We start from the raw sequence: 110912 nt of genomic DNA on the forward strand, positions 1-110912 counted from the left end.
TTGCCCCAGGCGCCGACCCCGGCCGGTGAGGTGCTGGCCCAGCTCGACCGCGCCGCGGCGCCGGGCCTGATGGCCACCGCAGGGCCTCGGTTCTTCGGGTTCGTCACCGGCGGGGCGCTGCCCGCCGCGACCGCCGCCGACATGCTGGCCGTGGGCTGGGACCAGTGCGCCTTCAACCCGGTGCTCTCGCCCGCGGCGGCCGCCGCCGAGGAGAGCGCGGGCACCTGGCTGAAGCAGCTGCTCGGCCTTCCTGCCACCGCCTCCGCCGGGTTCGTCACCGGGGGCCAGGGCGCGAACACCGTCGGGCTCGCCGTGGCCCGGAACCAGGTGCTCGCCGATGCGGGCTGGGACGTGGAGCGGGACGGCCTCGCCGGTGCGCCGCGCGTGCGCGTCGTGGCGAGCGCCGAGCGGCACGCCACGATCGACCGCTCGCTGCGGCTGCTCGGCTTCGGCACCGCGGTGGTCGAACAGGTGCGCGCGGGTGCCAACGGTGCGATCGACGTCGAGGACCTGGCCAGGGTGCTGCGCGACGGCAGCGGCCCGCTGATCTGCTGCCTGCAGGCGGGCAACGTCAACACCGGCGCCTGCGACGACCTGCGGGCGGCGTGCGAGCTGGTGCACGCCCACGGGGGCTGGGCACACGTGGACGGCGCGTTCGGGCTGTGGGCCGCGGCGAACCCGGCCACCGCGGCGCTCGTCGACGGCGTGGAGCTGGCCGACTCGTGGGCCTGCGACGGGCACAAATGGCTCAACGTGCCCTACGACTCCGGCTTCGCGTTCTGCGCGCGGCCCGAGGCGCACGCGGCGGCCATGTCCTACAGCGCGGCCTATCTCGTCGGCTCCGGCGGCAGCGCCGCGCTGGCCGACTTCACGCCGGAGTCCTCGCGCCGCGCGCGGGGCTTCGCCGTCTGGGCCGCGCTGCGGGAGCTGGGCCGCGACGGCGTCGCCGAGCTGGTCGACCGGTGCTGCCGGCTCGCGCGCCGGTTCGCCGGCGCGCTGGCCGCCGGGGGCGCCGAGATCGGCAACGACGTGGTGCTCAACCAGGTGCTGGCGCGCTTCGGCGACGACGCGCGCACCGACCGGGTCGTGGAGGGCGTGCAGCGCGACGGCACGTGCTGGCTCGGCGGCACCACGTGGCGCGGCAGGCGCTACCTGCGCATCGCGGTGTCCAACCACTCGACCACCGAGGCCGACGTCGACCGCTGCGCCGAGGCCGTGCTCGATGTCGCGGCGCGGGTTCAGGACGGGTAGCGCTCGGCGTGGACGACGGCCTCCAGCGGCAGCCGTTCCCGCCAGCCGTGCCGCTCCAGGTCCGGGACCTGCTCCAGGTGCGTCACCGGCCCGACGCACAGCCACGCGACCGGCCGCACCGCGGCCGGGATGCCGAGCAGCTCGCGCAGGAAGTCCTCCCGGTAGAAGCTGACCCAGCCGACGCCGAGGTCCTCGGCGGTCGCGGCCAGCCAGAGGTTCTGGATCGCCAGGCACACCGAGTACAGGCCCGCGTCGGCGATCGCGTGCCTGCCGAGCACGGCGGGGGAGCCGCGCCGCGGGTCGTAGGTGACCACGATCGACAGGGTCGAGGAGAGGATGCCCTCGACCTTGATCCGCGAGAACGTCGTGGCGCGCTCACCGTCCAGCTGCGCGGCGAAGGTGTCGCGCTCGGCGAGCACGTGGTCGCGGAACCGGCGGCGCGTCGCCTCGTCGCGCACGAGGACGAAGTCCCACGGCTGGCTCAGCCCGACACTCGGCGCGGCATGGGCGGCGGACAGGACGCGATGCAGCACGTCGTCGCCGATCGGAGCCCCGGTGAACTCGGCGCGGACGTCCCGGCGACGGCGGCACAGATCGTAGAAGGATGCGGTGGACACACCCCGACCCTAGAGGCGGCTGGGCGGTCACCACTCCCGGCGTTTGAGGCCCACCAGCACGCGGTCGACCAGATCCGGGTCCGGACCGGCCTGATGCCGCCCGTGCTGCTGCGGCTGCGGAGGCCGGGCCTGCTCGGGCGCGGGCTCGGGCACCTGCCTGCGCCGCTCGCCCCGGTGCGGCAGCCGCACCGAGTCCGCGGTCACGCCCGTCGGCAGCGGCAGCTCGCACCACACCAGCTTGCCTCTGCCCTCCAGCGGGACGGCACCGGTGCGCCTGCCCTCCAGCCGTGGCGCGCCGGAGTGGGCACGGGCCACCTGGTCGTCCTCCACCTCCACCACCAGGCACTCGCCCGCGATGCGCAGCCGCACCGTGACGAAGCCGGGGGCACGGGAGTCGGTGCTGTCGACCACGGCCTCCACGAGCTGCCGCGCGGCGTCCACCGCGTCGTCCCGCATGTCCGCGAGCGACCACTCGATGAGCGAGAAGTGCACGAACATGTCGGTGCAGTTGACGGCGCTGGGCAGTGCGACGAGCCGAAGGTCGTCGACCTGCGCGGTCTGGGAATTCACTGAGGTTCCTTCCACGGTCGCGTCCCACGCGAGCTGCAAGCTCCGCCCGGAGGCCGTATCTTGCCAAGCGCGCCGACGGCGTGTCGATGCAGGGTGGGTGCGCGGCGCGTCACCGTCCGCGACCGCCGCGGTCCGCGGATAGGGTGGCCGTGCACCGAGTCTCCGCATCGGAAAGGCGCCCGTGAACAGCAGAATCCAGGTCCTGCTCGGATCATGGTCCTGGCCGGAGCGGCGGCGTCTCGCCGAGCTGCTCCGCAGGGAGACCGTCGGGGGAGCGTTGCTGCTCGCGGCGGCGGTCGCCGCGCTGATCTGGGCGAACTCTCCGTGGTCGGAGGCCTACGAGGCCCTGCACGAGGTGCGGATCGGGCCCGAGGCGCTGCACCTGAGCCTGACCCCGGCCGAGTGGGCGGCCGACGGGCTGCTGGCGATCTTCTTCTTCGTCGCGGGGCTGGAGCTCAAACGCGAGTTCGTCGCCGGTGACCTGCGCGATCCCCGGCGGGCGCTGGTGCCCGTGGTCGCCGCGTGCGCCGGGGTCGTCGCCCCGGCCGTGATTTTCGTCGCGTTCAACGCCGGCGCGGGTGGCGACGCGCTCGAGGGCTGGGCGGTGCCGACCGCCACCGACATCGCCTTCGCGCTCGCCGTGCTCGCGGTGATCGGCCGCAACCTGCCCTCGGCGCTGCGGACGTTCCTGCTCACGCTCGCGGTGGTGGACGACCTCATCGCGATCATGATCATCGCGGTCTACTACACCGACGAGCTCGTGTTCGTTCCGTTGCTGCTGGCGACGATTCCGCTGGCGCTGTTCACCTATCTGGTCCAGCGGCGCGTCCGTTCGTGGTTTCTGCTGCTGCCACTGGCGGTGACGGTGTGGGCGCTCGTGCACGCCTCGGGTGTGTACGCGACGGTCGCCGGCGTGCTGCTGGGATTCGCGGTTCCGGTGCTGCGCCGCCACGGGGAGGGGCCCGGCCTCGCCGAGCACTTCGAGCACCGGTTCCGGCCGCTGTCGGCCGGGTTCGCGGTGCCGGTGTTCGCGCTGCTGGCCGCCGGGGTGGGCCTCGGCGGGCTCAGCGGTGTCGCCGCCGCGCTGGGCGACAGCGTCGCACTCGGCATCATCGTGGGACTCGTGGCGGGCAAGACGATCGGCATCCTCGGCGCCACCTACCTGATGGCCAGGATCACGAAGCTGCGGCTGCCGCCGCCGCTGGCGTGGATCGACGTCGCCGGTGTGGCCGTGCTCGGCGGCATCGGCTTCACGGTGTCGTTGCTGGTGGGGGAGCTGGCCTTCGGGCAGGGCAGCGAACGCGACGAGCACGTCAAAGTCGGTGTCCTCGCGGGAAGTCTGGTCGCGATCGGCATCGCCGCGGTGATCCTGCGAGCCCGCGACCGCGTGCACCGCAAGGCGTGCGAGGCCGAGAACCTCGATGCCGACGGCGACGGCATTCCGGACGTTTCCGCAGGATCCGTTGACGGAGAAGAGAACCCGGGGTGACGCGCAGCGACGAAACGCGGACCGGTTGTGGACAAGCGAGGGCTTGTCTGCTTGCATAGCCTGCGTCGGTCAGGGGGTGACCGATCCACCAGGCCCGTACGCGACGAGAAAGTAGTGAACTGCATGGCGAGGCGGGCAAGAGCGCGCGAGCTGCTGGACCGCTCACGAGTGCTGCTCGACCGTTCCCGGGTCGCGGCCGCACAGTTCCTCGACCCACCGGGGCACGCGCCGCCGGTGCGCAGGGCCATCGAGGCGGCGCCTGCCGCACCCGCGGGGGCCGGGCAGGCCGACGCCGGACAGCCGGAGCGGGGCGCGCCCGAGGAGGCGCTGGTCGACATCTGCGCCAGCATCGCGCTGCGCGACCTGAACCTGGTCGACTCCCTGCTGTCGCAGCTGGAGGAGATGGAGAACAAGGAGGAGGACGAGCGGCGGCTCGGTCAGCTGTACCGCCTCGACCACCTCGCCACCCGGTTGCGCCGCAACGCGGAGAACCTGCGCGTGCTCGCGGGCCGTGACGCCAGCGACACCGCGGCGGGCACGTCCTCGCTGGTCGACACGGTGCGGGCCGCGATGTCGTCGATCGACCAGTACTCGCGGATCACCATCGGCCGCGTCGTGTCGCTCGGCGTGGTCGGCTTCGCCGCGGAGGACCTCAGCAGGCTGCTCGCCGAACTGCTCGACAACGCGGCCAACCAGTCGCCGCCGAACTCGCCGGTGCGCGTCAGCGCCCATCTGACCGAGCACGGCAGCGTGCTGGTCCGCATCGAGGACGAGGGCATCGGCCTTCCCCCGGAACGACTGCGGGAGCTCAACGACCGGCTCTCGCACGCGCCCGTGCTCGACGACGACGCCGTGCGGCACATGGGACTCGCCGTGGTGCGCAGGCTCGCCGGGCGGCACGACATGCGCGTCTCACTCGACCGCAGGGTGCCGCACGGCACCACCGCGACCGTGCTCGTGCCCTCGTCGCTGGTGGCGGAGCTGCCCGAGGCGAGCTGGTCCGGCACCCAGACCGTCGTCTTCGCCCAGGGCACCCGGCCGGTGGCCGGCGCGGTGCCGGAGCAGGCGGCGCCACCCGCCGACGACGGGCAGCAAGGGCTCTTCGACGACGCGCAGCCCGGCAGCGTGAGCGGGGAGCTGCCGCGCCGCAACCCCGGCAAGGCGGCCACCGCCACGGAGGCGATGCCCCGGCGCAGGCCCGCCCCGGCACCGCCCACGGTCGGCGGGACGACACCCAGCGGCCTGCCGCGCCGCGTCTCCCGTAGCCTCAAGAGCCCGTCCGGAGAGCAGGCGCGCGACGCCGCCTCCGCACCCACCGGGGAGCAGGACGAGCCCGACACGGCGGGCCACGACCAGCTTCTCGCCGACCTCGACGCCTTCAGCGACGGCGAGCAGGCGGCGAAGGACGGGCAGCAGCTCAGCAGTGGTGAAGCGGACCCCAGCTCTGAAGGAAAGCAGTGACACCCGACATCGACAACACCCAGACCCAGAACTTCTCCTGGCTGATCAACGATTTCGTCCGCAAGGTCCACGGTGTCACCCATGCGCTGATCATGTCGTCCGACGGGTTCCCGCTCACCGCGTCGGACGCGGTGAGCAACGAGGACGCCGAGCAGCTCGCCGCCATCGCCAGCGGGCTGCTCAGCCTCGCCCGCAACAGCGCGACGCTGTTCGACAAGGGCACGTGCGAGCAGATCATCATCCGGCTCACCCACGGGTACTTCCTGTTCATGGGCATCGGGGCCGGAGCGGGGCTCGCGGTGCTCACCGGCCCGGACTGCGACATGAAGGTCGTCGCCTACGAGATGACCCAGTTCGTCACCAACGCCGGCCATGCGCTGACTCCCGAGATCCGTGCCGACCTGCGACGCGTGCTGACGGCCCGGCGGGCGCAGGCCTGACGGGGCGAGGATGTGATCCCAGTGTCCAATGAGAACTCGTCGGCGTCACAGCCGAAGATGCGCAGCAAGCGCATCCGGCCGTACGCGCTGACCGGGGGCCGGACAAGGCCGCGGTACGACCTGCTGGTCGAGACGCTGATCTCCGTGCCGAACTATGATCCCAGCCTGAGTGACTCCCTGATGCCGGAGTCACGGATGCTGTACGAGCGGGCGCGCACGCGCGTGTCGATCGCCGAGCTGTCGGTGCTGCTGACCATCCCGCTCGGCGTGGTCCGCGTCCTGGTCAGCGACCTGGCGACGCAGGGGGCGATCTACATCCACCCCACCGCGCACGCGTACCAGCACGACGTGAACGTACTCGAGAGGATCCTCGATGGACTCAAGCGGCTACCGGTCTGAGCCAGCGGCCGTGCCCTCCGAAGGAGAGACCGACGCCGGCCTGCTCACGGTGTCCGCGAAGATCGTCATCGCGGGCGGGTTCGGGGTCGGCAAGACGACGTTCGTCGGCTCGGTCTCGGAGGTTCCGCCGCTCAACACCGAGGCCTGGATGACCGAGGCCGGTACCGGCGTCGACGACGTCCCGCCCGACGGCACCAAGTCGACCACCACCGTCGCGATGGACTTCGGCAGGATCACGCTGCACTCGGACTTGCTGCTGTACCTGTTCGGCACGCCCGGGCAGGCGCGGTTCTGGTTCCTGTGGGACGACCTCTCCCGCGGTGCGCTCGGCGCGATCGTGCTCGTCGACACCCGCAGGATCGACCAGTCGTTCGCGGCCATCAACTACTTCGAGAACGACTCGGACCTGCCGTTCATCGTCGCGGTCAACTGTTTCGACGGCGAGCTGGCGCACGATCTGGACGAGGTCCGCGACGCGCTGGCACTGAGCCCGGACGTTCCGCTGATCACCTGTGACGCCCGTGATCCGGCCTCCACCGCGCAGGCGTTACGTGAACTGGTCACGTATACGTTGTCGCTCGCGGAACTGTCGGAGCCGGGAAGGGTACGCGCACATGCCTAGGATCCTCATCGTCGGTGCGGGGCAGTCGGGTCTGCAGCTCGCATTGACGTTGCGGGAGCACGACTACGACGTCACGGTGATGTCGGCGCGCACGCCGGAGGAGATCCGCAAGGGCCGGGTCCTGTCCACGCAGTGCATGTTCCACGACGCGCTGCAGCACGAGCGCGATCACGGGCTGAACCTGTGGGAGGAGCAGACCGTGCGGGTGGAGGGGCTCGGCGTGTCGATCGCGGGCCCCGACGGCAGCAGGGCCATGGACTGGGTGAGCCGCCTGGAGAACTACGCGCAGTCGGTGGACCAGCGCGTGAAGATGGCGGGCTGGCTGGAACTGCTGGAACAGCGCGGAGGCCGGGTCATCATCCACGGCGTCACCACCGCGGACCTCGACGCACTGTCCACGATGTACGATCTGGTGATCGTCTCGGCGGGCAAGGGCGAGCTGGTGCAGCTGTTCGACCGCGACCCGCGGCGTTCGCCGTACACGAGCCCGCAGCGTGCGCTGTCGCTGGCCTACGTGCACGGCCTCGCACCACGCCCCGAACACCCGGACTTCGCCGCCGTGCGGTTCAACATCATCCCCGGCGTCGGCGAGCTGTTCATGATCCCGGCGTACACGCTCAGCGGCAACTGCGACATCCTGTTCTTCGAGGGCATCCCCGGCGGTCCGCTCGACTGCTGGGACGACCGGCCGGGGCCGCAGGAGCACCTGGACCGCCTGCTCGGCTTCATCCGCCAGTACCTGCCGTGGGAGTACGAGCGGTGCCACGGGGTGGAGCTCACCGACGACCGCGCCACGCTGGCGGGTGGCTACACGCCGGTGGTGCGGCATCCGGTGGGTGAGCTGCCCTCGGGTGGCACGGTGCTCGGCATGGCCGACGTGGTGGTGGCCAACGACCCGATCACCGGCCAGGGTTCCAACAACGCGGCCAAGTGCGCGGCCGTGTACCTGGATTCCATCCTGGAGCGCGGCGACAAGCCGTACGACCGGGAGTGGATGACCGACACGTTCGAACGGTACTGGGACTACGCCCAGCACGTGACACAGTGGACGAACGCGATGCTGCAGCCGCCACCGGAGCACGTGCTGCAGATCCTGGGGGCAGCACAGACCAACGAGGCGGTGGCCAGGCGGTTCGCCAACGGCTTCACCGATCCCTCGGACTTCCAGCACTGGTTCCTCGACCCGGAGAAGGCGGCCGCGTACCTGGCCAGTGTGTCGCGCTGACACAACTGAATCACTAAGGGGAAAGACGCTTCATGCGCAAGATCCTGATCGTGGGGTCGGGCCAGTCCGGCCTGCAGCTGGCCCTCACTCTGCAGGCCCACGGCTACGACGTCACGATGATGTCGGCCCGCACGCCCGACGAGATCCGGGCCGCGCGGGTGATGTCGACGCAGTGCATGTTCCACGACGCGCTGACGATCGAACGATCCCACGAGCTGAACCTGTGGGACGACGTGGCGCCGGCGATCACCCACCAGGGTCTGTCGTTGGCCGGGGAGAACGGCGAGCGCGCGCTCAACTGGGCGGGCGAGTGGCCCGGTCCCGCCCAGTCGGTGGACCAGCGCGTCAAGATGGCCGCGTGGCTGGAGCTGTTCGAGCAGCGCGGCGGCAGGGTCATCATCCACGGCGTCACCACGGCCGACCTCAACGGCCTCGCGCGCATGTACGAGCTGACGATCGTCGCCGCGGGCAAGGGCGAGCTGGTGCAGCTGTTCGACCGTGACGCGGAGCGTTCCACCTACACCAGGCCACAGCGCGCGCTCTCGGTGTCCTATGTGCACGGAGCCAGGCAGCGGCCGGAACGCCCGCCCGGCTCGGTCGACGTGTGGGTGAACATCATCCCGGGCATCGGCGAGAACATCAACATTCCCGGCTACACGCTGAGCGGGGCGTGCGACATCGTCTACCTGTCGGGCATCCCCGGCGGCCCTTTCGACGCGTTCGGCGACCGGCCCGGCCCGCAGCAGCAGTGGCAACGGCACCTGGAGCTGCTGCGCGAGCACGTGCCGTGGGAGTACGAGCGGTTCCGCGAAGCGGAGCTGACCGACGCGCGCGGCACGCTGGTCGGTGGCTACACGCCGGTGGTGCGGCACCCCGTCGGTGAGCTGCCGTCCGGATACCCGGTGCTGGGCATGGCCGACGTGGTCGTGGCCAACGACCCGGTGACCGGGCAGGGCTCCAACAACGCGGCCCGCTGCGCCCAGTACTACCTCGAGGGCATCCTGGCGCGGGGCGAGGCGCCGTTCGACCGGGACTGGATGCGTGCCACCTTCGAGGCGTACTGGGAGCACGCCCAGTGGGTCACGAAGTTCACCAACCGGATGCTGGAGCCACCGCTCGAGCACGTGCAGGCGATCCTGGGCACGGCGCAGACGAACCAGACGGTCGCCGACCGGTTCGCCAACGGGATGAACAACCCGGCGGATCTGGCCGACTGGTTCTTCGAGGCCGACAAGGCGCAGGCCTACCTGGAGAAAGTCGCAGGTTAGGGCTCGCGCCGTCACCGAGGGTGCCCGTCCGCTCTCCGGACTCAATGTTGACGGACGTCACAAATGTGCGTCACGATGACGGAGTCGCCTTTGCAGTGGAGCACGGGAGGACGCGGTGACGGCTGGACCGGTGTACGTACAGTCCGAGGCCCTTTCTCCGGTCGGGAAGGCCAAGGAGCAGAAGCAGACCGCCTGCGCCCGGGTGCTGGCCGTGCTGTCGGCGTTCTCCTCCTCCGGGGGCGCGCCGCTGTCGCTCACCGACATCAGCAGGCGCGCCGGTCTGTCGCTGACCACCACGCACCGGCTCGTCGGTGAGCTCACCGAGTGGGGCGCGCTCGAACGCGACGAGCGGCAGTACCGCATCGGCATCCGCGTGCTCGAGCTCGCGGCGTCGTCCACGCGGGGCCTGGAGCTGCGCGAGGTCGCGATGCCGTACCTCATGGACCTGCACGCCGCCACCAGGGAGAACGTGCACCTGGCCGTGCGCGCCGGTCTCGAGGTCGTCTACGTGGAGCGGCTGCACGCGCCGGGCGGTGTGGAGCTGCTGAGCAAGATCGGCGGGCGGTGGCCGCTGCACGCCACCGGCACCGGCCTGGTGCTGCTGGCCTTCGCGGGCTACGACGTGCAGGAGCAGGTGCTCAGCGGCCCGCTGCAGCGCTTCACCGGCAAGACGATCTGCGACTCGCGCACGCTGCGGCGCGTGCTCGCCGACGTCAAGCGCACCAAGGTCGCCATCACCGAAGGGCAGATCACGCCCGGCGCGGTGGCGATCGCCAGCCCGATCCACGGCCCGGACGGCGAGGTCGTGTCCGCGGTCGGCGTGGTGGTGCCCACCGAGGGGTTCGCCCCGCGCGGCAGCGAGAAACCGCCCGCGGGAGGCTGGAAACAGCACACCATCGTGCCCGCCGTCGTCACCACCGCCCGCCGCATCTCCCGCGCACTGGCATCCACAATGGACTGAGCAGGCCGCTTCCGTGGTGTGGAAGCGACCTTGTGGCCGTCGTGCGCTGCTCGGACGATGAGCAGGCCACGAGGCCGTCCACGGGGAGCCGACACATGAACATCGCGGAACTGCTGACCGACGACACCCAGCTGATCGGCGGCGAATGGGTCCCCGCGCGCAGCGGCGAGACGATCGACGTGCTCAACCCCGCCACCCAGGAACCGCTGCTGCGTGTGCCGCGCGGCGGGGCCGCCGACATCGCCGACGCGGTGCGCGCCGCGGCCGAGGCGTTCCCGCGCTGGCGCGACACCAGCCCCGCCGTGCGCGCCGATCTGCTGTACCGGTGGGCCGAGCTGGTCGGCAGGCACGAGCGGGACCTCGACACGCTGGAGTCGATGGAGGTCGGCAGGCCCCACTGGGGGCCCTCGCCCCTGCGTCGGATGCTGGTGTTCATCGCGGGCCAGACCGACAAGGTGTCCGGGTTGTCGCTGCCGACGCACAGCTCCGACGACCTGGCCCTGACGCTGCGCGAGCCGTACGGGGTGGTCGGCAGCATCATCCCGTGGAACGCGCCGGCGCCGATGTTCGTCAACGACGTGGCGCCCGCCATCGCGGCGGGCAACACGATCGTCGTCAAACCGGCCGAGGACGCGCCGCTGGCCGTGCTCGTGCTGGCGCGGCTGGCGCTGGAGGCCGGCATCCCGCCCGGTGTGGTCAACGTCGTCACCGGCTACGGCCAGGAGGCGGGCGCGGCGCTGCCCGCGCACCCGGACGTGCGGCGGATGAGCTTCACCGGCTCGCCGCGCACCGGCGCGTCGGTGATGGCGGCGTGCGCCGAGAACCTCACCCCGCTGCATCTGGAGCTCGGCGGCAAGTCGCCACAGCTGGTGCTGCACGACGCGGACCTGACGCGTGCGGTGCCGGCGATGGTCCGCAGCATCACGCTCAACACCGGGCAGGTGTGCGCGGCGGGCTCGCGGGTCGTGGTGGAGCGCAGCAGGCACGACGAGGTGGTGCGGGCGCTCGCCGAGGGCTTCGCGAAGGTACGGGTGGGCCGCTGGGACGAGAACGTGGACATGGGCCCGCTCATCAACGGCAAGCAGGAAGCCAGGGTGCTGGACTACCTGGAGATCGGGCAGAAGGAGGGCGCGCACCTGGTGCTGGGCGGGCGCAAGATCACCGGAGCCCCCTACGACCGTGGGCACTTCGTCGAGCCGACGATCTTCAGCGACGTGGAGCCCGGCATGCGGATCGCGCAGGAGGAGATCTTCGGCCCGGTGCTGGCGGTCATCGCGGTCGACGACGAGGCGCAGGCGCTGGAGGTGGCCAACGGCACGCCGTACGGGCTCGCGGCGTCGGTGTGGACCGCCGACGTGGGCCGGGCGGCCCGGCTGGCCCGGGGCATCGAGGCGGGGCAGGTGGCGGTGAACACCTCCGGCTCGTTCGGGGTCATCGGCGCGCCGTTCGGCGGCTACAAGAACAGCGGCTACGGGCGCACCATGGGCGCCGACGCCGTGCGCGACTACACCCAGGTGAAGACGGTGACGATCAGCGGGGCCGAGCGGCCCTGAGCGCAGGACTCGCGGGCCTGAGCGCAGGACTCGCGGGCCTGAGCGCAGAACTCGCGGCCCTGAGCGCAGGACTCGCGGGCCTGAGCGCAGGACTCGCGGTCAGGTGGCGGGGCGCAGCTCCTGCCTGCGCTTGATCGCCCGGAACACGTGGGCCCGCAGGTGGGCGAACTCCGGCAGCTCCTTGGTCTCCACCTGGTCCCGGGGCTCGGGCAGGTTCACCGCGAGCACCTCCTGCACCGTCGTCGGCGGCTGGGTCAGCACCACCACCCGGTCACCGAGATACACCGCCTCGTCGATGTCGTGGGTCACGAACACCACGGTCACGCCGTAGTCCTTGCGCACGCGCAGCACCAGGTCCTCCAGGTCGGCGCGGGTCTGGGCGTCCACGGAGGCGAACGGCTCGTCCATGAGCAGGATCTCCGGCTCGTAGGCCAGCGCCCGCGCGATCGCGACCCGCTGCTGCATGCCGCCGGAGAGCTCCCACGGGAAGTGGTCGATGAACCCGGTCAGCCCCACCGACTCCACGGCCTCCTCCACCAGCCGGGTGCGCTCGGCCTTGCCGAGGCGCTTGTGCCGCAGAGGCAGCGCGATGTTGTCGCGCACCGACAGCCACGGCATCAGGGAGCGGCTGTACTCCTGGAACACGAAGCCCACCTGCTCCGGCGGCCCGGCCACGACGTGCCCGCGCAGGCTGACACTGCCCGACGTCGGGGGCAGCAGGCCCGCCATGCACCGCAGCAGTGTCGTCTTGCCGCAGCCCGAGGGGCCGACCACGCAGACGAACTCGCCCTCGGCCACGGTGAAGCTCAGCTCCGCCAGCGCGCGGGTGGTGCGCTCACCCTCGCCGTAGGTCTTGGACAGGCCGTTCACCTCGAGCATGCGGAAGCCTCCTCGGCGGTCGTCATCGCAGCGCGCTCGCCAGCGCCGCCCGGTGCCACCTGAGCACGCGCCGCTCCAGAAGGGCAAGTGCCGCGTTGAGCAGGTAGCCGAGCACCCCGAGCAGGACGATGCCCGACCACATCTCCGCGATCGCGAACGAACGCTGCGACTCCAGGACGAAGTAGCCGATGCCCTCGGTGCTGGCGACCATCTCGCTGATGACCATCAGGATCAGCGCCAGCGACAGGCTCGTGCGCATGCCCGCGAACACCTGCGGCAGCGCGGAGGGCCAGACGATCCGGCGAAGCCGCTCCAGGCCGCCGATGCCGTACACCCTGGCGGTGTCGAGCATGGTCGGGTCCACGCCGCGCACCCCGTCGACGGTGTTGAGCAGCACCGGCCACAGGCACACCACGGCGATGACGAACACCTTCATGGCGTCGCCCACGCCGAGCACCAGCATCCCGAACGGCAGCAGCGCGGGCGGCGGCACCGCGCGGCCGAACTCGACGAGCGGACCCGCGACGCGGCGCGCCACAGGGGACAGTCCCAGCGCGGTGCCGATCGCCACGCCCGCGACCACGGCGATGCCGAACCCGGCCGCCAGCCGCGCGAGGCTGGGCACCACGTCGCTGCCGACCCGCTCGAACAGCCACGTGTCGGCGAACGTCGTCAGGATCGTCGGCAGCGCGGGGAAGTAGAAGCTGTCGGCGCCGACCGACCACACCCACCACCCGGCGAGCACGGCCAGCGGGACCCCGGCCTCCAGGGCGATCAGCAGAATCCTCCTGCGGCGCGCCGGGTTCATCGCGCACCTCGCTGCGACGGATGCCAGTGCAGCACCCGCCGCTCGGCGGCGGCGAACATGCTGTTGAGCCCCCAGCCGATCAGGCCGGTCACGATGATGAGCGCGTAGAGCAGATCGGCGGCGCCGCCCACCCGTGCGGCGTTGATCTCCCTGCCGAGCCCCGGCGAGCCGATCACGAGCTCGGCCGTGACCGCGAGGATCAGCGCCACCGACGAGGAGATGCGCAGCCCGGTCGCCACGTACGGCACGGCCCCGGGCAGCACCACCCGCGTGATCCGCTCCGCCCGCGTCAGCCGGAACGCGCGGGCGGTGTCCACCGCCACCGGGTCCACGTCCTGCATGCCGTACAGCGTCTGGATCAGCAGGGGCCAGAACGCGGCGAACACGGCCAGGAAGACCTTGCTCTCCAGCCCCGCCCCGTAGACGAGGATGGCCAGCGGCACCAGCGCCACCGACGGGATCGGGCGCAGGAACTCGATGACCGCCCGGAACGCGCGGTAGCGCACGACGCTCGTGCCCAGCAGCATGCCCGCGGGCACCGCCAGCAGCGCGGCGATGCCGAGCCCGAGCACCCAGCCCTGCAGGGTCTGCCCGGTGGCCAGCCAGAACCACGGCTCGCCGAGCGCGGCGAACAGCGCCGTGAACATCTCCGTCACCGGCGGGAAGTACCGCTGCGGCAGCAGTCCCGTGCGGGAGGCGAGCTCGGCCAGCACCAGCACGGTGGCCACGCCCGCCCACGTCTGTGCCCAGCGGCCGAGGCCGCGGCGGGTCCGCAGGGCGTGCGCCATCAGCTACCGCCGGGGGTCCAGATCAGCTCGTCGAGGTTGGGTTTCTCCTCCAGCAGCCCGTACTTCTGGCTCAGGTCGCTCATCAGCTCGATCGACGGCCGGTTCAGGTCGGTGCTCCACTGGCCGAGCCGCACCTCGCCGAGCAGCTCCTGCGGGATCTTGGTGTAGTTGCCGAGCGTCGTGCGGACCTCGTCGGGGTTGCTCGCGGCGTATTCCAGCGACTTGTTCATCGCGCGCGTGAACCGCTCGACGACATCGGTGTTGGCGTCGAGGTACTGCTGGGTCGTGAAGTAGGTCGCGACCGTGAGGCTGGCCTCCGTCTCGTACAGCGGCGCGACGATCGACCGGGCCCCGCTCTGCCGGGCCACGGTGTCGAACGGCTCCACCACGTAGATCGCGTCCACCTGGCCCTGTTCGAGCGCGGCGTTGGCGTCGGGGAAGGGCACCTCGACGAAGTCGAGCCTGGCGATGTCCACGCCGTGCTTCTCCAGCGAGGCCTTCGCGGTCACCTCGGTGATGTTGCGCAGGGTGTTGAGGCTGATCCGCTTGCCCTCGAGATCCTTGGGCTCGCGGATGTCGCTGTCGGCACGCACCCAGATGTGCGACCAGGAGTCGTCCTCGGTGGCGGCCTCCTGCACACCCTGGGCGATCATGCGCACCGGCAGCCCGCGGCTGCCCGCGATGAGCAGCGAGGTGGTGTTGGAGAACCCGAACTGCAGGTCGCCGCTCTGCACCGCGGGCAGGATCTCGGCGCCGCCCGCGAACTCCTGCGGCTCGACCCGCAGTCCTTCGTCGGCGAAGAAACCCTGCTCCCGTCCCAGGTAGAGCGGGGCCACGTCGGCGATCGGGATGACCCCGACGCGAACGGTGGTGGGGCCGGAGCCGCCGTCGTCACCGCCGTCTCCGCCACCACCGCCGCACGCGGCCGCGGCGGCGAGCAGGGTGGTCGCGGCGAGGGCGAGGAGCGTCCTGCCCCCGCGGCGGGCGTGTGCACGTGCCTGGATCATGGGGCACTCCCTTGTGCCGTGCGCTGGTGGCCAGGTCTGGCGAACGCAGACAGTCTGTCACTCACGTGGGCGAGCCGTATAGATCGCCTGCGTCGCGATTCGATCTCCGTCCCCCGCTCCGTATAACGACCTATACGGCGGGTCCTTGGTGCCGGGGGACCGGTGGCCCCGTGACGAGGGCAGTTCGTCCCTACCCGCGGCGAGACGCAGCCAGGAGCGTGGACGCAGAACGAACAGGAGGCGTGTGATGCACGTACTGGTGACCGAAGCGTACTTCGGCGACTCGGCGGGCACGGTGCGCCGGCTGCGAGAGGCCGGATGCCGGGTCAGCACCTGCCACACCGAAGCGGGGCTGTGCAAGGCACTCGCGCCCGGTTCCCGCTGCCCGCTCGACGTGCTCGACGGGGTGGACCTGCTGGTGGACGTGCGCTCGGTGGGCGACGAACTCACGGCGCGCGAGTTCGGCACGGTCTGCGCCGTGCGCGCCCGCGTGCCGGTGGTCGTGGTCGGCGCCGACCCGGACCGCAGGCCGACGCTGCCGATCGGGCTGGAGAGCAGGGTCCTGCCGGTCCGGGGCAGGCAGCTGGCCGCGACCTGCCGCAGCTGGCAGCGGGCCCACGAGGCGAGCGGAGGACACCGGTCATGAGCCAGGCGCCCGGCAACCGCCCCATCGTCGTGGGCGTGGACGACACCGACGACTACTGCCACGCACTGCACTGGGCCCTCGACGAGGCCCTGCTGCGCGGCTGCCCCCTGCGAGCCGTGACCGTCTGGTCCGTCGAGCCCGCCCACGACTTCGTCTGGACCGCCGCCGGCGCGCTGCGGGACAGGCACGAAGCCCGGCTCGCCGACATCGTCGCGCGGGCCACCAAGGACCGCGACGCCGTGCCCGACATCGAGACCACCGTGGTCGAGAGCGCGCCGGCCGATGCGCTCGTCGACCTCGCCCGCGGAGCCGCACTGCTCGTGGTCGGCAGGCACCGCGGCCAGTACCTCCGCAAGGCGCTGCTGGGTTCGGTCGGCGCCGCCTGCGCCAAACACGCCCCGGTTCCCGTCGTCGTCGTCCCGCCACCGCTCGCGCCAGGAGAGTCCCGATGAACGAGCACACCACCGAGCCCGCCGTGCGCACGGTGATGACCGCCGCGCCCCACACCGTCGGCCCCGACGCCGACTTCAAGACCATCGCCGGCCTGCTCGCCGGGAAACGGATCAGCGCCGTGCCCGTCGTCGACACCGAGGGTGGCGTGCTCGGCGTCGTCTCCGAGGCCGACCTGCTGCACCACGGCGACGGTGGGACCCGCCACCGGCTGCTCACCGGCCGCGGCCACCGCGACCGGCAGCGCAAGGCCACCGCCCTGCGTGCCCGCGAACTGATGACCACGCCCGCGATCACGATCGGCGCCGACGAGCCCGTCAGCGCCGCGAGCCAGGAGCTGCGCAGGCACAACCTGCGCAGGCTGCTCGTCGTCGACGACCGGAACCGGCTCGTCGGCGTGGTCGCCCGCCGCGACCTCATCGGCGCCTTCTCCCGCTCCGACGACGACATCCGGCGCGCGGTCGCGGTCGACGTGTTCGCGCGCGTCCTGCTCGTGGAGCCCGACGCGGTCGGCATCGCCGTCGAGCGCGGCGTCGTCACGCTGGTCGGGCAGCTGCCGCGCAAGAGTGACACCGAGCTCGCAGGCCGGATCACCCGGTCGCTGGCCGGGGTGATCGAGGTGCGCAACCGGCTCGGCTACGTGTGGAACGACCACCCGGACGGCCGGCGCGTGGGGTCCCGCTCATGACCGCGACCCTCGACGGGGCCGCCGCCCTCGCCCGGCGCTGCCTGCTGGCCGACGGCAAGGTGGTCCTCGTGCGCGAGCTGGCGCCCGCCGACGCGGCCGAGGTCGCCGCGCTGCACCGGCGGCTCGGCGAGCGGGACGCCCGGTTGCGCTTCCTGGGCCCTGTACCCTCCACTCTGGACACTCTGGCGGCCAGGATCTCCGGCGAGGCCGCGGGTTCCGGTCACGCCGCCGTCGGCGCCTATCTTGCCGGCGCGCTGATCGGCGTCGCGCACCACGAGGCGCTGGCCGACCCCGCCGTGGCCGAGATCGCGCTGGTCGTCGACGCCCGGGCCCAGGCCACCGGCGTGGGCACCCTGCTGCTGGAACACCTGGTCTCGCTCGCCCGCGGGCACGGCATCACCCGGCTGCTCGCCGTCGTGTCGGCCGAGAACACCCGGATGCTGCGCGTCCTGCGGGACTTCGGTCTGCCCATGACGGTCACCGGCCACGGGCCCGAGCGCGAGGTGACACTCACCCTCGACGGGGGTGAGGAGTACCTCGACAGCCTCACCGCCCGCGAGCGGGTGGCCGAGGTCGCCAGCCTCCGTCACGTTCTCGAACCCGCCTCCGTCGCGGTGATCGGCGCGAGCAGGCGGGCCGGCGCCGTGGGCAACGCGGTGCTGCGCAACCTGCTGGACGCGGGTTTCGCCGGGCCGCTGCGGGCCGTCAACCCGAAGGCGGACGAGGTCCTCGGTGTGCCGTGCGCGGCCACGGTCGCCGACCTGCCGGAGTGCCCCGAGCTGGCCGTGATCTGCGTCCCGGCCGCCGCGGTGCCCGCCGCGGTCGAGGACTGCGGGCGGCGCGGCGTGCGCGCGCTCGTCATCGTCACCGCCGGGCTGGGCGAGGACGGCGCGCGGGCCGTGCGCGCCTCGATCCGGCGCTACGGCATCCGCGTCGTCGGCCCCAACTGCATCGGCATCGCCAACACCGACCCGGCGGTGCGCCTGAACGCCACGTTCCTGCGCGCGCCCGTGCCCGAGGGCGACATCGGCCTGATGACCCAGTCCGGCGGCATCGCCATCGCGCTCTCCGAGCTGCTCGGATCCGTCGGTCTTGGACTGTCCACTGTGGTGTCCGCTGGCGACAAGTACGACATCAGCGGCAACGACCTGCTGCTGTGGTGGCAGGAGGACGAGCGGACCGCCGCCGCGGTGCTGTACCTGGAGTCCTTCGGCAACCCCCGCAAGTTCGGCCGGTTCGCCCGCGCACTGGCGCGGCACAAGCCGGTGCTCGCGGTGCGCGGGGCCAGCACGGCACTCGCCCAGCGAGCCGCCGCGTCCCACACCGCCGCGGGCGCCACCCCGGCCGTCAGCAGGGACGCGCTGTTCGAGCAGGCCGGGGTGATCGCGGTCGACACGCTCACCGAGACGCTGACCGTGCTGGCCGCACTGCGCTGGCAGACCCTGCCCCGGGGCAACCGGGTGGCGATCGTCAGCAACGCGGGCGGCGCCGGGGTGCTGGCCGTGGACGCCTGCGCACGCCACGGGCTGGTGCTGCCCGAACTCGGACCGGAGACCACGGTACGGCTGCGCGCGCTCCTGCCCGGGCAGGCCAGCATCGCCAACCCGGTGGACACCACCGCCGCGGTGCACCCGCTCGCGTTCGGCGCCTGCGTGGACGCCATCGCCGACGACCCCGGAATCGACGCGGTCGTCGTCGCGGTCACGCCCACGGCCGTGGGCGATCCCACCGAGTCGCTGCGGCAGCGGGTCGCCCTGCGTGGCAAGCCGGTCATCGTCGTGCGGCCCGGTCAGCTCGCACCGGTCGAGCCACTGGTGAGCGGGCCGGACGGGCCCGGGACCGCCAGCTACGCCGACCCGGAGACGGCCGCGCAGGTGCTCGGACACCTCGCCCGCTACGCCGCGTGGCTCGCCGAACCCGCCGGGTCGGTGCCCGGCCTGCCCGGCCTCGACACCGCGCGGGCCAGGGAGATCGTGGACGCCGCGCTCGCGGAGCCCGGCGGTGACGGCTGGCTGAGCCCGGCGGCGACCACGGAGCTGCTGCGCAGCTTCGGCCTGCCCATGGTGGAGGCCGGATTCGCCAGGGACGAATCCGAGGCCGAGGAGCTGTTCGCGCGCTGCGGGGGCCCGGTGGCGGTCAAGGCGAGCGCCGAGGGCCTGCTGCACAAGAGCGCGGGCGGGGGCGTCGAACTCGGCGTGGCCGACCCGGTCGCGCTGCGGGCGGTGTTCGGCCGCTTCCGGGAGCGCTTCGGCGCCGCGCTGCGCGGCGTGGTGGTGCAGCCGATGGTGCCGCGTGGCCGGGAACTGCTCGTGGGCATCAGCGCCGACGAGGTGTTCGGCCCGCTCGTCGTGTTCGGGCTCGGCGGCGTGGACACCGACCTGATCGCCGATCGCAGTGCCCGCCTCGCGCCGCTCACCGAGGCCGACGCGGGCCGGCTCCTGCACGGCCTGCGCTGCTCGCCGGAGCTCGTGCCGAGCCTGCCCGAGGGCGCGGTCCGCGACGTGCTGCTGCGCGTCGGGCAGCTGGCCGTCCGGGTGCCCGAGATCGCCGAGCTGGACCTCAACCCCGTCGTCGTGACCGGTGGCCGGTGCCTGATCCCCGACGCACGCGTGCGGGTGCGCAGGCAGGCAGGCGCCGACGCGCACCTGCGCAACCTCAAGCACTAAAGAGCCGACCGAACACAGAGAGGAACCGACATGGACCCGACGACAACGGCCACCCGCCGGCCCATCGTGGTGGGCGTCGACGGTTCACCCGCCTCGCTCGACGCCGTCCGCTGGGCCGCCCGCGAGGCCGTGCGCGGCGACCTGCCGCTGCGCCTGCTGCACGCGTGCGACCTGCCCCCGGTGAACCCGCACATCGCGGCCTCGCCGCCCTACGGAGTGGTGTGGGCCGAGTCGGGCCGCCGGTGGCTCAGCGACGCCGCGGAGCTGGCCGCCACGGAGGCGCCCGGCGTCGAGGTGGACTGGGACGTCCACTTCGGGCCCGCCGCCGACACGATCGTGGACGAGACGGCCGACGCGGCACTGGCCGTGGTGGGCTCGCGCGGCTTCGGCAGCGTGCGCAGGCTCTTCGCCGGGTCGGTGGCGGTGGCGGTCTCCACGCACGCGAGCTGCCCGGTCGTGGTGGTGCGCGAAGGCACGGCCGCGGCAGGCAACGGCCACGTGGTGGTCGGCGCCGACGGCTCCGCGCTCAGCGAGGCGGCGCTCGGCTATGCCTTCGAGACCGCGGCCGCCCACGGCGTGCGGCTGATCGCGGTGCGCGCGTGGCGGGACCCATGGTCGGACGCCCCGTGGGCCGGGCTTCCGTCCCAGGGCGAGCTCGACGAGCTCGAACGCAAGGAGACCCAGTCCCTGCACTCCGACCTGGCGGCGTGGCGGACCAAGTTCGGCGAGGTCGAGGTGAGCGAGCTCGTGGTCCGCGCGGGCCGGGCCGCGGAGGCGCTGCTGGAGGCCGCCGCGCACGCCCGGCTGCTCGTCGTGGGCAGCCACGGCCACGGCGTCGTCGCCGGGACCCTGCTCGGCTCGACGGGCCAGGCGTTGCTGCACGCCGCCACCTGCCCCGTGGCGATCGTGCGCCCGCGCGGCTGAGCGAGCACGGCGAACGGGCCCCCGACCGGGAATCCGGCCGGGGGCCCGTTCGCCGTGCCGGGTGCCGTCAGCGGGTGGCCTCCAGCAGCAGGCGCCGTTCGGCCGAGCCGATGGCGGCCCGTGCGGCCGCGACGCTGTCGGTGTTCACCGAGATCGACGTGATCCCGAGCCGGACGAGGTGCTCGGCGAACTCCGGGTGCGTCGACGGCGCCTGCCCGCACAACGACGACGTGATCCCGGCGTCCCTGCAGGCCCGCACGATCCTGCCGATGGCATCCAGCACCGCCGGATCGCTTTCGTCGAACAGTGGCGCGCACACCCGCGAGTCCCGGTCCACACCCAGCATCAGCTGCGTGAGGTCGTTGCTGCCGATTGACACCCCGTCGATGCCCATCCGCGCGTACTCGGCGATCCAGTACACGACCGAGGGCACCTCCGCCATCACCCACCGGTGCAGGCCGCGCTGGCGGCCCAGCGCGCTCGCGTCGATCAGCTCCAAACAGGCCTCCAGCTCCCAGCGGGTCCGCACGAACGGCAGCATCACGTGCAGGGTCGGCGTCTGCTCGCGCGCGCGGGCCAGCGCGCGCAGCTCCAGCCTGAACAGTCCCGGATCGTCGACGTAGCGGAAACAGCCCCGGTAGCCGATCATCGGGTTGTTCTCCACCGCCTCGAACCGCTCGCCGCCGGACAGGGCACGGAACTCGTTGGTGCGGAAGTCGATCGTGCGGTAGATCACCGGCCGGGGCGCGAACGCACGGCCGATCCGCAGCAGGCCCTCGGTCATGGCGGCCACGAACGGCTCGGCGCCGTCCTCGGCCAGCACCGCCCGTGGGTGCCTGCCGCCCAGCGCCTCGGTGAGCAGGAACTCCGCGCGCAGCAGCCCCACCCCGTCCACGGGAAGGGCGGCGGCCCGCTCGGCCTGGTCCGGGAGGGCGAGGTTGACGTAGAGCCGGGTGCCGAGTGACTCCACCGCCTGCCCGGCCGCGGGCTGAGCCCGCGGCCGGGCGGTTGCGGGCGGGCGGGTGCCCGCGCGCACGGTGCCCGCCGCGCCGTCGACGGTGACCTGCTGCCCTTCCTTCAGGTCCCTGGTCGCGGTGTGCGTGCCCACCACGCACGGCACACCGAGTTCGCGGGCGACGATGGCGGCGTGGCACGTCATGCCGCCCTGGTCGGTGACCAGCGCGGCGGCCCGCCGGATGGTGGGCACCCAGTCGGGGTTGGTCATCTCGGCGACGAGGATCTCGCCGGTGCGCAGCCGCTCGCCGTCGGCGGGGGAGCGCAGCACGCGCACGGGGCCGGATGCCACACCCGGTGAGGCCGACAGGCCCGTCAGCAGGACCCCGTCGGCGGGCTCCTGTGCGGGAAGGGTGGTGATGGGCCGTGTCTGCACGATCCACGTCTGCCCGTCGGAGGTGACCCATTCGATGTCCTGCGGGCACCCGTAGTGCTCCTCGATGCGCAGGCCGAGCCGGGCGAGCTCGACGGCCTCGGCGTCGGTGAGCACCGGTGGCTGCTCGCCGCCGTCCAGCTCGACCCGCCGCTCACCGCCGCCTTCGGCGCGCACCAGTTCGTAATTCTGGTGACCGAGCCGGGTGTGCAGCAGGGCGGCGTCGGGCTTGGCCAGCACGTAGGTGTCCGGCTCCACGGCGCCGCTGACCAGGACCTCGCCCTGGCCCAGCACGGCCTCGACGACGATCTTGCTCCGGTCGCCGGTGGAGGGGTCGGCGGTGAAGAGCACCCCGGACCGCTCGGCGGGCACCATGCGCTGCACGACGACCGCGATGGCGGGCTCGTCGCCGATGCCCTGCTCGCCGCGGTAGGCCAGCGACCGGGCGCCGAACAGCGACTCCCAGCACGACAGCACCGCGGCGACCAGGTCGTCCTCGCCGACGATGTTGGTGAGCGTCCGGTTCATCCCGGCGAACGACGCGTCGGGGGAGTCCTCGGAGGTCGCCGACGAACGGACGGCGACGGCGGCGCCGGCACCGAGCCGCCGGTAGGCTTCGCGGACGGCACCGGCGACGTCCCGGGCGACGCCCGCCTTGCGGACGAGCCCCTGGAGCCGCTCGGCGTCGGCGGCCACGTCGCGGCCGGTGGCGGCGACGGCCGCGCGCAGCTCGGCGCGGACGCCGCCCGCCTCCATCGAGGCGAGGTAGGCGGGCGCGGTGACGACGAAGCCGGGCGGGACCGGCAGGCCGGCGGCGGTGAGCTCGCCGAGGTTGGCGCCCTTCCCGCCCGCCACGGCCGTGTCGGTGACGCCGAGAGCGGACAGCCAGGCGACATGGTTGGGCATGGGACCTCCCGGGGTTCGGGAGCGGCGGGGACGGCCCGCGCACTGGCGCCCGGACCGTCCCGCCGCTCTCGTGGTCAGTCGTGGTTGACCTTGATGTGCTTCACCGGCTCCTCGGGCTCACCGAGGCCGACGGTGACGGTGAGGATGCCATCGGTGTAGGTGGCCTCGATGGAGTCCTCCTGCGCTCCGGCCGGCAACGTCACCGTGCGGCTGAACGAGCCGTAGCGGAACTCCGAGCGGCCCTTCTCGGCCTTCTCCTCGGAACGCTTCGCCTCGATCGTGAGCAGTCCGTTGTGGACGGTGATGTCCACGTCCTTGCTCGCGTCGACGCCGGGCAGCTCCGCGCGGAGCACGTAGCGGCCCTCCTCGACCTTGTCCTCCACGCGGATGGTGTGCAGGTCGAAGACCGGGCGCATGGCCGCCAGGGACGGGAACATCTCGAACAGGTCGGTGAAGTCGGGCAGCAGTGAACGCGGCTGCCTGCGTGCGGGCGCGGTCATCGCGGCTCCTTTCCTCGGTCGTGAATCGCTGACACCACCGATGACACTCCGCTGCGCCACGCGCGCGTAGGGACCTCGGGCCGAGCCGGGCAGGACCAAAGACCCTTCGCGGCGTGGCGCCGTGGGCGCAGGCTCGGTCGCAGAAACCGGAGGCGGGAAGGGAAGCGGGCCATGGAACGGACGGCACGGCGGGCGTTGGGTGCGTGGCGGCGGGTGTGGCCCGGCGCCGGGCCTTTCGTGCGCCGGGAGGACCGGATCGACGCCGCCGCGCGGCTGACCGCTCTGGTGTGCGCGCTGCTGGCCGTTCCGCTCGCCGCGCTGCTCGGCTCGTCGGCGCACGCACGCCAGCTGGAGCTCTCCGCGGGGCAGCTGGCCGCGAGCCGGCCCGCGACGGCCACCGTGCTCGCCGACGCGCCGCGGCGCAGGATCTCCCCGGTGGCCAGCGGATCGCAGTGGGTCGACGTGCCCGTGCGCTGGCAGGTGGCCGGCGCCGAGAAGCGGGGCGTGCTCCGCGTGCTGGAGGGCACCACCGCGGGGAGCAGGCGGCAGATATGGCTCGACCGGGACGGCAACCTCACGGCGGTGCCCGTCACCGCGTCCGACGCGGCCAGGGTCGGTGTGGGGGTCGGCCTGGCCGGCTGGCTGGCGGCGGTGCTGACGCTCGCGTGCGGGTACGGCCTCGTGCGTGCCGGCACCGACCGGCGCCGTCTCGCGGCCTGGGGCCGTGAGTGGGAGCGGGTCTCGGGGGAGTGGAGCACAGCATGACCGGCCACAGTGGATCGAAGTGCCGGCCGGACGAGGAGGACATCATGCACGCAGCGGACATCATGACGCGACCGGTGGTGACGACGTCACCGGATGCTCACGTCACCGACGCGGTCGTGTTGCTGACCGAGGGCGGATTCGCGGGGCTGCCGGTGGTGAACGAGGACGACCAGGTGGTCGGCATCTTCACCGAGGCCGACGCGCTGCGCAACGGCAACGGCTCCGGCCAGGGTGCCGCCGCCCGCGTCCGGGACGTGATGACCACGCCGGTGGAGGTGGTGCGACCGGTCACCGAGGTGGCCGACATCGCCCGGCTGATGCTGCGGGACGGCATGCGCTGCCTGCCCGTCGTCGACGAGGGCGTGCTCGTGGGCGTCGTCAGCAGGCGCGACGTGCTGCGGCCGTTCGTGCGCCCGGACGACGCACTGGCCACGCACGTGCGGAAGGTGCTCGACGACTACGACGGCCACCGGGACCGGTGGCGGGTCGACGTCACCGGCGGCATCGCCACGGTGAGCGGCGTCTTCGCCGACGAGGCCGAGCGTCGCATCGTCGGCGCGCTGGTGCGCACCGTGCCCGGCGTGCTGCGCGCCGACCTGCAGCCCCTGTAGCGGCGGCCGTTCCCTCGGCTCCCGGCGCGGTTGTCACAGCTGTTACCTGGCCGTGCTCGCTGTGAAACGTGCCACTGCTAGCCGCCGCGCCTGCGTCGCCTCCGGCCGTGTTCCCGCACGTCACGGCCGCTGACGCCGCGCCGCGCCCGGCCTCGTTCGGGTGGCGCGGCGTCGTCGCGTGTTGAAACACCGGGCCGCCATGGCCGGATAATCGGGTGTACGCGCAGGCTGAGTCGACGGCAGCTCCGGCGAGAGCGCCGCGCTGAAGGGGGTCGGTGACGCATGGGTCCGTCCGGAGGCAGAGCGGCGCGGTTCTGGCGGTGGCTGCATCCCGGCCGCAACCCGCTCTCCCGGCCGGGAGACCGCCTCCAGGCCCGCCTGTTCGTGGTCCTGCTGCTGCTGGTGTTGCTGGCCGTTCCCGTCGCCGCCTCCGTCGGCAGCGAGACCTACGCGGGCCGGATGGAGGTCGCCGAGCGCGACGCCGACGCCAAGCACAGGGCGACCGCCGTGCTCCTGGCCGACGCGCCGGTGAGCATGGGCGTCGGGGAGCTGGAGACCACCCCGGTGCGGGCCCGCTGGCAGACCCCGGACGGCACCACGCGCACCGGTGAGGTCGCCGCCTACCGCGGCAGCACCACCGGATCGAGGATCCCCGTGTGGCTCGACGACGAGGGCAACCTCACCACGCCGCCGGTGACCACCGCGGCCGCGGCCACCGACGGCGTGAGCGTCGGCATCTCCGTGTGGCTCGCGGTGGCCGGCGTGTGCGCGGCGGTCTTCGCGGCCGTGCACGGCGTGCTGCACCGCCTGCGCCTCGCCCAGTGGGCCCGCGACTGGGCGAGGGTCGAACGCGAATGGACCCGGCACTGAGCCGGGCCCATTCGGCCGCACCGTGGCTGCCGGTGCTGCCGGGGATTCAGAGCAGCCAGCGGTTCTGGTTGACCATCGGCAGGTGCGCCCACTGGCGGCCGAAGCCCCACGTGTTGCCGGCGTACACGGCGGCCAGCACGATCAGCACCAGCGCGTAGAGGATGTGGTAGTCGAGGATCGGGTTGGTCGACATCGACGGCTCGCCCGCCTCGGTGAACCGGTCGAGCGGCCACTCCGCGGCCCACATCAGCAGCATCATCGCGGTGCCCGCCACGGCCGACAGCCGCAGCCCGACACCCAGCGTGACGGCGATGCCGATACCGAGCAGGCCCAGCATGAACAGCCAGTCGGCCCAGCCCGCGCCCGCCCACGAGCGCAGCGTCTCCGCGAACGGCCCGACCTCGACCCGGCTCAGGAAGCCCTCCGTCGGCGAGCCGCCGTTGATCCAGGCGGCCTCCGAGGCGGTGGCGTAGCCCCAGCCGAAAGTCTTGTCGAGAAACGCCCACAGAAACACCAGGCCGGTGGCGATCCGCAGCACGGCGATCAGCTTGCCGGCCGTGGTCGTCATGACCGCGCCGTGCTGCGGCGCGGTGTCGGACGCGGTGCGCGCGCCCAGCTGTCCGGCGTCGCCGATCCGCGGTCCCTCTTTGATGGACATGGTGCACTCCTTCTCCTGTACTTCCGCCTGACGTTGACGTCGAGTCCGAGTCTGTTGCCGTGGCGGGCGCGACACTGGAGTCGAAGTGCTCACGATGGCGGGGCGATGGTCACCGGCACCGCCGTGGCGCGGCGGCGTAGAAGTCGCATGAGGACGAACGACACGAGGGGAGACACCCATGAGCGGGCCCGCAGCGCGCATGCACGCGTGGCACGTCACCACGCCGGGGCCCATCGCCACCGGGCCGCTGACCTACCGGGACGACCCGGTGCCCGTCCCCGCGCCGGACGAGCTGCTGCTGCGGGTGCTGGTGTGTGGCGTGTGCCGCACGGACCTGCACGTAGCCGAGGGTGACCTGCCCGTGCACCGCCCCGGCGTCACCCCGGGGCACGAGGTGGTCGGCGAGATCGTCGCCCTCGGCGCGGAGGTCACCGCGGGTTTCGCCGCCGGCGACCGGGTGGGCGTGGCCTGGCTGCGCGGCACGTGCCGGCGGTGCCGGTACTGCACGCGCGGGGCCGAGAACCTGTGCCCGCACTCGACCTACACGGGCTGGGACGCCGACGGCGGCTACGCCGAGTACACCACGGTGCCCGCCGCCTACGCCCACCCGCTGCCCTCCGGCTACGCCGACGCGGAGCTGGCGCCACTGCTGTGCGCGGGCATCATCGGCTACCGCGCGCTGCGCCGCGCCGCGCTGCCGGCCCGCGGCAGCCTCGGCATCTACGGCTTCGGCGCGAGCGCGCACCTCGCCGCGCAGGTCACGCTGGCCGAGGGCGCCCGGGTGCACGTCATGACCCGCAGCGCCCAGGCCCGGCAGCTGGCGCGCGACCTCGGCGCGGCGTCGGTGCAGGGTGCCGCCGACCCGCCACCCGAGCCGCTGGACTCGGCCATCCTGTTCGCGCCCGTCGGCGACCTCGTTCCCCCCGCGCTCGCCGCGCTCGACCGGGGCGGCACGCTGTCGGTGGCCGGCATTCACCTCAGCGACATCCCGCCGCTGAACTACCAGCGCCACCTGTTCCAGGAACGCCAGCTGCGCAGCGTCACCGCCAACACCAGGGCCGACGCCCGCGAGTTCCTCGCCTTCGCCGCGCGGCACCGGCTGCACGTCACCACCACGCGCTACCCGCTCGACGGCGCGAGCCGGGCGCTGGCCGACCTGGCGGCCGATCGGGTGAACGGGGCTGCCGTGCTCGGCTGAATGCGGCCGATTGGCCGTGCCCTGCTCCCGGGTAGCACTGTTGTAGTGGACAGAGCCCGTGAGGAGGTGGCGCGTGCCGAGCAAGCCGATCCGCCAGCTGCTGGCCGCCGTCGGCGTGTTCGCCGTGGTCGGCGCCGGGGTGGCCGCGCTGCTGGTGTTCGGCGGCGAGGACGAGGCAGCGCGGCCACCACCGTCGCCGACCCGCACACCCTCCTCGTCGCCGAACCCGCCGCCGCCCCGCGACCCCGTCCTCGTCGTCAAGATCGACAACGTGCAGGCGGCGCGGCCCCACACGGGGCTCGCCGCGGCCGACGTCGTCTACGTCGAGCCGGTGGAGGGCGGGCTGACCCGGTTCGCCGCGGTCTACTCGTCGCGGCTACCGGGCGTCGCCGGACCGGTGCGCAGTGCCCGTGAGACCGATGCCGAGCTGCTGGCCCAGTACGGCAGGCCGACGCTGGCGTTCTCCGGCGCGGCGCCCGAGATCATGCCGGTGCTGCGCAAGGCGCCGCTGAGGATCGTCACCGAGCGCGGCAGGCCGGGCGCCTACTTCCGGGACGGGGCGCGGCCCCGGCCGCACAACCTGTTCGTCCGTCCGGAGCGGCTGCCGATGGGCCACGGGCCGGGGCCGCAGCGGGTGCTCGACCGCGGTCCCGCGCCACCCGGTGGAGCTCCCGTCGGCGAGCGCACGGTGCGCTACCGGGGAGCGTCCTACGGGTTCCGGTGGTCCGGGGATCGCTGGCTGGTGTCGCTGAACGGCACACCGTTGCGGTCGGCGGGCGCCGGGCAGGTGGGGGCGGCCACGGTCGTGGTGCAGCGCGTCGCGATCCGCGAGGGCCGCAGGGTCGCGGACTCGGCGGGCTCGATGTCGCCGGTCGCGAAGACGGTCGGCACGGGGCAGGCGAGCGTCCTGCGGGACGGCAAGGTCTACCCGGTGACGTGGTCGCGGCCCACGGCCCGGCACGGTACGACGTTCACCAAGCCCTCGGGCCAGCAGGTGCCGCTCGCGCCGGGGCGGGTGTGGGTGCTGCTCGTGCCGCGGTAGCCGCGCTCACGCGCTGAGCACGCGCAGGGCCGCGGCCAGGGACTCCTCCGGCGAGGTCGTGGTGTCCACGGTCGTGGCCTCCGGCCACACGTCGGCGTCGGCCGACATCGCCGCGGCGATTCTCGGGTCGGCGTCGGAGATCCCGCCGTGGCGGGAGCGGATGCGCCCGGCGGCCACCTCGGCCGGTGCCGCGCAGCGCAGCGCGACGAGTTCGCTGTGGACGGCCCGCGCGGCCTCGGCCGCCCTGGCCCGGTCGCCCGCGCGCACCCACGACGCGTCCAGCACCACCGACTCGCCCTGCGCCAGCAGCTCCCGCGCCCGGTGCAGCAGCTCAGCGTAGGTGCGCTCGCTGTGCTCGGGGCGTAGATGCCGCCCTGGTAGCCGGCCGCGGCGTGCTCGTGCGGCGAGCGGCCCGCGAGTTCCTTGCGCAGGCGGTCGCTGGCCAGCAGCACCGCGCCGAGCCGGTCGGCCACCCCGCCCGCGAGGGTCGACTTGCCCGTTCCCGGAAGCCCGCCGACCAGGATCAGCCGGGGCCGGCCCGTACGCAGGTGCTCCAGAGCCAGCCGGGCGTAGTCCCTGGCCTCGGCGGCGGAGTCGGCGTCGCCCTGGGTGGCCCGCAGGCAGGCGACCTTCGCGCGGACGAACGCCCGGTAGGCGACGTAGTGGTGGCGCAGCGACGCGGGAGCCGGATCGCCCGCGAACTCGGCGTAGCGCTCGAGCAGCCGCTCGGCGAGCCACGGTGCGCCGAGTCGTTCCAGGTCCATCGCCAGAAACGCGATGTCGTCGAGCCCGTCGAGCCAGCGCAGCCGGTCGTCGAACTCCAGGCAGTCGAGGACCCTGGGGCCGTCGTCGAGGCAGAAGATGTCGGCGGTGAGCAGGTCGCCGTGCCCGTCGAGCACCCGGCCCTCGGTGATGCGCCGCTCGAACAACGGCTCCCGCCCGGCCAGGAAGTCCAGCGTCAGCCGTTCGATCTCGGCGGCCTCTCCCGCGTCGAGCACGTCCAGCGGACGGACCTGGTCGAAGCTGTCGCGCCAGCGACCGCGGATGGCGTCCCTGCTGCCCTGTGCCGAGATCTCCTCGCCACGCTCGGCGCCACCGTGGAAGACGGCGACCATCCTGGCGAGCCGGTCGACGACGTGCGTGACGTCCTCACCGGACTTCACCAGCGTGGCCAGGCGCCGTTCCTGCGGCATCCTCCGCATCACGACGAGGAAGTCGGCCGGCTCCCCACCGTCCACACCGGACACCTCGGACACCCCGAGGTACACGTCGGGGGACAGCCGCCGGTTCAGCTCCACCTCGCGGTGGCAGGCGACGCGCCGCTTCTCGGGCGTGCTGAAGTCGAGGAATCCGAGGTCCACCGGTTTCTTCAGCTTGTACGCGCGGTCGCCGAGCAGGAACACCACGCCGATATGCGTTTCGTGCACCGCGGCGTAGGGCGGCGGCTCCATCAGTCGTTCCCGGGCTCGGGGCGCGCGATCATCACGGGGCACTCGGCGTTGTGGATGAGCGCCTGGCTCGTGGAGCCGAGGAGCATGCCGCGGAAGCCGCCGCGGCCCCTGCTGCCGACGACCACCAGCTGGGCCTTCGCGCTCCATTCCAGCAGTTCGTGCCGGGGGCGGTCCTTGACGAGCACCCGCTGCACGGCGACGTCGGGGTACTTCTCCCGCCAGCCGGCGAGCCGCTCGGCGAGCCTGCGCTCCTCGACGTCGCGCATGGGCTCCCAGTCGAAGTACATGCGCGCCTCGCTGAACACGTCCGCGTCGGCGTCGCTGAAGGTGTGCACCGCCACCAGGTCGACGCCACGGAAGCACGCCTCGTCGAAGGCGTAGCCGATGGCGCGCTCGGACAGGGGGCTGCCGTCGATGCCGACCACCACGGGCCGCCGGTCGTCGGCGGGCACCTGCGGGTAGTCGCCGCGCACCGACACCACCGGGCAGTGCGCGTGTGTCACCAGCGCCAGCGTGGTGGAGCCGATCAGCAGGCCGGCCAGGCCGGTGTGGCCGGAGGAGCCGAGCACCATCATCCTGGCCGACCTCGACGCGTGGATCAGGGTCGGGATCGGCGGGTCGGACTCGAACCGGGTGTGGATGTCGATGTCGCCGGCCTCCTGCGCGACGCGGCGCGCGGTGTGCAGGAACTCCCAGCGCTGTTTGCGCTGCTCCTCGACGAACGACTCCGGCGGGGGAATGCTCTCGCCCACATAGAGGTCGGGGAAGCCGGCGGCATGCACGAGGTGCAGCGGCGCGTGGTGACGGGCCGCGGTGTCGGCGGCCCAGCGGACGGCGCGCAGCGACGCCTCCGTGCTGTCCACACCGACGACGATCGGTGCGTTGCCCTGGCTGGCGGTGGTCATGGCCTCTCCTGGGTCGTGGTGTTCCTTTCTTCCCACGGTAGGTCTGCGCGCACCGGTGCGCCGGGGTCGTTCGTCCCCTCGTCACGCGCCGGTGTGCCCTGGCGGGCGGGGCCGCTGGGATGTTGATGTCGTCGGTGTGACGATCGTGATCGCCGGGGGCGGGCTGAGCGGGCTGTCGCTGGCCGCCCACCTGACGCGCCAGCCGCCCGCGGAGCCGGTGCTGCTCGTCGACGACGGCAGTAGACCGGTCACCGGCGCGGGCTGGGCGTGGTGGTCCGAGCGCCCGGGGCTGCTCGACGGCGCGGCGTGCCGCAGCTTCGACCACGTGCGGGTGCATGCGGGCGGGCGGGAGCGCGTGCTCGGACTCGGCCGCTACCGCTACCGCTACGCACGCGGCGCCGACCTCGCCGCCGCCGTCGGCAGGCTGACGCGGGCCGTGCCGGATTTCGCCGCGCGCCGCGGTCACGTCGAGGCCATCACTTCCGACGCAGGCAGGGCCCGCGTCCTGGTCGACGGGACGCCCATCGCCGCCACCTGGGTGTTCGACAGCGTGCTCGGCCCCGGCGAGCGGCCCCGGGAGGACGCGCGGCTGGTGTTCCGCGGCTGGCATGTCCGCACCGAGCGGCCCGCCTTCGACCCGGAGGTGCCCACGTTGTTCGATTTCCGCACCGCCCAGGACGGCGCGGCGAGCTTCGTGTACGTGCTGCCTTTCGGCGAGCGGCACGCGCTCGTCGAGCACACCGCGTTCGCGCCGCCAGGCACCACCGCCGACGTCCCCGCGCAGCGGGCGGCGCTCGCCGAGTACCTCACCGGGGTGCTCCGGGCGGGCGCCTACCACGTCGTGGGCGAGGAGGGCGCCGCGTTGCCGTTGTCGGCCGCGCCCGTGCGCCGCAGGCACGGTGCCGTGCTCACGATCGGCACCGAGGCCGGCCTGGTCAAGGCCAGCACCGGCTACGCCTATGAGCGCATCCAGCAGGACAGTGCCGCGATCGCGCGGTCGCTGGCCGTCCACGGCCATCCGTTCGCCCTGCCGAGGCCCAGGCCCCGGCACCGGCTGTTCGACGGCGCGCTCCTCGACGTCGTCACCCGCCACGCGGGCCAGCTGGAGAAGGCGTTCGCCGCGTTGTTCGACCGCACCTCGGCCGAGCCGGTGCTGCGTTTCCTGGACGAGCGGACGTCGGTGGCGGAGGAGGCCGCGCTGTTCGCCTCGATGCCCGCGCCCGCCTACGTGGCGGCGGTCGCGAGGAGGATGCGTGCGTAGTCGCGATGTGACCCGATGGCTGCCCGGACTGGTGCAGTACCGCGGCTACCGGCGCGCGTGGCTGCGCGGCGACCTGCTCGCGGGGGTGACCGTGGCCGCGTATCTGGTGCCGCAGGTGATGGCCTATGCCGACGTGGCGGGGCTGCCGCCGGTGGCCGGGTTGTGGGCGGTGGTGGGACCGCTCGCCGTGTACGGGCTGATCGGCTCGTCGCGGCAGCTGTCGGTGGGCCCCGAGTCCACGACCGCGCTGATGACCGCCGTGGCCCTGGCACCACTGGCCGCGGGTGACCCGGCGCGGTACGGGGCCCTGGCCACGCTGCTGGCGCTGCTGGTGGGTGTCCTGTGCCTGCTCGGCGCTCTCGCGCGCCTCGGTTTCCTCGCCGATCTGCTGTCCCGGCCGGTGCTGGTCGGCTACCTGACCGGCATCGCCGGGATGATGATCGTCAGCCAGCTGGGCACGGTGACCGGGGTACCGGTCAGCGGCGACGGGTTCCTGCCCGAGCTGGGCTCGTTCCTGGCCGGCGTGCATCGGGTGCACTGGCAGACGCTCGCCCTCGCGGCCGGGGTGCTGGCGCTGCTGCTGGTCCTGGCCCGGCTCGTGCCACGGAGCCCGGGCCCCCTGGTGGGCATTCTGGCCGCCACCGTGGTCGTTGCCGCCTTCTCCTTGCGGCAGGCGGGTATCGCCGTCGTCGGGGAGGTCCCGCGCGGGCTGCCGGTGCCGGGCCTGCCGGAGCTCGCGCTCGGCGACCTGGCCGAGCTGTTGCTGCCCGCTGTCGGCATCGCCATCGTCGGATTCTCGGACAACGTGCTCACCGCCCGCGCGTTCGGCAGCCGCCGCGGCGAGACGGTCAACGCCAACCAGGAGTTCGCCGCCCTCGGCGTGGCCAACGTGACGTCCGCGCTGCTGCGCGGCTTCCCGGTGAGCAGCAGCGGCAGCCGCACCGTGCTCGGCGACGCCGTGGGCAGCCGCACCCAGTTGCACGCGCTCGCCGCGCTGGCGATGGTGCTGCTGACCCTGCTGGTGGCGGGCCCGGTGCTCGCCGCGTTCCCGACGGCCGCGCTCGGCGCCATCGTGGTGTACGCGGCACTGCGGCTCGTGGATGTCGGCGAGTTCACCCGGATCGCGCGGTTCCGCCGCAGCGAGCTGCTGCTGGCACTGGCGACCACCGCCGCCGTGCTCGGGCTCGGCGTGCTGTACGGCGTGCTCGCCGCCGTCGGTCTCTCCATTCTGGACCTGCTGCGCCGCGTGGCCCGGCCCCACGACGGGATTCTCGGCTACGTGCAGGGCGTGGCGGGCATGCACGACGTGGACGACTATCCGTCCGCCCGCTGGGTGCCCGGGCTGGTGATCTACCGCTACGACGCGCCATTGTGCTTCGTCAACGCCGAGGACTTCCGGCGCAGGGCGCTGCAGTCGTTGGAGGTGCCCGGCGGCGACGTGGAGTGGCTGCTGCTCAACGTCGAGGCCATGGTGGGCGTCGACAGCACCGGCATCGAGGCCCTGCGGGCCCTGCACGCCGAGCTGCGCGAGCGTGGTGTGACGCTCGCGCTGGCCCGGGTGAAGCAGGACTTGCGGGACGACCTCTCCCGTGCGGGTCTCGTCGCCGAGATCGGCCAGGACCGGCTGTTTCTGACGCTGCCGACCGCGGTCGTGACCTACCTGCGGGAGTACGCCGCGCGACACGGCCGCCTCCCCGACGGCGTGGTGCTGCCGGAGCCGTCGACGCAGGCCGTGCGGCCTCGCGACGTCAGCGGCTGACGAGTGCGGCGAGGTCGATCATCCGGTTGGCGTAGCCCCATTCGTTGTCGTACCAGCCGAACACCTTCACGACGTTCTCGGTGGCCTTGGTCAGCCCGGCGTCGAACACGCACGAGGCGGGGTCGCCGATGATGTCGCGGGACACGACCGGGGCGTCGGTGTAGCGCAGGACGTCCTTGAGGTATCCGGCGGCCGCGTCGGCGAACGCCCGGTTGACCTGCCCGACGGTCACCGGCGTGTCCAGCTCCACCGTCAGGTCGGTCAGGGACCCGTCCTCCACCGGCACCCGCACGGAGATCCCGTCCAGCTTGCCGGACAGCTCCGGCAGGACCAGCCCCACCGACCGCGCGGCACCCGTGGTGGTGGGTACCAGGTTCACCGCGGCGGAGCGTGCCCGGCGCAGGTCCTTGTGCGGCTGGTCGAGCAGGGACTGGTCGTTGGTGTAGCTGTGGATCGTGGTCATCAGGCCACGCCGCACGCCGAACGCCCGGTGCAGCACCTGCACCATCGGCGCCACGCAGTTCGTGGTGCACGAGGCACCGGAGATCACGTCGTGGCGGGCGGGGTCGTAGTCGTCGTCGTTGACGCCCATCACGATCGTGGCGTCGACACCCTTGCCGGGTGCGGAGATGATGACCTTGTCCGCGCCGGCGGCCAGGTGTGCCGAGGCCGCCTCGCGCGTCCGGAACCGGCCGGTGGCCTCGATGACGACGTCGACGTCCTGCTCCGCCCAGTTCAGCTGGGACGGGTCTGCCGCGTTGCTGACGTGAATGTGGTGGTTGCCGACGCTGATCACCTGGTCGTGCACGCTGACCGGGCCGGGCAGGGTGCCGTAGGTGGAGTCGTACTCCAGCAGGTACGCCAGCGTGCGTGGGTCCGCCACGTCGTTGACGGCCACCACCTCGATCGGGTTGTCGGCGCGCGCCAGGGCGCTGCGCACGATGTCGCGGCCGATCCGGCCGAATCCGTTGATGCCTACCAGTACAGTCATGCCGCGATGCTGCGCGTGTGCTCCCGCGCCGGGACAGGGCCGAAGTGCCCCAGGGGCGGTGACCAACGATCACTGGCCGCAGTGCGGGTTCCCGGGTGGACTGGAGAACGTGCCTACCACCGAGCGAACAGAGCAGGTCAGCTCGCACCACGACCTTCCGGTGCACGAGGTGGTGCTGCTGCTGGAAACCGATCCGGCAGCCGGGTTGAGCGAGCCGCAGGCGCGGGACCGCAGGAGCAGGTTCGGCCCCAACACCCTGCCGCAGACACGCAGCGCGGGCCCGCTGCTGCGCCTGCTCCGGCAGCTGCACCACCCGCTGATCTACGTCCTGCTGGTGTCCGGCGTAGTGACCCTCGTGCTCGGCGAGCGGGTCGACTCCACGGTGATCTTCGGGGTCGTGGTCGTCAACATGATCGTCGGGTTCGTGCAGGAGTCCCGTGCCGAGGCAGCGCTCGACGCGTTGCGCGCCATGGTGCGCACGGAGGCGAAGGTCATCCGCGACGGCACACAGCGCACCGTGCCTTCGGCGGATCTCGTGCCCGGCGACCTGGTGGTGGTCGAGGCGGGCGACCGGGTTCCCGCCGATCTGCGGCTGGTGCGGCCCGCCGAGCTCGCCGTCGACGAGTCCGCGCTCACCGGCGAGTCGCTGCCGGTGACCAAGGACGAGGCGGTCCTGCCCCCGGCCACCGCGGTGGCCGATCGGCACAACATGCTGCACTCGGGCACGCTCGTCACCAGCGGCACCGGGGTCGGCATCGCGGTGGCCACCGGTGCGGAGACCGAGCTGGGGGAGATCCACCGGCTCGTGGGCAGCGCCGACTCCCTCGAGACGCCGCTGACGCGCAAACTGGCCTGGTTCAGCAAGGTGCTCACGGTGGTGATCCTCGCGCTCGCGGCCGTCTCGTTCGGCGTCGGCGTGGCCAGGGGTGAGAGCCCCGTGGAGATGTTCACGGCGGCGGTGGCGCTCGCGGTGGGTGCCATCCCCGAGGGACTGCCCGCCGCCATCACGATCACGCTGGCCATCGGAGTCGCCAGGATGGCCCGCCGCCAGGCGGTGATCCGCAGGCTGCCCGCCGTGGAGACGCTCGGTGGCACCACGGTGATCTGCACCGACAAGACGGGCACGCTGACGGAGAACCAGATGACCGTGTGTGCCGTGTGGACTCCGGGTGGGTCGTACGAGGTGAGCGGCGCGGGCTACGCCGCGGACGGCGCCGTCCTGAGCGAGGAGGGGACGGTGATGACCGCGGAGGCGGCACCCGCTCCGCTGCGCTCCACGCTGCTCGCGGGCGCCGCCTGCAACGACGCCGCGCTGACCAGCCGGGACGGGCGCGTCGAGGTGGTCGGCGACCCGACCGAGGGAGCGATGCTGGTGCTGGCGCGCAAGGCCGCGCTGGCCGGTGTTCCGGCGCGGGTGGCGACCATCCCGTTCAGTTCCGAGCGCCAGTACATGGCGACGTTGCACGAGGACACCGGTAGCTACGTCGTGTTCGCCAAGGGCGCGGTGGAGCGGATTCTCGGGTTGTGCACGGCGCAGCTCGGGCCGGACGGCGTCACCCGGCCGCTGGATGCCGCCGCGGTGCAGCGGGAGGCCGAGACCCTGGCCGCGCAGGGCTTGCGCGTCCTCGCGACGGCCATGACCCGGGTCGGCGACTGCGGGGCCTTCACCGAGGACGCTCTGCGCGGGACTCTGGTGTTCACCGGCCTGCAGGCGATGCTGGACCCGCCGAGGCCGGCCGCGGCCGCGGCCGTCCGATCGTGCCGCGACGCGGGGATCGCCGTGAAGATGATCACCGGTGACCACGCCGCCACGGCCACGGCCATCGCCCGCAGGCTCGGCCTGCTCGACGTCGGCGGCGGGGTGTTGACCGGCGCCGAGCTCGCCGCACTCCGCGACGAGGAGTTCCCGGCGGCCATCGAGCGGACGGCGGTGTTCGCCCGCGTGTCGCCGGAACAGAAGCTGCGGCTCGTGGAGGCACTGCAGGCTCGCGGCGATGTGGTCGCGATGACTGGTGACGGCGTCAACGACGCACCCGCGCTGCGCCAGGCCGACATCGGTGTCGCCATGGGCAAGAGCGGCACCGAGGTCGCCAAGGAAGCCGGTGACATGGTGCTGACCGACGACGACTTCGCCACGATCGAGGCCGCCGTCGAGGAGGGCCGGGGCGTTTTCGACAACCTCACGAAGTTCATCGTGTGGACGCTGCCCACGAACATGGCCGAGGGGCTGGTGATCCTCGCCGCGATCCTGGTGGGCTCGGCGCTGCCGATCCTGCCCACGCAGATTCTCTGGATCAACATGACCACCGCCGTCGCGCTCGGCCTGATGCTCGCGTTCGAGCCGAAGGAGCGCGGGATCATGCTGCGAGCCCCGCGCGACCCGCACCGGGCGCTGCTGACCCGCGGGCTGATGCTGCGCATCGGGCTCGTCTCGGCGCTGCTCGTGGGCGGTTCCTGGTGGATGTTCCAGTGGGAGCTCGGGGCCGGTGCCAGCCTGGAGCAGGCGCGGACGGCGGCGTTGAACCTGTTCGTGATGGTCGAGCTGTTCTACCTGTTCAGCTGCCGCTCGCTGACGCGCTCGATGTGGCGGATCGGCCTGTTCAGCAATCGCTGGATCCTCGGGGGTGTCACGTTCCAGATCCTCGGGCAGCTCGCGATCACGTATGTGCCCGTGATGCAGCGCCTGTTCGAGACCGCGCCGATCGGTACCGACACGTGGCTGCGCGTGCTCGGGGTGGCGTTGTTGGCCTCGCTGGTCGTGGCGATCGACAAGCGCCTGCGCCGCGAGATTCTGTGAGGTGCCCTCGCGCCGACGGCAGGTCGTCATGGGGCGGCCTCGGTCCTCCGGACTGCGTTGCCGCGGAGTGTCCCGGTGTCGCGCCAGGGTGAGGGTGGGGGCCGGGGGCGGTGCTGCCACGCCTCGACGATGCCGTGGGTCGTGTTGCGCAGGGGTCTTCGTCCGGGGTCCAAGCGTGCAGGGGGCAGGCCGCTGTTCGCGGGTGCGCCAGTCCGGGTGGCCCTCGGTATCGGCCGGGCGGGGTGTCGCGAGCGGCCCGAACAGCCCCTCCAGGGTGGTGGCGGTCTCCGGGTCGAGGAAGCCGGAGAAGACCATCTCCCCGCGGCGGTTGCGGCGGTAGCGAAACGCCCGCTGCGGCTCCGGCGGGTCGGCCGGCGGCCGATCGTCGGTCTGCCAGCAGGCGATCAGCCTCCGCCCCGCGGCCCGCACCGCCTCCGGCCGCGCCTGCACCGCCAGCTCCAGCAGAATCCGCTCCGCCTCGACCCGCTCCTGGTGCGACAGGGATTCCGGGCAGCGGGTGAACACCCGCCCGATCTCCCGCACCTGCTCCACCCCGACCCGCCCGACCGCCAGCGCCACCTCCTGCCCGACCAGGGCCGCGGCCAGCTCCCCGTCGGACACACGCCACCCCTCAACCGAGGCGGCGCTGGCGCTGGTGGTGATGGCAGTCGATGTCTGGGACACCTCACCATGGTAGCGCGATACTCGAACATATGTTCGTACACGATCGAGTGGTGCTGCGGTCAGCGCCGGCCTTGCGTGACAGTGCCGCGGCGAGGCGATCTACAGCGCTGCCAGCTCGAAGGTCGCCGAGGGGGTGTCGCGGCCACAGGTCCGGGCCATGTGCCACGCCAGGTGTCCCACACCGCCGCGTGCGGCGGGCAGGCGTGTCCTTCCGATCGCCAGGTAGCCCTCCGGTGCCGAGCTCACGGCGCTCGGCGCGGCGGCGAGCACCGCGATGCCGAACGCCAGCACGTCGGCGCGCAGGTCGTCGTCGAGGTCGTCGGCCAGGCCGAGCAGCCCGCTCCCCGAGGTCGCGCCCACGGTGCCAGCGAGCCCAGGGCAGGCGTCGGCAGGCACGTCGAACACCTGGATGCCCGCCTGCAGGGCCACCGCGCACAGCCGCGCGGCGGGAGTCGTCAGCAGCGGATCGTCCAGCGGACTGTCCCCGCCCGCGCCGGTGACTCCGGGCCGCATGCCGATACCGCACACCGGGCAGGGCCTGAGTCCGGCTGTCTTCTGTCGTTCGTTCATCGCGAGCTCCCTGACTCCGCGTTCAGTCGGCGAGACCGTGCACGACGTCGGCCAACGGCCGGCGAGGCGTCGCCGGCAGGGGGTCGGCGTTCACGGCTGCCCAGCCGACCCGCACGATCATCTGCGGGTAGCTGCCGTCACCGAGCACCTCGGTGCGGACAAGCTCCCGGGTACCCACCAACTCCAGGGGTTCAGTCAGCGGACAGCAGGCCAATCCGAGCTGGGTGGCCGTGAGGAGCACGTCGCTGGTCGCCTCACCCGCGCGCAGCTGTGACATGCGGTCGTCGGAGGCCGTGCCCAGCACCAGCAGCACGGAGACGTCCTCCTCGGACAGGGAGCCCTCCGGCTGTGCCAGCCTCGGGTCACTGAAGCGCCGGGTCGCGGGCTCGTCCAGCAGCCTGGTGGGCGCGGTCGCACTGCGAGCGGGCACGCCCTCGGGCGAATCGTGCCTGCCGCTCCAGACGGCGAGTTCCATGAGGTACGACGAGTCGGCCTCGTGGGTCCGTGCCGCGGTGGAGATCGCCTCCAGCAGCCGGTATCGGGCCTGCGGCTCGGTGATGGCCTCCAGCACGGCGCCTTCGGCCGCGGCACGCTCGGCCAGCCGGCTGATCCGCGACGTGGGCACGTGCCACGAGCTGTAGCGGCGCCGGTCGGTCCTGCGGCGGGGGATCGCCGCGGCCGCGGCGACGTCCTCCGCGGCGGTCTCGCGCCGGGACAGCTCCACCGCCGCGAGATGATCCGGCTCGGCGGGGTTGGGCAGCCGGTGCACCCGGCACGACCAGCCGAGGGCGGCCAGCCCGACGCGCAGGTGATGCAGCGCCGCGCCACAGCTGAGCAGCAGATCGCGGCCCTCGGGGTCCGTCTGCGGCAGCTGCCTGCTGCGGTCGGCGTCGAGGTGGATCGTGCGGTCGCCGACCCGCCACAGCCACGGCTGCGAGTTGTGCACCGACGGTGCGCGAGTGGCCAGCGCCAGCGCGGCCCGGATCGTCGGCTCGTCGGGAAGTCCTCGTGTCATGCCAGTCACGATGCGCCGCGCGCGGTCCCGCGGATAAGGGCTGTAGGTACCCGGGCGGGAAGGACTTCCGGCCCACGCGCGAGAGGGCCCGGCGCGGCCACCATGGAGTCAGTGATCGGGACAGGAGGACGACGACATGACCGCGACCGGTAACGCCCCGATTCTCGTCGGCGTGGACGGCTCCCTCTCGGCGCTGCACGCCACGGAGTGGGCGGCGCGGGCCGCGGCACTCCGGCACGCGCCGCTCACCCTGGTGGCGACGATGGCGACCCCGGCTCCGTACGGCGCCGGAGTCGGCCTTCCGCCGACCTACTTCGACGACCTGGAGCAGGAGGGCAGGCGCCGCCTCGGCGAGGCCGCCGACGCGGCCAAGCACGCCGCGGGTGAGGCCGCCGGCCTCGTCATCCACACCGAGTACCACCTGGGCAACCCCGTTCCCGTGCTGCGGGATCGCGCCAAGGCGGCTCGGATGCTCGTGCTGGGTACGCGCGGCCTCGGCGAGTTCACCGGCACCTTCGTCGGCTCCACCGCCGTGTCGCTCGTGTCGCACGGGTCCTGTCCCGTCGTCGTGGTGCGCGGCAGCGGACCCGACGCCCGGCCACCCGCCGACGGCCCGGTGGTGGTCGGTGTCGACGGCTCGCCCGCGAGCGAGGGGGCCGTCGCGGCCGCGTTCGAGGAAGCCGCTCTGCGGGGCGCCCGGCTCGTCGCGGTGCACGCCTGGAGTGACGCCGCCGTGTCCAGCATGTTCGGCGTGCCGGAGGTCCCCTGGGACGAGATCGAGACCAGCGAGCGTGTCGTGCTGGCCGAGCGCCTCGCCGGATGGCAGGAGCGCTACCCCGAGGTGGACGTCGAGCGCGTCGTCACACAGGACCGCCCGGTGCGCAGCCTGCTGCACCACGCCGCACAGGCACAGCTGCTGGTCGTCGGCAGCCGGGGCCGCGGCGGGTTCAGCGGCATGCTGCTCGGCTCCACGAGCAACGCGCTCGTCTACACGGCTCCCTGCCCGCTGCTCGTCATGCGCGGGCGCAGGGACGGATGACCCGGCGTTTGCCCGGTCCCGAACACGGGAAAAACCCACAGGAAGGCAAAGGAGACAAGGACATGAGCAAGATCGTCGCGGGTGTGGACGGCTCCCCATCAGCCGTGAATGCGGCGGTATGGGCCGCGACCGAGGCCGCCCAGCGCCGGGAGACGCTCCGGCTCGTGCACGCCTTCGTGGTGCCCGTGCATGGCTACCCGGGGTTCCTGACGACCTTCCCCGAACTGCGGGAGGGGCTGCGGCACCAGGGGCGCACCTGGCTGGACGAGGCGAAGGCCGCCGCCGAGCAGGCGGCGCCCGGCGTCGAGGTGGAGACCGAACTCGTCGAGGGGGAGGCCATCGCCACCCTGTTGCACGAGTCGCGCCAGGCCAGGGCGGTCGTGCTCGGCTCGCGGGGTCTCGGCGGCTTCACCGGCATGCTCGTCGGTTCGGTCGCGGTGGGACTCGCCGCGCACGGCCACTCGCCCGTCATCGTGGTGCGCGGGCCCCGGCCCGACGACGCGCCTCCCACCGAAGGGCCCGTCGTGGTCGGCGTGGACACCTCCGACGCCAGCAACGCCGCGCTGAGCTTCGCGTTCGAGGAGGCCGCGATCCGCGGCGTGGGCGTGGTCGCCCTGCACACCTGGAACGACGTGACCCTGGAGGCGACCGTGCGGATGTACCCACTGACGGTCGACCCCGCCGACATCGACGCCGAGGCGAAGGCCGTGCTCGACACCCAGGTGGCCGTCTGGCAGGAGAAGTATCCCGACGTGCCCGTGGAGACCGTGGTGACCCGCGGCCGTCCGGTGCGCACCTTGCTGGAGCGCGGCGAGCACGCGCAGCTGATCGTGGTCGGCAGCAGGGGCCGCGGCGGGTTCAAGGGCATGCTGCTCGGCTCGACGAGCCAGGCGCTGGTGACCCACGCGCCCTGCCCGGTGGCCGTGGTGCGCGGGGACGGCGAGCAGGCAGGCGTGGTCGCGCAGGCCCGGCAGGGGGACGAGGTCAGCTGATGCGCGCTGACGAGGTGATGACGAGGCCGGTGATCACCGTGCTGCCGGAGACGCCGGTCAGGCGGGCGGCCACGTTGCTCGCCGAGCACGGGTTCACGGCGCTGCCGGTCGTCGACACCGACGACCGGCTCGTCGGGATCGTCACCGAGGCCGACCTGGTGCGCGACCGCGTGCCCCCGGACGCGCGTTCCGGCGGTGCGGGCGGGCGCGCGGCGCCGCCGTCGACCGTGGGCGAGGTGATGACCAGCCCGGCCGTGTCGATGAGGCCGGGCGCGGACCTGGCGGACCTGGTGTCCGCGTTGCTGGACGGCCACTTCCGGGCAATGCCCATTGTGGATGGTCACCAGCGGCTGGCGGGCATCGTCACCCGCCGCGACGTGGTGCGTGCGCTGTCGCGCGACGACGCCACGATCGCCAGGGACGTCCGGCGCAGGCTCATGATCTACGGCGGCGCCGACCGGTGGACCGTGGACGTGCGCGACGGCGTGGCGACCATCTTCGACGAGTACGACAACGCGACCGACCGGCACGTGGCGACGCTGCTGGCGGAGTCGGTGCCGGGTGTCACGCACGCGGAGACCACCTACCGCGCAGGCGAGTGAGCAGTCGAGCGCAGGACTCGCGGGCCTGAACGCAGGACTCGCGGGTCTGAGTGCAGGACTCGCGGGCTGGTGGTGGGTCAGCGGTGGGTCAGCAGGGCCACGAGGTCGCGCCAGCTGACGATGCCGACCACCTGGCCGCCGGCCACGACGGGCACGCACCGCCTGCCCGCCTCGAGCATCACGGCCGCCACCACCGGCACCTCGTCGTCGGGGCCCACCGCCGTCGCGTGCGGCGCCATCAGGTCGGCCACGGTGCGCTCCCCGGCCAGCAGGACGCCGTCCTCGGGCGTGCTGCCGCGTCCGGTCTGGGACGCGAAGTACGACCGCGCGAGGTCGGCCTCGGTCACCAGCCCGAGGAGCCGTCCGTGCCGGTCGAGCACGGGCAGTGTGGTGAAGCCGTGTTCCCGCATCACCGCCGCCGCCTCCGCGGGGGAGGCGTCGGCGGTGATGGCGACGACCGGGCTGCTCATGACGTCGCGGATGCGCATGATGGGCTCGCCTTCTCCTTGAAGTCCTCGGGTCGTCTCCGGATCAGCCCGCCAGCCCGGCGGGGATGACCACCACCGGGCACCGGGCGTGCCGCACGCACTCGGCGGAGACGCTGCCCAGCAGGATCTCGGCGAGCGCGCCGTGCCGGTGCGGTCCCAGCACCAGCAGGTCCGCCTCCGCGGACGCCTTGATCAGCTCGCTGGCCGGGTCGCCCGCGACGACCGTCTGCTCCACGGCCACCCCGGGCTCGGCGGCGGCCGTGACGGCGCCGCGCAGGTACTCCCGCGCCCCGGCCTCGTCGGTGACCGGCCTGCGGCCGTGTGGCTGGAAGGCGAACGAGGTGCCCGGCAGCAGGTCGTCCGGCTCGCGCACGGCGATCGCCCGTACCCGCCCGCCGTGCCGTGCGGCCTCGGTGACGGCCCAGCGCAGGGCCTGCTCGGCGGACGCAGAGCCATCGACGCCGACGACGATCGTGCGCCCGTTGTCCTGTGCGGTGTCCGACATGGTGTTCTCCCGGAGAAGGTCGCTGTGGTCCGGCTTCGATGCTCCGCCGCCGACGGCCGCGGGCGTAGGGCCCTAGGTCACGCGCTGCGCGCCAGAGGGACCTGGCGGGCGCCCCCCAACGGAACGGCGGGCAGCGCGGGGAACTCGTCCGGGCGATGGCTGACGATCACCGCCGCCCTGCCCGTGGTCAGCTCCGTGAGGTCCGCGGCGAGCACGTCGGCCGTGGCCGCGTCGAGATGCGCCGTCGGTTCGTCCAGCAGCAGCACCGGGCGGTCGGCCAGGATCGTCCTGGCCACCCCGAGCCGCTGCCGCTCACCACCCGAGACGGGGGTGCCGTGGGCGCCGAGCGCGGTGTCCAGCCCGTGCGGCAGGGCCGCGAACCAGCCGCCGAGCTGCGCCGCACGCAGGGCGGCGACAAGCTCGGCGTCGGTGGAATGCGGCGCGGCGAGCCGCAGGTTCTCGCGCAGTGTCGAGTCGAAGAGATGGCTCGCGGGGCCGCACCAGCCGATGCCCGCGCGCACCTGCGTGCCCGCCAGTTCGCGCGCGTCGGCGCCGCCGACGGTGACGCGGCCCCGCGCCGGGTCGAGGCAGCGCATGAGCGCGGCCAGCACCGTGCTCTTGCCGGACCCGGAGGGCCCGGTCAGCACGATCCTGCTGCCCGGGGACACGGCGAGGCCGACGTCGCGCACGGCGTCCGCGCCCGCACCCGGCCAGCGCACCGCGAGCCGCTCCGCGGCCAGGGGCGTGGCCGCCGGGACGGGGCGCGGCCGGGCCGGCTCGGTCGCCGGGGCCGGGGTGTCGCCGAGCGAGGCGAGCCTGCGAGCGGCGTGGCCCGCGCCCAGCAGCCGCTGCGCGTTCTCCGGCAGCATCGCCACCAGCTCGGCGCAGGCCAGCGGGGTCAGCGCGAGCACGGCCAGCCCCGGCCCGCTCAGCTGGCCCGCACGCAGCGCGGTGATGCCCAGCACCGTGCAGGCCACCATGGTGCCGCCGATGGCCAAGGTGGAAAGCCCCATCCCGAGCCCCCTGGCCAGAGCCGAGCGGCGCAGGGCGGCGGTGAGCCGGTCGCCGTCCCGCCGCACCCGGGCGTGGCGGGCCCCGACGGCACCGAACGCCACCAGATCCGGTGCCGCGTCGAGCAGTTCCACCGTCCCCGCGGCCACCTCCGCCCGCAGCAGGCCGGTGCGCCGCTGCGCCGCCCTCGCGGCGAGCACGGACAGCGCCGGCGCGGCGAGCCCCGCGGCCAGCAGGCCCGCGGCGAGCGTGAGCCCGGCCGAGGGCAGCAGCAGCCCGAGCCCGGTCGCGGCGCCCGCGCCGACGAGGGCCGAGGCCGCCACCGGGATCACGCCGCGCACCAGCACGTCCTGCTGGGAGTCCACATCGGACACGAGCCGGTCGAGCAGTTCGCCACGCCGCAGCCGGGCGGTCGCGGCGGGGCCGAGCCGCACGAGCGACGTCCACACGCGCACCCGCAGGTCGGCCAGCGCCCGCAGCGCGGCGTCGTGGGAGACCAGCCGCTCGACGTAGCGCAGCACGCCCTTGCTGATGCCGAACGTGCGCACCGCGACGATCGCCACCGTGAGGGTCAGCACCGGGGGGTGCAGCGCGGCGGTGGCGATCAGCCATGCCGAGGTCGCGGTCAGCGCGACACCCGAGCCGAGCGCGCCCGCGCCCGCCGCGGCGGCCAGCGCCAGCCGCAGCCGGTAGGGCCGGATCGCGGCGGGCAGCCAGCCCCAGCGGCCCCGCGCCTGCCCCGCGGGTGCGGGCCGGTCGCCCGGCTCCTCCTCGCGCGGTGAGCCGGGCGCGCGTGTCCTGGCGCCGGGCACCGCGTCCGGCCGGGCCGGGGCCGGCGCGGCGTCCTGCGGGGACGGCGGCCGCAGGGTCACCACGCGGTCGCACGCCCGCAGCACCGCGGGCCGGTGCGTCACCACCAGCGCGGTCCGCCCGGCGAGCGCGCCGGGCAGTGCCGCGAGGATGGCGTCCTCGGTCTCGGCGTCGACCCCCTCCGTGGGCTCGTCGAGCAGCAGCAGCGGGCGGTCGAGCACGAGCGCCCGCGCCAGCGCCACCCGGCGCTGCTGGCCGGTGGACAGGGCGGCGCCGAGCTCGCCGACGGCCGTGTCCAGCGGCACGTCGAGCGCCGCCGCCTCGGCGGCGGCCAGCACGGTGGCCCGGCTCGCGTCCGGCGAGCCGAGGCGGATGTTGTCCTCCACCGTGCCGGAGACGAGCCGGGGCCGCTGCGGTACCCACGCGATGCGGCCGAGCCAGGACTCGGGGTCCACCTCCGGGAGGGAGATCCCCCCGGCTTCGACGGTGCCCGCGCCGGGACGCCTGCGGCCCAGCACCACGTCGAGCAGCGTCGACTTGCCCGCACCGCTCGGCCCGGTGATGCCGACGACCTCGCCGCCCGCGACGGTCAGCGAGAAGCCGTCCAGGATCGGGCCGCCGCGGCCCTCCACGCGCACGCCGGCCAGCCGCAGCCCGGTGCGGGCCGGGTCGGGCGCGGGCAGGTTGCCCTCGGGCGCGCCCTCGTCGGCGAGGACCTCGAAGGCCTCCTCGGCGGCGGCCAGTCCCTCGGCGCTGTCGTGGAAGCGGGCGCCGACGGCGCGCAGCGGCAGGTACACCTCGGGAGCCAGGATCAGCACGACCAGCGCGGTGTGCAGGTCGAGGGTGCCGGAGACCAGCCGCAGCCCGATGGACACGGCCACCATCGCCACCGACAGCGTGGCGAGCAACTCCAGCACCAGTGCGGACAGAAACGCCACGCGCAGGGTCCGCATGGTCTGGGCGCGGTAGCGTTCGGTGACCCGCCGGATCGTCGCCGCCTGGGTTCCGGCCCTGCCGAAGGCGCTCAGCACGCCGAGTCCGGCGACGAGGTCGAGGAAGTGGTTGCCCAGCAGCGCCAGCGTCCGCCACTGCCTGCGGGTGTCGCGCTGGGTGTACAGGCCGATGAGGATCATGAAGATGGGGATCAGGGGCACGGTGACGGCGACGACCACCGCCGCGACCCAGTCCTGCAGCAGGATCCACGCGGTGACCGTGGCCGGGACGACGGCGGCGACGAGCAGCTGCGGCAGGTAGCGCGCGAAGTAGCCGTCGAGGCCGTCCAGGCCGCGGGTGGCGATCGTGGCCAGCTCGGCGGGGGACCGGCCGCCCGTGCGCGCCGGGCCGGGACGCAGCACGTGCGCCATCAGCTTCGCGCGCAGCTCGCCGATGACGGAGGCCGACGCCCGGTGCGCGGCCGACTCGGCCGCCCACGCCAGCGCCGCCCGACCGGCGACCACGGCCGCGAGCAGCGCGACCGGCGCCGCCAGCGCCGCCAGGTCCGCTCCGCCGAGGAAGGCGTCGGTGACGATCCCGGCCAGCAGCCCGGCCTGGGCGATCACCAGCGCGGCGGTGAGCACGCCCACCGCCGCGCAGCCGAGCACGAACGGCCTTGCGGAGCGCGCGTGCCGGAGCAGCCGGGGGTCGAGCGGCCTCACGGCTGCCTCGCGGGCAGGCCCGCCGAGGCCGGGATCGCCGCGCGGCCGATCCGCTTGCGGAACACCCAGTAGCTCCACGCCTGGTAGATCAGCACGATCGGGGTGAACGCCACGGCCACCCACGTCATGATCGTCAGCGTGTACGGCGTGGACGCCGCGTTCGTCGTGGTCAGCGTGCCCGCGGCGGCGGTGATCGAGGGCAGCACGTTGGGGTACAGCGAGCCGAACAGGGCGACCGTGGTGGACACGATGGCCACGGCCGTGCCGGTGAACGCCCAGCCGTCGCGGCCCTCACGGGTCGCGACGAGGCTGCCGACGAGCCCGAGGGCGGCGACGGCCACGGGCGCCAGCGTCCACGCCTTGCCGAAGTCGGCCTGCGTCCAGATCAGGAAGCCGCCCGCGGCGAGGATGGCGGCCAGCCCGAGCGGGAGCACGAGCGCGCGGGCCCGCTCGCGGATCTCGCCCTCGGTCTTGAGCGCCAGGAAGATCGCACCGTGCAGGGTGAACACGCTCAGCGTCGTCAGTCCGCCCAGCAGGGCGTAGGGGTTGAGCAGGTCGAAGAAGGAGCCGGTGAAGTTGTGGTCGGCGTCCAGCGGCACGCCCCGCACGATGTTGCCGAACGCGACACCCCACAGCAGGGCGGGCACGGCCGAGCCGCCGATGATCGCGTAGTCCCAGCCCCGCCGCCACCGGGCGCTGTCGATCTTGCCGCGGAACTCGAACGCCACCCCGCGCAGGATGAGCGCGACGAGGATCACCAGCAGTGCCAGGTAGAACCCGGAGAACAGGCTCGCGTACCAGAGCGGGAACGCGGCGAAGGTCGCGCCGCCCGCGACGAGCAGCCAGACCTCGTTGCCGTCCCACACCGGGCCGATCGTGTTGATCATCACGCGGCGGTCGGTGTCGTCGCGGCCGAGCACGGGAAGCAGGGAGCCGACCCCGAAGTCGAAGCCCTCCAGGACGAAGTAGCCCGTCCACAGCACGGCGATGAGGATGAACCAGATGTCGGTGAGCGCCATGATGTCGATGTTCCTTTTCGGACGCTTCGGTCTAGTAGGCGAAGACGGGTTGTTCGGGCTTGGTGTCGCCGGAGGGCTCGTCCGGCACCTGCGGCTCCAGCTGGGGCGGTCCGGCCTTGGCGTAGCGGTACATCAGGATCCCGTCGACCACCGCGAGCACTCCGTAGAGGACGGTGAACACGACCATCGAGGTGAGCACCGACCCCGCGGCGACCGAGGGGGAGACGCCGTCGGCGGTGCGCAGCACGCCGTAGACCACCCACGGCTGCCGGGCCATCTCGGTGAAGATCCAGCCGACGCTGTTGGCCACGAACGGTGCGGCGATCATCGCGATGGCCGCGCGGTAGAACCACCGGCCGCCCGGCAGCCGTCCGCGCCGCATGGCCCACAGACCCGCGATCGCCAGCAGGCCCATGAGGAAGCCGAAGCCGACCATGACGCGGAACGACCAGTACGCGATCGGGACGTTGGGGGTGTAGTCGCCGGGCCCGAACTGCTGCTCCGCCTGCCGCTGCAGGTCGTTGATGCCTTCCACCCGGCCGTCGAGGGCGCCGGTGGCCATGAACGACAGCACGCCGGGCACACGGACGCTGAACAGCTCCTCGGAGCCGTCGAGCGAGCCGATGGTGAACAGCGAGAACGACGCCGGGCCCGCCGAGTCGTACAGTGCCTCGGCCGCGGCCATCTTCATCGGCTGCTGCTCGGTCATCACCCTGGCCTGGAGGTCGCCGCTGACGACCACGCCGACGCTGGAGACGAGCATGAGCCACAGCCCGAACAGCATCGAAGGCCGGTACACCGGCACCTCACGCCGCTTGCGCAGGTGCCACGCGCTGATGCCGACGAGCACGGCCGCGGCGGTGAGGAAGCTGGCGAACATCGTGTGCGGGAACGTCACCAGCACGGTGGGGTTCGTCAGCACCGCGCCGAAGTCGTTGAGCTCGGGCCTGCCGGTCGCCTCGTTGATCGTGTAGCCGACGGGGTGCTGCATCCACGAGTTCGCGGCGAGGATGAAGTACGCCGAGAGCATCGTGCCGATCGAGGCGGCCCAGATCGTGGCCAGGTGCACCCGCTTCGGCAGCCGGTTCCAGCCGAAGATCCACAGTCCCAGGAACGTCGACTCCATGAAGAAGGCGAGCAGTCCCTCGATCGCGAGCGGCGCGCCGAAGATGTCGCCGACGAAGCGGCTGTAGTCGCTCCAGTTCATGCCGAACTGGAACTCCTGCACGATCCCGGTCACCACGCCCATGGCGAAGTTGATGAGGAAGAGCTTTCCCCAGAACTTCGTCATCCGCAGGTAGTGGTCCCTGCCGGTCCGCACCCACATCGTCTGCATGATCGCGACCACGAGCGAAAGGCCGATGGTCAGCGGCACGAAGATGAAGTGGTACACGGTCGTGATGCCGAACTGCCAGCGGGCCAGATCGAGCGCGTTCATGGAGGTTCTCCCCTGTCGGTCCCAGTCCGGATCCAAGATCGGGCAAGCACCGCGTCACGGTTAGGGCCGAACGTCCCCGGCCGGAGGGACCGTTGGGCACCGCGGGCGAAGTGGGGACCTAAGGCCCTGCCCTCGCGGGACGACTGCCGCTGCCGGCAAGCGGGTATCCCCAGCACGCTGGATGCCGAAGGCCCACCGTGTTCTGGAGGTCGTGATGACCGGCATCACCGCGCAGGCGGATGTGCTCGGCGACGCCGCGCTGCGTGCGGCGATCCGGGCGCCGTCGCCGCACAACACCCAGCCGTGGCGGTTCCGGGTCGGCGGGGAACGGATCGACCTGCTGCTCGACCGCGACCGGGTGCTGCCCGTCTGCGACCCCGGCGCCCGCGAGGCGACGCTCGCCTGCGGCGCGGCGTTGCTGAACATGCGGCTCGCGGTGGCCGCGTCGGGCCGGGCGGCCACCGTTGACCTGCTGCCCGACCGGCGCGACCCGGACCTGCTCGCCAGCCTGCACCTCGGTGCCGAGCAGCGGCCCACGCCGGAGGAGCGACGGCTGGCGGGCGCGGTGCCGTTCCGGCACACCAACCGGCGGCCGTTCCTGGACCGCCCCGTGCCGGTGGCGGCCCGGCACGCGCTCACCGGCGCGGCGGCGGCCGAGGGTGCCACACTCGTGCTGCTCACCGAGCCGGGCAGCTTGGACACCGTCGCCGGGCTGCTGCGCAGGGCCGACCGGATCCAGACCGACGATCCGCGGTTCCAGGCCGAGCTGCGCCGGTGGACCCACGGCGGCGAGCGCACCGATGGCGTGCCGCGCTCGGCGGGCGGGCCGCGCGCCCTCGACGGCGGCCTGCTCACCTTGCGGGACTACGGCTGGCACGACGACAAGCGGCGCCGGCCCTTCGAGAACGCCCCACTGGTGGGCGTGCTGACCACGCACGGCGACACCCGGCTCGACATCCTCCGCGCCGGGCAGGCCATGCAGCGCGTGCTGCTGGCGGCGACCTCGGGCGGCCTCGCCGCGTCGTTCCTGTCACAGCCGATCGAGGTCGGCACGACCAGGGAGGAGCTGCGGCGGCTGCTCGGTCCCCACGAGCACCCGCAGACCGTGCTCCGCTTCGGCTACGGCTACCCGGGCGCGCCCACGCCGCGCAGGCCGGTCGCCGAGGTCAGTGACCGGGAGGAGGACCGGTGACCGCGACACTTCCGGCGAGAGCCGCCGCGCACGTCTGGTCGGCGCAGGAGAAGAGCGTGCTCGTGCGCGCGGCACTGCACACCGACTCCTGCGGCGTCGGCAGTCCATGGACGGTGGAGGTGCACGAGCAGCGCGTGGAGATCTACGAGCGGTTCCGCGCGGCGAGCTGGCTGCACGACGGCGCGGGCCGCGACCGGGTGCTCGCGTGCGGCTCGGCACTGGCGGGGGTGGCCGTGGCCATGCGGGTGCTCGGCTGGCTGCCGGAGACGGTACTGCTGGGCGACGCCGCCCGGCCGGATCTCGCGGCCTGCGTCACCGCGCGGGCCAGGCTCCGCCCCGGAAACACCGACGCGCGCCGGTTCCAGGCGTTGTTCGACCAGCGCAGGCACCGGCACACCGTCGACCCGGCGACGCTGCCGGGCGACGTGCTCGACGAGATCGTGCACGCCGGGGCGGCGCGGGGTGTGTCGCTGGTGCCGTTGTCGTCGTTCACGCCCGCCAGCCGCAAGCAGACGCTCGACCCCGGGCTGCTGGTCGTGACGGCCGCGGACGGGCGCAGGGACCAGATCCTGGCCGGAGCGGCCATGCAGCAGGCCACCCTGGCGGCCAGGACCAGGGAACTCACCACCGCGCCGCAGATCGGCCCGTTCCAGTTCCGCGAGTTCCGGCAGCGCGTGCTCCGCAGCTGTGGCCTCAGCGGCAGCCCGCAGCTGTTGTTGCGCCTGGGTACCTGACCGGATCGTTTCCGGTGCACGTTCCGGCAGGTAGGCCGCTCATGCAACATGTGAGTAGGCTGGAACGATCAGACAGTGTGACCGTCGCCCGATGGGAGACCGGATGTCGGCCCACGTGACACCCGCAGGCGCTCCCGGCGAGCCGCCGATGCCCACCAACGCACTCGCCGGGCTGCGGCTCGACGAGCTGCTGCACGAGGTGCAGGAGCGGCTCACCGAGATCGTCAAGACCCGCGACCGGCTGCAGGGTCTGCTCGACGCCGTGCTCGCCGTGGCGACCGGGCTGGAACTGGACTCCACACTGCAGCGGATCGTGCAGGCGGCGGTGGACCTCGTCGACGCCCAGTACGGCGCTCTCGGTGTGCTGTCCGACGACGGCTCCGGGCTCTCGGAGTTCGTCTACGTCGGCATCGACGAGGAGACCAGGGCGCAGATGGGGCATCTGCCCGAGGGCCGTGGCCTGCTCGGCGTGCTGATCGAGGATCCGCGCCCGGTGCGGGTCGCCGACCTGGCCAAGCACCCGGCCTCGGTCGGCTTTCCGCGCAACCACCCGCCGATGCACAGCTTCCTCGGCGTGCCCGTGCGGGTGCGGGACAAGGTGTTCGGCAACCTGTACCTCACCGAGAAGCGGGGCGGGGCGGAGTTCACCGCCGACGACGAGGTGGTGCTGCAGGCACTGGCGGCCGCCGCGGGCGTGGCCGTGGACAACGCGCGCCTGTTCGAGAAGTCGCGGATGCGGGAGCGCTGGCTGGGCGCGGTCGCCGAGATCAACGGTGAGCTGCTCGGCGGGGCGTCGGTGGACGCCACGCTGCGGCTGATCGTGCAGCGGGTCCGGGAACTGGCCGCCGCCGAGGACGCGTTCATCCTCCTCGCCGACAGTGAGGGCTCCGACTGGGTGACCGTCAGCGTGGTGTCGGGCGAGCGCAGCGACGGGCTCGTGGGGCTGACCGTGGACACCCAGGGCGACTCCGCTGTCGCCGACGTGCTGCGCACGGGAGAGCCGCGCCTGCTGCCGGATCTGGCCGCCGCCATGCCGGAAGGCCCGAAGATCGGCTCGGCGGGGTTCGGGCCCGCCGTGGCCGTTCCGCTGACCAGCTCCTCGGGCGCGGGCGGCCTGCTCGTCACGGCGCGGCCCAAGGGGGCGGCCGCCTTCGCCGCCGACCAGCTGCCGATGCTGTCGTCGCTGGCCGACCAGGCGGCGGTGGCCCTGGAGTTCGCCGACAAGCAGCGCAACCAGCGGCTGCTGGACCTGCTGGCCGACCGCGACCGCATCGCGCAGGACCTGCACGACCATGTCATCCAGCGGCTGTTCGCCACCGGCATGAGCCTGCAGGGCACGCTGCGCCGCATCACCGACGAGCACGCCCGCGGGCGGGTGCAGCAGTCGGTGGAGCAGCTGGACCGCACGGTCCGCGAGATCCGCACGTCGATCTTCGACCTGCACACCACCGGTGCCGACCGGCCGGCGAGCCTGCGCAGGCGGCTGCTCGACGTCGTGGCCGACCTGACCACCGACGCGACGGTGTCGCCGTCCATGCGGATCTCGGGCGCCGTCGACACGTTCGTGCCACCACAGATCGGCGAACACGCCGAGGCGGTGCTGCGGGAGGCGCTGAGCAACGCGTTGCGCCACTCCGGCGGCGACGAGATCGCGGTGGCGGTGGAGGCCGACGCCGACACACTGGTCGTCGAGGTGGCCGACAACGGCGTCGGGATCGGCCCGGACGTGCGGCGCAGCGGCCTGGACAACATGGTCCGCAGGGCGCGGCAGTGCGGCGGCGACGCGACCACCGACGACGCGCCGGGCGGCGGCACCCGGGTGCGCTGGCAGGTGCCGGTGCGGTGAGCCCGGCGGGTGGCTACTCGCCGGGGTGCTTCGGCCCGCCGGACCTGCGCAGCTCGGTGGCCAGGACCGCGGCCTGCGTCCTGCGCTGCATGCCCAGCTTGCCGAGCAGGCGGGAGACGTAGTTCTTCACCGTCTTCTCGGCGAGGAACAGGCGCTCGGCGATCTCCTTGTTGGTCAGGCCCTCGCCGATGAGGTCGAACACGGCTCGCTCCTGCTCGGACAGGGCCGCGACCGGGTCGGCCTCCACCCGCTCGCGGCGGATGCGGTTCATCAGCGCCGCGGTGGTGCGGCTGTCCAGCAGGGAGCCGCCGGAGCCGACGGTGCGCACAGCCGAGATCAGGTCGGAGCCGAGCACCTGCTTGAGCACGAACCCGGACGCTCCGGCCATGATCGCGTTGAACAGCGCCTCGTCGTCGGCGTAGGACGTGAGCATCAGGCAGCGCATGTCGCTGCTGCGCGACAGCAGCTCCCGGCACAGCTCGACGCCGTTGCCGTCGGGCAGGCGCACGTCGAGCACGGCCACGTCGGCACCGGAGGCGGGCACGCGGGTCAGGGCCTCGCTCACTGACGCCGCCTCCCCGGCGATCTCCATGTCGGGTTCGTCGGCCAGCAGGTCGGCAAGACCCCGGCGCACGATCTCGTGATCGTCGACGAGGAACACACGGATGGTCACGCCTCACACGATAACGCGCACCCGGTGCCCGCCACATGATCCGCAAGTCTCGTGGACGGAGGGGCTTTGTGCCCTAGCCCCAGGGGCCGTCGGCATGGCTGGCTGTTCGGCAGGCCAGAAGTCCCTGCGGGAAAGGACTTCCGAATCGCGAACCGGAGCCACGATTCGGGGATTGTGTCGGGTATGGAGAGCACGCACGTATGGTCGACCGGCGAGACCGACGTCCTCGCGAGGGCGGTGGTCCGCGCCCCGTCGGTGCACAACACCCAGCCCTGGTCGCTCGACCTCCCGGACGGGCAGGCGCTGCTGTCCGAGCGCACCGACCTCGCGCTGCCCTACCATGATCCGCTCGGCCGTGACCGCTCGCTGTCCTGCGGTGCGGCGGTGGCGAACCTCGAGCTCGCGATGCGCGTGCTCGGCGCCGGCACTCACGTGGCGTTGCTGCCGGACGAGCACCAGCCGGACCTGGTCGCACGGCTGACCGCCGAGGGCACCCGGGTACCGAGCGACACCGACCTGCACCGCTACTCGGCCATCGCGCGGCGGCGCAGCTACCGGCACGCCTTCTCCGGCCAGCCGGTGTCGGACTACGACCTCAAGGACCTGCGCGCGGCCTGCTCGGCCGAGGGCGTGCAGCTGCGGGTGCTCAGCACCCGCGACGAGCTGGTGGTGCTGGCCGACATGCTGGAGTACGCGGGTGCGGCGCTGCAGCGCAACCACGCCTACCAGCGGGAGCTGGCCCTGTGGACGGTCCGCGACGAGCGCGCCCACCGGCACGGCGCGGGCATCGCCCGTAGCGCGCTGCCCGCCTCCAGCCTGCCGTGGGCGGGCATCGTGCGGCCCGCCACCGCGCTGCCGGACCGCGAGACGCTGGCCTCGCGGCTGCAGGAGGAGACGGTGCTGGTGTTCCTCACGGCGGGCGACTCGCGGCTCGATCATCTCAACGCCGGCATCGCGATGGAGCGGACCTGGCTCGCCGCCGTCGACCTGGGACTGGCCGCCGCCGTGCAGACGCAGCCGCTGCACCTGTCCGAGGCGCGGTCGAGTTTCGTCGAGCGGCTGGGCCTGCCCGGCTATCCGCAGGTGCTCATGCGCGTGGGCCACCCGCTGGCCGCGGTGCCGCAGAGCCCGCGCAGGCGGGTGGCCGAGGTGCTGGACGCCCCGCGGGACTGACCCGGGACCGAGGCGGCTCACCCGCGCCTGCCGTTCGGCGAGCGCGTGCGCCGCGTCGCGAACACGGCGGCCTCGGTGCGCCGCTCGAAGCCGAGCTTGTGCAGCAGCGACGAGACGTAGTTCTTCACCGTCTTCTCGGCGAGCACGAGCTCCGCGGCGATCTGCCGGTTGGTCAGCCCCCTGGCCACCAGGTCCAGCACCCGCCGCTCCTGCGGGCTCAGCGACTCGTAGCGCGGGTCCGGCTCGTGCTCGCCCCGGAGCTTGACCAGCATCGCCTCGGTCAGCTGCTCGTCGATCAGCGAGGCGCCCGCGGCCACGGCCCGCACGGCCGACACCAGCGCGGCGCCCGAGATCTGCTTGAGCAGGTAGCCCGAGGCGCCCGCCATGATCGCCCCGAACAACGCCTCGTCGTCGGAGAACGACGTGAGCATGAGGCACGCGGGCGGCGGGTCCACTGCGGTGCGGATGTCGCGGCACACCGTCACGCCCTCGCCGTCGGGCAGGCGCACGTCGAGGATCGCGACGTCGGGGCGCACCTGCGGGGTCCGGGCCAGCGCCTCAGCGGCCGTGCCCGCCTCGCCCACGACCCGCAGGTCGGGCTCGGCCTCCAGCACGGTGCGCAGTCCCGTGCGGACCACCTCGTGGTCGTCGAGCAGGAACACCGCGATCGTCATGACCGTCCTCCTGGTCTGGGCAGGGACACCGTCCAGTTGAGCACGGTTCCGCCACCGGCAGCCGGGGTCAGCGTCAGCCGCCCGAGCCAGCGCGCGGCCCGTTCCGCGAGGTTGGCCAGGCCGCTGCGCCGCCCGGGCCGAGCGGGCATCCCCGCGCCGTTGTCGGTGACCGACACCGACAACGTGCGGCCGCCGCGGTCGAGCGCCACGGTCACCGACACCTCGGTGGCCGCGGCGTGGCGGGCGGTGTTGCTCAGCGCCTCCCGGAGCGTGGCGACGACGTCGGGGCGCACCGCCGAGGGCACGGCGGTGTCCAGTGGGCCCTCGAAGGAGATGCGGGGCTCGAACCCGAGCGCGGGGGAGGTGTCCAGCACCACCCGCAGCAGCTCGGAGCGCAGCCCGCCCGGTCCTTCGGCGGGGTCGGTGTCCTGCAGCGAGAAGATGCTGTTGCGGATGTCGCGGATCGTCCGGTCGAGTTCGTGCACGAACCCGCTGACCTGCTCGGCGATCCGCGGGCTGCTGGTGAGCCTGCCGAGGCCCTCCAGCCCGAGGCCGATGGCGAACAGCCGCTGGATCACCAGGTCGTGCAGGTCGTGGGCGATGCGCTCGCGGTCCTCGAACACCGCCAGCCGCTCGCGGTCCCTGGCCGCCCTGCCGAACTCCAGCGCCAGAGCCGCCTGCGCGGCGAACGTCTGCACCAGCTCCACCTCGTCGTCGCCGAACGGCGGCGCGTCGCCGACCTTGGCCACCAGCAGCACGCCGAGCGTGTTCGACCCGACGGTGAGCGGGACGGCGACGGCCGAGTCCAGCTGCGCCACGATGGCGGGCAGCCGCGCGTCGGTACGCTCCTGCTGGTAGTCGGCCACATGGGCGCCGTAGTCGCGCACGACGATTGCCTTGCCGGTGGTGAAGGCCTCGCCGGTGGCGGTGCCCTCGGTGGACACGCTCAGCCCGGTGATCGGCTGGGGCACCGCGCCCGCCGTCTCCACGATGTCGAAGACGAGCGTGCCGGGACGGTCCTCGTCGGGGCGGGCGATCGCCCCGACCGTCGCTCCCGACACGGCACGGGCCCGTTCGGCGATCAGGCGCAGCGCCGCCTCGGGGTCCTCTCCACCGAGCAGTGTCGCCGTGACCTCCTGTGACGCGGCGAGCCAGCGTTCGCGCAGCCGGGTCCGCTCGAAGAGGGTGGCGTTCTGGATCGCGACCCCCGCCGCGGCGGCCAGCGCCACGACGACGTCCTCGTCGTGCTGGGTGAACTCGCCGCCGCCGCGCTTGTCGGTGAGGTAGAGGTTGCCGAACACGGTGTCGCGCACGCGGATCGGCACGCCCAGAAACGAGCGCATCGGGGGGTGGCCGGGCGGGAAGCCGGACGCGGCGGGGTGTTCGCGCAGGTCGGGCAACCGCAGCGGGCGGGGCTGGTCGATGAGCAGGCCGAGAATGCCCTGGCCGGTGGGCAGCGGCCCGATGGCCGCGCGGGTCTCGTCGTCGGTGCCGACGCCGATGAACTCGGTGAGCCCGCCCTCCGGTCCGATGACCCCGAGCGCGCCGTAGCGGGCGTCGGCGAGGTCCCGCGCGGCGAGCACGATCCGGTGCAGCACGTCGGGCAGGCTGAGGTCCTGGGCGACGCTCACCACCCCGTCGAGCAGGCGGCGGACGCTGGCTTCGCTCACCATGCCCCCATAGGGCCGACGCTGTTGTGCTGGAAGTCTAGGCGTCCCGGCGGGCCACCGATACCGTCCGCGCTCAGCCGAGCCTGCGGCCGGTGACCACCTCGATCGGGATCCGCAGGAAACGGTCGTCGGTCCGGGGCCGCCACGACAGGTCGGGCAGGGCCGCGGCCACCGAGCCGTTGCGCAGCTCGGCGGCCCTGCCCAGCACGGTCACGTACCAGCCGCTGGCGAGATCGGGTGCGAAGATGTCGGCCTCGAAGGCCACCACGTTGCCGTCCGCGGCGGCGAACAGGGCGCTGCCCGCGGGCGCACCGCACAGGACGTCCTCGTCGCGCAGCACGAACCGCACCGGTTGCACGGCGGGAAGGCCACGCCGCGTGTAGACGACCCTGCCGACGTTGACCGCCGACAACAGGGCCACGCACTCGTCGCGCCGCAGCACTTCGAGCCCGAACGAGTCCAGCATCGCGCCCATCCCGTGAAGCCTCCAGATCCCCGCCTCACCGTGCAGCGAGCGCGCCCGTGCCGGTAGGGCCGTTCGGCCCGGCACTTTCGCCCGGATCCGCCGCGGCCGGTCAGAAGCGGCGCTTGGCCTCCGCCGCGGCCGAGCCGGCCATGAGCTTGTCGAGCAGCCCGATCAGGGTCGCGCGCTCGTGCGCGTCGAGCGTGTTGGCCCAGGCCTGCTCGCGCTCGTTGTGGGCCCGGTAGTCACTGGTGATCGTCTCGCGGCCGGCCGCCGTGAGGGTCAGCTGCACGGCGCGCCGGTCGTGCTCGGCCTGCCTGCGCTCGACGAGCCCGCCGCGTTCGAGGGTCTTGACGAGCGCCGACACCGCGGCGCGGCTCATACCGGACAGTTCGGCGACACGTTTGGCCTCGAGCGGGCCCGCCAGCCACAGCACGAACAGCACGCGGAAACCGGGCCAGCTCAGCCCGCGCGGGCGGTGCACCGCCGACTCCAGGTCGTAGACCAGCGCGCTGGTGAGCCGGTGCAGTGTGAGCACCAGCCGCATCGCCTCCGGGTCGATGCCCTCCAGCTCGGTGCTCGTCCTGGCGATCGCGAAGTCGACGAAGGACAGGTAGTCGAGCTCGCCGTCGGCAGGCTGGGCTGTCATGGGCTCAGGTTAGCCCTTGCCGTCGGGACCAGATCGGCGCTACGGTACTGCCACAACCAAGTAATCAAAGCTTTGATCGTTCGTGGGAGGCGCACCGTGGCGCAGAAGGCTTTCGCATCCTCGGCGGATCTGGGGGAGAAGGAACAGACGCTGGAAGTGCTCGCCGACGGCGTGTACGCGCTGACCGCGGAGGGCGACCCGAACGTGGGGGCGATCGAGGGCGAGGACTTCCTGGTCTGTTTCGAGGCCATGGCCACCCCGGTCGCCGCCGCGGAGTGGCTGGCCCGGCTGCGCGAGCACACCGACAAGCCGGTGCGCTACCTCGTGCTGTCGCACTACCACGCGGTGCGCGTGCTCGGCGCGTCCGCCTTCGACGCCGACGTCATCGTCGCGCACGAGAACACCCGCGCGCTGGTGGCCGAACGCGGCAAGGAGGACTGGGAAAGCGAGTTCGGCCGCATGCCCCGGCTGGCCAAGCAGGCCGACTCCGTGCCGGGGCTGACCTGGCCCACCCTCACCTTCTCCGACCGGCTCACCATCGACCTCGGTGGCGACCGCGGCGACCTCGTGCTGCAGTACTGCGGGCGCGGGCACACCGAGGGCGACATCGTCGGCTGGCTGCCCCGGCACCGCATCCTCTTCGCGGGCGACCTCGTCGAGGCGCAGGCCGCGCTCTACACCGGGGACGCGTTCCACCGCGACTGGGCCTCGGGCACCCTCGACCGGGTCAAGGCGTTCGGCGCGGAGGCGCTCGTGGGCGGGCGCGGCGCGGTCAGCAGGGGGCGCGAGGAGGTCGACGCCGCCGTCGAGCAGACCCGCCACTTCCTGCGGGTGATGATCGACGAGGTGAGCGCCGTCCACGAGCGCGGCGGCACGCTCAAGGAGGCGTTCGGCCGCACCCACGCCGCCCTCTACGACCAGTACGGGCACTGGCCGATCTTCGAGCACTGCCTGCCCTTCGACGTCTCGCGGCTGTGGGACGAACTCTCCGGCATCGAGCGGCCCGTGATCTGGACGGCCGAGCGGGACCGCGAGGTCTGGGACCAGCTGCAGGACTGAGCGGACGAGACGACATGACCTCCGTGACACCGGGGACACCCCGGACCGGACCGGGCGGGGGCGGCCCCGTCGCCGTGATCGGCAACGGCCCGGTGGGCCAGACCACCGCGCTCCTGCTGGCCCGCTGGGGCATCGACGTGCTGCTGCTGGACAAGCGCCCCGCGCGGGACCTCGTCGGGTCGAAGGCGATCTGCCAGCAGCGCGACGTGCTCGACATCTGGGAGGCCGTCGGCGCGGGCAGGCGCATCGCCGACGAGGGCGTCACGTGGACCACCGCGCGGACGTTCTACCGCGACGGCGAGCTGTTCGCCTACACGCTGGCCGAGGCGGGCAGGCCCAGCTTCCCGCCGTTCGTCAACATCTCCCAGGCCCGCACCGAGGAGATCCTCGACGAGCGCATCGCGGCCGAGCCGCGCATCGACGTCCGCTGGGACCACGAGGTGACCGGCCTGACCCAGCACGCCGACGGCGTCGAGCTGACCTGCGGCGATCGCACACTGCACGCCTCCTACGCGGTGGCCTGCGCGGGCGCGCGGGGCGACGACCTGCGCGCGCTGCTCGGCGTGTCCTTCGCGGGGGACTCCTTCGACGACCGGTTCCTCATCTGCGACATCCGTACCGACCTCCCCGGCTGGAGCACCGAGCGTCGCTTCTACTTCGATCCGGCGTGGAACCCCGGACGGCAGGTGCTGATCCACCCGTGTCCCGGCTCCACGTTCCGCATCGACTGGCAGGTGCCCGGCGACTACGACCTGGCCGCCGAGGAGGCCGACGGCCGTCTCGACGAGCGGATCAGGGCGATCATCGGCGACCGTCCCTACGAGATCGTGTGGAAGTCGGTGTACCGGTTCCACTCCCGCGTTGCCGACCGGCTGCGCTGCGGCCGCGTCCTGCTCGCGGGCGACTGCGCTCACCTGGTGGCACCGTTCGGGGCGCGCGGGCTGAACTCCGGGGTCGCCGACGCCGAGAACGCCGCGTGGAAACTGGCCTTCGTGCTCCACGGCTGGGCACCACCGTCCCTTCTGGACTCCTACCACGCCGAACGGCACGCCGCGGCGCGGGAGAACCTGGACGTCACGAGCGCGACGATGCGGTTTCTGGTGCCGGGCACCGCCGCCGACCACGCCCGCCGCCGCGCGGTGCTCGACCGCGCCGTCACCGACCCGGCCGCCCACCCCGAGGTGGACTCCGGGCGGCTGGCGGAGCCGTTCTGGTACGTCGACTCGCCGCTGACCACGCCCGACGCGTCGCGGCCCTTCGCGGGCAGGCCCCCGCGCGGGCAGGTGCCGCCCGCGGGGCCGGGCATGATCGTGCCGGACAGCCCGGTCACCGTGGCGGGGCGGCAGGGCAGGCTGCGGGAGATCGCGCGTGACGGGGTGCTGCTGCTGGCCGCGCCCGGCGCCGACGTGGCCGCCGCGCAGCGGGCGGCCCGGGAGCCGGCCGCGCCGGTCCGGGTGCTGCGGCTGGCGGAGATCGACCCGGCGGGTGAGCTCACCGAGGCGCTCGGCGCCCGCGCCGGCGAGGTGTGGATCGTCCGGCCCGACGCCCACGTCGCCGCCGTCGCCGCGGGCGCGGACGCGATCCGCCCCGCCGTGCGCCGCAGCCTCGGGCTCAGCGGGGGAGGCGGCGCCAGACGGCCCGGGGCAGCAGGCGCATCAGCGCGAACACCGGGCGCAGGATCGGCGGCACCCACACCACCGCCCGGCCCTGCCGCAGCGCGCTGACGGTGGCGTCGGCGACCTGCGCCGGAGTGCTGGAGAACGGCGCGGGCGTCATGCCCTCGGTCATCCTGCCGATGACGAAGCCCGGCCGCACCAGCAGCAGTCGCACCCCGCTGCCGGCCAGCGCGTCGGCGAGGCCGCTGGCGAAGCCGTCCAGCCCGGCCTTGGCGGAGCCGTAGACGTAGTTGGCCCTCCGCACGCGCATCCCGGCGACGGAGGAGAACACCACGAGGGTGCCGCTGCCCTGCGCCCGCAGCAGGTTCGCCAGGTGGGTCAGGACGCTGACGTGCGCGGTGTAGCCGGTGTGGACGACGGCGAGGGCGTGCGCGGTGTCGCGCTCGGCGCGCGCCTGGTCGCCCAGCACGCCGAACGCGGTCACCACGACGTCAACGGGCCCGTGGCCGGTGACGATCTCGGTGAGCACGGCCTCGTGGGCGGCCACGTCGTCGGCGTCGAACTCGACGCGCGTCACCGTGGTGGCGCCCGCCTCGCGCAGGGCCGCCTCCTCGGCGTCCAGGTCGTGGCTGCGCCGGGCCGCCAGCACGAACTCCCGCGCACCCTGCCGCGCGAGCCGTACCGCGACGGCCAGGCCGATCTCACTGCGCCCGCCCAGGACGGCGACTGTTCCGGTCATGAGGACGCAGTCTGCTGGACGGGGGAGCAACCGGCGGCAGGGGGGCGGCACCGCGGCGGGTCGTGGCCGAGCCCAAGGTGACCTTCGGTACACATCGGGTACCCAGGGTGCCCTTCGGCTCGCCCGCCCGGCGCTAGATGGGTGCCGGGATCGTGCACAGCACCTGAGCGACGCCGTGCTCGTCCAGCTCGCGGGCCGACTGGCTGGCCACCACCCGGCCGTTGACGCGGATCTCGCAGGTGACCGGCCGGTCGGCGGTGGGGGTGCGGCTGGCGGCGGCCACGGCGATGCCCAGGTAGCTGGTACCGCCCGCGGGTTCGGTGAAGGCGTGGCGGAACGGCTTGCCGCCGAGCGCCACCTGCGTGCGCGCGTCGCCCCGGGCCACCCGCATCAGCGTGTCACCCGGTCCGGTGACGGTGACGTCGACGCGGTGCGGCTGCCCGCGGTCCTCCTGCTGCGGCCGGTGCTGGTGCTGCGGTGCGGCCGCGGCCCGGTGCGGGGGCGGAAACGCTCTGCTCGCGACACCGGCGGCCAGCACGGCCACGGCGACGAGGGCGATGAGCAGCACGCGCCGCACGGGGGCTCCCTTCGGACGGGCGAGGGGTTCACGGATTGTCGCACGTCCGTTACCGCCGAGGATGCGGGAGGGTCAGGGCGTCCACGTCAGCGTCACGACGTCGTCGCCGGACGAGCCGAGGTCGCGGATGCCGCCGCCCGCACGCTCGCGCAGGGCCTCGGCCACCTCGCCCGCACGCTCCCGCGGCAGGCACAGCCGCCTGCGGGTCACGTCGACGAGCGTGCCGAAGTCCGGATGCTCCGCCGAGCCGGAGCGCTCCCGCCGCCAGCGCTCGACCGTCGGCGTGATGCCCAGCTCGGCCAGCACCGCGACGGCGTCCTCCGCGGTGGGACCCTGCGGGCGGGCGAGGCCGTGGAACCGCAGCCACAGATCGTTGAGCGAGGTGAGGGGATGGGCCGCGGCGAGCTCCACCACGACGAGCCTGCGCGCGTGCGCGGTGAGCGCGGTGAGGAACTCCGTGATGGCGGGGGCGTTGTAGACCACGTGGTGGCACAGCACGACGTGGGCGGGCTCGGTCTCGCCTGCCACGTCCGGCCACGTGCCGTGCACGGTGACGGCCTCGGCGCCCAGCCGGGCGGCGCGGTGCGCGAACTCGGCGAGCAGCGCGGCGTCGGAGTCGACGGCGGTGATCCGGGTGGCCCGCGCGGCGAGCGGCAGGCTCGCCGCCCCGGCGCCCGCGCCGACGTCGAGGACCGTGCCCGGCCGCGCGAGCGCCCGCCAGGCCGCCGGAAACGACGCGCCCTCCGGCTCGGCGACGAGCGCGTCGGCCCGGCGGGTGAACACGTGCCGCGGCAGCACCCACGGCGAGTCCTCGGCGGCCGCGAGGATCGGCTCCGGAATGCGCCACGCGCGCAGCTGCTCCGCCCAGTGCTCACTCGCGGTCATCCCGCTCCTTCCCGGAGCCGCCGCCCCGCGGTCGCTACCATCGGGCCATGCCCGACCGCCTGTACTTCCGGCAGCTGCTCGCGGGACGCGACTTCGCCGTCGGCGACCCCGTCGCCACCCAGATGCGCAACTTCGCCTACCTGATCGGCGACCGCGAGACCGGTGAAGCGGTGGTGGTCGACCCCGCCTACGCCGTGGGCGACCTGCTGGACGCGCTGGCCGCCGACGACATGCGGCTCACCGGGGTGCTGGCCACGCACCATCATCCCGACCACGTCGGCGGCGAGATGATGGGCTTCTCGCTCACCGGCATCGCCGAGCTGCTGGCCCGCGAACAGGTGCCGGTGCACGTCGCGCGCGCCGAGTCCGAGTGGGTCCGGCGCACCACCGGCGTGTCCGAGACCGACCTTGTCGCCCATGATCACGACGAGCGGCTCGACGTCGGTGCCATCGGCATCCGCCTGCTGCACACGCCCGGCCACACGCCGGGCAGCCAGTGCTTCCTCGTGGACGGGCGCCTCGTCGCCGGCGACACGCTGTTCCTGGAGGGCTGTGGCCGCACCGACTTCCCCGGCGGCGACGCCGACGCCATGTTCCGGAGCCTGCAGTGGCTGGCGGGCCTTGCCGGCGACCCCGTGGTGTATCCGGGGCACATGTACTCGGCCGAGCCGAGCGCGGCCCTGTCGCGGGTGCGCGAGCAGAACTTCGTGTTCCGCCCCCGGTCGCTGGAGGAGTGGCGGGTGATGTTCGGCGGCTGAGCCCACGCTCATGCCCTGCCCAGCACCCGGTCGATCCTGATCTCGATCACGACCCGCTCCGGGTTGACTCTCGGCTGCCGCTGGTAGCGCCGCGCGTAGCGGTCCTCGGCGTCGCGCACCGACTCCGGGTCGTCGCGGACCACGGCCGTGCCCTCCAGCGTCGACCAGCGGCGCCGGTCCACCTGGCACAGCGCCACCCGCGCGCCGTCCGCGCCGCCGCGGCGCACGTTGCGGGCCTTGACGCTGCCCCGCGAGCAGATCACGCGCGCGATCGCGAACGCCTCGTCCACCGTCACCCCCACCGGCACGACGTGGGGACCGCCGTCGGCCCGCAACGTGGTCAGCGTGCTCAGGTGCCGCTCGCTCCAGAACTCGATCAGCGCATCGCTCGGCATGCCGCCAGCCTAGGAGGTCCTCACCCATGACCTGACTCGCCTCGAGTACCGGGCACGGGCAGTGGGACGGTGTGGCGGTGCCGGCGAAGGTTGGATTCCGGGGCGCTGTTGTCCCGGCGGCGTCGGTGGTGTGGTCGTCGGTCCGGTGGCCCGGGCGCCGCCGCCGCGCCGCGGCCAGCACCGCCACACACACCTCAGCAGCCGCGCGACCCGGGTTGCGGGTGAACGCGGCCAGCAGCTCACTGTCGCGCAGCCGCACCACCTCACGGGCGGCGCGCGCGGCCTCGCGGGCAGGAACAGGGTCCCCGCCTCGCTGGTGCGTCTCACGAACTCGGCCACACCACCACCCTACCGTGATTCGAACACACGTTCGATTACACGATCGAGTTATCTGACCAGCGTGTCCGGTGGCACGGCCAGCGCCACAGCACGGACTGGCGCGTCGGTCGCGCAGTCCATACCTGATCTGCGGCCGTGGTCAGGCCTTGTAGCCGAGCAGTGCGGAGAGCTCGCGGGCACCCGCGGTGACCATCTCGGCGAGTTCGCCGCTGCTCTGTTCGCGGAACCGCATCTCCGGGATCGTCAGGCACAGGCTGCCCACCGCGTAGCCGTCGGGGCCGAGGATCGGCGCCGCCAGGCCGCGCGAGCCCGGGATCTTCTGGTTCTTCGTGTAGGCGTAGCCCTGCTCGCGGATCTGGGCCAGCTCCCGGCGCATCGCGACGGCGCCGGGCATCCGTTCGCCGGTGACCGGTGAGGGCTCGCGCTCGGCGAGGATCGCCTCGACGTCCTCGGGCGGCAGGAACGCCAGGATCGCGCGCCCCGAGGACCCCCATGCCACCGACACCGGTGTGTTGAGCTCGATCCGGTAGGACAGCGGGTTGGGGGAGGTGTGCTCGGCGGCGAAGGTCATCCGCCGTTGCCCCGGCAGGTAGATCCCGAGCAGGCACGCCTCCTCGCTGCGCGCGACCACCCTGGCCATCACGGGCCGCGCGAGGTTCACCAGGCTGCGCCTGCTCACCAGCAGCGCCCCCAGTCGCTGGCACTCCCGGCTGGGCCGCCAGTGCCTGTTCACCGGGTCGCATTCGACCATGTCCTCCTGCGCCAGCAGGTCCAGCAGACGATGGACGGTGGGCCTGGGCAGCCGGACGTCCTCGGCCAGCTCGGCGACGGTGACGTCGCGGTCGGCCTCGATGACCGCCCTCAGCAGCGCCACGGTCCGCGCCACGGTTCCGGTCGGCGGCGTCTGGTCGTCTCGCACAGCGAATGACCGTACCACTCAGCAGACACTCTCCGCGGCGGCTCGGCGGTGCAGTCGTCGTTGACACGCAGCGGGCCAGACCTTAGCGTGTCCGTCAATGCGTCCGGTGAACGATGCGAATGTCCACTGAGCGGACAACGCCGGAGCTGAGTTTGAGGAGTCGATGAGATGACAACGCTGTCTTCCGCCCAGATCGGGCGAGCACGGCGAAAGACCGCCGTTGCCGCGGGCATCGGCAACTTCATGGAGTGGTTCGACTTCGCCGTCTACGGTTTCTTCGCCTCGACCATGGGCACCGTCTTCTTCCCCGGAAGCGATCCCACGGTCGGCCTGCTCGCCTCGCTGGCGGTGTTCGGCGTCGCGTTCTTCTTCCGCCCTGTCGGCGGGTTCGTCCTCGGCTCCCTCGGGGACCGCCGCGGCCGCCGGTTCGCCCTGTCCTTCTCGGTGCTCATGATGGGCGCCACCACCACGCTCATCGGCGTGCTGCCCAGCTACGCCCAGGTCGGCGTGCTGGCCCCGGCCCTGCTCGTCGTCCTGCGCTGTGCGCAGGGCTTCTCGGCGGGCGGGGAGTGGACCGGCTCGGCCGCGTTCCTGCTGGAGACCACCCCGCGCCACCGCAGGGGCGTGTTCGGCAGCATCATCTCCGGCACGGCCGCGCTGGCGACGCTGGCGGGCAGCGGCGTGGCGCTGCTGCTGGAGTCCGTGCTCACCGACGAGCAGATGACGACGTGGGGCTGGCGGCTGCCGTTCCTGCTCGCCGCGCCGCTGGGCCTCATCGGCCTGTACGTGCGGCTGAAGCTGGACGAGACCCCGGTCTTCCAGGAGCTCAAGGCGCTCAACAAGGTCGCGGAGAGGCCGCTGCGCAACGCGGGCAAGCGCGATCTCAAGCCGATCCTGCTGACGCTGGCCATCGCCGCCGTGCAGGGCCTCGGCTTCTACTACCTGGCCACGTACGTGGTCAACTACCTGACGCAGACCGTGGAACTGGCCCGTCCCGCGGCACTGGGGCTGAGCGGGCTCGGGCTGGCCATCTACGCCTGCCTGTGCCCGGTCGCCGGAGCGATCTCGGACCGCTACGGGCGGCGCCGCGTCAACCTGGCGGGCAGCGTCGGCTACGTGGTGCTCGGCCTGCCCGCGTTCGTGCTGATGGGGCAGGGCGGGTTCGTGCCGGTGCTGCTCGGGCTGCTGCTGCTCATCGTGCCGCAGTCGCTGGTCAGCGTCACGACCGTGGTCATGCTCGTGGAGCTGTTCCCGGCCGCCACGCGCTCGGCCGGCAGCGCCACCGGATTCAACATCGCGCTGGCGTTCATCGCCGGCCCCGGCCCGTTCATCGCCAGCGCCATCGCCAGCGCCACCGGCAGCAGCGTGCTCCCGGCCTCCTACCTCGTGCTCGTCGCGCTGCTGGCCACCGTGTTCCTGGCCAGGCACCTGCCCGAGACGGCGGGCCGCGACATCAGCGCCGAGGCCGGCGAGCAGCAGGCGCAGGCCGCGCCGAAGGCGGTCTGAGTGGACGCCTACGAGGTGCTGGCCGTGCGCTACGCCACGCGCGAGACCGTGGCCAGCCAGGTGTATCTCAACCACCACGTCTACGCGGAGCCGGACCGTCCGATGAGGATGGACTACTTCTTCTGGGTGCTGCGCAACGACGTCCGCACCATCGTGGTGGACACCGGGTTCACCCCGCAGGTCGGCGACCGGCGTGGGCGCACGACCACCTGCGGTGTGCCGGAGGCGCTGCGCCGCCTCGGCATCGACCCCGCGGCCGTCGGCCAGGTGGTCGTCACGCACGCCCACTACGACCACGCGGGCAACCTCGGCCTCTTCGGCGCCGCCGAGGTGCTCATCAGCAACGCGGAGTTCGAGTTCTGGACCGGGCCCTACGCGTGGCGGGTCCAGTTCGGGCACTCGGCCGAACGGGCCGACGTGGAGGAGCTGGCGCGCCTCGCCCGGGCGGGGCGGCTGACGCGCTTCACCGGCCGCCACCGGCCCGCGCCGGGCGTGGAACTGCAGGAGGTCGGCGGGCACACGCCGGGCCAGGTGATCGCGCTCGTGCGCGCCGCCGGGGGCACGGTGGTGCTGGCCTCCGACGCGGTGCACTACTACGAGGAACTCGACCGCGACCGGCCGTTCGTCGCGGTGGCCGACCTGCGCGCGATGTACGCGGGCTTCGACCGGATCCGCGCGCTGGCCGAGGACGCCGTGCTCGTGCCCGGCCACGACCCCGAGGTGCTGACCCGGTTCCCGCCACTGGACCCCGCCGACCCCGGCTTCGCGGTCCGCGTGGGCTGACACCGGCAAGGAAGGAAGCGAGGACGAGATCGTTGGAAGGCTGGGAAGGCTTGGAAGGCAAGGTCGCGGTGGTCACCGGAGCCGCGAGCGGGATCGGCGCCGCCAGCGCGCGGCGGCTGTCCGCGCTCGGGGCGCGCGTGGTGGCCGTCGACGTCGACGCCGACGGGGTGCACGGGGTCGTGGCCGGCCTGCCGGGGCCGGGCCTGGCGGTGCCGGGCGACGTCTCCCGCGAGGAGGACGTGCGGCGCTACGCGCAGCGGGCCGTCGAGGAGTTCGGCAGGCTCGACCTGCACCACCTCAACGCGGGCATCGTCGGCTCGTTCGCCCCGCTGCCCGAGCTGACCGCGGACGACTTCGACCACGTGCTCGGCGTCAACCTGCGGGGGGCGTTCCTGGGCGTGCGCGAGGCGTTCCGCCGGTACCGGACGCAGGACGGCGGGGGCGCGATCGTGCTCACCGCCTCGATCGCGAGCCTGCGCGGCAGCCATGACCTGCTGCCGTACCAGGCCTCCAAGCACGGCGTGCTGGGTGTGCTGCGCGGTGCGGCGATGTACGGCGGCCCGCTCGGCGTGCGGGTCAACGCGGTGGCCCCCGGGCTGGTGCCCACCGGCCTGTTCAGCGACGCGGCCGCGGCGGCGGGCGGCGGCGACGACATGCTCCGCCGCGGCACCACGGTGCCGCTGCGGCGCACCGGGACGCCCGACGAGATCGCGTCGGTCGTGGTGTTCCTGCTCAGCGACGACGCCGCGTACGTGCACGGCGAGGTGATCTCCGCCGACGGCGGGTCGGCGATCGTGAACACGGTGCGGCCCTCCGGCGGAGCCGGGGCGTGGGACACCACCGCCGTCGACGGGCGCCCCGATGCCGGGGACCGCCCTGCGGAAGGAGTGCGATGACGATGACGACGCCGAAGGTCGGCGTGATCGGGCTCGGCAACATGGGCGGGCGGATCACCCGGCGGATCGTCGAGGCCGGGACACCGGTGCTCGGCTACGACCCCGTGCCGCACCGGGCGGCCGGTGCGGGCGCCTCGGGGGCCGGGTCGGTGCGCGAGGTGACCGAGCACGCCGATCATCTCCTGCTGTCCCTGCCGGACAGCACCGTGATCGAGCGCGTCGTGCTCGGCGACGACGGGCTGCTGGCGCACTGCCGGGCCGGGCAGATCGTGGTGGACCTCAGCACCGCGGCTCCGTCGTCGACGGTGCGGCTGCACACCGCCCTCGCCGAGCGCGGTGTCGAGCTCCTCGACGCGGGCATCTCCGGCGGAGCCGCGGCCGCCGAGAAGGGCACGCTCACACTGATGGTCGGTGGCGCGGCCACCGCACTGGACGCCGTCCGCCCGACGCTGGAGCCGTTCAGCGACACGGTCGTGCACCTCGGCGGCAGCGGCACCGGGCACACCGCCAAGGTGCTCAACAACTTCCTCAACGCCGTCAGCCTCGCCGCCACCGCCGAGGTGATGGTGGCGGGGCGCAAGGCCGGACTGGACCTGCACCGGCTGCTCGACGTGCTCAACGCGGGCAGCGGGGTCAACTTCGCCACGCTCAACCGGTTCCCGCACATCGTCGACGGCGACTACCTCGAGGGCGGGCTCACCGGCACGCTGATGATGAAGGACGTCGCGCTCTACGCCGACCTGCTGCACGAGCTCGGCGTTCCCACCCTCAACGTGTCGGGGCCGCTGGCCAGCTTCGGGCTGGCCAACTCACTGGGTTACGCGGACCAGATCAGCAACCGCGTCGTCGACGCCATCGGCGACGTCGCCGGGGGCGTGCGGCTGCACGAGGCAGGGGAGGGCGGCGAGTCGTGAGGATCATCCGTGGCCGCGCGCCGGACGCGCGGACCGAGCAGCGCGGCACCACGTTCGACGGCACGGTGTGGGCCGATCCGGTCCTGCCCGCCACCGACGGCGTGACGATCAACACCATCTACTTCACCCCCGGTGCCCGCACGCACTGGCACCGGCACGAGCACGGCCAGATCCTCCAGGTGACCACGGGAAGCGGCTGGGTGTGCAGCGAAGGGCAGCCACCGGAGCGGCTCGGTCCCGGCGATGTCGTCTGGGTGCCGCCCGGTGAACGGCACTGGCACGGCGCGGGGGAGCACAGCGCGCTCGCGCACGTGGCCATCTCGCTGGGGCGCACCGAGTGGGAGGAGCCGGTCAGCGAGCAGGACTACCGGGCCGCGCAGGCCCGGCGGCAACGATGAGGACGGGGATGTCGCAAGTGGACAACGAGACACGGCTGGCCGAGGGCCTGCGGATGCGCAAGGCGGTGCTGGGCGAGGAGCACGTCGAGCGCTCGATGGCGAAGGTCAGCGAGTTCGGCAGGCCGGTGCAGGAACTGGTCACCGAGTACTGCTGGGGCGCGGTGTGGACCCGCGACGGCCTGGAACGCCGCACGCGCAGCCTGCTGAACCTGGCGATGCTCACCGCGCTGAACCGCATGCACGAGTTCGGGGTGCACGTGCGCGGCGCGGTGCGCAACGGCTGCTCGCGGCAGGAGATCCAGGAGGCGCTGCTGCAGACGGCCGTCTACTGTGGAGTCCCGGCGGCGCTGGAGTCGTTCCGGGTTGCCGAGCGCGTGCTCGGCGAGCTTGCCGCCGAAGGGGTCGAGGTCCCGTGACCGGTGCAGCGCTGGCGCCCGGCGCGGTGCTCGGGTTCGTGGGGCTCGGCAACATGGGGGCGCCCATGGCGCGCAGGCTCGTGCGGGCGGGCTACCTCCTGCGGTGCCACGACGCGGACGCCGCCGCGCTGGCCACGGTCTCCGGCGCGGGGGCGACGCCGGTGCCGGACGTGCGGGCGGTGGCCGAGGGCGCCGAGGCGGTCCTGCTGATGCTGCCCAGCTCCGACGTGGTCGAGCGGGTGGTCTTCGCCGACGGGCTGCTGGCCGCGATGGCGCCGGGCTCGGTGCTGGTGGACATGGGTTCGTCGCGCCCGCACTCGACGCGGGAGGTGGCGGCGCGGGCCCGAGAGCACGAGGTCGCGTTCGTGGACGCCCCGGTGTCGGGTGGGGTCGCCGGGGCGCGCTCGGGTTCCCTGACGATCATGGCGGGCGGCCGGGACGGGGACGTGGCGCGCGTCGAGCGGGTGCTGGCCGAGCTGGGGGAGCGGGTGCTGCATGTCGGCGGCGTCGGGGCGGGGCACGCGCTCAAGGCGCTCAACAACCTGATGTCGGCCACGCACCTGCTGGTCACCTCGGAGGCCGTGCTGGCGGGGGAGGAGTTCGGACTCGACCCGAAGGTCGTGCTCGACACCGTCAACACCTCCAGCGGGCGCAGCGGTTCCACCGAGACCAAGTGGCCCAGGTACGTGCTGACCGGCAGCTACGACTCCGGCTTCGGCGCGCGGCTGATGGTGAAGGACATGAGGATCGCCGTCGAGCTGGCCAGGGAGTCCGGCTGGCCCGCGCTGCTGGGTGAGCACGCGGTGCGGTTGTGGTCGCGGGCCGCCGAGGAGCTGGATCCGGGCGCCGACCACACCGAGATCGTCGAATGGCTGAGGAAGAGGCACACCGAGCAGGGGGAGGAACCCGCATGACCGCCACCGAGCGGCCGCCGCTCACCGCGCGCCAGGAGGAGCTCAAGGCCAGGTTCATCGACGTGCGGGGCGGGTGGGGCGATCCGTGGGAGTCGATCCTGCGGCTGGACCCCGGATTCCTGGAGGCCTACCTGGAGTTCTCCGCCGTGCCGTGGCGCAAGAACCACCTCGACGACAAGGTCAAGGAGTTCGTCTACATCGCCGCCGACGCCGCCGCCACTCACCTCTACACGCCCGGCATCCGGCAGCACATCCGCGCAGCACTCGCCTTCGGTGCCACGAAGGAGGAGGTGATGGAGGTGCTGGAGCTGACGAGCACGCTCGGCATCCACGCCGCCAACATCGGCGTGCCGCTGCTGCTGGAGTTGCTCGAGGAGGCCGGGCTGCGGGACGGCCCCGCCGAGCTGTCGGAGCACCAGCGCAGGCTGAAGGAGGAGTTCACCGCCAGTCGCGGGTACTGGCACTCGTTCTGGGACGGGCTGCTGGAGCTGGACCCGGAGCTGTTCGAGGCCTACACGGAGTTCTCGTCGGTGCCGTGGCGCACCGGGGTGCTGGAGCCGAAGGTGAAGGAGCTGATCTACTGCGCCTTCGACGCGGCGGCGACGCACCTGTACGTGCCCGGACTGCGGCTGCACATGCGGAACGCGATCGGCTACGGCGCCACGGCGGGCGAGATCCTGGAGGTGCTGGAGATCGTCAGCGTCATCGGCATCCACGCCGCCACGGTGGCCGCACCGATTCTGGAGGAGGAGGCCGCCGCGGCCGCGCGGGACTGAGCGGGCCTCACCGCGGCGCGATGTAGGCGTCCGGGTCGGCGATGATGGTGCGCACGGCGGAGGCGGCGGCGCCGCGCACCGCGGCTTCGGTGCCGAGGGCCGAGCGCAGCACCGACACCGGCGACCACGGTGCTCCCATCACCCGGCCGCTCAGGTGGCTGGCCAGCGGGTCGGCCAGCCACGGATGGAGCCGGGCGTAGGTGCCGCCGAGCACGACGGCGGGCACATCCAGCAGGTTGAGCACGCTCGACAGCGCGGCGCCGAGCCAGTCCGCGGCGCCGCGCACCGCCGCCGTCGCCGTGCGCTCACCCGCCTCGAGCCGCTCCACCAGCACGTCGAGGTCGGGTGCGGCCGCCCGGTCGAGGATGGCCTCCTGGCCGGCGAGGCGTTCCAGGCAGCCCCGCGCGCCGCACGAGCAGCGCGGGCCACGGGAGCTGACGGCGAAGTGGCCGAGCTCGCCGCCGAAGCCGCGGGTGCCGTCGAACAGGGCCCCTTCGATGACGATGCCCGCGCCGATGCCGATCTCTCCGGACACGTGCACGAAGTCGCGGAGCCCGTCGTGGCCGCCCGCCCACAGCTCGGCGAGCGCGGCGTAGTTCGCCTCGTTGCCGACGAGCACGCCGTCGCCCGGCAGCGCGCTGCGGCGCCGCAGCTCCGCGGGCAGGTCCACGTCGCGCCAGCCGAGGTTGGGCGCGAGCCGCAGCAGCCCGCTGGAGGTCTCGACGAGACCGGGCACCGCGATGCCCACCCCGCCGACGTCGACTCCGCGTGCGGCGGCGTCGCCGAGCGCGGTGTCGACGGCCTTCGCGACGCGGGTGAGCACCCGGCCCACGGGCTGGGATCGGTTGTCGCAGGGCCTCGTCCGGTGGTGGTGCACCGCGCCGGTGAGGTCGACGAGGCAGGTGGACACGTAGTCGACGGCGATCTCCACGCCGAGCCCGTGCGGGCCCCGTGGCGACAGTGACAGCGACGTGCCGCGCCTGCCGGGGCCGTCGCGTCGCTCCGGGCCCGCGTCGGTGAGCAGTGAGGCGGCGACGAGCCGGTCGACGAGGCTCGACACCGTGGCCTTGGTCAGGCCGGTGCGCGCCGCCACCCCGGCCCGCGAGATGCCGGGCGACTCGGCGATGGCGCCGAGCACCAGCGCGGAGTTGTGCCTGCGGACGGTGTGCTGGCCAGCCGGTCGTGCGTGCGTCACCGGAGCGATCCTAATGGTTCACCGGCTGAACGAAAGTCTTGACCGGCGTCGGTGCCCGCCGATAAGTTCAGGCACCAAACTTATTTCCGTTCTGGAGGACACCGTGGTCGTGCAACCCGTTCGCGAGGACAAGTTCAGTTTCGGCCTGTGGACGGTCGGCTGGCGGGCCGTGGACCCGTTCGGCGACGCGACGCGTCCCGCGCTGGACGCGGTGGAGGCCGTGCACCGGCTGTCCGAGCTCGGCGCGTGGGGCATCACCTTCCACGACGACGACCTGATCCCGTTCGGCAGCGGCGACTCGGCCCGCGAGCAGCAGATCAAGCGGTTCCGGGCCGCCCTCGACGACACCGGCCTCGTGGTGCCGATGGCGACGACCAACCTGTTCAGCCATCCCGTGTTCAAGGACGGCGCGCTCACCAGCAACAGCCGCGACGTGCGCCGCTTCGCGCTGCGCAAGGTGCTGCGCAACGTCGACCTCGCCGCCGAGCTGGGCGCCCGCACCTACGTGCTGTGGGGCGGCAGGGAGGGCTCGGAGACCGACGCCGCCAAGGACGTGCGCGCCGCGCTCGACCGCTACCGGGAGGGCATCGACACCATCGCGCAGTACGTGCTCGACCAGGGCTACGACCTGCGGCTGGCGCTGGAGCCCAAGCCGAACGAGCCGCGCGGCGACATCTTCCTGCCCACCATCGGGCACGCGCTGGCGTTCATCTCCCAGCTGGAGCACCACGAGCTGGTGGGCGTGAACCCGGAGACCGGCCACGAGCAGATGGCCGGGCTCAACTTCGTGCACGGCATCGGCCAGGCGCTGTGGCAGGGCAAGCTCTTCCACATCGACCTCAACGGCCAGCGCGGTCCCCGCTACGACCAGGACCTGATCTTCGGTCACGGCGATCTGCTGTCGGCGTTCTTCCTCGTGGACCTGCTGGAGCACGGTGGCTACGACGGCCCCCGGCACTTCGACTACAAGCCGCTGCGCACCGAGGACATCGACGGCGTGTGGGCCAGCGCGGCTGCCAATATGCGCAGCTACCTGCTGCTGCGCGAGCGGGCCCGCGCCTTCCGCGCCGACCCGCGGGTGCAGGAGGCGCTGGAGGCCTCCCGGCTGCCGGAACTGGCCCAGCCGACGCTGGCGCCCGGCGAGAGCCCGGCCGACCTCAAGGCCGACCGCAGTGCCTTCGAGGACTTCGACCCGGAGGCGGCAGGCCGGCGGGGCTACGGCTTCGCCGCACTGTCCCAGCTGGCCTTCGAGCACCTGGTGGGCGGAGCCTGAGCCCCAAGCTCCCCAATGCCACATTTGTTCCGCTCAGTGGAGCGAATGCGGCATTCGCTCCATCCAGTGGAGCGAATGCCGCATTGGGGAGCTTCAAGGTGCCACCCGGGGCGAGCGCGGGCGCTTCAGTGCAGGGTGCGCGACAGGGCCAGCGCGGTGGTGCGCACGGCGGGGGCCACGCGCTCCACGCGCATCCGGTTCGTCCAGCCGGACAGCGAGATCGCCGCGAGAGCGACGCCGTCGGCGCCGCGCAGCGGGCTGGCCGTGCACACCACCCCGACGCCGGATTCCTCGCGGTCGTAGGCCAGCCCCTCGTCGCGGACGGCCGACAGCTGGCCGCGCAGCAGGCCGGGCGCGGTGATGGTGCGGGTGCTGATCCGCGGCAGCCCCGCCGAGATCACGGTGTCCACAACGGACTCCGGTGAGAACGCCAGTATCGCCTTGCCCACGGCCGTGGCGTGCGCGGGAAACCGCCCGCCGATGCGCGACGGCAGCCGCGGCGCGTCCGGCCCGCGCAGGATGTCCAGGTACACCACCTCGGTGCCCTCCAGCACCGCGAGGTGCACCGTGTTGCGCGTGGCCTCGCGCAGATCGGCCAGGTACGGGCGGGCGGCGTCGACGAGGCCGCGCTGGCGCACCGCCAGCTGGCCGATCTCGAACAGCTTGAGCCCGAGCCGCAACCCGGTGCCCTCGCGCTCCAGGAGGCCGTGGGTCACCAGGTGCCCGGCGAGGCGGTGCACGCTCGACTTGGGCAGGCCCGTGCGCCGGGCCAGCTCCGACACGCCGAGCGTCTCGTCGCCCGGTGAGAACGCGGTGAGCAGGGCGGTCAGCCGTGCGGCCGTCGCCGCGTCGTTCCGGTCAGCGGGACACATACGTTGATAGTGCACCACGTGGTGGAGCAGCGTCGTGTCCCATGAGCGAAGCCCGAGCGGTGGCCGCGATCGTCGGCCCCGGAAACATCGGCACGGACCTGCTCGCCAAGCTGCGCCGCAGCGAGCGGATCGACGTGCGCTACATGGTCGGCGTCGACCCGGACTCCGACGGACTGGCCAGGGCGGCGAAGCTGGGCATCGAGGCCTCCGCGGAGGGCGTGGACTGGCTGCTCGCGCAGGACACGCTGCCGGACCTGGTGTTCGAGGCGACCTCGGCGAAGGCCCACCTGGCGAGCGCGCCCCGCTACGCCGACGCCGGCATCCAGGCTGTCGACCTGACCCCGGCCGCGGTCGGCCCGTTCACGTGCCCGGTGGTGAACCTGCCGGCCCAGCTGGACGCGCCGAACCTGAACATGATCACCTGTGGCGGGCAGGCGACCATCCCGATCGTGCACGCGGTCGCGAGCGTGACCCCGGTGCCCTACGCCGAGATCGTCGCGTCGGTGTCCTCCCGCTCGGCGGGACCGGGCACCCGCGCCAACATCGACGAGTTCACCGAGACCACGGCGCGGGGCCTGGAGCGGGTCGGCGGCGCGGGCACGGGCAAGGCGATCATCATCATCAACCCGATGGAGCCGCCGATGATCATGCGGGACACCGTGTTCTGCGCGATCGACCCGGACGCCGACCGCGACGCCGTCAGCGAGTCCGTCCACCGCATGGTCCGCGACGTCCAGGCCTACGTGCCCGGCTACACGCTCAAGGCCGACCCGCAGTTCGACGACCCCCGGCCGGACTGGAACGGCCGCGCCCGCGTCGCCGTGTTCCTGGAGGTGGCGGGCAACGGCGACTACCTGCCGACCTACGCGGGCAACCTGGACATCATGACCGCCGCGGCCGCCCAGGTCGGCGAGCTGCTGGCGGAACGGATCATCGCGGGAAGGGCGGTGCGCGCATGAACGAGACAGTCCGGCTCGTCGACACGACGCTGCGCGACGGCAGCCACGCGATGGCCCACCAGTTCACCGAGGCCCACGTGCGCGACACGGTGCGCGCGCTGGACGCCGCGGGCGTGTCCCTGATCGAGGTGACCCACGGCGACGGCCTCGGCGGCTCGACCTTCAACTACGGCTTCTCCCTCGTCGACGAGCGCACGCTCATCGCGGCGGCGGTGGACGAGGCGACGCAGGCGAGGATCGCCGTCCTGCTGCTGCCGGGGCTGGGCACGGTCACCGACCTCAAGGCCGCCGCCGACCTCGGCGCGGGCGCGGTGCGCATCGCCACCCACTGCACCGAGGCCGACGTGTCCATCCAGCACTTCACCGAGGCGCGGAAGCTGGGCCTGGAGACCGTCGGGTTCCTGATGCTGGCCCACATGTCCGAGCCCGAGGCGCTGGCCAAGCAGGCGCGGATCATGGTCGACGCGGGCTGTGAGTGTGTCTACGTCGTCGACTCCGCGGGAGCGCTGATCCTGGAGGACGCCTCCGAGCGGGTGGCCGCACTCGTGGCCGAGGTCGGCGAGGCGGCGCAGGTCGGCTACCACGGGCACCAGAACCTCAGCTTCGGCGTGGCCAACTCGGTGCTGGCCTACCGGGCGGGCGCCCGCCAGATCGACGGCTCGCTCGTGGCGCTGGGCGCCGGTGCGGGCAACTCGCCGACCGAGGTGCTGGCGGCGGCCTTCGAACGGCTGGGCATCCCCACCGGCGTCGACAAGGACGTGCTGATGGAGGCCGCCGAGAACGTCGTCAAGCCCTACATCACGCGGCTGCCGGTGATGGACCGCTCGTCGATCGTGCAGGGCTTCGCCGGGGTGTACTCGAGCTTCCTGTTGCACGCCGAGCGGGCCGCGCAGCGCTACGGCGTTCCCGCGCACGAGATCCTCTACCGCGTGGGCGAGCGGCGCTACGTCGGCGGCCAGGAGGACATGATCATCGACATCGCGCTGCAGCTGGCCGCCGAGCGGGCGGACGGCTAGGAGTGCGGCGCGGGGTAGCCCGCGGAGCTGAGCACCAGCCGCACGCAGTGCGCGACGAGCCGCTCGCGGCCGACGTGCAGCGTGCCGCCGAGGTAGGCGGTGAACAGGTTGGTCAGCCCGCCGACGAGGGCGGTCGCGGTCATGGCGCGCTCGCCCTCGTCGAGGCTGTCGGAGAGCTGCTCGCGCACGAGCTCGGCGAACATGGGGACCCGTTCGACGCCGCGCCTGCTCAGTGCGGGGTCGGTCAGCGGCGCGAGCAGCAGCACGTTGCCCTTGCGCGGGTCGTCGATGATGAGCTCCACGAACGCCGTCACCGCGGCCTCCGCCCGGACCCGCGGCTCCGCCGTGCCTTCCGTGCCCGCCGTGACCGCGTCGAGCAGCGCCTGGTGCGCCTCGGCGACCACGCCCTCGTAGACGGCGAGGATGAGCTCGTCGCGGTCGGCGAAGTTCTCGTAGAAGTAGCGCTCGGTGAGCCGGGCGTGCCTGCACACCGCGCGCACGCTCACCGCGCCGCTGCCGCCGGTGCCGAGCAGGTCCAGCCCCGCGTCGAGCAGTTGCCTGCGCCGCGCGGCCTTGCGGTCGGTGAGCGTGGTCCCGGCCCAGGTGCGGCCCGCGGCAGGCATCGGATCGGCCCCTCCCGGTTGACTACGGATGTTGTCAACCCTAGCCTGACAACGGTCGTAGTCAGTTTGCGGGGGTGGAGCATGTCGCAACCGGAGCCGCTGGGGCCGGACTCGCTGACCTGGAAGTACTTCGGCGACTGGCGCGGGCTGTTGATCGCCCTGTGGGCCGGGTCGATGCAGAACATGCATCCGCAGCTCGGCGCGGGAGTCGAACAGCACTCGCGGTTCTTCGCCGAGCGCTGGCAGCGGCTGTTCCGCTCGCTGTACCCGATCGGGGGCGTGGTCTACGACGGGCCACGCGCTCACCGGACCGCGCTGGAGGTCCGCGGCTACCACGACACCATCAAGGGCGTCGACGCGCGCGGACGCCGCTACCACGCGCTCGACCCGGAGACCTTCTACTGGGCACACGCCACGTTCTTCGTCTCCACGTTGCTCATCGCCGAGAACTTCATGGGCGGGCTCACCGAGCGCGACACCCGCAGGCTCTTCGACGAGCACCTGCGGTGGTACCGGATGTACGGCATGAGCATGCGTCCGGTGCCGCGCACGTGGGAGGAGTTCGGCGACTACTGGCACCGCATGTGCACCGAGGTGCTCGAGGACAACAAGGCCACCCGCGACGTGCTCGACCTGACGCGCATCGCCAAGCCGGACCCGCTGCGCCTGCTGCCCGACGCGGTGTGGCGGCTGCTGCGCATCCCGCTGGCCAAGGGCTTCGTCTGGCTGACCGTCGGCCTGTACGACCAGCCGGTGCGCGCGCTGCTCGGCTACCGGTGGTCGCGCCGCGACGAGCTGGCACACCGGGCGTTCGGCAAGGCCGTCCATGCGGTGTTCTCCCTGGTGCCGTTCGAGCGCCGCTACCACCCGAGGGCCCGCGCGGGCTGGCGACGCGCGCTCGGCAGGGCGCCCGCCGACGCGCCGCTGGTGCACACCCCGGCGCGCAACCTTCCCCCGGAGAGCGAACGGCACCGGCCGACGCACTACTGTCCACCCGTCGAACCGAAGGAGATGGCGTGAAGCTCGGTTACCACATCGGCTACTGGTCCTCCGGCCCTCCGGAGGGCGCGCTCGAGGCCATCGTGGAGGCCGAACGGCTCGGCTTCGAGTCGGTGTGGACCGCCGAGGGCTACGGCTCCGACGCGCTGACGCCGCTCGCCTGGTGGGGCGCCGCCACCTCCCGCGTCACGCTGGGCACCAACATCGTGCAGATGTCGGCGCGCACGCCCACCGCGACCGCGATGGCCGCCATGACGCTCGACCACCTCAGCGGTGGCCGGTTCGTGCTGGGACTCGGCGCGTCCGGGCCCCAGGTCGTCGAGGGCTGGTACGGCCAGCCGTACCCGAAGCCGCTGGCCCGCACCCGCGAGTACGTCGACATCGTGCGCAAGGTCGTCGCCCGCGAGGCGCCGGTGACCCACGACGGGCAGCAGTACCAGCTGCCGCTGCGCGGCGGCACCGGCCTCGGCAAGCCACTCAAGTCCACCGTGCATCCGCTGCGCCCGCACATCCCGATCTACCTGGCCGCCGAGGGGCCGAAGAACGTCGCGCTGTCGGCCGAGATCTGCGACGGCTGGCTTCCGTTGTTCTTCTCCCCGAAGACCGACGACTTCTACCGCGCGGCACTGGAGGAGGGCTTCGCCCGGCGCGCCGCACGGCCGGAGACCTTCGAGGTCGCGGCGTCGGTGCCGGTGATCGTGCACGACGACGTCGAGCAGGCCGCCGACCTGATCAAGCCGTCCCTGGCGCTCTACATCGGCGGCATGGGCGCCAAGACGGTCAACTTCCACCACGACGTGTTCGCGCGCATGGGGTACGCCGACGTGGCCGACAAGGTCCAGGACCTCTATCTGGCGGGGCGGAAGAAGGAGGCGACCGCGGCGATCCCGACCCGGCTGGTGGAGGACACCGCGCTCGTCGGCCCGCCGGAGAAGATCCGCGACGAGCTCGCGCGGTGGGAGGAGTCGGTGGTGACGACGATGCTGGTGCGCGGCGACACCGCGACGCTGCGCCGGGTCGCCGACGTGCTCTCCTGACAACCCCGGGCCGCCTCGGGCCCGCGCGGGCGCGGGTGACACGATCTGCCCACCTGTCGGCGTGATCGGCGCGAGGAGAATGATGGCGGCACTGGGCACGAGCACGCGGCTCGGCTACTCGCTCGGCTCGTTCGTCACGGGCGCGTTCGGCACCGTTCCCGGGCTGCTGTTGCTGCCCTACCTCACCGACACGATGGCCGTCCCGGCCGCCGCGGCCGGGGCGATCGTGCTGCTGCCCAAGGCGTGGGACGTGCTGTTCAACCCGATCGCGGGCCGCATCTCCGATGCCGGGCTGGCCAGGCGCGGCACCAGGCTGCGCTCGATCGTGACCGGCGGGCTCGTGCTCGCCGTGTGCTTCGCGGCGATGTTCGCCCACCCCGGTTTCGGCAGCGTCGCGGCCGACGCGGCCTACGTCGTCGTGGTGTTCTTTGCCTGTGCCACGGCCTTCGCGTTCTTCCAGGTGCCGTTCAACGCGCTGCCGGCCGAGCTGACCGAGGGCTACCACGAGCGGACCCGGCTGACGTCGTGGCGCATCGCCGTGCTCGCGCTGGCCATCCTGGTGTCGGGCGCGGTGGCCCCGGCGATCGCGAGCGCGGGAGGGGGCGTCGCGGGCTACCGGCTCATGGGCGTGTTCGTCGGCGTGCTCATCGTCGGCGGCACGATCGGCGTGTACCTCGGCATCCGCAGGGCGCCACGGGGCAGGCTGCTGCAGCCGTCGCCGACGTGGCGGGCGCTGTGGGTGACGATGCGCGTGTGGCGCTCGTTCCGCTGGCTGCTCGCCGTCTACTTCGTGCAGGCGCTCGGGGTGGCGACGCTGCTCGCGGGCGTCAGCTACGCCGCCCGCCACGTGCTCGGCGACGCGGACCTGCGGTCGCTGCTGTTCGCCGGGTTCGTCGGGCCCGCCCTGCTCGTGATGCCGGTGTGGGACCGGCTGGGCCGCACCGGCGGCAAGCTCGCCGGGTTCCGGGTCGCCTCGGTGGTCTTCGCGGTGGCGCTGGCCGGGCTCGCCTTCGCGCAGGCACTGCCGCTGGCGGTGGTGTTCTGCCTGGTGGCGCTGGCCGGTGTCGGCTACGCGGGCATCCAGGTGTTCCCGCTGGCGATCCTGCCGGACCTGATCTCGGCGGAGGAGACCCGCACCGGCGCGACCCGCGCCGGCGTCACCGCCGGGGTGTGGACGGCCGCCGAGACGCTGGGCCTCGCGCTCGGGCCGGGGCTGTTCGGGCTCGTGCTCGGCGCGGGCGGCTACGTGTCCAGTGTGGACGCCTCGGCGGCGCAGCCGGACAGCGCGGTCACCGCGATCGCGCTCGGCTTCTCCGCGCTTCCCGCGGTGCTGATCCTCGCCGGGATCCCGTTGTTGCGCCGCAGCGTGCTGGAGGGCGAGACCCGGAGAGTGGAGGATGCCGCATGAGCAGCGCCGACGACGTGCTCGCCGAGCTGCGTGCGCTGCGCGCGCACGACCTGCCGACACACGGCGGGCGCACGCTCGCCTACGTCTACGACAGTGGCCTTGCCGGGCTCGACGAGCTGGGCGCGGGCGCGCACGCCCTGGCGTCCTCGGCCAACGGGCTGGACCCCACGGCGTTTCCGAGCCTGCTGCGGATGGAGAACGACCTCGTCGCCGCCGCGGCGCGGCTGCTCGGCGGCACGGCCGACACGGCAGGCGCGGTGACCTCGGGCGGCACGGAGTCCTGCCTGCTGGCGGTGCTCGCCGCCAGGGAGGGCCGCCGGGACGTCGCCGACCCGGCGATCGTGCTGCCGTCCACCGCGCACGCCGCCTTCCGCAAGGCAGCGCACCTGTTCGGTGTCCGCGCGGTGCACGTGCCCGTCGATCCGGTGACCTTCCGCGCCGATCCGGCGGCGATGGCCGCCGCGATGGACGAGCACACCGTGCTGGTCGTCGCGAGCGCGCCGTCGTACGCGCACGGCGTGGTCGACCCGGTCGGCGAGATCGCCGCCGCCGCGGCCGAACGGGGGGTGCGGATGCACGTCGACGCGTGCATCGGCGGCTGGGTGCTGCCGTACCTGCGGCAGCTCGGCGTGGACGTGCCCGCGTTCGACCTCTCCGTCGCCGGGGTCACCAGCATCTCGGTGGACCTGCACAAGTACGCCTACTGCCCGAAGGGCACCTCGGTGCTGCTGCACGCCGACGCCTCGTTGCGGCGAGGGCACTACTTCGCCAGCGCCGACTGGCCCGGCTACACGATGCTCAACACCACCGTGCAGTCCACGCGCTCGGGCGGCCCGCTGGCGGCGGCCTGGGCGGTGCTGCGGCACCTCGGCGACGACGGCTACCTGCGGCTCGCCCGCGACACGCTGGCCGCGGTGCGGGAGATCGCCGACGGGGTGGCGCGCCTCGACGGCCTGCGGGTGCTGGGCACGCCGGACTCGACGCTGCTGGCGCTCGCCACCGAGGGCGCCGAGGCCGGCTTCGACCTGTTCACGGTGGCCGACGAGATGAAGGCGCGCGGCTGGTACGTGCAGCCGCAGTTCGCCCACGAGACCTCGCCGGTGAACCTGCACCTGACCGTCACCGCCGCCAACCGGGGCAGCGAGGCGCAGTTCCTCGCCGACCTGACGGCGTCGGTGGCGGCGGCGCGGCAGGCGGGGCCCGTGCGGGTGGGTGCGGAGCTGGAGGAGTTCATCGCGGCCCTCGACCCGGACGCGCTGACGGCCGAGCAGTTCGCGGGCCTGCTCGCGGCGGCGGGCCTCGGCGAGCACGGCGGCGGGGCAGCCGGTGCCCTGCCGGACCGGATGGCCCCGATCAACGCCCTGCTCGCCGTGGCACCGGCCCGGCTGCGGGAACGGCTCCTGCTGGAGTTCCTGTCACAGCTCTACCGCCCCTAGCGTCGTGGGCAGGCAGCCGCCGCGCCGAAGGTGCCCTCGGGTACCTGGTGCGTACCCGAGGGCACCTTCGGCGCGCCGCCGGGCGCCGGTCGGACCCGGGTCAATCGCGGTGCGCGACGGCGACGATCGTGCTCGCGTCGAGCGTGTCGAGCCCGGCCTCGGCCAGCCCGGCCACGAAGCGGGCGCGGACCCGCTCCAGCGCGTCCGGCGGCAGTCCCGCCACGAACGCCCGCATCGCGGCGCCGAGGTAGAGGGTCCACGCGTCGTCGGGGTGCAGCGGCTGGGTGAAGCTCACCTGCTGCACCGTGATGTCGCGCAGTCCGAGCGAGCTCAGCCAGTCGCGCACCTTCGCGGGGGTGTCCACCCGGTCGCTGGCGTTGACCCGCTCCCCGTGCTCGGCCAGCTCCGGGCGTTCGGGCAGCGCGGCGTCCCGGCCGATCGGCACGATCCTCGCCATGCCGCCCTCCAGCCAGGACGACACCACCAGACGGCCGCCGGGGCGCAGCAGGCTCGCCAGGTGCCGGGTCCCGGCGTCCATGTCGGGGAAGAAGAACACCCCGTAGCAGCACTGGACCACGTCGTAGGGCCCGCCGGTCCACGACAGGACGTCCGCGGCGGTGAACCGCAGCTGGTGCAGCCCCAGTGCGGCGGCCTCCTGCCTGCCCTGCTCGACGAGCCCCTCGGCCACGTCCACGGCGTCCACCGTGCCCGAGGGCCCGACCGCCAGCGCGGCGGGCACGGCCGAGGCGCCCGCACCGCAGCACGCGTCGAGCACCCGCTCGCCGGGTGCGGGCCTGGCGACCGCCGCGGTGATCGCGCCGAGCGGCCGCCACAGCCGCGCCGACCAGTCGGCGAACTCCGCCCGCGCCGCGCTGAACACCCCGGCCGCGAACTCGGGGTTCACCGGCCGAACCGCCGGAAATGCGGCACCAGCCTGCGCGGCACGAGCATGCGCTCCCCGTCGACCACGATCGGCACGAGGTCCGGCGGCGTGAGCCTTGCCCACCGCGCGCGGCGGGACCGGGTGTTGGACCGCGACATCCTCCGCTTGGGCACCGCCATCAGCGACCACCTGCCCGGCGGCCGTAGCGGCGGTGGAACTTCTCGACCTGGCCCGCGGTGTCCATGATCCGGCGGGCGCCGGTCCAGAACGGATGCGACCACGCGCTGACGTCGACCAGCACCAGGGGATAGGTGTTGCCGTCGGTCCACTCGATGGTGCGCTCGGAGGTGACGGTGGACCGCGTCAGGAACGCGTCCCCCGTGGAGGAGTCCTGGAACACCACCGGATGGTAATCGGGGTGCAGGCCTTTCTTCATTCCGTTTCTTCCTTTCCTGGAGAGGCGTTGACGTCGTGCGTGCCGCCGAGCTCACCGTCCTCGCAGGGATCGGTGTGCCACTCGCCGAACGGGTCCGGGTAGCGCGTCCAGGCCGCGGGTCCCGCGGCCAGTTCCTCGTCCGTGAGCAGCGCCGCGTTGAGCGTGGCCTCGATGTCGCGCGGCTCGGCCTGGTGGGTCACCACCACGAGCTCCTGGGCACGGTCGCCGAAGCGCGGATGCCAGCGCAGCGAGGCGAGGGTGCGGCGCTCGGGCGAGACGTCCTCCCACGCGGGAGCGCCCGGCGAGTCCAGCCAGGCCCCGGCGTGGCCGATGCCCAGCCCGCCACCGGCCGACTCGACCCAGAACGCCGCGTCCGGCTGGCTGGCGACCCAGGCGCGGCCCCGGGTCCGGACGACACCGTCGAGCAGCACGTCGATGGCCTCGTGCAGCCGTTGCGGGTGGAACGGGCGCTGCGCGAAGAACGGCAGCACCGCCACGCCGCAGTCGGCGTGCAGGGGCGGCTCTCCCCGCAGCAGCGCGCCGTGCACGTCGGTGGGCTCCCCGCGGCGCGCGTGGGCCGGCACGGCGCTCCGCAGGGTGGCGGTGTCCACAGCGGACGCCTGGAGGATCGGCACGGACGGCGCGACCCGTTCCAGCACGGCGCCGGTCCTGGCGGCGGTCCACGCGTCGGGTGCGGCGCCGGACAGCACCAGCACGTCGGCGAACTCGACCTGGGACAGGGCCACCTGGGCGACGGTGCGTTCGTCGTCGGCGGCGGCGCGCAGGCCCCGGTCGGCCATCGTGTCGTCGCCGGTGGCGTCGGCCAGCCACGATCCCGCGTCCACCGCGGTGACGACGGCCTCGATCTGCACGTCGTCGATCACCGGCCGGTCGCCGACGATCAGGTGGTGCACCGCCCAGCACACCGGCTCGGGCTCCATCGCCTCGTCCAGGTGCACCACGATGCGCCGCACCTCGGGCCTGCGAGCCAGCGTGCGCAGCAGCGGCAGCAGGTCCTCCCGCAGCGTGCAAGACACGCAGCCGTGCGCCAGCTCGAGGGTGGTGAGCGACTCGCGGGGGCCGAGCCGCAGCCTGCGCAGCACGACGCCGGAGCCGATCTGGCGCAGGTCGTGGTGCACCACCGCCGTGCCGCGGTCGTCACCACGCAGGCGGCCGGCGAGGTCGGAACCGGCGTCGGGGGAGAGGCCGGCGATCAGGACGAGGGGCACGCGGTGCTTGTCGGTCACAGCCATGTACTGTAAATGAAAACGATAATCACTAGCAATCAGGGAGGGCTTGTGTCCGCTGTTTGCCAGGTCACCGGCCGGAGGCCGGGTTACGGCAAGCAGGTGTCGCACTCGCACACGCGCACGTCGCGGCGCTGGGAGCCGAACCTGCAGACCCGGCGCTACTGGGTGCCCAGCGAGGGTCGCTGGGTGCGCCTGCGGGTGTCGGTGAAGGGAATGAAGACCATCGACAAGCGCGGCATCGACGCGGTGGTGGCCGAGCTGCGCGCCAAGGGGGTGCGGCTCTAGACATGGCACGCAACGACATCCGGCCGATCATCAAGCTGCGCTCCACGGCCGGCACCGGCTACACCTACGTGACCCGCAAGAACAAGCGCAACGATCCCGACCGCATGGTGCTGCGCAAGTTCGACCCCGTGGTACGCCGCCACGTCGAGTTCCGGGAGGAGCGCTGATGGCGAAGAAGTCGAAGATCGCGCGCGACGCCCAGCGGCGGGCGATCGTCGCCCGGCACGCCGGGCGGCGGGCCGAACTGAAGGCGCTCGTCCGCTCGCCGCACACGGCACCCGAGCAGCGGGCGGCGGCGGTGTCGGCCCTGCAGGCCATGCCCCGCGACGCGAGCCCGACCCGGCTGCGCAACCGGGACGCCGTCGACGGCAGGCCCCGCGGGTACTTCCGCGCGTTCGGCCTGTCCCGGATCCGCCTGCGCGAGCTGGCCCACCGCGGCGAGCTGCCCGGCGTGACCAAGTCCAGCTGGTGACGAGGAAGGGAGCCGACCATGAGCAGGCGTGAGCCGCGCGTCGCCAAGCGCAAGCGCAACCTGCTGCGGGCCAACGGTGTGCGGGAGGTGGACTGGAAGGACACCGCCCTGCTGCGGCAGTTCATCTCCGACCGGGGCAAGATCCGCGCCCGCCGCGTCACCGGGCTCAGCCCGCAGGAGCAGAAGCAGGTCGCCACCGCGATCAAGAACGCCAGGGAGATGGCGCTGCTGCCCTATCCCGCCGCGCGCCGCGGTGCGTGAGCCGGCGGGCCGCGGCGCGCGAGCCCGCGCGGGCGGCCGGCAACGAGGAGCTGCTCACACTGCCGCAACCCTGACCGCGCACCCTCCAGGGGCGGACGGCATGCTTGGCGCATGGCGGAGGAGCAGCACTACCTGGTCGGACTGGATCTGGCGGGCCGGAAGGTCGTCGTGGCCGGCGGCGGCACGGTCGCCCAGCGGCGACTGCCCCGGCTCGTCGCCGCGGGGGCCGTGGTGGAGCTGATCTCCCCGGAGACCACGCCGTCGGTGAGCGCGATGGCCGACGCGGGCGAGATCACCTGGCACCGGCGCCGCTACGCCGCCGGTGACCTCACCGGAGCCTGGTACGTGCTGGCCTGCACCGACGACCCTGAGGTCAACGCCGCGATCTGCGCGGACGCCGAGCGGGCGCACCTGTTCTGCGTGCGGGCCGACGCCGGGCAGGAGGGCAGCGCGGTCACTCCGGCCGCCGGGGAGCACGACGGCCTGCTCGTCGGCGTGCTGGCGGGCGGGACCCACCGCCGCTCCGCCACCGTCCGGGACAACGTGCTCGACGCCCTGCGCACCGGTGTCGTCGCCGACCCGGGTGCCGGCGGCGGCGAGGGCGAGCCGCTGCTGCCCGGCGTGGCCCTCGTCGGCGGCGGGCCCGGCGACCCGGAGCTGATCACCGTGCGGGGCAGGCGCCTGCTCGGCAGGGCCGACGTCGTCGTGACCGACCGGCTCGCGCCGCGGGAGCTGCTGGACGAGCTGCCGCCGCACGTCGAGGTGGTGGACGCGGCCAAGATCCCCTACGGCCGCGCGGCCAGCCAGGACGTGATCAACAGCACGCTCGTCGACAACGCGAAGGCGGGCAAGTTCGTCGTCCGGCTCAAGGGCGGCGACCCCTACGTCTTCGGCAGGGGCTTCGAGGAGGTGCTGGCCTGCGCCGAGGCCGGGGTGCCGGTCACGATCGTGCCCGGCATCACCAGCGCGTTCGCCGTGCCCGCCGTCGCGGACATCCCGGTGACCCACCGCGGGGTCACGCACGAGGTCGTGGTCGTCTCCGGACATGTGCCGCCCGGCCACCCGCAGTCGCTGACGGACTGGGACGCGCTCGGCAGGCTGCGCGGCACGATCGTGCTCATGATGGGCGTCGAGCGGATCGAGCAGTTCGCCGACGCGCTCGTGGCGGCGGGCCGTCCCGGGGACACGCCGGTGGCGATGATCCAGGAGGGCACCCTGCGCACACAACGGGTGGTGCGCTCCACCCTCAAGGGCATCGCGGCCGACGCCGCCGAGGCGGGGATCAAACCGCCCGCCGTCACCGTGATCGGCCCCGTCGTCGACCTCGCTCAGCGTCCGTAGCAACGGCCGACGAAGGCGCTGATCTGCCCGGTCAGGCGGGTCGGCTGCAGCCGCAGCTCCACCGGGCTCGTGGCCTTCACGAACTCCGCGTCCGGCAGGTCCTCGGCCAGCGAGCCCGCGTCGCCGAAGGGGTGCACCGGGTCGCCCTCGTGCCCGATCACCAGCGCTGGCGTGGCGATGCCGCCGCGGACCGACTTCGGCGGGGCGATGCGGCCGAAGAACACCCCGTGCAGCAGCGCCGCCATGGCCTCGGGACGCTGGTCGAGCGTGTCGGTGACCACGTCGACCCACTGGTTGCCGTGCGGCACCAGCCGCGCGAGCGCACCCACGGCGCGCACCGCGATCGGCACGAACCGGGCGGCGAACAGCAGCGGGCCGAACGTCAGCAGGCCCGCCACCAGCGCGTTGTCCAGTACCGGCATCTCGACGACGAGACCGCGCACCCGCTCGGGCGCCACCACCGCCACCTCCAGTGCCACGTTGGCGCCCAGCGACGTGCCGCCGACCACGGCCCGCTCGATTCCGAGGTGATCCAGCAGCGCCAGGGTCTGGGCGGCGAAGTCGGGCATCGAGTAGTGCCACGACTCGCCGGGCCGGTCCGAGTCGCCGTGCCCGAGCAGATCCAGGGTGACCACCCGGTAGCCGTCGGCCGCCAGCGCGCGGGCCAGCGGCGCGTGCATGCGGCGGCTGAACATGATGCCGTGCGTCAGCACCACGACCTGCGGCCCCGCGCCGAACTCGGTGTAGGCCAGCCGGTGGCCGCCGAACTCGAACGAGCCGGCCAGTTCGATCGGGCGCGCACCCCTCGAGCCCGGGGGGATGGAGGGGCGCGCAGGGTCCAGCCCCTCGTCGAACGCGGTTGCAGTGCTCATCGCGATCGCGGTCCTCTCACTCGCCGGACTACCGCCAGGCTAATGGGTGGCCCGTGGTTGGCACGGCGTCAACCACGTGAGTCAGGATGACAGCCATGACACATTCCGCCGAGAACCTGACCGATCTCGTCTCGCTGCGGGTGGACCGCGAGGGGCACGTGGCCGAGGTGACGCTGCTCGGGCCGTCCAAGGGCAACGCGATGGGACCCGACTTCTGGCGCGAGCTGCCCCTGGTCTTCGGTGCACTCGACGCCGACCCCGAGGTCAGGGCGATCGTGCTCACCGGCAGCGGCAGGAACTTCTCCTACGGCCTCGACCTGCCCGCGATGCTGCCGAGCTGGGCCGAGTACCTCGGCGGTGAGGCGCTGGCCGGGCCGAGGACGACGTTCCTCGGCGAGGTCCGCAGGCTGCAGGAGGCAGTGAGCTCGGTCGCGGCCACCCGCAAGCCGGTGATCGCCGCGGTCTCCGGCTGGTGTATCGGCGGTGGCGTCGACGTGATCGCCGCCGCCGACGTCCGGCTGGCCAGCGCCGACGCGAAGTTCAGTGTGCGCGAGGTGAAGGTGGCGATCGTCGCCGACCTCGGCAGCCTGCAGCGGCTGGGCGCGATCATCGGCGAGGGGCATCTGCGTGAGCTGGCGCTGACCGGCCGTGACATCGACGCCGCGCGGGCCGAGCGCATCGGTCTCGTCAACGACGTCCACCCCGACCAGGAGGCCGTGCTGGCAGCCGCCCGGGAGCTGGCCGCCGAGATCGCTGCCAACCCGCCGCTGGTGGTGCAGGGTGTCAAGGACGTGCTGGCGGCCAACACCGAGGAGCAGGTCAGGGCGGGCCTGCGGTACGTCTCGGCGTGGAACGCGGCATTCCTGCCCAGCAAGGATCTCCAGGAGGGGGTACAGGCCTTCCTCGAACGACGCGATCCTCACTACACGGGCGAATAGACGAACCGACCGACCGAGCAGAGGACGAAGGGGACATCGTGGGCAACGACGCTGCGGCGGTGCACAAGGCCTTCCGGGATGCGCGGGACTTCCTGCTCACTCACCGCGAGGACTACGACACGGCGTACGCGAACTTCGCGTGGCCGGAGTTCACCGAGTTCAACTGGGCCCTCGACTGGTTCGACCGGATCGCGGCCGATCCGGCCAACGCGCAGCGGTACGCGCTGTGGATCGTCGAGGAGGACGGGTCCGAGAGCCGCTGGACCTTCCCGGAGATGGCGCGCCGGTCCAACCAGGTCGCCAACTGGCTGCGCGGACACGGGGTGCGGCGCGGCGACCGGCTCATCCTCATGCTCGGCAACCAGGGCGAGCTCTGGGAGACGATCCTCGCCGCGATCAAGCTCGGCGCCGTGATCATCCCCGCGTCCACCCTGCTGGGCGCCGCCGACCTGCGCGACCGGGTCGAGCGGGGCGGCGCCCGGCACGTGGTGGTGCGTTCCGCCGACGCGGAGAAGTTCGCCGACGTGCCCGGCGGCTACACGCGGATCGTCGCCGGTGAGCCGGTCGAGGGCTGGCTGTCGTTCTCCGATGCCTACGCCGCCGACGACGCCTTCACCCCGGACGGCGCCACGGCGGCGAGCGACCCGCTGCTGCTGTACTTCACCTCGGGTACCACCGCCAAGCCGAAGCTGGTGCAGCACACACACGTGTCCTACCCGGTCGGGCACCTGTCGACGATGTACTGGATCGGCCTGGAGCCCGGCGACGTGCACCTCAACATCTCCTCGCCGGGCTGGGCCAAACACGCGTGGAGCAACGTCTTCGCGCCGTGGAACGCCGAGGCGACGGTGTTCCTCTACAACTACACGCGCTTCGACCCCGGCGCGCTGCTGGCGCAGATGCAGCGCTGCGGCATCACCAGCTTCTGCGCGCCGCCGACCGTGTGGCGCATGCTGATCCAGGCCGACCTCACCGCGCTCGCCACCCCGCCCGCCAAGGTGGTCGGCGCGGGGGAGCCGCTCAACCCCGAGGTCATCGAGCAGGTCCGCAAGGCCTGGGGCGTGACGATCCGGGACGGCTTCGGGCAGACCGAGACGAGCGTGCAGATCGCCAACACCCCCGGCCAGGACGTCAAGCCCGGGTCGATGGGGCGTGCCGTGCCCGGCTTCACCGTCGCGCTGGTGGACCCGGTGAGCGGGCAGCGGGCGAGCGAGGGCGAGATCTGCCTCGACCTGGCGCACCGGCCGACGGGGCTCATGGTGGGCTACGCCGACGACGAGGAGCGCACGGCCACGGCCTTCGCGGGCGGCTTCTACCACACCGGCGACGTCGGTTCGATCGACGAGAACGGCTACATCACCTACGTCGGGCGCACCGACGACGTGTTCAAGGCCTCCGACTACCGGATCTCGCCGTTCGAGCTGGAGAGCGTGCTGCTGGAGCACGAGGCGGTGGCCGAGGCGGCCGTGGTGCCCGCTCCGGATCCGATCCGGCTCGCCGTGCCCAAGGCGTATGTGGTCCTGGCGAGCGGCCACGAGCCGGACGCGGCGACGGCCGAGAGCATCCTCGCGTTCTGCCGCGGGCACCTGGCGCCGTACAAGCGGATCCGCCGCCTGCAGTTCGCGGAGCTGCCGAAGACGATCTCCGGCAAGATCCGCAGGGTGGAGCTGCGCGGCCAGGAGCAGGAGCACGGCGAGGCCCGGCCCGAGGGGGAGTTCCGCGAGGAGGACTTCCCGGGTCTCAAGGGCTGACGGCGCGCCGGTCCGCCCGGTTGCTACGCAGCGTAGCAGCCGGGCGGACCGTTCGCGTCCGGTGTGGACGGTCGATGACCTGCGGGTGCGCCGCCCGGCGCGATTGGCCGGGTGAAGTTTCGCCTTGCGGGTTAACAGTTTGACTCCGTCGGCCGATGGTCCGGGTGACGCGACGAACGGCTCGTGTGTAGGGCCGCCGCAGCTGGTTACCCGACTATTGACCACCAGAGCCGAACACAGAGAGCAATGAGTACGCAACGAGACAACGGGAGCGGATCCCCCGCAGCGACCGAGGCGGCGAGCTCGCCGCCCACCACCCCGTGCACCGTCGTCTGGAGCCAGGGCAGGCCGTACGTGCTGGAGAGCGCGACCGGCCGTCCTCGCTGGATGGGCACCGACAGCCACGGCCGCCCCCAGGCGCTGACCGGCGAGGACCTGCGCCGCAGGGGCTGGAGCTACCGCAGGCGGTCCTGACCGTCCCCGCGGCCCGCACCGGATACTGTGAGCAGGTGACAGACGCTCGGCCGATCAGCACCGGCAGCGAGGCGCCGCCGTCCCTGGCCCGGCAGGCGCTCATGGTGCCCAACCTGCTGTCGATCCTGCGGCTGGCCGGGGTGCCGCTGTTCCTCTGGCTGTTGCTCGGTCCCCAGGAAGACGGCTGGGCGCTGGCCGTGCTGGTCTTCAGCGCCCTGACCGACTGGCTCGACGGCAAGCTCGCCCGCTGGCTCGACCAGGCCAGCAGGCTCGGCCAGTTGCTCGACCCCGCCGCCGACCGGCTCTACATCGTCGCCACCCTCGTGGCGTTCCTGGCCCGCGAGATCGTGCCGTGGTGGGTCGTGGCCGCCCTGCTCGGCCGCGAGCTCGTGGTCGGCGTCGCACTGCTCGTGCTGCGGCGCCACGGTTTCGCGCCGCCCGAGGTGACCTACGTCGGCAAGGGCGCGACGTTCAACCTGATGTACGCCTTCCCCTTGCTGCTGCTCACCCAGGGCGACTCCACGGCGGCCGAGATCGCCCGGCCGTTCGCCTACGCGTTCACGACCTGGGGCGGGGTGCTCTACGTGTGGTCGGGCGCGCTGTACGTCCTGCAGACGGCGCGCGCGGTGGCGCTCCGGCGCCGCGCGGGCGCCCCCTGAGGCCGGCCGCGTGGTTTGTCGGCGATGACAGGTTTCCTTCCGCTTCGCGCCGTGTAGCACTGTGCGAAGATGCCCAGCACGAAAAACCGCGTGCGGACCAGGAAAGGGGTACGGAGTTGACCACTCCGGAAGAGCTGCGCTACACCGAGGAGCACGAGTGGGTCGCCGTCCGCGACGGGGACACGGTGCGCGTCGGGATCACCGAGTACGCGCAGGACCAGCTCGGCGACGTCGTGTTCGTCGACCTGCCCGACGTGGGCCGCCAGCTCGACGCGGGCGACGTGTTCGGCGAGGTCGAGTCGACCAAGAGCGTCTCCGAGCTCTTCGCGCCGCTCGACGGCGAGGTGGTCGCCGTCAACGACGCCGTCGCCGAGTCACCCGAGCTGATCAACAGCGACCCGTACGGCGAGGGCTGGCTCATCGAGCTCAAGCTGACCGACGCGGGCACCGTCGAGGGGCTGCTGGACGCCGAGGCCTATCAGCGCGTGACCGACGGCTGATCGGGGGAGCCCGGCAACCCGTGCCCGACCAGGCACGGTACGTTGGCAGCACCACGTTTTCGATGACGACTTCTCAGTGCGTAAGGAGAGCTCAGGTGAGCACGAACGACGGGCCCGGCGTTCCCCCGGAGCAGTCTCCGGAGCGGACCTCCGTTTTCCGGGCCGACTTCCTGTCGGAGGCGGAAGGCCAGGAGGCGCCCGCCGTGGAGCCGCAGGACACCGGCGTCGACGCGCTGCCGTCGGGCTCCGCACTGCTCGTGGTCAAGCGGGGCCCGAACGCGGGTTCGCGCTTCCTGCTCGATCGTGACACCACGAGCGCGGGCCGGCACCCCGACAGCGACATCTTCCTCGACGATGTCACCGTGTCCCGCCGGCACGCCGAGTTCCGCCGGGAGGGCGGAGAGTTCGTGGTGATCGACGTGGGCAGCCTCAACGGCACGTACGTCAACCGCGAGCCGGTGGACCAGGCGGTGCTCGCGGGCGGGGACGAGGTCCAGATCGGCAAGTTCCGCCTCGTCTTCCTCACCGGCCCCGGCCACGGGGGTCAGGGGGAGCGGTGACGGCTGCCGGGCGGCCACAGCGGGACGGGTTGAGCATCGGGGCCGTGCTGGCGCAGCTGCGCAAGGACTTCCCGGACGTCACCATCTCGAAGATCAGGTTCCTCGAGTCCGAGGGCCTGGTCCAGCCTGGCCGCACCCCGTCCGGCTACCGGCAGTTCTCCCCGGCCGACGTCGAGCGGCTGCGCTTCGTGCTGGCCGCGCAGCGCGACCACTATCTGCCGCTGAAGGTCATCAAGGAGCAGCTCGACGCCGCCGACAGGGGAGCGGAGCCCTCCGGCGCGCTGCCCCGCCTGCCGCGCAAGCTGGTGCCGTTGGGCGACCCGCTGACCAACGGCGAGGCCAAGGCCATGCCCGGTCCCGACGACTTCGCGCCCGCCCGCGAGTTCCGGCTGACCCAGGAGGACCTGCTCGGCGAGGCGGGGATCGACGCGGCGCTGCTGACCGAGCTGCACCAGTACGGCCTCGTCCGGCCCGGTGCGGCCGGCTTCTACGACGCCGACGCCGTGCAGATCGCCAAGACCGTCAAGGCCATGACGGATTTCGGTATCGAGCCGAGACATCTGCGGGCGTTCCGCGCCTCCGCCGACCGCGAGGTCGGCCTGCTGGAGCAGATCGTCTCCCCGGTGTACCGGCACCGGGATGCCGAGGCGCGGGCCCGGGGCGACGAACTGGTCCGCGAACTCGCCGCGCTGTCGGTCACGTTGCACACATTGCTGGTCAAGGCGGGCATCCGGGGTGTGACCGGCGGGTAGCATGAGCACGAAGCGAGTTCGTTTCGTGAGTCAGGTCCGTGACGCCGCACTTCGATGTCCCGCCACCGCCCCGAGGATGCCGTACGGTGAGAGCCAGGCTCGCGAACCGGGCCGGCACAAGTAGTTTCGTAGCGAGCACAGCGCCCAGATGACGGGTAGCGTCGACGGTGTCGATGCGAGATCCTCGTGACAGCGCTGCAGCCCGCGCGCAGGAGAGGGAGGCGAAGCCCGATGAGCGAGATGCGCGTCGTCGGCGTACGGGTCGAGCTACCCGCCAATCAGCCGATCTTGTTGCTGCGGGAAACCGAGGGCGAGCGGTACCTGCCGATCTGGATCGGCTCGGTCGAGGCCACGGCCATCGCGTTGGAGCAGCAGGGCGTCCGCCCGGCTCGTCCGCTGACCCACGACCTGCTGAAGGAGGTCATCGGCGCACTCGGCCGGGAGCTCCAGCAGGTCATCATCACCGATCTCCGCGAGGGCACGTTCTTCGCGGAGCTGGTCTTCGACGGTGATGTCCGCGTCTCCGCCCGGCCCAGCGACTCCGTGGCGCTCGCGCTGCGGGTCGGGGTGCCGATCCACGCGGAGGACGCGGTGCTCGAGGAAGCCGGGCTGATCATCCCGGACGAGCAGGAGGACGAGGTCGAGAAGTTCCGCGAGTTCCTCGACTCCGTCTCGCCCGAGGACTTCCGCGGCGCCGACACCTGAGGCGGCGCGTCACGCACGCGCCGCCTTGCTGAACAGGTCGGCGAGCTGCCGGCCGTAGGTGTCCAGGTCGAGCTCCGGTTCAGCGGCGAGCCGGAGCGCCACCCCGTCGATCGCCTGCCGGATCGCCAGCGCGAGCACCTCGACGTCGAACGCACCGAACACTCCCTCTCGTTGCCCCTGGGCCAGCTGCCGTTCGAGACGGCCCACCCGCATGTCCCGCCACACCGCGTCCAGCAGCGGTGGCCCCTCGGTGCTGCGCGCGTTGGTGCCGATCTCCAGCAGTGCCCGCGCCTGCCGGGGGTGAGCTCCGAGGAAGGCCACCTCCGCCCTGATCCAGGTCCGGAGCATGTCCACGCGGTCCCGGGTTCCCGCCAGCCGTTCGGTGAGGAAGGAGTCCTGGTTGTCGACGATCGCGCCGGCGGTGGCCAGCATCAGCTCGTCCTTGCCGCGGAAGTGGTAGGAGATCATCCGGGTGCTGCTCAGGCCCGCCCGCTCGACGATCTTGGCGAACGACGTCCGGCCGTAGCCCAGTTCGGCGACCGTGTCGATGGTCGCCTCGATGATCTGCGCCCGGCGCGCCTGTTCCGTGACGGTCAGTCCGAGACCGCGGCCGAGCTGCTCGTGATTTACCTGCATGAGTAAAAAATAACATGGACAAGTAATCCGGGTCCACCTCGATACCCTCGACATCGGCTTGAGGGTCCCCGCGCGTCGCGTTGACCGGCCCTGCGAGCGGGCATACCGTCGAGGGGAGATGAATCGCGCTGGTGTGATTAGGCCGGTCCACGCGGCGGCCGGCGGTGCGATCGTCCTACCGGTCGATCCCATTCCGGGGATCGGCGGTCTTGTTTCGCCGGCCGCGCGGCCGGGCGAGAGGAGGCATGGCGTGGTCGACGAGAGCCCGGTCAGGGCCGCCGACGGCGAGCAGGGTGAGCAGGGCGAGCTCTTCCCTGACGCCTCGCTGCCGGACGAGCTGGTTGGCTACCGTGGTCCCGCTGCGTGCCAGATCGCCGGGATCACCTACCGGCAGCTCGACTACTGGGCCAGGACCAAGCTCGTCCAGCCCAGTATCCGCACCGCGCATGGCTCGGGCTCGCAGCGGCTCTACTCGTTCAAGGACATCCTCGTCCTCAAGATCGTCAAGCGGCTGCTCGACACCGGCGTCTCGCTGCAGAACATCCGGGTCGCGGTGGATCACCTGCGGGAACGCGGCGTCCGCGACCTGGCGCGGGTGACGCTGTTCTCCGACGGCACCACCGTCTACGAGTGCACCTCGCCCGAGGAGATCGTGGATTTACTCCAGGGCGGGCAGGGCGTGTTCGGCATTGCCGTCAGCGGGGCCATGCAGGAGATCAGCGGCACCATCCACGAGTTCCCCGCGGAGCGGGCGGACGGCGGCAGTCTCGAACCCGTCGTGCGGGACGAGTTGTCCGAGCGCCGCAGCGCCCGCCGCACCGGTTAGCACCGCGGTCGTGCCGAAGGGCACCTTCGGTACGCGATGTGCACCCAGGGTGCCCTTCGGCTCGCCGCCGGGTCAGGCAGGCACCTTGTCGAGGAACCCGTAGACGCTGCTGATCCTGTCGTCGCCCTCGGCGACGATCACGTCGAAGCCGATCGCGAGCGGTTCCATGCCCTCCGGGCCGAGGTGCCAGTGGAACCGGGCGAGGTCGTGGTGGCCGTCCACGGCGCCGCCGAGCCGGAACGACAGCCCGGCGAACTGCGCCTGCGCGCCGCCGACGAACTCGTCGATACCGGCCCATCCGGACACGCTGCCGACCGGGTCGGTGAAGGTCGCGTCCGGGGTGAACAGGCGTTCCACGAGAGCCCGGCGCTTGTCGGCGTCGGTGGTGTTCCAGATCTCGATGTAGCGCTCGGCGAGAGCCGTGTAGTCGGGCATGGCAGATCCCCTTCTCGGTCATCCGTGATGTATAACGCCCTATACGGACGGGCTGTGGGGCGTCTGCCGGAAACACTGCCCGCCGCCGCGCGCCACGTCGATTACGCGCCAGGTAATGGCCCGGACGAGGAGGCAGGCCGTAGCGTTCGACGCGTGACCACCGTGACCACCGCCCGCAGGCCGGTCGGCGAGCTCCTCCGGGAGTGGCGCGACCGCCGCCGCATCAGCCAGCTCGACCTCGCACTGGCGGCCGAGGTGTCCACCCGGCACCTGAGCTTCGTCGAGACGGGCCGGGCGCGGCCGAGCAGGGAGATGGTGCTGCGGCTCGGCGAGCATCTGGACGTGCCACTGCGCGAGCGCAACCAGCTGTTGCTCGCCGCGGGCTACGCTCCGGTGTATTCACAGAGCCCGTTCGGCGACCCGGAGCTGTCCACCGTGCGGGAGGCGGTGCGCAGGTTGCTGCGGCGGCACGAGCCGTTCCCGGCCGCGGTCGTGGACCGCGGCTGGAACCTGGTGGACGCCAACGACTGCATCGCGTTGCTCACCGACGGGGTGGCGCCCGAGCTGCTGGCTCCTCCGGTCAACGTCCTCCGCGCGACGCTGCATCCGGACGGGATGGCCCCGCGCATCGTGAACCTGGGGGAGTGGCGAGCACACCTGCTGGGCAGGCTGCGCCGGGAGGTCGCGGCGACGGCCGACCCCGCACTGGCCGCCCTGCTGGCCGAGCTGCGCGACTACCCGTGCGCCTCGCCCGCACCGGAGGTGGAGATACCCGGTCCCGGCGACCTGCTGGTGCCGCTACGGCTGCGGCACGGCCAGGGCGAGCTGTCGTTCTTCAGCACGGTCGCCACCTTCGGCACACCGCTGGACGTGACGCTGGCGGAGCTGTCGATCGAGTCGTTCTACCCCGCCGACGACCCCACGGCGGCCGTCCTCCGTGCGCTCACGGAGCGGACAGGCCCGCCTTCGTGAATGCCGCCCGCTGGGCGGAGTCGAGCAGGAACGCCCGGAACGACTGCGCCGCACGCTGCTCGACGTCGTCGATGCCGTCCTGGGCGAGACCCACGTAGGGGTAGTCGCCCCCCTGGCCGGAGGCCACCGACTCGGGCTGCGAGCCGATCAGGCCGGGCTTCGCGGAGGACAGCCGCTCCACCGCCGAGGAGGACTCGGGCACCCACGCGGCCGCGCTGCCGTCGACGTACGACCGGCCGGTCTTGCCGAGCAGCTCGTCGAGCACGCGGTCGGCGGGCACCGCCTGGACGTCGACGCGGACGCAGTGGCCGTGCACGACCTTGCGGGCGTCGTTCCACGACTTCGCGGCCGCGGCCACCGGCGTGGTGACGCCGGGGTCGGCGAGGACCCGGATCGCGGCGTCGCCCTCCGCGCAGTCCGACGCCTGGGCTTCGGCGCGCGTGGCGAGCACTCCGTCCGCCCAGTTCCAGCCGAACCAGCCCGCCGCGACCAGCGCGGCGAGCACCGCGCAGGCGATGGGCCACGCCGCGACGCGCCTGCGGGTCCTGCCGATCGCGCGGTGCGTCCCCGTGGTGGTCGTCGTGGCGCTGTCCCCGCGGTCCTCGTCCCGTTCGGTGCGAGGCGTGGCGGCCGCGGCCCGCGGAGTGTCCTGCGGGCGGCTGCCCGCGGGACGCCGCCCCTCCGCGCCTGCCTGCCGCCGCCCGGGCCGCTGCTGCGTGGCCTGCGGGGACGCCGCCCGTCGGCGGGCGGGCCGCGGTCCCTGGCTCGCCGGGCGCGCACGGCGAGCCTGCGCGGTCGTCACCTCACCGGCGTTTCCGGTACGCGGGATCCACGGCTGCTCACCGGTGGCCGGGTTCGGGTGGGGGTCCCAGCCGGGCCCGGCCTGCCGCGGCGTGCGCACGCCGTCCCAGCGTCGCTGGGAGGCGTCCTCGGGGTGTGACCGCGGTCCGGGGTTGTTCCGGAAAAGGCTGTCAGCAGTGGGGTCCTGGTCCTCGACCCGGCTGTGCCGGCCCATTCACGTCCTCTCCGCCCGCGGAGCGTGTGCCCACGCTCCGTCTACGAAATCAAAACGTTATCACTCTATCAGGCGAGTGTGGGGTGGGGATGTGATGACCGTCAGGCAGATTCGGTCCGCTGCGCGGCCTCGTCGAGCAGGAGGCGATAGTGCCGGATCAGGCGCTGCCGCAGGGGAGCCGCCCTGCGGGCGAACGCCGCCTGTGCCCTGGCGTACTCGGCCCGGCCCTTGGCCGTCTCGACGGGCACGGGGGAGTGACCCAGTGACGACAGGTCGTAGGGACTGGCGCGCATGTCGAGCAGCCGGATGTCGGCGGCCAGCTCGAAGCAGTCGCCGAGCAGCTCCGACGGCACGAACGGGCCGAGCTTGTACGCCCATTTGTACAGGTCCATGTTGGCGTGCAGGCAGCCCGGCTGCTCCAGGCCGGGCTGGGTCTGCCTGCTCGGTTGCAGGACATTGCGAGGCCGTGCCGCCTCGGTGAAGAACCGGAACGCGTCGTAGTGCCCGCAGCGCACCTCCAGCGACTCGACGACGGCGTCCGTGCCCGCCGAGCCCAGCCGCAGCGGCAGCTGCGCGTGGCGGACCTGCCCCGGCGGCTGGCGGTACACCATGGCCCACTCGTGCAGGCCGAAACAGCTGAGCCTCGGCGAACGACCCGCCGTGGCCTCCAGCAGGCCGAGGACGTACCGCGCCAGGCGGACGTGCTTGGCGGTGAAGGCAGCCGGGTCCAGCTCGACCCCGCCGTCGGTCTCCCGGTAGCCCTTGCGGTCGAGGAACCGGCGGGCCGCGGCGCCGCCGAGGACGACGCCGGGGCCCGGCTGCCAGCGCTCCAGCTGTGCCGGCGGATGCGAGTAGTAGGTGAACAGGAAGTCGAGCACCGGGTGCCTCTCGCCGCGGCTGCGGCGCCGCTGGTGCGGCGCCGTCCACCGCCGCATCCGCTCGACGTGGGCGTCCTGCCTTGCCCGCCACTGCTGTTCGGTGAGCCGCATGAGCTACCTGGTGACGTGTGTGCCGTCGCGCACGGTGCCGACGTACTCCTCGACGAGGTCCTCCAGCGTGACCATGCCGGTCACCGCGCCCTCGGCGTCCACCGCGCGTGCCAGGTGGCTGCCCTCCCTGCGCATCGCCGACAGCGCGCTGTCCAGGCTCGCGTACATCGGCAGCTCGGTGAGGCTGCGGGTCTTGGTCACCGGCACCGTCGTCGCCGGGGCGTCCCCGAGGAGGTCGAGCACGTCCTTGACGTGGATGTAGCCGCTCAGCTCACCGGACGCGGCCCGCACGGGGAAGCGGGAGAAGCCTGTCGAGGACACCGCGCGCTCGACGTCGCCGACGGTGGGCGAGGCAGGCAGCGTCGTGATCCTGTCCACCGGCACGAGCACGTCCGCCACGGTCTTCTCCACCGAGGACAGCGTCTGGCTGAGCCTGCGGTGCTCGGACTGCTCCAGCAGGCCCTCGCGGCGCGACTCGCTCAGCAGCTCCGCCAGCTCGTCGGAGGTGTAGCCGGTCTCCAGCCCGTCCTTCGGCTGGATCCTCATCAGCCGCAGCACGCCGTTGGCGAGGCCGTTGAGCAACCAGATGAACGGGTTGACCAGCCGGACCCACGCCACGTGCACCGGCACCAGCCACAGCGCAAGGCGCTCGGGCTCCGAGATGGCGATGTTCTTGGGCACCATCTCGCCGATGAGCACGTGCAGCAGCGTCATCGCGGCCAGGGTCACGGTGAACGCCACGGCGTGCACGACGTACTCCGGCAGCGGCACGCCCAGCGCGTGTACCGCGGCCTCCAGCTGGTGCGCCACGGCGGGCTCGCCGAACTGCAGCAGCAGCAGCGAGCAGATCGTGATGCCCAGCTGCGCACCCGCGAGCATGAGCGAGACGTTCCTGCCCGCGTTGATGACGATCCTGGCGCGGGTCTTGCCCTGCTCCAGCAGCGCCTCCAGCCGGTCGCGGCGGGAGGAGATGAGCGCGAACTCGGCGCCGACGAAGAAGGCGTTCAACAGCAGCAGCACACCGATGAGGCTGATGGCGAGCCAGTCGTTCACGGGTTCACCTCCCGCCGCTGCACGTTGACCTCGGCGATGCGGTGGCGGTCCATGCTGGTCACGACGAGCCGCCAGCCGTCGATGTCGATCGCGTCGCCGACGTCGGGGATGCGGCCCAGCCGTTCCAGCAGCAGGCCCGCGATGGTCTCGTAGTCGCCCTCGGGCATGCGGAAACCGGTGATCTCGAGCACCTCGTCGTCCCGCAGCTGGCCGGAGACCATCCAGCTGTCGGCGGTGAGCTGTTGCGCCGCGGGCTCCTCCCGCTCGTCGTGCTCGTCGCGGACGTCGCCGATGATCTCTTCCACGACGTCCTCCAGCGTGACCAGCCCCGCGGTGCCGCCGTACTCGTCGACGACGAGCGCGAGCTGGAACCGGGAGTCCCGCAGCCGGTCGAGCAGCGTGTCGCCGGGCAGCGACTCGGGCACGGTCGGCACCGGCCGCATCACCGACGCGACCGGCATCCTGGCCCGCTCGCCCGCGGACATCGTGAACGCCTGCTTGACGTGCACGGCGCCCTGGACGTCGTCCAGATCCTCGCGGTAGACGGGAAACCGGGAGAAGCCGGTGCGCCGGGACAGCTCCACGAGGTCGCCGACGGTGTCGTCGAAATGCAGGGCCTCCAGCCGCACGCGTGGGGTCATCAGCTCGCCCGCCGTGCGTTCACCGAAGCGCAGCGAGCGGTCGAGCAGCTGCGCGGTGGCGACGTCGAGGGTGCCCGACTCCGCGCTGCTGCGCACGATCGAGCCGAGCTCCTGCGGGGAGCGCGCCGAGCGCAGCTCCTCCTGCGGCTCGATGCCGAGCTTGCGCACCACCCAGTTGGCGCTGTTGTTCATCAGCGTGATGAGCCAGCGGAACAGCGCGGAGAATCGGGAGTGGTAGCCGGCCACGGCGCGCGCGGTCTGCAGCGGCCGTGCGACGGCCAGGTTCTTCGGCACCATCTCGCCGATCACCATCGACAGCGTGGTGGCCAGCAGCAGGGCGATCACCAGCGACGTGCCCGCCGCCGCGGTGTCCGAAAGCCCCATGCCGGTGAGCGCAGGCCGCACGATCCGGCCGAGCAGTGGCTCGGCGACGTAGCCGGTGACCAGCGTGGTGAGCGTGATGGCGACCTGTGCGCCGGACAACTGGAACGACAGGGTGCGGTGGGCCTTGAGCACGGTCTTCGACCGGCGGTCACCGACCTGCCTGACGTTGGACTCGACGGTGCTGCGTTCGAGTGTGGTGAGGGAGAACTCGGCGGCGACGGCCAGGCCGGTCCCCACCGTCAGCAGCACCACGAAGACGACCCCGAGAACCGTCAGCAGCACGTCCATCAGACCGCACCGCCGTCAGGGCCGGAAGGAAAGCTGAAGCAGCCGGGTTCGCCACCCGGCCAACTACTGTCACCAGGTGACTGCGCCTCGCGCACGAAAGGTGTCACTCCTTGTCGAGAACAGGAACGGGAAAAGAGTGGCGCTATCTTAACCAGGTCAAACGCCGGACGCGTCGATCGTGTTCCCCCGGTTATCCGGCGGCAAGGCCGCGGTGCCTGCGTACGCTCTCCTCGACCAGGTCGAGGACCGGTTCCAGGTCGTCGGCGGGCAGGCCCATCGCCAGGTGTGACACCAGGCCTTCGAGGACGAGTTCGAGGTAGGCGGCGAGGACCTCGATGCTGATGTCGTCCCGGAGGTTGCCCGCCTGCCGCTGCCAGGCGAGACGCTTGCGGGTCGCGGTGGTCAGCTGCTCGGAGCGCTCGGCCCAGCGGGCGCGGAACTCCGGGTCCGTGCGCAGCCGCCGGGAGACCTCCAGCCGCGTGCCGAGCCAGTCGGCAGGGTGCTGGCTGCGGCCCGACAGCAGGTCGCGCATCACCTGGACGAGGCCCTGCTCGGCGACGACGTCGGCCATCCGGGCGGCGTCGTCCTCGGCGAGCGCCAGGAACAGCGACTCCTTGTCGCGGAAGTGGTGGAAGATGGCGCCCCGGGACAGGTGTGTCGCTTCCTCGAGACGGCGCACCGTGGCACCCTCGTACCCGTGGCGGGCGAAACACGCCCGCGCGCCGTCGAGAATCTGGCGGCGGCGCGCGTCGAGGTGGTCCTGGCTGACCCGTGGCACCCTCCGATCTTGACACCTCGTCCCCCGAGTCTGCAATCCGTACGTACGTACTGAGATCCGCCCGGCGTCCCGGCCCGCTCCTGCGGCGGCGCGCCACATCCGGGAATACCGGACGAATCCGCAGGTCAGCCCGGCGAGAACCTGCGACTGTCGGACCCCTTGTGTAGCGTCGCGAACGACGGAGCTCCTCGCGAATGGCGGTGGTGTCATGACAGCGGTCCGCGTTCCCCCGCACCCGACGAGTCCCGCACCGGACGGCAGGAGACAGGCGGCGGCCGACGTCGCCGCACGGGTGGTGTCCAGCCGCGCCGAGGGGGAGGCCTACGTGGCGTCGGTGTGCTTCAAGCACGGCCCTCCGAGACTGACCGGCGTCGAGATCGAGTACCTCGTGCACGACGCCGCCGACCCGGCCCTCCCGCTCGACCCCGGACGGCTCGCCACAGCCCTCGGCCCGCACACACCCCGCACTCTCCGGCCGGACAGCCCGCACCTTCCGCTCCCCGCGGGCTCGGTCCTCACCCTCGAACCCGGCGGCCAGGTGGAGATCTCCACCGCCCCGCAGCCCTCGCTGCGAGAACTGGCGAACGCCGCCGGCGCCGACCTCGCCTACGTCACCGACCTGCTGGCCATGGCCGGCCTGCGGCTCGGCTCCCACGCCATCGACCCGTTCCGCAGGCCTGCCCGGTTGCTGGCCACGGAACGGTACGCCGCGATGGAGCGGCGGTTCACCCCCATCGGCCCCGGCGGGCTCACGATGATGTGCAGCACCGCGGCACTGCAGGTGTGCGTCGACGCGGGAGAGCGCTCCGGCCTCGCCACGCGGTGGGCGGCCGTGCACGCCGTCGGGCCCGCGCTGCTGGCGCTCTTCGCGAACTCCGCGCGGCACGCGGGCACCGACACCGGCCTGGCCTCGGCGCGCTGGCAGGCCGTCATGGACACCGAGCACGCGCGCACGTACGCGGCCGGGCCCGAGCCCGACCCTGCCGCCGCGTGGGCAAGGCGGGCGCTCGACACACCGCTGATGGTGGTGCGGCGCGACGAGGGCCCCTGGGACGCCCCGGACGGACTGACGTTCGCCGACTGGATCGAGGGCAGCGGCCCGGCCGGGGTGCTCGATCCGCCGACGACCGCCGACCTCGACTACCACCTCACCACGCTGTTCACGCCGGTCCGGCCGCACGGCTACCTCGAGGTGCGCTACCTCGACGCCCAGCCACCCGGCGCGTGGCTGCACCCGGTGGCGCTGCTGACCGCGCTGATCGACCGGCCGTCCACAGCGGACAAGGCACTGGAGCTCTGTGAGCCGGTCGCGGGCCGCTGGGCCGACGCCGCGCGGCTCGGGCTGGCCGACCCGGAGCTGGCCAGGGTCGCCCGTGCCGTGGCAGACCTGGGCTGCGCCGAGCTCACCAGGGCCGATCTGCCCGCCGACACGATCGCCGACATCGCCTGCGGGGTGCAGCGCAGGCTGCGGCAACCCGCACGGCCGCACCGGAAAGGGAGGGGAGCATGACCAGGGCCGAACCGAACGACCTGGCCGGCGCCGAGTCGCCGAACCCACTGCTGGAGCTGGGGCCGCAGGACCTGCGAGCCCACGCCGCCGAGACGCTCACCAGGGCACGGCAGCGCTCGACGGCGCTCACCGACGCCGTCGACGACGAGGAGCTGGTGCGCCAGCACTCCAAGCTGATGTCACCACTGGTGTGGGACCTCGCGCACATCGGCAGCCAGGAGGAGATCTGGCTGGTCCGCGACGTCGGCGGCCGGGAGCCGCTGCGGCCGGACATCGACGACCTCTACGACGCCTTCCAGCATCCGCGCGCCGACCGACCGGCGCTGCCGCTGCTGGGCCCCGGCGAGGCCCGCGCCTACGTGGGTGAGGTCCGGCAGAAGGCGTTCGACGTGCTCGAGCGGGCGCCGCTGGAGGGCCGCATGCTGACGCGGGCCGCGTTCGCGTTCGGCATGATCGCCCAGCACGAGCAGCAGCACGACGAGACCATGCTGGCCACCCACCAGCTGCGCCAGGGCGATCCCGCGCTGCACGCCCCCGAGCCGCCGCCGCGCCGGGCCGGGGACGTCGCCCCCGAGGTGCTCGTGCCGGGCGGGCCGTTCGTGATGGGCACGTCGGTGGAGCCGTGGGCACTGGACAACGAGCGGCCCGCGCACGCGGTGCACGTCGACGCCTTCGTCATCGACACCTTCCCCGTCACCAACGGCCAGTACGCGCGCTTCGTCGAGTCCGGAGGCTACGAGTCGCCGCGGTGGTGGAGCGAGCCCGGCTGGACGTACGTGCGCGAGCACGGGATCACCGCGCCACGGTTCTGGAAACGCGAACCGGACGGCTGGTGGCGGACGCGCTTCGGCCGCTACGAGCGGGTGCCCGCCGACGAGCCGGTGGTGCACGTCTCGTTCCACGAGGCCGAGGCCTACGCCGCGTGGGCGGGCAAGCGGCTGCCCACCGAGCGCGAATGGGAGAAGGCGGCCCGGCACGACCCCCGCACCGGGCGTTCGCTGCGCTACCCGTGGGGCGACGAGGAGCCGACGGCCGAGCACGCCAACCTCGGCCAGCGCCACCTGCGGCCCGCGGTGGCAGGCGCCTATCCGCGGGGTGCCTCCCCGCTCGGTGTGCACCAGCTCATCGGCGACGTGTGGGAGTGGACGAGCAGCGACTTCACCGGCTACCCCGGATTCACCGCGTTCCCGTACCGGGAGTACTCGGAGGTCTTCTTCGGCCCGGACTACAAGGTGCTGCGCGGCGGGTCGTTCGGCACCGACTCCGTGGCCATCCGGGGGACCTTCCGCAACTGGGACTACCCCATCCGGCGGCAGATCTTCTCCGGGTTCCGGTGCGCGCGGGACCCACGCCCGGACGAGGTGGCGTGAGCGGTGTGCCGGCACCTGGCCTACCTCGGTGAGCCGGTCTGTCCCGCGGAACCGGTCTTCACCGCGGGGCACTCGCTGCTCGCGCAGTCCTACGCGCCCCGCGACATGCGCGGGGGCGGCACCGTCAACGCCGACGGCTTCGGGCTCGGCTGGTTCGCCTCCGACGGGCGGCCCGTCCGCTACCGGCGCCCGAGTCCGCTGTGGACGGACGAGTCGTTGCCGAGGCTCGCCGAGACCGTGCGCTCCGGTGCCTTCCTCGGCGCCGTGCGCTCGGGCACGGCGGGCATGCCGGTGACGGAGGCCGCCTGCGCGCCGTTCGCCGACGAGCACTGGCTGTTCAGCCACAACGGCGTGGTGCGCGGCTGGCCGGGATCGGTGGCGGGCCTGGCGGAGAAGCTGCCGGTGGCCGACCTGCTGCGGATCGAGGCGCCCACCGACTCGGCTCTGCTGTGGACATTGCTGCGCGAGCGGCTGCGGGAGGGAGCCGATCCCGTGGACGCGGTGGCCGGCCTGGTCACCGACGTGGAACGGGCCGCGCCGGGGTCGCGGCTCAACCTGCTGCTCGTCGGCGCGGACGTGCTCGTCGGCACGGCGTGGACCCATGCACTGTCGGTGTGCGCGAAGGACGGCGGCGCGCTGGTGGCCTCCGAGCCCCACGACGCCCACCCGGCCTGGCGGCCGGTACCCGACAGGCACCTGGTGGTGGTGCGGAGGGGCAGGCCGCCCACGGTGGAGCCGCTGTCCGCCGACACTGCTTTCTCTCGACCCGGATCGGAGTGAATGTGAGCGACGTGGATCTCGACGTGCACCACAGCACCGAGGACGTTACCGAGGCGCTGCGCGAGGACGTGCGAGAAGGGCTGTCGGCGGCGCAGAAGTGGCTGCCGTCCAAATGGTTCTATGATGCGCGGGGCAGTGAGTTGTTCGAGCAGATCACCGCGCTGCCCGAGTACTACCCCACCCGCGCCGAGCGGGAGGTGCTCGCCCGCGAGGCCGGGCAGATCGCCGCCGTCACGGGTGCGCGCACGCTCGTGGAGCTGGGGTCGGGCTCGAGCGAGAAGACCCGGCTGCTGCTGGACGCGCTCGGCGACGCGGGAGCGCTGGAGGCCTTCGTGCCGCTCGACGTGTCGGCCTCGGCGCTGGCCGAGGCGGCCGAGGCCATCGCGGGCGACTACCCGGGGCTGGCCGTGCACGGCGTGGTCGGCGACTTCACCGAACATCTGGGCCTGTTGCCGGGGGAGCGGCCCAGGCTGGTGGTCTTCCTCGGTGGCACGATCGGCAACCTCGCGCCGCTCGAGCGCGCCAAGTTCCTGCGCTCGGTGCGCGACGTGCTCTCCGAAGGGGAGTGGCTGCTGCTCGGCACCGACCTGGTGAAGGACCCGGACACCCTGGTGCGTGCCTACGACGATGCGGCAGGCGTGACCGCGGCGTTCAACCGCAACGTGCTGCACGTGCTCAACCAGCGGCTCGGCGCGGACTTCGACCCGGAGGCCTTCGAGCACGAGTCCTACTGGGACAGCGGCAACGAGTGGATCGAGATGCGCCTGCGGGCCAGGGAGGCGGCCACGGTACGCATTCCGGGGGCGGGGATGGAGGTGAGCTTCGCCGCGGGCGAGCACGTGCGCACGGAGATCTCGGCCAAGTTCCGGCCCGAGGGCGTGCGGGACGAGCTGGCCGACGCCGGGTTCGCCCTGAAGCGCTGGTGGACCGACGCCGAAGGCAGGTTCGGCGTGTCACTGTCGCGGGCGCAGACCGGCGCGGAGCCCCGTCCGTGATCGAATAGAGCCATGCGCAACCCTCTTCCCGCGGTGGCCAGGGCCCTGGGCACCCGGTCCTGGCTGCTGCGGCTCGCCACTGTCGTCGTGTGGGCCGACGCCCGCCTGCACCGGCTGACGCGGGGACGGGTCAGTCTGGTCGGCATCGCCGGGCTCCCGTCGCTGCGGCTCACGACGCTGGGCAGGCGCAGCGGGCTGCCGCGCAGCAACAACCTGCTGTACTACCCGGATGGTGACGAGTACGTGGTCACCGGTTCCAACTGGGGCAAGCCGAACGATCCCGCGTGGACGTTCAACCTGCGCGCGCACCCGGACGCGACCGTCGAGGTCCGCGGGAAGGCGCTGCCCGTGCGTGCCCGGGAACTCAAGGGGCGGGAGTACGACCTGATGTGGCGGGCGCTGCTGGAGTTCTGGCCCGGCTACGGCATGGAACGCGCCGTCGCACAGCGGGACCTGCCGGTGTTCGTGCTCACCCCGGATGGCTCGCAGCCGGACGAGTGAGGTTCATACCAGCCGATCGTGTGGCGCCGCAGCCGCCTTCGCTGTGACATCCTTCGCAGTGATCACGCGAGGACACGGTCGGAGGGGAACGGGTGCGCAAGCTCAGGCGTGCGGCGAAAGGCAGTGTGGCGCTGGTCGGTGCTCTGGTGGCGGGTGCCGCGCTCGCCGGGGCTCCGGCCGCCTCCGGTGAGGTGGCGGCCCCGCCGACGGTCTCGTGGGGTCAGTGCGGCCCGGAGGTGTCGGTGCCCGCCGACTCGGCGAGCAAGTACAGCTGCGCGACCTACCGGGTGCCGATCGACCACGACAACGCCGCGCTCGGCACCATCGACCTCACGTTGCTGCGGCGCGCCGCCGACAAGCCGAAGGAGAAGATCGGCTCCCTGTTCCTCAACCCCGGCGGTCCCGGCGGCCCCGGGCGGGATCTGCCGCTGGCCGCGGAGCACATCTTCGAGCCCGCGGTGCTCGACCGGTTCGACATCGTGGGCTTCGATCCGCGCGGGGTCGGCGAGTCCAATCCGCTGCGCTGCTTCACGACCACGGAGGACGCCTCCGAGGTCCACGCCAGGATGGTGCCGGTGCCCAGGACCCGGCAGGAGATCTCCGACGCGCTGAGCACCTACCGCGACTACGGCGACTTCTGCGCCCGCAACGCGGGATCGCTGCTGCAGCACATGTCCACTGAGGACGTCGCACGCGATCTGGACCTGCTGCGCGGCGCGGTCGGTGACGCCACCCTCAACTACGTCGGCTTCTCCTACGGAACCATGCTCGGCGCCGTCTACACCAATCTGTTCCCCGGCAAGGTCCGCACGATGGTGCTCGACGGCAACGTCGACCCCGCTCTGCGGACCAGCAACGGGCTGCGCTACGACCGGGAGCGTGCACAGGGCTTCGAAGCGGCCCTCGACGCGTTCCTCACCCGCTGCGCCGAGTCGAGGCCGCGGTGTGCCTTCGGGGACGGCGACCCGAGGCGGAAGCTGGACGAGCTGGCCGCGAGCCTGCGGGACAAGCCGGTGACGCTGCCGGACGGCACGCGGATCGACTTCGGGTCGTTCGTCAGCGGCGTCGGCGGGGCGCTGTACGCTCCGGCCGCCTTCCCCGGGCTGGCCGAGGATCTGCAGGAGCTCTACGGTGTGGTCCGGCCGCCGGAGGGCAGCGGGCCGAAGACGGTGCGTGCCGGTGACCTCGACACGCTGCTGGACCCGGTCGCCAACGTCCGGCACGACGTGCGCCCGGACAGCGCCTACACCTCGGACGACTCGTACTTCGCGGTCAACTGCGCCGACAAGCGGTTCCGCCACGACTCGGGCAGGCTGCCCGAGATCGCGGCCGAGTGGGAGCGTGAGTCGCCGCTGTTCGGGCGCTACCAGGCCTTCGCCGACCCGGCCGCGTGTCCGCTGTGGACCGGCGGCACCGAGTCGTACCGTGGCCCGTGGAACAAGCCCACGGAGAACCCGGTGCTCGTGATCGGCAACTACTACGACCCGGCCACGCGCTACGAGTACGCCAAGCGGATGGCCGACGAGCTCGGCTTCGCGCGGCTGATGTCGGTCAACGCCTTCGGGCACTGCATCCTCGGTGACGCAGGCAGCGTGGACCGGGCCGTCGCCGACTACCTGGTGAACCTCACGGTGCCGCCGGCCGAGAAGGTCTACCAGCCGGACAAGCAGCCGTTCGCGGCCGAGTGAGCGGGGCCTATCCGAACACGCTGCGGCCGATGAGCGCGAGCGCGCTCGCGGCGGCGACGGTCAGCACGGCCGGGCGGATCCGCCCGCCGTCGAGGAGCCTGCGGGCGGGCCCGGACAGCAGGAACCCGGCGAGCAGGAACGGCAGCATCCACGCGGCGAACACCAGGTGGCGGACGTGCAACTCGCCCGCCACACCGAGCCCGGCCAGGGAGATGGCCGAGCCGATCGCGAAACACGCGGCCATCGTCGAGCGGATGCGCGCGCCCGCGGCGTGCTGGTAGAGCAGTGCGATGGGCGGGCCGCCGATCGAGGCGGCCGTGCCGAAGGTGCCGCTGGCGACGCCCGCGACGAGCAGCGGGCCGGGTGCCGGGTGCGGCCGCCACGAGACCAGGGACAGCACCACGCAGGCGAGCACCGAGATCCCGACGATCGCGGCGAACGGTCGCTGCGCCAGCGTCGCGACGGCCAGCACACCGAGCGCGGTGCCCG

115 protein-coding genes and 1 pseudogene (2 of these 116 running past the window's edge) are annotated in these 110912 nt (G+C 72.9%); 70 read left to right on the plus strand and 46 right to left on the minus strand.

The genetic code is table 11. From position 1 onward, the window contains the following. Window positions 1-29: the final stretch of an EamA family transporter gene (locus tag BAY60_RS21720; RefSeq protein WP_170160504.1), read on the plus strand. The gene continues 1018 nt to the left of window position 1, outside the view; only the last 29 of its 1047 coding nucleotides appear in the window; its start codon lies beyond the left edge, outside the window; it ends in the stop codon at window positions 27-29. Then, the gene (locus BAY60_RS21725) at window positions 1-1251 is read left to right on the plus strand and encodes a pyridoxal phosphate-dependent decarboxylase family protein (RefSeq protein WP_170160544.1); all 1251 of its coding nucleotides are present in this window, start codon (window positions 1-3) and stop codon (window positions 1249-1251) included. The genes BAY60_RS21720 and BAY60_RS21725 overlap by 29 nt, the downstream gene beginning before the upstream one ends. Here the strand turns inward: BAY60_RS21725 and bluB are convergent. Further along, entirely contained in the window at window positions 1239-1868 is a 630-nt protein-coding gene (bluB, locus tag BAY60_RS21730; RefSeq protein WP_112282903.1) for a 5,6-dimethylbenzimidazole synthase, read from the minus strand. The genes BAY60_RS21725 and bluB overlap by 13 nt on opposite strands. A 27-nt stretch (window positions 1869-1895) precedes the next feature. Then, window positions 1896-2438 (minus strand): ATP-binding protein, encoded by a 543-nt coding sequence (locus tag BAY60_RS21735; protein ID WP_112282904.1) that lies wholly within the window; start codon window positions 2436-2438, stop codon window positions 1896-1898. A 181-nt stretch (window positions 2439-2619) separates the two neighbouring features. Between BAY60_RS21735 and nhaA the strand changes: the two genes are divergently transcribed. The 9 genes from nhaA (at window position 2620) to BAY60_RS21780 (ending at window position 11856) form a co-directional block, all read left to right on the plus strand. After that, complete coding sequence (nhaA, locus tag BAY60_RS21740; RefSeq protein WP_112282905.1) at window positions 2620-3927, plus strand: Na+/H+ antiporter NhaA; 1308 nt, start codon at window positions 2620-2622, stop codon at window positions 3925-3927. A gap of 123 nt (window positions 3928-4050) precedes the next feature. Further along, window positions 4051-5388, plus strand: coding sequence for a sensor histidine kinase (locus BAY60_RS21745; protein WP_112283515.1), 1338 nt, complete (start codon window positions 4051-4053; stop codon window positions 5386-5388). Continuing rightward, window positions 5385-5828 carry a roadblock/LC7 domain-containing protein gene (locus tag BAY60_RS21750; protein WP_211330417.1) on the plus strand — a complete coding sequence of 148 codons (444 nt, stop codon included), beginning with the start codon at window positions 5385-5387 and terminating at the stop codon, window positions 5826-5828. The genes BAY60_RS21745 and BAY60_RS21750 overlap by 4 nt, the downstream gene beginning before the upstream one ends. 57 nt (window positions 5829-5885) lie before the next feature. After that, complete coding sequence (locus BAY60_RS21755) at window positions 5886-6227, plus strand: DUF742 domain-containing protein (protein ID WP_112283518.1); 342 nt, start codon at window positions 5886-5888, stop codon at window positions 6225-6227. After that, the gene (locus BAY60_RS21760; protein ID WP_245992741.1) at window positions 6202-6849 is read left to right on the plus strand and encodes a GTP-binding protein; all 648 of its coding nucleotides are present in this window, start codon (window positions 6202-6204) and stop codon (window positions 6847-6849) included. The genes BAY60_RS21755 and BAY60_RS21760 overlap by 26 nt, the downstream gene beginning before the upstream one ends. Beyond that, window positions 6842-8074 carry a styrene monooxygenase/indole monooxygenase family protein gene (locus BAY60_RS21765; protein ID WP_112282906.1) on the plus strand — a complete coding sequence of 411 codons (1233 nt, stop codon included), beginning with the start codon at window positions 6842-6844 and terminating at the stop codon, window positions 8072-8074. The genes BAY60_RS21760 and BAY60_RS21765 overlap by 8 nt, the downstream gene beginning before the upstream one ends. Before the next feature lie 32 nt (window positions 8075-8106). Beyond that, complete coding sequence (locus tag BAY60_RS21770; protein ID WP_112282907.1) at window positions 8107-9342, plus strand: styrene monooxygenase/indole monooxygenase family protein; 1236 nt, start codon at window positions 8107-8109, stop codon at window positions 9340-9342. A 115-nt stretch (window positions 9343-9457) separates the two neighbouring features. After that, complete coding sequence (locus BAY60_RS21775) at window positions 9458-10303, plus strand: IclR family transcriptional regulator (protein ID WP_245992742.1); 846 nt, start codon at window positions 9458-9460, stop codon at window positions 10301-10303. 95 nt (window positions 10304-10398) lie between these two features. Beyond that, the gene (locus BAY60_RS21780; RefSeq protein ID WP_112282909.1) at window positions 10399-11856 is read left to right on the plus strand and encodes an aldehyde dehydrogenase family protein; all 1458 of its coding nucleotides are present in this window, start codon (window positions 10399-10401) and stop codon (window positions 11854-11856) included. A 99-nt stretch (window positions 11857-11955) separates the two neighbouring features. Here BAY60_RS21780 and BAY60_RS21785 read toward each other — a convergent pair whose 3' ends face one another. The 4 genes from BAY60_RS21785 to BAY60_RS21800 are packed head-to-tail and all read right to left on the minus strand — an operon-like array spanning window position 11956 to window position 15338. Further along, the gene (locus tag BAY60_RS21785) at window positions 11956-12735 is read right to left on the minus strand and encodes an ABC transporter ATP-binding protein (protein WP_112282910.1); all 780 of its coding nucleotides are present in this window, start codon (window positions 12733-12735) and stop codon (window positions 11956-11958) included. A 22-nt stretch (window positions 12736-12757) separates the two neighbouring features. Next, window positions 12758-13543 (minus strand): ABC transporter permease, encoded by a 786-nt coding sequence (locus BAY60_RS21790; protein ID WP_112282911.1) that lies wholly within the window; start codon window positions 13541-13543, stop codon window positions 12758-12760. Then, window positions 13540-14331 (minus strand): ABC transporter permease, encoded by a 792-nt coding sequence (locus BAY60_RS21795; protein WP_112282912.1) that lies wholly within the window; start codon window positions 14329-14331, stop codon window positions 13540-13542. The genes BAY60_RS21790 and BAY60_RS21795 overlap by 4 nt, the downstream gene beginning before the upstream one ends. Further along, window positions 14331-15338 (minus strand): ABC transporter substrate-binding protein, encoded by a 1008-nt coding sequence (locus tag BAY60_RS21800; RefSeq protein WP_112282913.1) that lies wholly within the window; start codon window positions 15336-15338, stop codon window positions 14331-14333. Before BAY60_RS21800 ends, BAY60_RS21795 begins: the two co-directional genes overlap by 1 nt. A 247-nt stretch (window positions 15339-15585) precedes the next feature. Here BAY60_RS21800 and BAY60_RS21805 point away from each other — a divergent pair, with 247 nt between their 5' ends. Genes BAY60_RS21805 through BAY60_RS21825 form a run of 5 tightly spaced genes read left to right on the plus strand, consistent with a single transcriptional unit; the run spans window position 15586 to window position 20712 of the window. Continuing rightward, the gene (locus BAY60_RS21805; protein WP_112282914.1) at window positions 15586-15984 is read left to right on the plus strand and encodes a hypothetical protein; all 399 of its coding nucleotides are present in this window, start codon (window positions 15586-15588) and stop codon (window positions 15982-15984) included. Beyond that, window positions 15981-16436 carry a universal stress protein gene (locus BAY60_RS21810; RefSeq protein WP_112282915.1) on the plus strand — a complete coding sequence of 152 codons (456 nt, stop codon included), beginning with the start codon at window positions 15981-15983 and terminating at the stop codon, window positions 16434-16436. The genes BAY60_RS21805 and BAY60_RS21810 overlap by 4 nt, the downstream gene beginning before the upstream one ends. Beyond that, a complete protein-coding gene (locus BAY60_RS21815) occupies window positions 16433-17122 on the plus strand; it encodes a CBS domain-containing protein (RefSeq protein WP_245992743.1) in 690 nt (229 codons plus the stop codon). Before BAY60_RS21810 ends, BAY60_RS21815 begins: the two co-directional genes overlap by 4 nt. Then, window positions 17119-19788: a bifunctional acetate--CoA ligase family protein/GNAT family N-acetyltransferase gene (locus BAY60_RS21820; RefSeq protein ID WP_112282916.1), complete on the plus strand. Its 2670-nt coding sequence runs from the start codon at window positions 17119-17121 to the stop codon at window positions 19786-19788. The genes BAY60_RS21815 and BAY60_RS21820 overlap by 4 nt, the downstream gene beginning before the upstream one ends. A 30-nt stretch (window positions 19789-19818) precedes the next feature. Next, window positions 19819-20712 carry a universal stress protein gene (locus BAY60_RS21825; RefSeq protein WP_112282917.1) on the plus strand — a complete coding sequence of 298 codons (894 nt, stop codon included), beginning with the start codon at window positions 19819-19821 and terminating at the stop codon, window positions 20710-20712. 67 nt (window positions 20713-20779) lie between these two features. On the opposite strand, the gene ppsA is transcribed toward BAY60_RS21825, so the two are convergent. After that, a complete protein-coding gene (gene ppsA / locus BAY60_RS21830; RefSeq protein ID WP_112282918.1) occupies window positions 20780-23005 on the minus strand; it encodes a phosphoenolpyruvate synthase in 2226 nt (741 codons plus the stop codon). A 74-nt stretch (window positions 23006-23079) separates the two neighbouring features. Next, window positions 23080-23505: an Hsp20/alpha crystallin family protein gene (locus BAY60_RS21835; RefSeq protein ID WP_112282919.1), complete on the minus strand. Its 426-nt coding sequence runs from the start codon at window positions 23503-23505 to the stop codon at window positions 23080-23082. A gap of 171 nt (window positions 23506-23676) precedes the next feature. On the opposite strand from BAY60_RS21835, the gene BAY60_RS21840 reads away from it, so the two are divergent. From BAY60_RS21840 to BAY60_RS21850, 3 genes are all read left to right on the plus strand, one after another. Beyond that, a complete protein-coding gene (locus tag BAY60_RS21840; protein ID WP_112282920.1) occupies window positions 23677-24270 on the plus strand; it encodes an Rv1733c family protein in 594 nt (197 codons plus the stop codon). Window positions 24271-24314: 44 nt separating this feature from the next. Next, complete coding sequence (locus tag BAY60_RS21845) at window positions 24315-24881, plus strand: CBS domain-containing protein (RefSeq protein ID WP_112283520.1); 567 nt, start codon at window positions 24315-24317, stop codon at window positions 24879-24881. Between the two features lie 282 nt (window positions 24882-25163). After that, window positions 25164-25751: an Rv1733c family protein gene (locus BAY60_RS21850; RefSeq protein WP_112282921.1), complete on the plus strand. Its 588-nt coding sequence runs from the start codon at window positions 25164-25166 to the stop codon at window positions 25749-25751. A gap of 46 nt (window positions 25752-25797) precedes the next feature. Here the strand turns inward: BAY60_RS21850 and BAY60_RS21855 are convergent, their stop codons facing one another. After that, window positions 25798-26409, minus strand: coding sequence for a DoxX family membrane protein (locus BAY60_RS21855; protein WP_112282922.1), 612 nt, complete (start codon window positions 26407-26409; stop codon window positions 25798-25800). 199 nt (window positions 26410-26608) lie between these two features. Here BAY60_RS21855 and BAY60_RS21860 point away from each other — a divergent pair, with 199 nt between their 5' ends. Both BAY60_RS21860 and BAY60_RS21865 read left to right on the plus strand, forming a co-directional pair. After that, a complete protein-coding gene (locus BAY60_RS21860) occupies window positions 26609-27607 on the plus strand; it encodes a zinc-binding alcohol dehydrogenase family protein (RefSeq protein WP_112282923.1) in 999 nt (332 codons plus the stop codon). Window positions 27608-27680: 73 nt separating this feature from the next. After that, the gene (locus tag BAY60_RS21865) at window positions 27681-28649 is read left to right on the plus strand and encodes a DUF3048 domain-containing protein (protein ID WP_112282924.1); all 969 of its coding nucleotides are present in this window, start codon (window positions 27681-27683) and stop codon (window positions 28647-28649) included. 6 nt (window positions 28650-28655) lie between these two features. Here BAY60_RS21865 and BAY60_RS38515 read toward each other — a convergent pair whose 3' ends face one another. The 3 genes and pseudogenes from BAY60_RS38515 to BAY60_RS21875 form a co-directional block, all read right to left on the minus strand. Beyond that, the gene (locus BAY60_RS38515; protein WP_342769788.1) at window positions 28656-28979 is read right to left on the minus strand and encodes a P-loop nucleotide/nucleoside kinase family protein; all 324 of its coding nucleotides are present in this window, start codon (window positions 28977-28979) and stop codon (window positions 28656-28658) included. A 128-nt stretch (window positions 28980-29107) separates the two neighbouring features. Then, window positions 29108-30100: pseudogene (locus tag BAY60_RS38520) on the minus strand (AAA family ATPase); the annotation flags it as partial. After that, complete coding sequence (locus BAY60_RS21875; RefSeq protein WP_112282925.1) at window positions 30100-31005, minus strand: universal stress protein; 906 nt, start codon at window positions 31003-31005, stop codon at window positions 30100-30102. The gene BAY60_RS21875 and the pseudogene BAY60_RS38520, both read right to left, overlap by 1 nt. 136 nt (window positions 31006-31141) lie before the next feature. Here BAY60_RS21875 and BAY60_RS21880 point away from each other — a divergent pair, with 136 nt between their 5' ends. Together BAY60_RS21880 and sulP are read left to right on the plus strand one after the other, a co-directional pair. After that, entirely contained in the window at window positions 31142-32266 is a 1125-nt protein-coding gene (locus BAY60_RS21880) for a lycopene cyclase family protein (protein ID WP_211330418.1), read from the plus strand. Next, window positions 32259-34025 carry a sulfate permease gene (gene sulP / locus BAY60_RS21885; protein WP_245992744.1) on the plus strand — a complete coding sequence of 589 codons (1767 nt, stop codon included), beginning with the start codon at window positions 32259-32261 and terminating at the stop codon, window positions 34023-34025. Before BAY60_RS21880 ends, sulP begins: the two co-directional genes overlap by 8 nt. Here the strand turns inward: sulP and gap are convergent. Further along, a complete protein-coding gene (gene gap / locus BAY60_RS21890) occupies window positions 34015-35016 on the minus strand; it encodes a type I glyceraldehyde-3-phosphate dehydrogenase (protein WP_112282927.1) in 1002 nt (333 codons plus the stop codon). The two genes, sulP and gap, sit on opposite strands and share 11 nt — an antisense overlap. Before the next feature lie 109 nt (window positions 35017-35125). Between gap and BAY60_RS21895 the strand changes: the two genes are divergently transcribed. Further along, complete coding sequence (locus BAY60_RS21895; protein WP_245992745.1) at window positions 35126-37813, plus strand: HAD-IC family P-type ATPase; 2688 nt, start codon at window positions 35126-35128, stop codon at window positions 37811-37813. Window positions 37814-38596: 783 nt separating this feature from the next. Here BAY60_RS21895 and BAY60_RS21900 read toward each other — a convergent pair. Beyond that, window positions 38597-39067: a hypothetical protein gene (locus tag BAY60_RS21900; RefSeq protein ID WP_146771065.1), complete on the minus strand. Its 471-nt coding sequence runs from the start codon at window positions 39065-39067 to the stop codon at window positions 38597-38599. 22 nt (window positions 39068-39089) lie between these two features. Next, window positions 39090-40082, minus strand: coding sequence for an Acg family FMN-binding oxidoreductase (locus BAY60_RS21905; RefSeq protein ID WP_112282930.1), 993 nt, complete (start codon window positions 40080-40082; stop codon window positions 39090-39092). Window positions 40083-40218: 136 nt separating this feature from the next. Between BAY60_RS21905 and BAY60_RS21910 the strand changes: the two genes are divergently transcribed. From BAY60_RS21910 to BAY60_RS21920, 3 genes are all read left to right on the plus strand, one after another. Continuing rightward, on the plus strand, window positions 40219-41121 hold the full coding sequence (locus BAY60_RS21910; protein ID WP_112282931.1) for a universal stress protein: 903 nt from the start codon (window positions 40219-40221) through the stop codon (window positions 41119-41121). Between the two features lie 62 nt (window positions 41122-41183). Continuing rightward, window positions 41184-42113 carry a universal stress protein gene (locus tag BAY60_RS21915; RefSeq protein ID WP_112282932.1) on the plus strand — a complete coding sequence of 310 codons (930 nt, stop codon included), beginning with the start codon at window positions 41184-41186 and terminating at the stop codon, window positions 42111-42113. After that, complete coding sequence (locus tag BAY60_RS21920) at window positions 42113-42715, plus strand: CBS domain-containing protein (RefSeq protein ID WP_112282933.1); 603 nt, start codon at window positions 42113-42115, stop codon at window positions 42713-42715. Before BAY60_RS21915 ends, BAY60_RS21920 begins: the two co-directional genes overlap by 1 nt. Before the next feature lie 77 nt (window positions 42716-42792). Here BAY60_RS21920 and BAY60_RS21925 read toward each other — a convergent pair whose 3' ends face one another. The 5 genes from BAY60_RS21925 to BAY60_RS21945 all read right to left on the minus strand — a co-directional run bounded on the left by BAY60_RS21925 (window position 42793) and on the right by BAY60_RS21945 (window position 49641). Further along, on the minus strand, window positions 42793-43203 hold the full coding sequence (locus tag BAY60_RS21925) for a CBS domain-containing protein (protein WP_112282934.1): 411 nt from the start codon (window positions 43201-43203) through the stop codon (window positions 42793-42795). Between the two features lie 43 nt (window positions 43204-43246). Continuing rightward, window positions 43247-43708 carry a universal stress protein gene (locus BAY60_RS21930; protein ID WP_112282935.1) on the minus strand — a complete coding sequence of 154 codons (462 nt, stop codon included), beginning with the start codon at window positions 43706-43708 and terminating at the stop codon, window positions 43247-43249. 77 nt (window positions 43709-43785) lie between these two features. Continuing rightward, window positions 43786-47184 (minus strand): thiol reductant ABC exporter subunit CydD, encoded by a 3399-nt coding sequence (gene cydD / locus BAY60_RS21935; protein WP_112282936.1) that lies wholly within the window; start codon window positions 47182-47184, stop codon window positions 43786-43788. After that, window positions 47181-48203: a cytochrome d ubiquinol oxidase subunit II gene (gene cydB, locus BAY60_RS21940; RefSeq protein WP_112282937.1), complete on the minus strand. Its 1023-nt coding sequence runs from the start codon at window positions 48201-48203 to the stop codon at window positions 47181-47183. The genes cydD and cydB overlap by 4 nt, the downstream gene beginning before the upstream one ends. 31 nt (window positions 48204-48234) lie before the next feature. Beyond that, window positions 48235-49641, minus strand: a complete 1407-nt coding sequence (locus BAY60_RS21945; RefSeq protein WP_112282938.1) for a cytochrome ubiquinol oxidase subunit I — start codon at window positions 49639-49641, stop codon at window positions 48235-48237. Between the two features lie 214 nt (window positions 49642-49855). Here BAY60_RS21945 and BAY60_RS21950 point away from each other — a divergent pair, with 214 nt between their 5' ends. The 3 genes from BAY60_RS21950 (at window position 49856) to BAY60_RS21960 (ending at window position 53413) form a co-directional block, all read left to right on the plus strand. Next, window positions 49856-50833 carry an Acg family FMN-binding oxidoreductase gene (locus tag BAY60_RS21950; protein ID WP_112282939.1) on the plus strand — a complete coding sequence of 326 codons (978 nt, stop codon included), beginning with the start codon at window positions 49856-49858 and terminating at the stop codon, window positions 50831-50833. After that, window positions 50830-51567 carry a hypothetical protein gene (locus tag BAY60_RS21955; RefSeq protein ID WP_112282940.1) on the plus strand — a complete coding sequence of 246 codons (738 nt, stop codon included), beginning with the start codon at window positions 50830-50832 and terminating at the stop codon, window positions 51565-51567. The genes BAY60_RS21950 and BAY60_RS21955 overlap by 4 nt, the downstream gene beginning before the upstream one ends. A 103-nt stretch (window positions 51568-51670) precedes the next feature. Then, window positions 51671-53413: a sensor histidine kinase gene (locus BAY60_RS21960; RefSeq protein ID WP_112282941.1), complete on the plus strand. Its 1743-nt coding sequence runs from the start codon at window positions 51671-51673 to the stop codon at window positions 53411-53413. Between the two features lie 13 nt (window positions 53414-53426). Here BAY60_RS21960 and BAY60_RS21965 read toward each other — a convergent pair whose 3' ends face one another. Then, on the minus strand, window positions 53427-54086 hold the full coding sequence (locus BAY60_RS21965; protein WP_112282942.1) for a response regulator: 660 nt from the start codon (window positions 54084-54086) through the stop codon (window positions 53427-53429). 183 nt (window positions 54087-54269) lie between these two features. Between BAY60_RS21965 and BAY60_RS21970 the strand changes: the two genes are divergently transcribed. Beyond that, a complete protein-coding gene (locus BAY60_RS21970; RefSeq protein WP_112282943.1) occupies window positions 54270-55259 on the plus strand; it encodes an Acg family FMN-binding oxidoreductase in 990 nt (329 codons plus the stop codon). Window positions 55260-55276: 17 nt separating this feature from the next. Here BAY60_RS21970 and BAY60_RS21975 read toward each other — a convergent pair whose 3' ends face one another. The 4 genes from BAY60_RS21975 to BAY60_RS21990 all read right to left on the minus strand — a co-directional run bounded on the left by BAY60_RS21975 (window position 55277) and on the right by BAY60_RS21990 (window position 58715). Further along, window positions 55277-55933, minus strand: coding sequence for a response regulator (locus BAY60_RS21975; RefSeq protein WP_112282944.1), 657 nt, complete (start codon window positions 55931-55933; stop codon window positions 55277-55279). After that, entirely contained in the window at window positions 55930-57606 is a 1677-nt protein-coding gene (locus BAY60_RS21980; protein ID WP_112282945.1) for a sensor histidine kinase, read from the minus strand. The genes BAY60_RS21975 and BAY60_RS21980 overlap by 4 nt, the downstream gene beginning before the upstream one ends. A gap of 70 nt (window positions 57607-57676) precedes the next feature. Then, window positions 57677-58078 (minus strand): pyridoxamine 5'-phosphate oxidase family protein, encoded by a 402-nt coding sequence (locus BAY60_RS21985; protein WP_245992746.1) that lies wholly within the window; start codon window positions 58076-58078, stop codon window positions 57677-57679. A 100-nt stretch (window positions 58079-58178) separates the two neighbouring features. Then, entirely contained in the window at window positions 58179-58715 is a 537-nt protein-coding gene (locus BAY60_RS21990; RefSeq protein WP_112282946.1) for a MarR family winged helix-turn-helix transcriptional regulator, read from the minus strand. A gap of 96 nt (window positions 58716-58811) precedes the next feature. Between BAY60_RS21990 and BAY60_RS21995 the strand changes: the two genes are divergently transcribed. Together BAY60_RS21995 and BAY60_RS22000 are read left to right on the plus strand one after the other, a co-directional pair. After that, window positions 58812-59774 carry an MBL fold metallo-hydrolase gene (locus tag BAY60_RS21995; RefSeq protein ID WP_112282947.1) on the plus strand — a complete coding sequence of 321 codons (963 nt, stop codon included), beginning with the start codon at window positions 58812-58814 and terminating at the stop codon, window positions 59772-59774. A gap of 14 nt (window positions 59775-59788) precedes the next feature. Continuing rightward, entirely contained in the window at window positions 59789-61498 is a 1710-nt protein-coding gene (locus BAY60_RS22000) for an FAD-dependent monooxygenase (RefSeq protein ID WP_112282948.1), read from the plus strand. Here the strand turns inward: BAY60_RS22000 and dprE2 are convergent. From dprE2 to BAY60_RS22015, 3 genes are all read right to left on the minus strand, one after another. Beyond that, window positions 61386-62129: a decaprenylphospho-beta-D-erythro-pentofuranosid-2-ulose 2-reductase gene (gene dprE2, locus BAY60_RS22005; protein ID WP_112282949.1), complete on the minus strand. Its 744-nt coding sequence runs from the start codon at window positions 62127-62129 to the stop codon at window positions 61386-61388. The two genes, BAY60_RS22000 and dprE2, sit on opposite strands and share 113 nt — an antisense overlap. A 133-nt stretch (window positions 62130-62262) precedes the next feature. Continuing rightward, window positions 62263-62706, minus strand: coding sequence for a hypothetical protein (locus tag BAY60_RS22010; RefSeq protein ID WP_112282950.1), 444 nt, complete (start codon window positions 62704-62706; stop codon window positions 62263-62265). A gap of 72 nt (window positions 62707-62778) precedes the next feature. Beyond that, window positions 62779-63591, minus strand: a complete 813-nt coding sequence (locus tag BAY60_RS22015) for a class I SAM-dependent methyltransferase (protein WP_112282951.1) — start codon at window positions 63589-63591, stop codon at window positions 62779-62781. A 47-nt stretch (window positions 63592-63638) separates the two neighbouring features. Between BAY60_RS22015 and BAY60_RS22020 the strand changes: the two genes are divergently transcribed. Then, window positions 63639-64349: an MBL fold metallo-hydrolase gene (locus BAY60_RS22020; RefSeq protein ID WP_112282952.1), complete on the plus strand. Its 711-nt coding sequence runs from the start codon at window positions 63639-63641 to the stop codon at window positions 64347-64349. An 8-nt stretch (window positions 64350-64357) separates the two neighbouring features. Here the strand turns inward: BAY60_RS22020 and BAY60_RS22025 are convergent, their stop codons facing one another. Beyond that, window positions 64358-64744: a PPOX class F420-dependent oxidoreductase gene (locus BAY60_RS22025; protein WP_112282953.1), complete on the minus strand. Its 387-nt coding sequence runs from the start codon at window positions 64742-64744 to the stop codon at window positions 64358-64360. Window positions 64745-65222: 478 nt separating this feature from the next. After that, the gene (locus BAY60_RS22030) at window positions 65223-66002 is read right to left on the minus strand and encodes an IclR family transcriptional regulator (protein ID WP_170160505.1); all 780 of its coding nucleotides are present in this window, start codon (window positions 66000-66002) and stop codon (window positions 65223-65225) included. A gap of 168 nt (window positions 66003-66170) precedes the next feature. Between BAY60_RS22030 and BAY60_RS22035 the strand changes: the two genes are divergently transcribed. The 8 genes from BAY60_RS22035 to BAY60_RS38030 are packed head-to-tail and all read left to right on the plus strand — an operon-like array spanning window position 66171 to window position 72605. Next, window positions 66171-67508, plus strand: coding sequence for an MFS transporter (locus BAY60_RS22035; RefSeq protein ID WP_112282955.1), 1338 nt, complete (start codon window positions 66171-66173; stop codon window positions 67506-67508). Further along, window positions 67509-68291, plus strand: coding sequence for an N-acyl homoserine lactonase family protein (locus BAY60_RS22040; RefSeq protein WP_112282956.1), 783 nt, complete (start codon window positions 67509-67511; stop codon window positions 68289-68291). A 32-nt stretch (window positions 68292-68323) separates the two neighbouring features. Continuing rightward, window positions 68324-69187 (plus strand): SDR family NAD(P)-dependent oxidoreductase, encoded by an 864-nt coding sequence (locus tag BAY60_RS22045; RefSeq protein ID WP_112282957.1) that lies wholly within the window; start codon window positions 68324-68326, stop codon window positions 69185-69187. Then, window positions 69184-70101 carry an NAD(P)-dependent oxidoreductase gene (locus BAY60_RS22050; protein ID WP_211330419.1) on the plus strand — a complete coding sequence of 306 codons (918 nt, stop codon included), beginning with the start codon at window positions 69184-69186 and terminating at the stop codon, window positions 70099-70101. The genes BAY60_RS22045 and BAY60_RS22050 overlap by 4 nt, the downstream gene beginning before the upstream one ends. Beyond that, window positions 70098-70499 carry a cupin domain-containing protein gene (locus BAY60_RS22055; RefSeq protein ID WP_112282959.1) on the plus strand — a complete coding sequence of 134 codons (402 nt, stop codon included), beginning with the start codon at window positions 70098-70100 and terminating at the stop codon, window positions 70497-70499. The genes BAY60_RS22050 and BAY60_RS22055 overlap by 4 nt, the downstream gene beginning before the upstream one ends. 8 nt (window positions 70500-70507) lie before the next feature. Next, window positions 70508-70915: a carboxymuconolactone decarboxylase family protein gene (locus BAY60_RS22060; protein ID WP_211330420.1), complete on the plus strand. Its 408-nt coding sequence runs from the start codon at window positions 70508-70510 to the stop codon at window positions 70913-70915. After that, a complete protein-coding gene (locus BAY60_RS22065) occupies window positions 70912-71829 on the plus strand; it encodes an NAD(P)-dependent oxidoreductase (protein WP_211330421.1) in 918 nt (305 codons plus the stop codon). Before BAY60_RS22060 ends, BAY60_RS22065 begins: the two co-directional genes overlap by 4 nt. Beyond that, the gene (locus tag BAY60_RS38030) at window positions 71826-72605 is read left to right on the plus strand and encodes a carboxymuconolactone decarboxylase family protein (RefSeq protein WP_112282961.1); all 780 of its coding nucleotides are present in this window, start codon (window positions 71826-71828) and stop codon (window positions 72603-72605) included. The genes BAY60_RS22065 and BAY60_RS38030 overlap by 4 nt, the downstream gene beginning before the upstream one ends. Before the next feature lie 7 nt (window positions 72606-72612). Here BAY60_RS38030 and BAY60_RS22075 read toward each other — a convergent pair whose 3' ends face one another. Further along, window positions 72613-73800: an ROK family transcriptional regulator gene (locus BAY60_RS22075; RefSeq protein WP_112282962.1), complete on the minus strand. Its 1188-nt coding sequence runs from the start codon at window positions 73798-73800 to the stop codon at window positions 72613-72615. Between the two features lie 103 nt (window positions 73801-73903). Here BAY60_RS22075 and xylA point away from each other — a divergent pair, with 103 nt between their 5' ends. Beyond that, the gene (gene xylA / locus BAY60_RS22080; protein WP_112282963.1) at window positions 73904-75073 is read left to right on the plus strand and encodes a xylose isomerase; all 1170 of its coding nucleotides are present in this window, start codon (window positions 73904-73906) and stop codon (window positions 75071-75073) included. A 125-nt stretch (window positions 75074-75198) separates the two neighbouring features. Here the strand turns inward: xylA and BAY60_RS22085 are convergent, their stop codons facing one another. Then, entirely contained in the window at window positions 75199-75945 is a 747-nt protein-coding gene (locus BAY60_RS22085; RefSeq protein WP_112282964.1) for an IclR family transcriptional regulator, read from the minus strand. Between the two features lie 41 nt (window positions 75946-75986). Here BAY60_RS22085 and BAY60_RS22090 point away from each other — a divergent pair, with 41 nt between their 5' ends. Together BAY60_RS22090 and dmpG are read left to right on the plus strand one after the other, a co-directional pair. Next, entirely contained in the window at window positions 75987-76904 is a 918-nt protein-coding gene (locus BAY60_RS22090; protein ID WP_112282965.1) for an acetaldehyde dehydrogenase (acetylating), read from the plus strand. Beyond that, the gene (dmpG, locus tag BAY60_RS22095; protein ID WP_112282966.1) at window positions 76901-77920 is read left to right on the plus strand and encodes a 4-hydroxy-2-oxovalerate aldolase; all 1020 of its coding nucleotides are present in this window, start codon (window positions 76901-76903) and stop codon (window positions 77918-77920) included. Before BAY60_RS22090 ends, dmpG begins: the two co-directional genes overlap by 4 nt. Here dmpG and BAY60_RS22100 read toward each other — a convergent pair. Further along, a complete protein-coding gene (locus BAY60_RS22100) occupies window positions 77917-78543 on the minus strand; it encodes a TetR/AcrR family transcriptional regulator (RefSeq protein WP_112282967.1) in 627 nt (208 codons plus the stop codon). The genes dmpG and BAY60_RS22100 overlap by 4 nt on opposite strands. A gap of 81 nt (window positions 78544-78624) precedes the next feature. Between BAY60_RS22100 and BAY60_RS22105 the strand changes: the two genes are divergently transcribed. From BAY60_RS22105 to BAY60_RS22120, 4 genes are all read left to right on the plus strand, one after another. Further along, window positions 78625-79563, plus strand: a complete 939-nt coding sequence (locus BAY60_RS22105) for an oxygenase MpaB family protein (protein WP_112282968.1) — start codon at window positions 78625-78627, stop codon at window positions 79561-79563. Beyond that, window positions 79560-80579, plus strand: a complete 1020-nt coding sequence (locus BAY60_RS22110) for an LLM class F420-dependent oxidoreductase (RefSeq protein ID WP_112282969.1) — start codon at window positions 79560-79562, stop codon at window positions 80577-80579. The genes BAY60_RS22105 and BAY60_RS22110 overlap by 4 nt, the downstream gene beginning before the upstream one ends. Window positions 80580-80661: 82 nt before the next feature. Continuing rightward, entirely contained in the window at window positions 80662-81987 is a 1326-nt protein-coding gene (locus BAY60_RS22115; protein ID WP_112282970.1) for an MFS transporter, read from the plus strand. Next, entirely contained in the window at window positions 81984-83423 is a 1440-nt protein-coding gene (locus tag BAY60_RS22120; RefSeq protein ID WP_112282971.1) for a pyridoxal phosphate-dependent decarboxylase family protein, read from the plus strand. The genes BAY60_RS22115 and BAY60_RS22120 overlap by 4 nt, the downstream gene beginning before the upstream one ends. A 100-nt stretch (window positions 83424-83523) precedes the next feature. Here BAY60_RS22120 and BAY60_RS22125 read toward each other — a convergent pair whose 3' ends face one another. From BAY60_RS22125 to mrf, 4 genes are read right to left on the minus strand one after another with little or no spacing between them, the layout of a single operon-like run. Beyond that, entirely contained in the window at window positions 83524-84327 is an 804-nt protein-coding gene (locus BAY60_RS22125; protein ID WP_112282972.1) for a class I SAM-dependent methyltransferase, read from the minus strand. Next, window positions 84324-84485, minus strand: a complete 162-nt coding sequence (gene rpmF / locus BAY60_RS22130) for a 50S ribosomal protein L32 (RefSeq protein ID WP_112282973.1) — start codon at window positions 84483-84485, stop codon at window positions 84324-84326. The genes BAY60_RS22125 and rpmF overlap by 4 nt, the downstream gene beginning before the upstream one ends. After that, window positions 84485-84742, minus strand: coding sequence for a type B 50S ribosomal protein L31 (locus tag BAY60_RS22135; protein ID WP_112282974.1), 258 nt, complete (start codon window positions 84740-84742; stop codon window positions 84485-84487). Before BAY60_RS22135 ends, rpmF begins: the two co-directional genes overlap by 1 nt. Beyond that, entirely contained in the window at window positions 84739-85989 is a 1251-nt protein-coding gene (gene mrf / locus BAY60_RS22140; RefSeq protein ID WP_112283524.1) for a ribosome hibernation factor-recruiting GTPase MRF, read from the minus strand. The genes BAY60_RS22135 and mrf overlap by 4 nt, the downstream gene beginning before the upstream one ends. Window positions 85990-86040: 51 nt before the next feature. On the opposite strand from mrf, the gene rpmB reads away from it, so the two are divergent. The 5 genes from rpmB (at window position 86041) to cobA (ending at window position 88351) form a co-directional block, all read left to right on the plus strand. Beyond that, the gene (gene rpmB / locus BAY60_RS22145; protein WP_112282975.1) at window positions 86041-86277 is read left to right on the plus strand and encodes a 50S ribosomal protein L28; all 237 of its coding nucleotides are present in this window, start codon (window positions 86041-86043) and stop codon (window positions 86275-86277) included. Window positions 86278-86279: 2 nt separating this feature from the next. Further along, window positions 86280-86444: a 50S ribosomal protein L33 gene (gene rpmG, locus BAY60_RS22150; protein WP_112282976.1), complete on the plus strand. Its 165-nt coding sequence runs from the start codon at window positions 86280-86282 to the stop codon at window positions 86442-86444. Continuing rightward, entirely contained in the window at window positions 86444-86749 is a 306-nt protein-coding gene (rpsN, locus tag BAY60_RS22155) for a 30S ribosomal protein S14 (RefSeq protein WP_112282977.1), read from the plus strand. The genes rpmG and rpsN overlap by 1 nt, the downstream gene beginning before the upstream one ends. An 18-nt stretch (window positions 86750-86767) precedes the next feature. Beyond that, window positions 86768-87010: a 30S ribosomal protein S18 gene (gene rpsR, locus BAY60_RS22160; protein WP_112282978.1), complete on the plus strand. Its 243-nt coding sequence runs from the start codon at window positions 86768-86770 to the stop codon at window positions 87008-87010. A gap of 111 nt (window positions 87011-87121) precedes the next feature. Beyond that, window positions 87122-88351: a uroporphyrinogen-III C-methyltransferase gene (cobA, locus tag BAY60_RS22165; RefSeq protein WP_112282979.1), complete on the plus strand. Its 1230-nt coding sequence runs from the start codon at window positions 87122-87124 to the stop codon at window positions 88349-88351. On the opposite strand, the gene BAY60_RS22170 is transcribed toward cobA, so the two are convergent. After that, window positions 88339-89223 (minus strand): alpha/beta fold hydrolase, encoded by an 885-nt coding sequence (locus BAY60_RS22170; RefSeq protein WP_112282980.1) that lies wholly within the window; start codon window positions 89221-89223, stop codon window positions 88339-88341. The genes cobA and BAY60_RS22170 overlap by 13 nt on opposite strands. Window positions 89224-89318: 95 nt before the next feature. Here BAY60_RS22170 and BAY60_RS22175 point away from each other — a divergent pair, with 95 nt between their 5' ends. The 8 genes from BAY60_RS22175 to BAY60_RS22210 all read left to right on the plus strand — a co-directional run bounded on the left by BAY60_RS22175 (window position 89319) and on the right by BAY60_RS22210 (window position 95562). Further along, window positions 89319-90161: a crotonase/enoyl-CoA hydratase family protein gene (locus BAY60_RS22175; protein WP_112282981.1), complete on the plus strand. Its 843-nt coding sequence runs from the start codon at window positions 89319-89321 to the stop codon at window positions 90159-90161. A gap of 38 nt (window positions 90162-90199) precedes the next feature. Continuing rightward, window positions 90200-91912 carry an AMP-binding protein gene (locus BAY60_RS22180; RefSeq protein ID WP_112282982.1) on the plus strand — a complete coding sequence of 571 codons (1713 nt, stop codon included), beginning with the start codon at window positions 90200-90202 and terminating at the stop codon, window positions 91910-91912. 246 nt (window positions 91913-92158) lie between these two features. Continuing rightward, window positions 92159-92386 (plus strand): hypothetical protein, encoded by a 228-nt coding sequence (locus BAY60_RS22185; protein ID WP_112282983.1) that lies wholly within the window; start codon window positions 92159-92161, stop codon window positions 92384-92386. Between the two features lie 101 nt (window positions 92387-92487). Then, window positions 92488-93045, plus strand: coding sequence for a cardiolipin synthase ClsA (gene clsA / locus BAY60_RS22190; RefSeq protein WP_112283525.1), 558 nt, complete (start codon window positions 92488-92490; stop codon window positions 93043-93045). Window positions 93046-93161: 116 nt separating this feature from the next. Continuing rightward, on the plus strand, window positions 93162-93545 hold the full coding sequence (gene gcvH / locus BAY60_RS22195; RefSeq protein WP_112282984.1) for a glycine cleavage system protein GcvH: 384 nt from the start codon (window positions 93162-93164) through the stop codon (window positions 93543-93545). Window positions 93546-93640: 95 nt separating this feature from the next. Further along, entirely contained in the window at window positions 93641-94105 is a 465-nt protein-coding gene (garA, locus tag BAY60_RS22200; RefSeq protein WP_112282985.1) for a glycogen accumulation regulator GarA, read from the plus strand. Continuing rightward, on the plus strand, window positions 94102-94857 hold the full coding sequence (ftsR, locus tag BAY60_RS22205) for a transcriptional regulator FtsR (RefSeq protein ID WP_170160506.1): 756 nt from the start codon (window positions 94102-94104) through the stop codon (window positions 94855-94857). The genes garA and ftsR overlap by 4 nt, the downstream gene beginning before the upstream one ends. Before the next feature lie 231 nt (window positions 94858-95088). Further along, the gene (locus tag BAY60_RS22210) at window positions 95089-95562 is read left to right on the plus strand and encodes a bifunctional nuclease family protein (protein WP_112282987.1); all 474 of its coding nucleotides are present in this window, start codon (window positions 95089-95091) and stop codon (window positions 95560-95562) included. A gap of 9 nt (window positions 95563-95571) precedes the next feature. Here BAY60_RS22210 and BAY60_RS22215 read toward each other — a convergent pair whose 3' ends face one another. Continuing rightward, window positions 95572-96198 (minus strand): TetR/AcrR family transcriptional regulator, encoded by a 627-nt coding sequence (locus BAY60_RS22215; protein ID WP_112282988.1) that lies wholly within the window; start codon window positions 96196-96198, stop codon window positions 95572-95574. A 250-nt stretch (window positions 96199-96448) separates the two neighbouring features. On the opposite strand from BAY60_RS22215, the gene BAY60_RS22220 reads away from it, so the two are divergent. Then, complete coding sequence (locus BAY60_RS22220; protein ID WP_112282989.1) at window positions 96449-97024, plus strand: MerR family transcriptional regulator; 576 nt, start codon at window positions 96449-96451, stop codon at window positions 97022-97024. Between the two features lie 72 nt (window positions 97025-97096). Here BAY60_RS22220 and BAY60_RS22225 read toward each other — a convergent pair whose 3' ends face one another. Then, entirely contained in the window at window positions 97097-97459 is a 363-nt protein-coding gene (locus BAY60_RS22225) for a nuclear transport factor 2 family protein (RefSeq protein WP_112282990.1), read from the minus strand. Window positions 97460-97612: 153 nt separating this feature from the next. Between BAY60_RS22225 and BAY60_RS22230 the strand changes: the two genes are divergently transcribed. Beyond that, complete coding sequence (locus tag BAY60_RS22230) at window positions 97613-98431, plus strand: helix-turn-helix domain-containing protein (RefSeq protein WP_245992747.1); 819 nt, start codon at window positions 97613-97615, stop codon at window positions 98429-98431. On the opposite strand, the gene BAY60_RS38525 is transcribed toward BAY60_RS22230, so the two are convergent. From BAY60_RS38525 to BAY60_RS22255, 5 genes are all read right to left on the minus strand, one after another. Beyond that, the gene (locus BAY60_RS38525; RefSeq protein WP_342769785.1) at window positions 98403-99446 is read right to left on the minus strand and encodes a hypothetical protein; all 1044 of its coding nucleotides are present in this window, start codon (window positions 99444-99446) and stop codon (window positions 98403-98405) included. The genes BAY60_RS22230 and BAY60_RS38525 overlap by 29 nt on opposite strands. Window positions 99447-99547: 101 nt before the next feature. Beyond that, a complete protein-coding gene (locus BAY60_RS22240; RefSeq protein ID WP_112282992.1) occupies window positions 99548-100435 on the minus strand; it encodes a 3-methyladenine DNA glycosylase in 888 nt (295 codons plus the stop codon). Between the two features lie 3 nt (window positions 100436-100438). After that, the gene (locus tag BAY60_RS22245) at window positions 100439-101488 is read right to left on the minus strand and encodes a hemolysin family protein (protein WP_112282993.1); all 1050 of its coding nucleotides are present in this window, start codon (window positions 101486-101488) and stop codon (window positions 100439-100441) included. Then, the gene (locus tag BAY60_RS22250; RefSeq protein ID WP_112282994.1) at window positions 101485-102801 is read right to left on the minus strand and encodes a hemolysin family protein; all 1317 of its coding nucleotides are present in this window, start codon (window positions 102799-102801) and stop codon (window positions 101485-101487) included. Before BAY60_RS22250 ends, BAY60_RS22245 begins: the two co-directional genes overlap by 4 nt. Window positions 102802-102991: 190 nt before the next feature. Further along, complete coding sequence (locus BAY60_RS22255) at window positions 102992-103579, minus strand: TetR/AcrR family transcriptional regulator (protein WP_112282995.1); 588 nt, start codon at window positions 103577-103579, stop codon at window positions 102992-102994. Between the two features lie 208 nt (window positions 103580-103787). On the opposite strand from BAY60_RS22255, the gene egtA reads away from it, so the two are divergent. The 6 genes from egtA (at window position 103788) to BAY60_RS22285 (ending at window position 110423) form a co-directional block, all read left to right on the plus strand. Continuing rightward, window positions 103788-105089 (plus strand): ergothioneine biosynthesis glutamate--cysteine ligase EgtA, encoded by a 1302-nt coding sequence (egtA, locus tag BAY60_RS22260; protein ID WP_112282996.1) that lies wholly within the window; start codon window positions 103788-103790, stop codon window positions 105087-105089. Further along, window positions 105086-106459: an ergothioneine biosynthesis protein EgtB gene (gene egtB, locus BAY60_RS22265; RefSeq protein ID WP_112282997.1), complete on the plus strand. Its 1374-nt coding sequence runs from the start codon at window positions 105086-105088 to the stop codon at window positions 106457-106459. Before egtA ends, egtB begins: the two co-directional genes overlap by 4 nt. 3 nt (window positions 106460-106462) lie before the next feature. Beyond that, a complete protein-coding gene (egtC, locus tag BAY60_RS22270) occupies window positions 106463-107239 on the plus strand; it encodes an ergothioneine biosynthesis protein EgtC (protein ID WP_112282998.1) in 777 nt (258 codons plus the stop codon). A gap of 2 nt (window positions 107240-107241) precedes the next feature. Further along, a complete protein-coding gene (gene egtD, locus BAY60_RS22275) occupies window positions 107242-108234 on the plus strand; it encodes an L-histidine N(alpha)-methyltransferase (protein WP_112282999.1) in 993 nt (330 codons plus the stop codon). 12 nt (window positions 108235-108246) lie between these two features. Next, window positions 108247-108735, plus strand: coding sequence for a nitroreductase family deazaflavin-dependent oxidoreductase (locus tag BAY60_RS22280; RefSeq protein ID WP_112283000.1), 489 nt, complete (start codon window positions 108247-108249; stop codon window positions 108733-108735). A 92-nt stretch (window positions 108736-108827) separates the two neighbouring features. After that, window positions 108828-110423: an alpha/beta hydrolase gene (locus tag BAY60_RS22285; RefSeq protein ID WP_245992748.1), complete on the plus strand. Its 1596-nt coding sequence runs from the start codon at window positions 108828-108830 to the stop codon at window positions 110421-110423. A gap of 7 nt (window positions 110424-110430) precedes the next feature. Here BAY60_RS22285 and BAY60_RS22290 read toward each other — a convergent pair whose 3' ends face one another. Continuing rightward, window positions 110431-110912: the 3' portion of a sulfite exporter TauE/SafE family protein gene (locus BAY60_RS22290; protein WP_112283001.1), read on the minus strand. The gene runs 235 nt beyond the window's last position; the window shows 482 of its 717 coding nt (coding positions 236-717); the start codon falls outside the window, past its right edge — the gene reads right to left on this strand; it ends in the stop codon at window positions 110431-110433.

Source organism: Prauserella muralis, assembly GCF_003202285.1.
In the GTDB taxonomy this organism is placed as follows: Bacteria; Actinomycetota; Actinomycetes; order Mycobacteriales; family Pseudonocardiaceae; genus Prauserella_B; species Prauserella_B muralis.

Coding starts and splice junctions, on each gene's coding strand:
- BAY60_RS22185 (WP_112282983.1), top strand. CDS start 92,159: ATGAGTACGCAACGAGACAACGGGAGCGGATCCCCCGCAGCGACCGAG.
- BAY60_RS22060 (WP_211330420.1), top strand. CDS start 70,508: ATGTCGCAAGTGGACAACGAGACACGGCTGGCCGAGGGCCTGCGGATG.
- BAY60_RS21780 (WP_112282909.1), top strand. CDS start 10,399: ATGAACATCGCGGAACTGCTGACCGACGACACCCAGCTGATCGGCGGC.
- BAY60_RS22170 (WP_112282980.1), bottom strand. CDS start 89,223: ATGAGCACTGCAACCGCGTTCGACGAGGGGCTGGACCCTGCGCGCCCC.
- clsA (WP_112283525.1), top strand. CDS start 92,488: ATGGTGCCCAACCTGCTGTCGATCCTGCGGCTGGCCGGGGTGCCGCTG.
- BAY60_RS22280 (WP_112283000.1), top strand. CDS start 108,247: ATGCGCAACCCTCTTCCCGCGGTGGCCAGGGCCCTGGGCACCCGGTCC.
- BAY60_RS22085 (WP_112282964.1), bottom strand. CDS start 75,945: ATGTGTCCCGCTGACCGGAACGACGCGGCGACGGCCGCACGGCTGACC.
- BAY60_RS21825 (WP_112282917.1), top strand. CDS start 19,819: ATGGACCCGACGACAACGGCCACCCGCCGGCCCATCGTGGTGGGCGTC.
- BAY60_RS38525 (WP_342769785.1), bottom strand. CDS start 99,446: ATGGGCCGGCACAGCCGGGTCGAGGACCAGGACCCCACTGCTGACAGC.
- BAY60_RS21795 (WP_112282912.1), bottom strand. CDS start 14,331: ATGGCGCACGCCCTGCGGACCCGCCGCGGCCTCGGCCGCTGGGCACAG.
- BAY60_RS21820 (WP_112282916.1), top strand. CDS start 17,119: ATGACCGCGACCCTCGACGGGGCCGCCGCCCTCGCCCGGCGCTGCCTG.
- BAY60_RS21860 (WP_112282923.1), top strand. CDS start 26,609: ATGCACGCGTGGCACGTCACCACGCCGGGGCCCATCGCCACCGGGCCG.
- BAY60_RS21800 (WP_112282913.1), bottom strand. CDS start 15,338: ATGATCCAGGCACGTGCACACGCCCGCCGCGGGGGCAGGACGCTCCTC.
- BAY60_RS22015 (WP_112282951.1), bottom strand. CDS start 63,591: ATGACCGCGAGTGAGCACTGGGCGGAGCAGCTGCGCGCGTGGCGCATT.
- rpmF (WP_112282973.1), bottom strand. CDS start 84,485: ATGGCGGTGCCCAAGCGGAGGATGTCGCGGTCCAACACCCGGTCCCGC.
- BAY60_RS22100 (WP_112282967.1), bottom strand. CDS start 78,543: ATGCCTGCCGCGGGCCGCACCTGGGCCGGGACCACGCTCACCGACCGC.
- BAY60_RS21845 (WP_112283520.1), top strand. CDS start 24,315: ATGCACGCAGCGGACATCATGACGCGACCGGTGGTGACGACGTCACCG.
- BAY60_RS21930 (WP_112282935.1), bottom strand. CDS start 43,708: ATGTCGGACACCGCACAGGACAACGGGCGCACGATCGTCGTCGGCGTC.
- rpsN (WP_112282977.1), top strand. CDS start 86,444: ATGGCGAAGAAGTCGAAGATCGCGCGCGACGCCCAGCGGCGGGCGATC.
- BAY60_RS22250 (WP_112282994.1), bottom strand. CDS start 102,801: ATGGACGTGCTGCTGACGGTTCTCGGGGTCGTCTTCGTGGTGCTGCTG.
- BAY60_RS22135 (WP_112282974.1), bottom strand. CDS start 84,742: ATGAAGAAAGGCCTGCACCCCGATTACCATCCGGTGGTGTTCCAGGAC.
- BAY60_RS21970 (WP_112282943.1), top strand. CDS start 54,270: ATGGAGAGCACGCACGTATGGTCGACCGGCGAGACCGACGTCCTCGCG.
- BAY60_RS21790 (WP_112282911.1), bottom strand. CDS start 13,543: ATGAACCCGGCGCGCCGCAGGAGGATTCTGCTGATCGCCCTGGAGGCC.
- BAY60_RS21900 (WP_146771065.1), bottom strand. CDS start 39,067: ATGAACGAACGACAGAAGACAGCCGGACTCAGGCCCTGCCCGGTGTGC.
- BAY60_RS21980 (WP_112282945.1), bottom strand. CDS start 57,606: ATGGTGAGCGAAGCCAGCGTCCGCCGCCTGCTCGACGGGGTGGTGAGC.
- BAY60_RS22225 (WP_112282990.1), bottom strand. CDS start 97,459: ATGCCCGACTACACGGCTCTCGCCGAGCGCTACATCGAGATCTGGAAC.
- rpsR (WP_112282978.1), top strand. CDS start 86,768: ATGAGCAGGCGTGAGCCGCGCGTCGCCAAGCGCAAGCGCAACCTGCTG.
- egtB (WP_112282997.1), top strand. CDS start 105,086: ATGACCAGGGCCGAACCGAACGACCTGGCCGGCGCCGAGTCGCCGAAC.
- cobA (WP_112282979.1), top strand. CDS start 87,122: ATGGCGGAGGAGCAGCACTACCTGGTCGGACTGGATCTGGCGGGCCGG.
- BAY60_RS22035 (WP_112282955.1), top strand. CDS start 66,171: ATGACAACGCTGTCTTCCGCCCAGATCGGGCGAGCACGGCGAAAGACC.
- BAY60_RS22240 (WP_112282992.1), bottom strand. CDS start 100,435: ATGCGGCTCACCGAACAGCAGTGGCGGGCAAGGCAGGACGCCCACGTC.
- BAY60_RS21850 (WP_112282921.1), top strand. CDS start 25,164: ATGGGTCCGTCCGGAGGCAGAGCGGCGCGGTTCTGGCGGTGGCTGCAT.
- BAY60_RS22105 (WP_112282968.1), top strand. CDS start 78,625: ATGTCGCAACCGGAGCCGCTGGGGCCGGACTCGCTGACCTGGAAGTAC.
- BAY60_RS21815 (WP_245992743.1), top strand. CDS start 16,433: ATGAACGAGCACACCACCGAGCCCGCCGTGCGCACGGTGATGACCGCC.
- BAY60_RS21975 (WP_112282944.1), bottom strand. CDS start 55,933: ATGACGATCGCGGTGTTCCTGCTCGACGACCACGAGGTGGTCCGCACG.
- BAY60_RS22025 (WP_112282953.1), bottom strand. CDS start 64,744: ATGCCGAGCGATGCGCTGATCGAGTTCTGGAGCGAGCGGCACCTGAGC.
- BAY60_RS22175 (WP_112282981.1), top strand. CDS start 89,319: ATGACACATTCCGCCGAGAACCTGACCGATCTCGTCTCGCTGCGGGTG.
- BAY60_RS21745 (WP_112283515.1), top strand. CDS start 4,051: ATGGCGAGGCGGGCAAGAGCGCGCGAGCTGCTGGACCGCTCACGAGTG.
- BAY60_RS22020 (WP_112282952.1), top strand. CDS start 63,639: ATGCCCGACCGCCTGTACTTCCGGCAGCTGCTCGCGGGACGCGACTTC.
- rpmG (WP_112282976.1), top strand. CDS start 86,280: ATGGCACGCAACGACATCCGGCCGATCATCAAGCTGCGCTCCACGGCC.
- BAY60_RS21945 (WP_112282938.1), bottom strand. CDS start 49,641: ATGAACGCGCTCGATCTGGCCCGCTGGCAGTTCGGCATCACGACCGTG.
- BAY60_RS21805 (WP_112282914.1), top strand. CDS start 15,586: ATGCACGTACTGGTGACCGAAGCGTACTTCGGCGACTCGGCGGGCACG.
- egtA (WP_112282996.1), top strand. CDS start 103,788: ATGACAGCGGTCCGCGTTCCCCCGCACCCGACGAGTCCCGCACCGGAC.
- BAY60_RS21770 (WP_112282907.1), top strand. CDS start 8,107: ATGCGCAAGATCCTGATCGTGGGGTCGGGCCAGTCCGGCCTGCAGCTG.
- BAY60_RS21840 (WP_112282920.1), top strand. CDS start 23,677: ATGGAACGGACGGCACGGCGGGCGTTGGGTGCGTGGCGGCGGGTGTGG.
- BAY60_RS22210 (WP_112282987.1), top strand. CDS start 95,089: ATGAGCGAGATGCGCGTCGTCGGCGTACGGGTCGAGCTACCCGCCAAT.
- cydB (WP_112282937.1), bottom strand. CDS start 48,203: ATGGCGCTCACCGACATCTGGTTCATCCTCATCGCCGTGCTGTGGACG.
- BAY60_RS22115 (WP_112282970.1), top strand. CDS start 80,662: ATGGCGGCACTGGGCACGAGCACGCGGCTCGGCTACTCGCTCGGCTCG.
- dmpG (WP_112282966.1), top strand. CDS start 76,901: ATGAACGAGACAGTCCGGCTCGTCGACACGACGCTGCGCGACGGCAGC.
- BAY60_RS21765 (WP_112282906.1), top strand. CDS start 6,842: ATGCCTAGGATCCTCATCGTCGGTGCGGGGCAGTCGGGTCTGCAGCTC.
- BAY60_RS21910 (WP_112282931.1), top strand. CDS start 40,219: ATGACCGCGACCGGTAACGCCCCGATTCTCGTCGGCGTGGACGGCTCC.
- BAY60_RS21915 (WP_112282932.1), top strand. CDS start 41,184: ATGAGCAAGATCGTCGCGGGTGTGGACGGCTCCCCATCAGCCGTGAAT.
- BAY60_RS21875 (WP_112282925.1), bottom strand. CDS start 31,005: ATGACCACCGCCAGCCAGGGCAACGCACCGATCGTCGTCGGTGTGGAC.
- BAY60_RS21985 (WP_245992746.1), bottom strand. CDS start 58,078: ATGGGCGCGATGCTGGACTCGTTCGGGCTCGAAGTGCTGCGGCGCGAC.
- BAY60_RS21950 (WP_112282939.1), top strand. CDS start 49,856: ATGACCGGCATCACCGCGCAGGCGGATGTGCTCGGCGACGCCGCGCTG.
- BAY60_RS21855 (WP_112282922.1), bottom strand. CDS start 26,409: ATGTCCATCAAAGAGGGACCGCGGATCGGCGACGCCGGACAGCTGGGC.
- BAY60_RS21755 (WP_112283518.1), top strand. CDS start 5,886: ATGCGCAGCAAGCGCATCCGGCCGTACGCGCTGACCGGGGGCCGGACA.
- dprE2 (WP_112282949.1), bottom strand. CDS start 62,129: ATGACCGGAACAGTCGCCGTCCTGGGCGGGCGCAGTGAGATCGGCCTG.
- BAY60_RS21760 (WP_245992741.1), top strand. CDS start 6,202: ATGGACTCAAGCGGCTACCGGTCTGAGCCAGCGGCCGTGCCCTCCGAA.
- gap (WP_112282927.1), bottom strand. CDS start 35,016: ATGACTGTACTGGTAGGCATCAACGGATTCGGCCGGATCGGCCGCGAC.
- BAY60_RS22050 (WP_211330419.1), top strand. CDS start 69,184: ATGACGATGACGACGCCGAAGGTCGGCGTGATCGGGCTCGGCAACATG.
- BAY60_RS38030 (WP_112282961.1), top strand. CDS start 71,826: ATGACCGCCACCGAGCGGCCGCCGCTCACCGCGCGCCAGGAGGAGCTC.
- ppsA (WP_112282918.1), bottom strand. CDS start 23,005: ATGCCCAACCATGTCGCCTGGCTGTCCGCTCTCGGCGTCACCGACACG.
- BAY60_RS22090 (WP_112282965.1), top strand. CDS start 75,987: ATGAGCGAAGCCCGAGCGGTGGCCGCGATCGTCGGCCCCGGAAACATC.
- BAY60_RS21835 (WP_112282919.1), bottom strand. CDS start 23,505: ATGACCGCGCCCGCACGCAGGCAGCCGCGTTCACTGCTGCCCGACTTC.
- BAY60_RS22000 (WP_112282948.1), top strand. CDS start 59,789: ATGACCTCCGTGACACCGGGGACACCCCGGACCGGACCGGGCGGGGGC.
- BAY60_RS21905 (WP_112282930.1), bottom strand. CDS start 40,082: ATGACACGAGGACTTCCCGACGAGCCGACGATCCGGGCCGCGCTGGCG.
- BAY60_RS21785 (WP_112282910.1), bottom strand. CDS start 12,735: ATGCTCGAGGTGAACGGCCTGTCCAAGACCTACGGCGAGGGTGAGCGC.
- BAY60_RS21925 (WP_112282934.1), bottom strand. CDS start 43,203: ATGCGCATCCGCGACGTCATGAGCAGCCCGGTCGTCGCCATCACCGCC.
- BAY60_RS22215 (WP_112282988.1), bottom strand. CDS start 96,198: ATGCAGGTAAATCACGAGCAGCTCGGCCGCGGTCTCGGACTGACCGTC.
- BAY60_RS21960 (WP_112282941.1), top strand. CDS start 51,671: ATGTCGGCCCACGTGACACCCGCAGGCGCTCCCGGCGAGCCGCCGATG.
- BAY60_RS21810 (WP_112282915.1), top strand. CDS start 15,981: ATGAGCCAGGCGCCCGGCAACCGCCCCATCGTCGTGGGCGTGGACGAC.
- BAY60_RS22120 (WP_112282971.1), top strand. CDS start 81,984: ATGAGCAGCGCCGACGACGTGCTCGCCGAGCTGCGTGCGCTGCGCGCG.
- BAY60_RS21990 (WP_112282946.1), bottom strand. CDS start 58,715: ATGACAGCCCAGCCTGCCGACGGCGAGCTCGACTACCTGTCCTTCGTC.
- BAY60_RS21920 (WP_112282933.1), top strand. CDS start 42,113: ATGCGCGCTGACGAGGTGATGACGAGGCCGGTGATCACCGTGCTGCCG.